Origin of the sequence: Pseudoalteromonas piscicida (assembly GCF_000238315.3) — a bacterium.
Lineage (GTDB): Bacteria > Pseudomonadota > Gammaproteobacteria > Enterobacterales > Alteromonadaceae > Pseudoalteromonas > Pseudoalteromonas piscicida.
In genome coordinates this window covers 4,141,374-4,253,375 of the sequence record NZ_CP011924.1, presented here as the reverse complement: position 1 = coordinate 4,253,375, position 112,002 = coordinate 4,141,374, and the positions used below count along the sequence as shown (strand labels likewise).

Here is a 112,002-nt window from a genome sequence, read left to right as displayed (position 1 = left end):
TGGAGTATCGCCAAGCGGTAAGGCAGCGGGTTTTGATCCCGCCATTCCCAGGTTCAAATCCTGGTACTCCAGCCATCTCTTTTTGAGATGTTAGCTACAAATAAATATCTACTGTGCGGAAGTGGCGGAATTGGTAGACGCGCTGGATTTAGGTTCCAGTATCTTCGGATGTGAGAGTTCAAGTCTCTCTTTCCGCACCATGTTCTCGATTGGAACTAAAACAATCAAATTTTCGTTGGAGTATCGCCAAGCGGTAAGGCAGCGGGTTTTGATCCCGCCATTCCCAGGTTCAAATCCTGGTACTCCAGCCATCTCTTTTTGAGATGTTAGCTACAAATAAATATCTACTGTGCGGAAGTGGCGGAATTGGTAGACGCGCTGGATTTAGGTTCCAGTATCTTCGGATGTGAGAGTTCAAGTCTCTCTTTCCGCACCATGTTCTCGATTGGAACTAAAACAATCAAATTTTCGTTGGAGTATCGCCAAGCGGTAAGGCAGCGGGTTTTGATCCCGCCATTCCCAGGTTCAAATCCTGGTACTCCAGCCATCTCTTTTTGAGATGTTAGCTACAAATAAATATCTACTGTGCGGAAGTGGCGGAATTGGTAGACGCGCTGGATTTAGGTTCCAGTATCTTCGGATGTGAGAGTTCAAGTCTCTCTTTCCGCACCATGTTCTCGATTGGAACTAAAACAATCAAATTTTCGTTGGAGTATCGCCAAGCGGTAAGGCAGCGGGTTTTGATCCCGCCATTCCCAGGTTCAAATCCTGGTACTCCAGCCAATGGCTATGTAGCTCAGCTGGTTAGAGCACATCACTCATAATGATGGGGTCCCCTGTTCAAATCAGGGCATAGCCACCATTTATAAATGCGGAAGTTTTGGAATTGGCAGATGTCTTGATATAGACGCTGGATTTAGGTTCCAATAACTAATGCAAAATGATATGCGGAAGTGGCGGAATTGGTAGACGCGCTGGATTTAGGTTCCAGTATCTTCGGATGTGAGAGTTCAAGTCTCTCTTTCCGCACCATGTTCTTTCAAGCAGAACTAAAACTCTTGAACTTACCTCTATTGCTGGGTATCGTCTCGACACGAAGTGGAAGCGGTAAGGTAGCCTAACTCAAATCTAGGCTAAATAAGGTTTGAACTTACCTCTATTGCTGGAGTATCGCCAAGCGGTAAGGCAGCGGGTTTTGATCCCGCCATTCCCAGGTTCAAATCCTGGTACTCCAGCCATCTCTTTTTGAGATGTTAGCTACAAATAAATATCTACTGTGCGGAAGTGGCGGAATTGGTAGACGCGCTGGATTTAGGTTCCAGTATCTTCGGATGTGAGAGTTCAAGTCTCTCTTTCCGCACCATGTTCTTTCAAGCAGAACTAAAACTCTTGAACTTACCTCTATTGCTGGGTATCGTCTCGACACGAAGTGGAAGCGGTAAGGTAGCCTAACTCAAATCTAGGCTAAATAAGGTTTGAACTTACCTCTATTGCTGGAGTATCGCCAAGCGGTAAGGCAGCGGGTTTTGATCCCGCCATTCCCAGGTTCAAATCCTGGTACTCCAGCCATCTCTTTTTGAGATGTTAGCTACAAATAAATATCTACTGTGCGGAAGTGGCGGAATTGGTAGACGCGCTGGATTTAGGTTCCAGTATCTTCGGATGTGAGAGTTCAAGTCTCTCTTTCCGCACCATTTAGTAACAATTTCTTTCCTCTTTATTCATTCCTAGCTCATTTTACTAATGCTACTTTCAAACTTTCTTCACATTAGGAAAGAAAGTGCTAAAGTTTTTATTTCTTTTATTCTCATTAATCATTTTAAGTATACCTAGCTTTGTAGAAGCAAAGGCTAGTTCAATTTGCTCTCCATCACACATAGAAATAGCACTTCAGCATTTTAGCTACTGTCAGCCCTCAGAGCAGGCAAATAAAGTTTCATTCCAAACTTTTACTAACGATACCTACTCAGTTGTGATTAACGACAACTCTTCTGAACTATCGTTAAGCTGGATAACTGGCGCTACCGCACTTGCTGGTCTACCTAACAAGTATGATTTAACACCTCTTGAGTTTATGACACGAGCTTTCAATGGCACGTTTGATATACAGAGTGAAGACATGCAGAAAGTCAGTGCTGAACTTGGCGTTATAGACGAAGCAAATGTGTTTACCGCTACTCACGGAGCAAAACATATTTTTCCTTCTATCAGACCTTCAGGAGTTCAAACTGCTTACATTTTGCAGCCCAACAGTGATTGGTTATTAAGGCTAGATGGCAAATTTGATATTAATACTTTGATGTATGTCGTCGATAAGCTAACACTGATGAGATGATCTCGCACTAAATAATGAAGCGTGCAGTAATACCGATTTATCTTAATACTTGCTCCTTCAAAAAGATCACTTAATTAAGTAAATTGGTGTAACACGCTCAGTGCAGAGAACAAAGATTAAAAACCAACTCCTCCCATAGCATGCTTAAGCACTTCTTTTTTTAACGGCCCAGCTTTATTCGCCACATTCAGCGCCAGATTTCTCAAATGCTTTAACGGTGTTACTTGATTCGAAAAACCAAAATAACATGCATCCATCATACTCATCATCAAGAGGTTGTCTTTCCTACGCTTTTTCTCATAATGATGCAATGCGCTACTGTCACCAATATCTTCTTTTGACTCAATCGCTTTAGCAAGCGCCGTTACGTCTTTAAAGCCAAGGTTTACTCCCTGCCCTGCTAACGGATTAATGGTATGAGCTGCATCTCCTACTAATACCACTCGTTCGCTCACGTACTGGTTAGCATGTTGCCTTGCTAAAGGTAAAACCGCCACTTCTTCAATCTCAAAGTCACCGGGTAGCTCAAAAAATGCTGCTTTTACTTCTTGTTTTAGCGCCTGCTTATCTAATTGCTTAAGTAAATTGAGTTTATTGCCGTTGTCATACCAAATCAGATTGGCATACGGATACTGCATAGGTAAAAAGGCAATGGGACCTGATGGCTTAAATTGCTGCCATGTTTTTTCTTGCTGCGGCGCGTCGAGTTTAATCAGTAGCCCCATACAATGTTGCTCATATTGCCACCCCGTCACGCCTATGCCACTCATTTGTCTGACGATAGAACGGCCACCATCAGCTGCAATTAACAAATCGGCGGTAAAGGATGCTGCTTGATACTCAATCGTCACGGAATTCTCATTATGAACAATACGCTTTGGGATCCCCTCAGGTGAAACCACTTTGATATCAAATTCCTTAAACTGTTGCCACAAGGCAGCTTGAATGAGGTTATTCTCAATTAAGTGGCCTAAGTGCGAGGCGTTTAGCGCTTCACAATCAAATATCAACTGTCCAGGCTTATCCTCATAGGCTTCTAGCTGCTTGTAAACCGCAGCTCTGGCGCTTCTTAACACAGGCATAGCACCGAGTTCATCCAATAACTGCTCGGAAAAGCGATTGATAGCAGAAACGCGAATATCTACCTTATCACTTGCGAGTATTTCACCAGGTGAGATGGGAGAATGTTCAATAATGGTTACGTCAACACCTTGCTTCGCTAGCTTAACAGCACACGCCGCACCAACCATGCCACCACCGACTATCAGAGCCTTGTTTTTCATGCCATATTCCACTTAATTGAGTCTTTGCGCATTGTAACGCATATAAAAACAGATGTTTGCTTAAAACACCCTGTATTGATCCACATTTTGAAAGTTAAAATCTATACTTGGCTAGACAAGATAGGTCATATAAAATACGCGTCCTTTAGGCATAATGATATCAATTCAGCATCGCCTGCACGAGAAACGCGTAGTGCTAAACACCGAGTTGTAAACGAGGCAATATTTAAATGAGTAAAAAACTGCATATTAAAACCTGGGGTTGTCAGATGAACGGGTATGACTCCCAGAAAATGGCGGATCTTTTGGATTCAACAAATGGCTATCAGCTTACAGAAGAAGCTGAGCAAGCTGATGTGATCCTACTCAATACTTGCTCGATTCGTGAGAAGGCACAGGAAAAAGTATTCCACCAACTTGGTCGTTGGAAACTACTAAAAGACACAAACCCTGATCTTGTTATCGGTGTTGGTGGCTGCGTAGCATCACAAGAAGGCGACACCATTCGTCAGCGCGCTCCATTTGTTGATATCGTGTTTGGCCCACAAACATTGCACCGCCTACCAGAGATGATCAAGCAGGTGCAAAGCAAAGAAGGTGCTGTCGTTGATATTTCATTCCCTGAAATTGAAAAATTTGACCGTCTCCCTGAACCAAAGGCTGAAGGCCCGAGTGCATTTGTTTCAATTATGGAAGGTTGCTCTAAGTACTGTACTTTCTGTGTTGTACCGTACACGCGTGGCGAAGAAGTAAGCCGTCCTTTAGATGATGTGCTCCTTGAAGTTGCTCAGCTTGCGGAGCAAGGTGTACGTGAAGTGAACTTACTCGGTCAGAACGTAAATGCTTACCGTGGTGAAATGCACGATGGTGAAATTTGTTACTTCTCTGACTTAATTCGCTACGTTGCAGCAATTGACGGTATTGACCGTATTCGTTATACAACATCTCACCCGGTTGAATTTACACCAGATATCATTGAAGCCTATGCGGATGTGCCAGAGCTTGTTGACCATTTACACCTACCGGTACAAAGTGGTTCAGACCGTATTCTAAACCTTATGAAACGCGGTCATACTGCGCTTGAGTACAAGTCAACGATCCGCAAGCTACGTAAGATCCGTCCGAACCTAAGCATGTCTTCAGATTTCATCATTGGTTTTCCAGGCGAATCGAACGCAGACTTTGAAGCGACGATGAACCTGATTAATGATATCGGCTTTGATATGAGCTTTAGTTTCATCTACTCGGCGCGACCTGGCACACCAGCAGCAGACTTACCTGACGATGTGGCAGAATCAGAAAAGAAAGAACGCCTGTATCTTCTACAGAACCGTATCAACCAAATGGCGCAGGATATCAGCCGCAAGATGCACGATACCGAGCAGCGTATTTTGGTTGAAGGCCCATCGAAGAAAAACCCAATGGAACTGCGTGGTAGAACCGAAAATAACCGCGTTGTAAACTTTGAAGGTCCACACTCAGTGATCGGCCAATTCGTCGATGTACGTATTACTGAGGCGTTACCAAACTCGTTACGTGGTGAGCTTATCCGCACTGAAGCAGAAATGGATTTACGTCGTGACGTAAAACCGTCGGATATCTTAAATAAAGCACCACAAGAACCTGAAATTAATGAATTAGGTGTTGGTACTTTTACCCCCTAGCATTTTTAAATTGTGCGCTAGCTTCGGCTAGCGTCATTTTTATAGGAAGACATTTTGAGTAATCAGATAAAGAATATAGAAATTTACTTAGAACCCGCAGATAACCACCGCCTTTCTTCACTTTGTGGTCCGTTCGACGAAAATCTAAAACAAATAGAACGTCGCCTTGGAGTTGAAATCGCGCACCGTGACAATTGGTTTAAAGTGACCGGACAAGCGGTAACGGCAAAAGCAGCTGTGGATATTCTAAAATCTCTATATGTTGATACTCAGCCTGTGAAAGGAAAAATGACAGAAATCGAACCGGATCAGGTTCATCTAGCTATCACAGAAGCGAACGTACTTGAACAAGACGCGCCAACCGTGTGGGACAAAGAAGTCTATATTAAGACTCGTCGCGGTGTGGTTAAGCCTCGTAACCCAAATCAGAGCCAATATGTCGCTAATATCTTAACTCACGATATTACCTTTGGTGTTGGTCCTGCGGGTACAGGTAAAACCTACCTTGCTGTTGCAGCAGCGGTTGATGCGCTAGAACGTCAAGAGATACGTCGCATCCTCCTCACTCGTCCAGCGGTTGAAGCTGGTGAAAAGCTGGGCTTCTTACCGGGTGATTTAACACAAAAAATCGACCCTTACCTTCGTCCACTTTATGACGCCCTATTCGAGATGCTTGGTTTTGAAAAAGTTGAGCGCCTAATCGAAAAAAATGTCATCGAAGTTGCACCTTTGGCGTATATGCGTGGTCGAACACTCAATGACGCGTTTATTATCTTGGACGAGAGCCAAAATACCACGACTGAACAAATGAAGATGTTCCTAACGCGGATTGGCTTTAATTCAAAAGCGGTGATCACCGGTGATATCACGCAAATCGATTTGCCTCGCGGTGCACGCTCTGGACTTCGTCATGCGATAGAAGTGCTCAATGATGTAGAAGAGATTTCATTTAACTTCTTTAAATCTCACGATGTAGTTAGACACCCTGTGGTTGCTCGTATCGTCGAAGCATACGAGAAGAAAGAAGAACAAGAGCGTCTCGCTAAAGCTGAAAAGCATCAAGCGAAACAGCAACCTTCTGAGGAATAAACCATGGACTTAATGCTAGATTTGCAATTGGCTTGTGAGTTTGAAAACTTGCCATCCGAAGCACAATTTCAATTATGGGCAGAACATGCACTAACGCAATTTCGCGAAGAAGCAGAATTAACGATTCGCATCGCTGACGAGCACGAAAGCCAAGAGCTTAATAGCCAGTACAGAGGTAAAGACAAGCCAACCAACGTGTTGTCTTTCCCATTTGATGCGCCACCAGGGATTGAGTTGCCACTTATTGGTGATTTAATTATTTGTCCCCAAGTGGTATACCAAGAATCCATAGAGCAAGAAAAGACCTTTCATGACCACTTCGCCCATATGGTTATCCATGGTTGCTTGCATTTACTTGGATTTGACCATATAAATGAACAAGACGCGGTAGAAATGGAAACAATAGAGAAGCAAATTCTCGCTTCTTTGAATATCGCGGATCCTTACAGAGACGATTGTTAAATTAACGGAGCAGACACAACTAATGAGCGACGATAACTCGCAAAGTAGTCAGGGTTCTTCTAGCAAGACCTGGCTGGGACGCATCACACAGATGCTGCAAGGGGAACCCCAAAATAAAGAAGAACTGGCTGAAGTCATCGCTGATGCGCAAGAGCGCCAATTGATTGACCCAGAAACCAAAGATATGATGGAAGGTGTACTCAGCGTTTCAGAGCTGAAAGTACGTGACATCATGATCCCACGTTCGCAAATGATTACACTTGATGTAGATGAGCCGCTCAGTGCTCAACTCCCTATGATGGTTGAATCTTCACACTCGCGTTTTCCTGTGATTTGTGAAGACAAAGACCACGTAGAAGGCATCTTACTTGCCAAAGATCTCTTACCTTTGATTTTGCGCGAAGAGAGCGATTTGCCAAGTATCCGCGAATATCTTCGTCCCGCTGTGGTCGTGCCTGAAAGTAAGCGTGTCGATACCCTGCTCAACGAATTCCGTCAAAAACGTTACCATATGGCTATCGTGATTGATGAATACGGCGGTGTATCTGGACTGGTTACTATCGAAGATATTCTCGAAACCATTGTTGGTGAAATAGAAGATGAACATGACGACGACGAAGAACAACAAGATATTCGTCAGCTGTCTAAGCATGTTTATACCGTACAAGCACTCACCCCCTTGGATGAATTCAACGAATTTTTCAAAACCAACTACGACACTCAAGAAGCCGATACCATTGGCGGTATTATTCTTCATGCATTTGGCCATATGCCAAGCCGTGGTGAAACTATAGACATAGATCCCCTTCAGTTTAAGGTAACTAACTCCGATAACCGGAGGATCTTACAAATTCAAGTAAGTGTACCTAAATCTGAACATGTTGAAGACTCTAGTATCTAACCTGAGTAACCTCGCAAAAGATAAGTTTGCATGGCTGGCACTAATTTCTGGCTGTGCGCTTACTTTTGCTTATTCCCCTTTTGGTTTTTGGCCTATCGCGTTTGTCAGCTTGATTATAGCGACTTGGCTTACCGATAAATCCAGTCCAAAGCTCGCGGCTAAATATGGCTTTTTATTTGGTTTTGGCTGGTTTGCCCTTGGCATAAGTTGGGTGCATGTCTCTATCGCTGAATTTGGTGGTTTACCCTTACCTGTCTCAGTGCTGTTGATGGCATTACTATGTGCTTATCTTGCCATCTACCCAACATTGGCATTTGCTTTTGCCAGCTACTTTACTCGCACACCTTGGCAACGGGTGTTGGCACTTGTTGCGGGGTTTGCCATTACCGAGTGGCTACGAGGCCATATGCTCACGGGCTTCCCTTGGCTTAGCTTTGGTTATACATTAACTGACTCGCCTCTGAGCAGTTTAGCCCCTTGGATCGGTGAATTTGGCTTAACATTGCTAGTTATTCTAGCGACAACAAGCCTTTACTATCTACTTAAACAACGTGCGATTTATCTCACCATAGCCAGCTTTGCTAGCATTGCCGGTCTATACAGTGTGCCAATCATTCAAGGCCCACTAAAATACTCGGGAGATGAAATCACCACCTTACTTGTACAAGGTAATATCAAGCAGAGCCTGCGCTGGGAGCCTGAGCAGTTTTGGCCTACCATGTCTAAATATCGAGATATGACTAGACCTAACTGGCAAGGCGTTGATTTAGTAGTGTGGCCAGAAGCCGCGATTCCTGAATTTGAAGATATCGCCTACCCATTTTTAGAAGGGCTGGACAAAGCCGCCGCGTTTAATGGCACTGCACTAATAACAGGCATTCCCGATTATCAGTTTGATACCAGAACCGCGTACAATACGCTGATCACGCTTGGTAAAAAGGAAAAAGAAGACAGCGAAGGGCAATATCACTATCTGCACAAAAACCGCTATCAGAAGCACCAATTGCTGCCTATTGGTGAGTTTGTGCCATTCGAAGACCTATTGCGTCCTATTGCGCCTCTTTTTAACTTAGCGATGTCGTCATTTACTCGAGGTGATGCGGTACAACCAAACCTACTTGCGAACGGTTTGCATGTGTTACCCGCTATTTGTTACGAAATTGCATTTAGCGAGCTTGTGAGAGGTAACTTTACCTCTGAGTCAGATATTCTTTTTACTGTGAGCAACGACGCTTGGTTTGGAGATTCCCACGGCCCGCATCAGCATATGCAGATCGCTCGCATGCGTGCCTTAGAATTACAGCGCCCATTAGTTCGAGTAACGAATAATGGTATCACTGGTGTTTACGATCCACTTAGTAAAGTTCAGCATACCATTCCACAATTCGAAGCCAATATACTGAAAAGTGATGTAAAACTAATTAGTGGAGTGAGCTGGTATGCAGAGCATGGTAATCGCCCCATCTGGTTTATTGTCGCTTTTATTATGCTGATACTCACCGCTGCAAAGGTAAAGCCCATAGTGCTTAAGCGATTTGAACGCAACTTTTTGTAGTTGCGGTGTTGTACCTTTCGCGATGTAAAATAGCTCCTACACGTAATATATAACCTCTGGTAGGAGCCGCTTTACGCGGCGAGCTTTTACCATATCACAACGTAAAATCGCACCTACACGCGATACATAACCTCTGGTGGGAGTCGCTTTACGCGGCGAGCTTTTATGCCATATCGCGATGTGAAATCGCTCCTACACGCGATATATAACCTTTGGTGGGAGTCTCTTTACGCGCCGAGCTTTTGTGCCATTTCGCGATGTAAAATCGCTCCTACACGCGATATATAACCTCTGGTGGGAGCCGCTTTACGCGGCGAGCTTTTGTGCCATTTCGCGATGTAAAATCGCTCCTACACACAATAAATAACCTCAGGTAAAAGCAGGTTTGTGTTATTACTCACAAGGTATAATAACACTCACTTTCAACCCACCTAATTCGCTATGCGCAACGGCAATGCTGCCGCCGTGCAATTCAACCAGTTTTTGACAAATAGATAAACCTAAGCCGGAGCCACCAAGATCTCGGCTACGAGACTTATCACAGCGGAACAAACGTTCAAACAATCTCCCTAGAGCTTCATCGCCCACACCAGGACTTGAATCTTCAATAACACATTGGATCTGCTGGCTTTGATAGCTAATATCCACACAGACTTCTCCCGGCTTGTCGGTATAATTTACACTATTACGAGCCAAGTTATTGAATACCTGAGCTAGCCTAGTTACGTCAATGTCGATTTCCAGTTCATCTGGTAGTTCTATATTGGCATTAAACTCAAGCCCTTCATCCGTCACAAAGTCATCAATATCTTCAACAAGACCAATAAACGCTTGTTTGGCATTGACGCGCTCTAACGCCAAGTTAAGGCTGCCAGTATCTGCCTGCGCGAGTTCATAGATATCTTTAATTAATGTGTTAAGAGTATCGAGACGGCGGTTAAGCACTTTGTAACTCTGCTTTGGATTTTCCACCAAATTATGTTCCAGAGATTCAATATACAGCTTAAGTACGGTAAGCGGTGTTCTCAATTCATGAGAAATATCTGCAAGTAGTTGCTGCTTTAAATCCAAGGTTTTGTTGAGAAGCTGCTTCTCAAGTTCCAGTGCGCGACGTTTGTTTCTCGCAAGTAATAAGAACGCGCTCAGTAAAACGACCAACACTCCCACCACTGCTGCCGTTACTATTTGTTCTACGCGCTGTTCGGCAAGCTCCACATCACGCTGTGTTTTTAGACTTTGTAGCTCATATTGATTCTTCTGGTACTCTGTATCCATCTGATAGGCCAAGGCTTTTTGACTGGCTTCTTTTTCAAGCTGAGAAACTTTAGACTCCGCATATTGCAGGTGGTAGTTAAGCGCAGACTCAAAGTCACCTTTCGCGCTATAGGCGTCCTTTAACACTCGTAATGCGGTTTCCTTGAGGCCAATATAAACCTCATCTTGAGCAATAATTTGCTCCATACTTTGAATAAAAAAATCAGCTCGTTCAGGTAAAACAATTTGCGCATAGGTAGTCATCGTCTCTTGATAAAGCACTTTGCTTTGTACCGGATCGATTAACTCTAACGCTTGTTCAACATATTCTTTGGCCTTAGCTTTTTCATCTGCTTTTAATTTAACTTCAGCCAAATTACTCAGCGCCCAGCCCTGATTTCTGGTGTGGTCATTTTCTTCGAAAATCGTAAATGCTTTTTCAAATGACGCTTGTGCATTGTCATATTGGTTTAGTTTCATTTGTTCACGACCAATTCGGATCAACGTGTAAGCTGAATAAACGACATTGCCCGCTTTAATGTCATATTTATAAGCATTTTGATAGGCTTCAAGCGACTTTTCATGGTCGCCAATCACTTGATGTGCACCACCTAGGTTATAGTAAACTTGTCCAAGTAAAACCGTATTTTCCTGTTTTTGGCTTTTTAGTACCGCTATCGATTGCTGCAGTAATTCAAGTGCCTTGTCCGGTAATGAAAGATCCGAGTAAACATCTGCTAACTGAGTGATAGCAGATACCTGCAAGTCTGGGAGTTCATACTTTTTTGCCACTTCAATTGAGAGTTCGTAACTCTCTATAGAGTCTTTATAACTACCATTGCTTTTGTAAGCAGCAGCCCGAAAGCGATAAGCGTGGCTTAACAATCGATGCATATCAAGCGCAGATAGCTGAGATACGGCTAGGTTTAAATAACTAATCGCGTCGCTAAACCTCCCCTCTTTGAGCATGAGGTCACCATACGTTAAAGAGTATTTAGCTTCATATTCGGGTAAATGATGCGAGAGTAATACCTGTTTAAAGCGCTCCGCCCATTTATATGCCTCTTCGAGCTGGAAACCGTTTTTTAATGCAACCGTGGTCTTATGGTGAACGTCTGCAATTTCTTCCGGTGTTAAGCCCGACTCTAATACTTGGTCGACTTTTTGAAGTGCGCTATCACGTGTTTCTTGTTGCTGAATTTCTTTAATAAAAGCATCGTATAAACGCTCATTGGCATGAACTAGCGGGCTTAATAGTAGGCAACAAGTAAGCAGTATTATCTTAAAGTGCAACACGTAATCGTCTCTTTGTTATTATCGTTATAAATTGAGCAAAACAGCAGGCAAGTAGGCTATCATATTGCGTGAGCATTAAATAATAAATTGTGGTTCTATGTATGTCGAATAATAGTCTAACTCAGTTTTTGCTAGCGTTAAAAAGCGCGGATATAGAAAAAATAAAAACCGTGTACGCACACGCTCCCAAAGACGAGCAGATTGAAGTCCTCAAGTTTCTTTTTCAAAGTGCGCAGGGTAACACTGCACTCTATGGCCACTATCAAGATATAGCGAGTATTTGCTTACAAGCAGCATGCTTTCCAGAAGCGATGATAGCTGCGATTAACTCCTTGGAAAAGTTTGCCTTTTTCTCAACACCTTTGATCCTAGCTGAGCAAATCAATAACCTTAACCCGCAAGGAAATAACATCCTACATATTCTTTTATCGCAAATGCCCGCGAAAGATAACGGTCTAAATTACCTTAGAACCCTATTGCACTTTGAAAGCAAAGAGCTACTTCAAAATGCACTGAGTCAAAGAAACGCAAAAAAGCTAACACCTCTAGAATGCTACTTAGCTTTTAATAGCCATACTGCGCCACTGAGTATTCAAGAATTAAGCGCTTTACTTGGCTTGATGGAAATCGAAAGGCGACATACAAGCGCAGTGGAAAACCACAACGCCAAAGTGATTGAATCACACCTCCTACAACAACACCGGCTCAGTGAATATAAACAATTTCTGCTAGCCACTTACTATCAAAGCAATGCAGGCTAACTTTCCTCAGGCTTTAAATTAAGAGGTTGGCAAACTGGCGATGTATTCACTTGCCGTCATGCGGTGATAGGTGACTTGCTCGTAAAGTAAGTGCGCAGGATTTGGGTCAACCACTTCTATCGGAATTGCTTTGTGCCTTGCTATTTCCAAGGCCATTTGAGTGATATTGACACTAAAGGAAGTGCCCATAAAAATCATTCGATCCGCGGCATACATTCGTGACTGTGCTTCGCTAATACGATACAGATCGGTGTAGTATTCGTCGAATAACAATACATATGGCTTAAGTGACACGCCTTTTTCAGGCCCTCGTTGAGCAATCTTGAAAAGTGCTAACAACGACTCGGCCAATCGACTTTCGTCTACCTCATCCCAAGGGGCAGTAAAGCACTCCGTGGGCTCACCTTGGGTATGAAAGGGTGTCACCTGATCAACACGTCCATGGATCGCAATAAAGTGGTTATTACCCGCTTTACCATCTAAACCGTCAATATTTTGCGTGATCACATTTTTATTACTAAGCCATTGATGAACTTGATTGGGACCGTGATTACGGTAAGTCACAAAGCGATGGTAATACCATTTTAAGAATTCTGCCGGTTGCGATTTATACATTGCGCGCGTAGCCATTTCTTGAGGAGTGTAATTAACCGAACCTATCGTCCAAAAGCCATCCTCTCCTCGAAAGGTTGGGATACCACTTTCGGCACTCACCCCTGCACCTGTGATATACAACGTTTGCAACATGACACAACCTCAACTCAAGTAAATTTGACTCACGATAACGTAAAGTAGATACCCAAGGCTAGCAACACAAGTGCACCCGCAAGCCCAAACATAGGCAGCTTGCTACCACTAGATCCAGGCCTTTCGAGCACTTCAGAAGGTGATTCAGTCACTACCGTTTCTTCTTCCACCGGTTGTACATCCACTTTAGTCGACTCATTGGTCGCTGTTTGAGGTGAAGCCTGCGATGAAGCCTGAGCTTCCGCAGTCCCTTCAAAAGCCGTACAAGGGATCTGCCATTGATACGCTTTTCGTGAAAAGGTTTTGATAGCATCATCACCGAACAAAGCTCGTAAATGGCCAATATTTTGAAATACGACCTGATCTGTGACTTTCCTATCTGGCCATACTTTCTCTAAGATGTCTTCTTTACTGTGGATAGTTTGAGGAGCGGATAAAAATAACTCCAATATCTGAGCAGGTTTTTGTTTTAAATTTAGCTTTCTGTCGTCTTTATAAAGCTTTAGCTCTTTGCTATCAAACAAAAAATCCTTAAAAGCAAATTTCATTTCCCTAGTTCCCAACTTGGTCTTAATTACTATAATAATTATTGTTTTATTCGAATTTACTACGACATAACATTGCATTTATAGCGAAACATGCCGCGAAAATATAGGGCAATGTTACATCGGTTTACAAACTATTGATAAAATCGGCTTTTAGTATAGAGCGATCACTCAGAAAATCACTACCTAATCCTTAGAATAATTCGAATAGACTCAAAACCTAAGCGTATATAAACTGCGTTTTCCGTAATTGTTAGGCTGGCTCATGTTACTTGCTTTTATCTACTCCATGGTGTTGATAAAAACCTCATTACTCGGGTTAGGAGTAGTCAGTATTGTGCTATCAACTGTCTTTATTCTCGCGCTACACCTCAACATACCCGCTCTCTCAGTCAACGCAAAAAACCAGTTCGTTAAATCATTTAAACTTGTGCTATTTGCACACCTACTCGGATATTTGCTGTTAGTGAGTAAACTTTTGTTAATTGATGGCTGGCAAGATGTGCCTATGTTCATTGCAAGCCATTTGATCATGCATCACATATGGAGTGGGCTTATTGCTGCAATTTTGACATTGACGACCATACTAAAATACCAAACGTTCATTGCAAAACCTAAGACAGCTAAGAGCACTTAGCAAATACAACTATTTATATTTGTAAAATAAAGCAAACTGAATTCGACGCCTTCTTACACTTTATGACAGCCCCCCAACAGACCTTGACACTCCCTCTATTTATACTGTCCTCAAGTTAACCACAACGGACATTGATTATGAAAATTAAAGCGCTTTTATCTCTTGCATTACTCACAACAAGTTTATCGTCTTTTGCAGAACAAAATAACGAGACACATCGCGTTGGTTTAGACATTTCTGGCGGTGGCGCTTCTTATAAAAGCTCAAGTAAAGATGGTGATGGTGTAGGCCAAGCCTACCTGTATTACAACTATCACTTTACGCCAATTTTGGCGCTGGAATTAGGTTATAACAGCGGTGAAGACTTAGATGATTGGAAGTGTGAAGACGAAAATGATCGCAAGTTTACCTGCACACAAAATAACAAAACTTTGTTTGGTCTTGGTGCTAATAACTTAGAATTTGATAACTTTGTTGTTGCGGCAAAAGGCTACTATCAAATTTCCGACAACAGCTACTTTTACGGCAAATTAGGTGCAAACTATTATGATTACGAAATCACTCGTGGCCGCACTAAATTAATTACCGACGATGGTATCGGCTTTGTTGCTGAAGCCGGTTGGCAATATGACTGGGATAACGGTATGGCAGTTAACCTTGGCTACAAGTACCTTGATATGGGTGACTTGGATACATCGAGCCTATCTCTAGGTGTCAGCTACCGTTTCTAAAGCAACCTACCCAACCAATAAAAAAGCATGTGGTCTATACATGCTTTTTTATTCTTTAAAGCCGACGTTTTAGCCCTAGGCTTTAATCAAACGCTTTTGTAAGATCTGAACTTGATCGCGCGCTTGAGCTGCTTTTTCAAACTCAAGCTCTTTAGCAAACTTCATCATTTGTGCTTCAAGTCGGTCTATTTCTTTGGCGATCTCTTTCGCACCCATTGCAGGCATACCTGGTTTAAACTTGGCATCGATATCCACCACTTTGTCATCAGCCACTTCCTCACCGAGATCCATTACATCCATGATCTTCTTATTGAGCGCCGTTGGTGTAATGCCATTAGCCTCATTATACGCCTCTTGCTTTTCTCTACGTCTTTGCGTTTCATCTATTGCTTGACGCATTGAATTCGTCACCCTATCACCATATAAAATAGCTTTACCATGTAAGTGACGTGCCGCGCGGCCAATTGTCTGAATAAGAGAGCGCGTCGAGCGTAAGAAGCCTTCTTTATCTGCATCAAGTATGGCAACCAATGAAACCTCAGGCATATCCAAGCCCTCTCGTAACAAGTTGATGCCGACTAGTACATCAAAAACACCTTTGCGTAGGTCTCGAATGATTTCCATACGCTCAACGGTATCGATATCAGAGTGTAAGTAACGCACCTTAACATTATGGTCGTTAAGATAATCGGTCAGATCTTCTGACATGCGTTTTGTTAGCGTAGTAACCAGCACACGCTCATTCACTTCCACCCGTTTGTAGATCTCAGAGAGCAAATCGTCAACTTGAGTTGCAACTGGACGCACTTCTACTTCTGGATCTAACAGCCCTGTTGGGCGGATCACTTGCTCAGCAACATCACCCGCTGATTTATTCAATTCATAATCACCGGGTGTCGCCGAAACATAAATGGTCTGCGGCGAAATCGCTTCGAACTCTTCAAACTTTAGTGGTCTATTATCTAGCGCAGACGGTAATCTGAAACCATATTCAACTAAGTTTTCTTTACGACTGCGATCGCCTTTGTACATTGCCCCCACCTGCGAAACGGTAACGTGAGACTCGTCGATGATCATAAGCGCATCATCCGGCAAGTAATCTAACAAAGTTGGTGGTGGCTCGCCTGGTGCGCGTCCCGATAAATATCGACTGTAATTTTCAATACCAGAGCAATAGCCAAGCTCGGTCATCATTTCAATGTCGTACTGTGTACGTTGAGCGATGCGCTGCTCTTCGACTAAGCGATTTTTATCCAATAATTGATTACGACGATCTTTGAGTTCCATCTTAATGCGCTCAATGGCATCAAGGATCTTTTCTCTTGGCGTTACATAGTGAGTTTTTGGATAAATAGTCGCGCGAACCAGGTGTTTTTCAACGGCGCCAGTCAAGGGATCAAATAAACTGATCCGCTCTATTTCATCGTCAAACATCTCAACCCGTACCGCAATGGTTTCCGATTCCGCAGGAAAAATATCAATCACTTCACCGCGAACTCGATAGGTACCTCGGCTAAAATCCATATCATTACGCGTGTATTGTAGTTCAGCCAAACGCCTTAACATGTCACGCTGATCGATAGTTTCACCGACTTTCAGTAATAGCATCATTTTCATGTAAGAGTCGGGATCGCCAAGGCCGTAAATCGCTGAAACTGAGGCGACGATGATCGTATCTCTGCGCTCAAGCAAGGCTTTGGTCGCGGATAAACGCATTTGCTCTATATGATCGTTGATAGACGCGTCTTTCTCGATAAATGTGTCGCTGGCAACGACATAAGCCTCGGGTTGATAATAGTCATAATAAGAGACGAAATACTCAACCGCATTATGAGGAAAGAATTCTTTCATTTCGCCATACAATTGCGCCGCCAGCGTTTTGTTATGCGCCATAATAATTGTCGGGCGGTTAAGGTTATTAATGATGTTGGCCATGGTAAAGGTTTTACCCGTTCCCGTAGCCCCCAGCAAGGTTTGATGTGCAAGGCCTGATTCTAAACCATCGCACAGTTGAGCAATCGCTGTTGGTTGATCTCCGTTTGGCTGAAACTCAGAAACTAGCTGAAACTTATCTTCCATTACGCCTCCTTTTGAACCTCGCTTGCTGCAATTTCATTGATCACTTTCTTAAACCAATTGTAGGCAATAGCTGCGGTAAATAAATTCCCCAAAGCAGCGCCTGTAAATAACCCTGGCAACCCAGCCAACTGTGAGCCTATATAAGCGATAGGTACATAAAATATGAACAGTCGGATCACACTTAGAATGAGCGCATTCATCGGTTTATGCAACGCATTAAATGACGAATTGGTTAATATGATCACACCTTGAAGTCCGTATCCTAGCGGCATGATATAAATAAATAGCTGTATGGTCTCAACGACAGCTGGCTCATTACCAAAAGTATGACTGATGTAGTAAGCACTCAATACCAGTAATAAGTAGACCGCAAATTGAAAACCAAGCACAAATTTAAGTGTTTGGGTATAAGCATCAGCCACACGCTGATAGTGCTTTGCACCAAAGTTCTGACTTACAAAGGGAGGCAAGGTCATAGAAAGCGCTAAAACCACCAGACTTGCGATAGACTCAATACGACTTCCAACACCAAATGCGGCCACAGCTTCAGGTCCATAACTAGCTATAAGTGCTGTCATTACCGCCATTGCTAAAGGTGTCAGCATATTTGCACCAGCTGCAGGCAGGCCTATGGTGAGAATTTTTTTCGCCGCATTTGTGAAGCTGGTGTATTTTGCAGACAGTGAGATAAGACGCTTTTTAACTATCAGCAAATATAAAATGATAGTTACCCCAAGACTCCAAGACAACACACTGGCCACTGCAGCGCCTTTTACACCCATTGCATCAATAGGCCCAAACCCGAAGATTAATATCGGGTCCAGCACCGCATTTACTAATCCCCCGAGCCCCATAACTAAACTTGGCGTTTTGGTATCACCACTGGCGCGCAGCACTGAATTACCAATCATCGGCGTTATCAATAAAATCGAACCAATGAACCACACCGACATGTAGTCGTGGATAAATGGCATAACCGCTTCACCAGCACCGAGGAGAATAAAGATCTCATCGACAAAAATGAAACCGAGAATAGAAAGTAATGAAACGAATATCGCAGAGATAATAATAGCTACTGCGGCATCAAATTTGGCTTCATCGAGCAAATTGCTACCTAAAGCCTTCGCGATAACGGCGGATGTTCCAATACCTAACCCGATGGCTAAGCTAATTACAGTAAAGGTAACAGGAAAGGTGAAGCTGATTGCCGCGAGCGGCTCTGTGCCAAGCATACTAATAAAGAAAGTATCAACGAGATTAAACATCATCAGCGTGATCATCCCGAATATCATGGGGATCGTCATTCGCTTTAAAGTCGCCCCAATATCACCAAAAAGGATATCGTTGCCACTGGAATTTGACTTAGCTTGAGTCATAACAACCTATTTCTGATACTTTAAGCGGCTCATTGTATGCTATTCAAGATGTTGACGCTATGGGGTAAACGTTAAGAGTCGTTATAAAGTCTAAATTAGCAACAGTTACCTATAAAAAGCTTGTATTACGCTGCAGGATTGAGGTTTAGTGTTGAAAATAACGATTCAGTAAGTTTTGACAAAAAAGTTACAATCCAGCTTGCAAAGTAGCATGTTTTTTGCACAGCCAAAATGGTAAAAAGTTCATAAAAGCTTCACACTGAACAACAAATAAACAAAAATAACCAATCAAATATAAGCCATTGATATTATTGAAATTAAATATTTATCGAATTTTACTTGAAACGGCTGCAGCGCCCTAATTTCATAGTCTTGCAATACTTCTCAAATAATAATAAACAATGTTATCCACAGATTCCGTGGATAAGTCGCTCCAAGCCAATAGAATAAAGGTTTTCAGCTTGGAGTAATTTTGATCAATGGCGTGTTTAGTATGATCATTCTTAAAACAACAACTGGATCAATTTAGATCTCTAGACTAACCTTGCTTCTGGAAGTAAAAAGCATCTAACGACTAAAAATAACAAGGAACACATACCCAACTGTTTTAATTCAACTTTTTATTAAATCATTGATTATCGCTTTAATGATAGTAACTACTTACTGTTTGTCACGCCGCGTTTAAATAGAGATTATCAATACCACACTATTTATGCTCATTGATCTCATTCACGTGATAATTGCAATGATTTAAAGATCTCAAGAAAACATCATAAAATGAGCAGTTAGGGATATAATTCAAACAAAACGTTCAAAAAATACATTAAGCAGAATATAGCACTGTATAGATAAACAGTAAATACTGTATATGTTAATTTTATTCGACATCCCTACACGATGATTTAGGTATTTTATACAACAGCCCTATCTTTCATATTTTGCAGATCTTCATCATGTAGGCATATTGAAATCAAAACTCACTAAGAGTCATTATATGAACGATGGATAAATTACGTATTGCTCAACTTTTGCTTAGATTACTAGGCGGCAAGTCGAGCGCCGCGATCAAAACCCACTCAGGGGAACCAAAATCAAACAGCAAAGGTCAACAGGCCCTATATCAAGAATTCAAAACTAGCTAAAAAGCCAACAAATAGCGCATTAATTCATCGCTTAGTAGAGTTTTTTACGTTTCTGTGATTTTAGTGGTTGACACCTTGCAATGTCGTCATTAATATTTCGCCCCGTTGAGAGATACGCTTCCCCCTTAGCTCAGTTGGTTAGAGCGACGGACTGTTAATCCGCAGGTCCCCCGTTCGAGTCGGGGAGGGGGAGCCAAATTCTCACACTTGACTATTCCCCCTTAGCTCAGTTGGTTAGAGCGACGGACTGTTAATCCGCAGGTCCCCCGTTCGAGTCGGGGAGGGGGAGCCAAATTCTCACACTTGACTATTCCCCCTTAGCTCAGTTGGTTAGAGCGACGGACTGTTAATCCGCAGGTCCCCCGTTCGAGTCGGGGAGGGGGAGCCAAATTCTCACACTTGACTATTCCCCCTTAGCTCAGTTGGTTAGAGCGACGGACTGTTAATCCGCAGGTCCCCCGTTCGAGTCGGGGAGGGGGAGCCAAATTCTCACACTTGACTATTCCCCCTTAGCTCAGTTGGTTAGAGCGACGGACTGTTAATCCGCAGGTCCCCCGTTCGAGTCGGGGAGGGGGAGCCAAATTCTCACACTTGACTATTCCCCCTTAGCTCAGTTGGTTAGAGCGACGGACTGTTAATCCGCAGGTCCCCCGTTCGAGTCGGGGAGGGGGAGCCACTCCTTTATCGGAAAGTCAGCATCTTATTGTAGTTCCCCCTTAGCTCAGTTGGTTAGAGCGACGGACTGTTAATCCGCAGGTCCCCCGTTCGAGTCGGGGAGGGGGAGCCAATCAATAAGATATTGCTCAAAAGAGCATTCCCAAAGTTCCAAATTGTTCCCCCTTAGCTCAGTTGGTTAGAGCGACGGACTGTTAATCCGCAGGTCCCCCGTTCGAGTCGGGGAGGGGGAGCCAAATTCTCACACTTGACTATTCCCCCTTAGCTCAGTTGGTTAGAGCGACGGACTGTTAATCCGCAGGTCCCCCGTTCGAGTCGGGGAGGGGGAGCCAAATTCTCACACTTGACTATTCCCCCTTAGCTCAGTTGGTTAGAGCGACGGACTGTTAATCCGCAGGTCCCCCGTTCGAGTCGGGGAGGGGGAGCCAAATTCTCACACTTGACTATTCCCCCTTAGCTCAGTTGGTTAGAGCGACGGACTGTTAATCCGCAGGTCCCCCGTTCGAGTCGGGGAGGGGGAGCCAAATTCTCACACTTGACTATTCCCCCTTAGCTCAGTTGGTTAGAGCGACGGACTGTTAATCCGCAGGTCCCCCGTTCGAGTCGGGGAGGGGGAGCCAATTCCACGAAAGCATTAGACTTTTTCCAGCATTTACACTACTCTACAAGCAATATTCTCACTGCATTTGCTCAAATAACAACCTTCTCAGTAATTTATCGACCAGACAAAATCAAACCGATGAATTTGATAAAGAAATTGGCAATGCACCCGATACTATGGAATAACCCTCTTTAAGAAGCGTACTATGGCTGGTTTTAAAAAACTTATCGTACTCCAAGTCACCTCTTGGCTATTATTCTCCTTGATTGGTAGCTTTTTTTTCGCAACAAGTTTTGACTCTGCAATCAACAAAGCACAGCAAAGTGCCCATACCATGGTGACAGAGTATATAAAGGATAAGAAACTCACTGAAGTTACTCCTGAACATATCCGCCAAGCCTTAAATAGCGGAGATGTTTTCTCAACTTTTATTGTTCGAGACTTTGACGGTCAAACCGTTTTGCAAGTCAATACACCGAGCAACCTCCCCTTTATCGCCGAACTCATAGAATCAAATATCAATGCTATTCGCCCCCAATTTGCTGTTAACGATAGCAAAGACATCAAAATCGAATTCTTGATCAATGCACAAAGTCAGGCGCAATTACTACAACAAGCCCTACTGCTACTTATCATTATTTCAGCGTTAGTTGCCTTTATTCCTGTTTTCTTTATGCAAGGCGTCTATAAAAAGCTGAATCGCAACGTTAGTATGACAGTTGCCAATGCTGTAGATTCATATATCACGCAAAATCAAGTTACCGACAATATTGAATTTGACTTTAACGATGGCAAAGTTGCAGAACTCGGCCAAGATTTAATCCCCTCTTTTAAACGCTTAGCTAGCTTTTTAAAGTCAAAGCAAGAAGACATCAAAAATGCCGCCCACTCTATCAAGCAAGAAGCGTATAAAGATGTGGTTACGGATCTTGGCAACCGTAATATGTTTGTTGAGTACTACGAGCAATATATCGAGTCGTCTGCCAAAAAGGCATTTGGCTCACTGGCGATGATCCGTTGCTCTGAATTACAGGTCATTAACCAAACCCGTGGCTATCAAAAAGGCGATGAATACATTAAGTCAGTATCGGATATCATCAAGCACGTTACAGGTACTTATGCCGGCAGCCAAGTGTTCCGTTTAAATAGCTCAGATTTTGCAGTGATCTTACCCAATGTGCCAAGTAAAGAAGCGGAAGAGTTTGGTGAAACACTGCAAGCGCGCTTTACTCAGTTCCAGCAAAACCAAGAACTATCATCGGTTGCAAACACTGGGATCGTGCCTTACGAGAACGGTAAACCACTTGGAGAACTACTGTCGGTTGTCGATAATGCGATGAGTATGGCGCAAAGCAAGCAAGCCAATGCTTGGCATATTCAACGTGAGTCTGACTTAGTGAATAATGTCAGTGCTGGATTTGGCAACCAAAACTGGCGTCGCGTGATCCGCGATGTGATCAACAGCAAGCGTGTTAGCTTGATGATGCAAAATATCATGCCAATTGGTAAAAATTCTAAAGCCTACGCAGAGATCCAATCCCGCTTCAAAACTGAAGAAGGACAGATGCTGCCAACGGCCTCTTTCCTTGCCATGGCAGAAAAGCTAGAAATGGCCATCGAGATTGATCAGCTGATCATCGACACCTCGCTAGAACTTATCAAAACGCGTAACTTTAATGAAAAGTATTTTGGGATCAATGTTACCGCATCGAGCGCTCATAACGATCAATTTGTGATCTGGTTAGAGCGTCGTTTGTTAAAAGAAACCAATCTAGCCTCTAAATTGGTATTTGAAGTTAGCGAGTTTGGCTTACAGCAAAATATTAAAGCCAGTAAGCGCTTTATTGATATGGTGCACCGTGCCGGCGCTCGTATCACCGTTGAGCGTTTTGGTGTGGGTTTAACGTCGTTTAAGTTCTTCAGAGACTTAAAACCTGACTATATCAAAATGGATGCAAGCTATACTCGGGGTCTTGAAGAAGACAAGAATAATCAATACTTTATGCGATTAATGGTTGACCTTGCACACCGTATCGGTGTCAACGTATTTGCCGAAGGTATCGAGAGCCAAGAAGAGAAACACATCGTCGAAACGCTTTGTTTGGACGGTGTACAAGGCTATTACATCGAAAAGCCGAAGGAAATTTAGGAAGCCGGAGCTTGGATAACTTACCTCTTATCCAAGTTCAACGAAAGTTCCAAGGGCAACTTGTGTGCCCTTCCCTTGATCCCCTGCCGTCGCGCTGACTTTCGCACACTATCATTTGCCACACTAGTTACAATCTGTGTTACTATTGGCAGGAATTATCATTCAAATTTATCCATGTGTATTAAGAAGTTCACAAAGATAAGCTTGAAGATTATTTCGGCACTAGCGGTAATCCAAGATCTAGCAATAAAATCATTCTATCACCATGATTTTATTGCTAAAAGCTCATTTATTTAGCCTGATAAGCAAACTCTGAATTAGGATTACTTGCTAATAACTGAATGAAAACTGTCAGCATTATATGACAAGCTACAGCCTCACACTATTTGAGACGCTAGCTAAAATGATAGCAGGCACATGTTTTCACTTAAAAAAATTCAAAGCGGAACGGTGCTATCGGTTTAATTCTACTAAAAAGTATTTTTAGCAAAATTAAATCCATTCAAAACTTGCACCTAGTAAGTTCTTTAATACAGTTAACTATCACCTCGATTTGACGGGAAAAACCCGCATAAAGTGAATAAGTTATAGAGGCAGGAATGACCGAATACATTTTGTTGCTCATTGGCACAGTGCTGGTGAATAACTTCGTTTTAGTCCAATTTTTGGGCTTATGTCCATTTATGGGGGTATCTGGAAAATTGGATACCGCAGTGGGAATGTCGTTAGCGACCACCTTTGTTCTCACGCTAGCCTCAGTTACCAGCTATTTGGTCAATCAGTATATTTTATTGCCGCTCGACCTCACTTTTTTAAGAACAATGAGCTTTATTTTGGTTATCGCGGTAGTTGTACAATTTACGGAAATGGTGGTGCGTAAAACCAGTCCAACCTTGTATCGGTTACTGGGGATTTTCTTACCTTTGATCACCACCAACTGCGCTGTACTAGGCGTCGCACTACTTAATATCAAAAAAGACCACACCTTTTTAGAGTCTGCTGTCTATGGCTTTGGCGCTGCGGTTGGCTTTTCTATGGTTTTGGTGCTATTTGCCGCTTTGCGTGAGCGTTTAGCTGTCGCTGACGTGCCGACACCGTTTAAAGGTGCATCGATAGCAATGATCACCGCAGGACTTATGTCGCTTGCGTTTATGGGCTTTTCTGGATTGGTTAAGTTTTAGATATGACATTACTTTACGCATTACTTGCGCTGGGTGCGCTGGCGCTTATTTTTGGTATTGTGCTTGGCTATGCAGCAGTGAAATACCGAGTTGAAAGCAACCCAATTGTTGAACAGATAGACGCCATTCTGCCACAAACTCAATGCGGCCAGTGTGGCTATCCCGGCTGTCGACCGTACGCTGAAGCGATTGCAAATGGCGATGACGTAAATAAATGCCCTCCAGGCGGTGAAGCAACAGTGAAAAAACTGGCGGACTTAATGGGCGTAGAAGCAAAGCCACTGGCTGGCGGAGAAGACGCAGAGCCGGTCAAGAAGGTGGCTTACATTCGTGAAGACGAATGTATTGGCTGTACCAAATGCATTCAAGCTTGCCCCGTGGATGCTATCGTTGGTGCAACCAGACAAATGCACACCGTGCTCATCGACGAGTGCACAGGCTGCGATCTGTGTGTCGAGCCCTGCCCGGTCGATTGTATTGATATGATCCCGGTTGCACAGACCAAGCAAACGTGGAAGTGGCAGCTAGACGCCATTCCTGTGACACAGATTGATTAAGAGGTTTAAGTGGACACATTACTTGAACAAATAGAAAGCGGAAAACTGTGGCAGTTCCCAGGTGGCATCCATCCACCAGAGCAAAAGACATTATCCAACCAGCAACCGATTGCTCGTTTACCTTTGCCTGATAAACTAATCCTGCCCCTAAAGCAGCACATTGGTGCCAATGGTAGCCTGTTAGTTAACTCTGGCGATCACGTCCTTAAAGGGCAAGCATTGACGGCTCCCGGCACGAACTGGTCGCTGCCCATCCACGCTCCCACATCTGGCATCATTGAAGCGATAAAACCGATGCCATCGGCGCATCCATCCGCGCTACCTGAGCTCAGTATTATTTTGCGCCCAGACAGTGAAGATAAGTGGACACCAATGAACCCAATTAGCGACATTAGCACGCTTGATAACAAACAGCTTATCGATATTATCCACCAAGCTGGTATTGCCGGTATGGGCGGTGCGGGATTCCCAACCTATGTCAAAGCAGACAGCCCAAAGCCCATTGAGTTTTTAGTCGTCAATGGCATTGAATGCGAACCATATATTACAGCCGATGATCGTTTGATGCGTGAGCACGCCAAAGAAATCATCGCAGGCGTCGAAGTGCTACAAGGTATATTGAAGCCACAAAAAGTGTTATTTGGCATTGAAGATAATAAACCTGAAGCCATTGCGGCGATCACCGCAGCAGCTCAGCATAATCCAGATATCCTAGTCCGTAGTGTGCCAACTAAATACCCCTCTGGTGGTGAAAAGCAACTGGTCAAACTACTAACCTCTAAAGAAGTGCCAAGCACTGGGATCCCGGCGGATATCGGCGTTCTAGTGCAGAACGTTGGAACACTGTTCGCAATTTGGCAAGCCATTTTTGAGGGTAAACCACTTATTGAGCGTGTAGTTACCGTGACCGGTAATACCATTACTCAGCCAAGCAACGTGTGGGCTTTACTCGGCACTGAAATAAAGCACCTGCTAGACTCACAAGGCTTTTCGCCAGTAGAGGCGCAGCGCGTAGTCATGGGCGGTCCAATGATGGGCTTTACCTTGCCATCGGTTAGGATCCCTGTGGTCAAAACCACCAACTGTATACTCGCGCCAGACAACCAAGAACTTGCGATCCCGGGTGATGAAAAGGCATGTATTCGCTGTAGTGCCTGTGCAGATGCCTGCCCTCAAAGCTTATTACCGCAGCAGTTACAATGGTTTGCTAAAGGCAAAGAGTACCAAAAATTAGAGGAATACAACCTCTTTGACTGTATCGAATGTGGTGCGTGCTCTTATGTTTGCCCAAGCGAAATCCCCTTGGTGCAATACTATCGAGTTGCCAAAGCCGACATTCGCGAACAAAAGCTTGAACAAGTCAAAGCAGAGCGTGCTAAAGAGCGTTTTGAAGCGAGAAAAGAGCGCTTAGAGCGCGAACAAGAAGAGCGTCAAAATAAACATAAACGCCGTTCGGCGGGCGCTGCACCAAAAGCCGCAGATAAAGAAAAAGTGCAAGAAGCACTCTCACGCGTTAAGGATAAGCAGTCAGATAAATCCGCGGTCCAAGCTGCGATTGCACGCGCCAAAGCCAAACGAGGTGAGAACGGCGAATTAGAGCCGGATAACAGCGCCATTGCAGAAGAGCGTGAAAAACGCAAAGCGCAGGCGCGTAAATATAAAGAAGAAAAAACTGACCAGCCTGAAAGCACAGATAAAAAAGACGCAGTAGCCGCCGCCATTGCCCGTGCAAAGGCGAAAAAGGCCGCAGCCCAAGCATCATCTGAGTCTGAGCCAGCAGCAACAGATGATAAAAAGGCAGCCGTAGCTGCTGCAATCGCCCGGGCTAAAGCCAAAAAAGCAGCCGCAGAAGACACTGCTGAGCTTGAAGCCAATGCAGCGCCAAGCGATAAAAAGGCTGCCGTTGCTGCCGCAATTGCCAGAGCTAAGGCCAAGAAAGCTGCTAAAGAGGCGGAAGAAGCTGGCGCAAGCGTGAGCGAACAAGCAGAAGCCGCCCCAACAGAAAGCGCCGAGGAAGATCCACGTAAAGCCGCCGTTGCTGCCGCAATTGCCAGGGCTAAGGCCAAGAAAGCTGCTAAAGAGACGGTAGAAGCTGGCGAGAGCACAGGCGAGCAAGCAGAGGCTGTCCAAAGCGCTCAAACCGATAATGCTGACGAAGATCCACGTAAAGCCGCCGTTGCTGCCGCAATTGCCAGAGCTAAGGCCAAGAAAGCAGCTAAAGAGGCTGAAGAAGCTGGCGCAAGCGTGAGCGAACAAGCAGAAGCAGCTCCAACACAAAGCGCCGAGGAAGATCCACGTAAAGCCGCCGTTGCCGCCGCAATTGCCAGAGCTAAGGCCAAGAAAGCCGCTAAAGAGGCACAAGAAGCTGGCGAAAGCGTGAGTGAGCAAGGCAAAGAAGCAAATGAGCCAACGGCGGGATCAGAAACAGACTCCAGCGGTACAGAGCAAGGTGCTGAGGGCACATCTGAGCAGCAACAAGCCAGCCCTGAAGCACGTAAAAAAGCCGCCGTTAAAGCCGCAATTGCGAGAGCAAAAGCGAAGAAGCAAGCGAAAGAACAAGAAGGAAATGAACCGTCATGAAACTAACCATGGCCTCATCCCCGCACAATCATAGCCATAAATCAGTCAACAAAATCATGATGACCGTCATGGCAGCCTGCATTCCCGGGATCTTAGTCCAAACCTACTATTTTGGTTTAGGTGTATTGATCCAGTTGGCTTTGGCGCTTATTACCGCAAGCCTTGCTGAAGCGCTAGTGCTAAAGCTAAGAGGTCGAGCAATATGGCACAGCCTCAGCGACGGTAGTGCTTGGCTCACTGCTGTGCTACTGGCCATCAGTATTCCGCCACTAGCCCCTTGGTGGATAACCGTCATTGGCGCATTTTTTGCCATCGCAATTGTAAAACAGCTATACGGTGGCCTAGGCTTTAATCTTTTCAACCCAGCCATGGCGGCCTATGTATTATTGCTGATCTCCTTCCCTGTACAAATGACTTCATGGTCACCTATTCAAGCACTCACGCTAGAGTCGCTAAGCTTTGTCGACCAACTCGCGATGATCTTTACCGAGTCCACCAGCCAAGGTGTCTCACTTGACGTATGGCGTGCAGGGGTGATTGACGGTGCGACTGGTGCCACGCCATTAGACTCGGTAAAAACCGCAGTCTCGCAAGGCTTAACCGTGAATGAGGCGATGAATAAGCAGGGTTTTGGAGCACTTGCGGGACTTGGTTGGCAATATGTTAACCTGGCCTTTTTGCTAGGTGGTCTTTATCTGCTAAAAGCCAAAGTGATCAACTGGCATATTCCAGTGGCCTTTATTGCCAGTCTTGGCCTTGCTAGCGCAATTGGCTATATCATTGCCCCTGAGTCAGAGCCCGGTACCCTATTCCACTTGTTAAGTGGCGGCGCTATGCTTGGTGCCTTTTTTATAGCCACCGATCCGGTGTCGGCCTCTACCACTAACTTAGGTCGCCTGATTTACGGCGCGGCAATCGGCTTAACAGTCTATGTTATTCGTCAATTTGGTGGCTATCCAGACGCCGTTGCATTTGCAGTTGTGATCATGAATATGGCAGTACCACTTATCGATCATTACACTCAGCCTCGTACTTATGGTCATGGAGCTAAATCATGATAATTCAATCGATGCAGAAAAATGGCATCATCCTCGCGGCATTTGCACTGGCAACAACAGGAGCGGTCGCACTGATTAATGACCTCACTAAAGATAAAATTGCCAGCCAAGAGCAGCAGCACCTGATGCAACTACTTTCTCAGGTGATTGCAGCAGATATGTACGACAATACACTGTATTTGGATTGCACCACCAGCAACGCCTTAGAACTCGGCCCAGGCGGCCCGCACACCATTTACAGAGCCAGACTCAATGGCGAACCCTCAGCCCTATTAGTGAGACATATCACCCCCAAAGGCTACAGTGGCAATATTGATGTCTTAACCGCTGTTGATAGACAAGGTCTGATCTCAGGTGTGCGTGTAACGCGCCATGAAGAAACCCCAGGACTTGGTGATAAGGTCGAGCTGGCAAAATCGGCTTGGGTAACGACTTTCAACGGCGTTCAAGTTGAAGATGAAAAAGACCCTAAAATGAATGTGAAAAAAGACGGTGGTCAATTTGATTCATTTACCGGCGCAACCATTACCCCACGCGCTGTGGTAACCTCGGTAAATCAGGCCGCATGGTTTGCCAAAACTCATTTTGATGCGCTATTTAACGCGCCTAATACTTGCGAGGTGTCGCAATGAGTCAGTTAAAATCGCTCTTTCAAGAAGGTACATGGCAAAATAACCCTGCTTTAGTGCAGCTTTTGGGCCTGTGTCCGCTCCTCGCGGTGACTTCAACGGTAACCAATGCGTTAGGGCTTGGTATCGCCACATTACTGGTACTGGTTGGTTCTAACTTTACCGTATCCGTGGTGAGAAACTGGGTGCCAAAAGACATTCGTATTCCCGTGTTTGTCATGATCATCGCCGCCTTTGTTACGGTTATTCAACTACTCATGAACGCTTATACCTTTGGTCTGTATCAATCCCTTGGCATATTTATTCCGTTGATCGTGACCAACTGCGCCATTATTGGTCGTGCCGAGGCATTTGCTTCGAAGAATAGTCCGCTGTTATCGGTTTGGGATGGTTTAATGATGGGACTGGGTTTTGCACTGGTGCTATTTGTACTGGGTGCAATGCGCGAACTCATTGGTCAAGGAACACTATTTGATGGTGCCGAGCTACTCCTTGGCAACTGGGCAAGTGTATTGCGCATTGAGATCTTCTCATTCGATCATCAATTTTTAGTTGCAATCCTGCCACCGGGCGCCTTTTTGGGCCTTGGTTTTTTGATTGCCGCTAAAAACATTATCGACGCTCAGCTCAAAGCTAAAGCAGCGCCAACAGCCGAAGAAGTAAAAGGCCCAAGAGCACGGGTCACTAACTTAAACTAATGCGGTAATAATAATGCCAATTTGCAGCGATACCGTCACTATCGCTGCTTAATGAAAATAACCGCATGCTACCGTCATTGAATTTAGCAAGTAAATCTTATGAATAAACAAAAACGTATAGAAATACTCACGCGACTCAGGGACGAAAATCCACACCCTGAAACTGAGCTAGAATACTCATCACCATTCGAGCTTTTAGTTGCCGTTACCCTCTCAGCACAAGCCACTGATGTTGGGGTAAACAAAGCGACACGCAAACTCTTCCCTGTTGCCAACACACCAGAAAAGATCCTGGAGCTTGGCCTTGAGGGCTTAAGAGACTATATCAAAACCATTGGTTTATTTAATTCAAAAGCCAATAACGTCTATAAAATGTGTCAGATCCTCGTCGACAAGCACGGCTCCGAAGTTCCTGAAAACCGTGAAGCACTCGAAGCGCTGCCAGGCGTGGGTCGCAAAACCGCCAACGTGGTACTAAACTGCGCCTTTGGCTGGCCGACTATTGCTGTAGACACCCATATATTCCGCGTCTCCAATCGCACCAAGTTTGCTATGGGTAAAGATGTGGTGGCCGTCGAGCAAAAGCTGGAAAAGGTTGTACCAAAAGAGTTTAAAGTGGATGTCCACCACTGGCTGATTTTGCATGGCCGTTATGTCTGTGTTGCCCGCAAACCCAAGTGCGGCTCATGTATTATTGAAGACTTATGTGAGTTTAAAGAGAAGACTGAAATTTAAGTCACACTAATTATTATCTGAATTTGGGCTTACTTCACTGCTTAATTAAAACTTATCAGGGAGAGTTATAAAACTCTCCCATCTAAAAAATAATATTGAAAAATTTAACTTGGAAGCGCTTTTAACTCAGTGTTGCCCTGATTGAATGGATTTAAGCTTGTACCATAAGTTCGTTTTATCCACTTAGCTTGCTTTTCAACTAATGACGAAATATCAGGGTTTCCAGGTAGTGGGTAATCTTCTGGTTTATAACGTCCTAAACTGGGTTGTTTTAATAATAAAAATCTGTGTTGCCAATATCGATAATAATGCCTTTTAGTTAACCCTAACCCTTGTTCATAAATAGTTTCGAAATCTAAACTATCAGCTTTTTGTAAAAATCGAGCATAAAAATAAAGAGCTTGCACATAATAAAACTTAATATGGCTTAAGTCTGGTAATGCTGATTGGTAATACCGAATTATATTCTCATTCAGCTCATTATGTTCTAGCTCAGATGACTGTTCATGCTCGCATGAAAAAGCATACATCAACTTTTTTAAACCTCGAGTATAAGGGTTAACGCTAACCAATTTATCTATAGCTTCGAAGCTCACATAGGTTTCACGAAATTTAAGATAAGTTAACTGCACCCTTTCCATATGCTGATTTTCATATAGATCATCAATTGAATGATTTAGTTGATTTAGATTGATTGCACCATATAAATAACCTTGTGCCTCGAAGTAACTCAAGTCAGTGTTAACAAGATTCATTAAAGATTCAACATTCATTGCAACTTGAACATTCCATAACCTCAAAGTAACGTAACGATATGAATTAAACTTTATGTCATGGGCAACTCTATCAAGTGCATAACCTTCCATCTGATATAGGCTTGCTGCGATATAGTAAACATTTCTTTCAAGCACTCGACCTCTTTCATAATTTCCTGAAAGAGCCGATAAAGACTCAATTGTCATTAAAGATTTTAATTTCTCATAAGCAGCATCAAACTCGCCATTATAATAGCGCACGCTTAGCTCAATGAGCTTCCATACCGATTTTGCATGGCCGTTATGTCTGTGTTGCCCGCAAACCCAAGTGCGGCTCATGTATTATTGAAGACTTATGTGAGTTTAAAGAGAAGACTGAAATTTAAGTCACACTAATTATTATCTGAATTTGGGCTTACTTCACTGCTTAATTAAAACTTATCAGGGAGAGTTATAAAACTCTCCCATCTAAAAAATAATATTGAAAAATTTAACTTGGAAGCGCTTTTAACTCAGTGTTGCCCTGATTGAATGGATTTAAGCTTGTACCATAAGTTCGTTTTATCCACTTAGCTTGCTTTTCAACTAATGACGAAATATCAGGGTTTCCAGGTAGTGGGTAATCTTCTGGTTTATAACGTCCTAAACTGGGTTGTTTTAATAATAAAAATCTGTGTTGCCAATATCGATAATAATGCCTTTTAGTTAACCCTAACCCTTGTTCATAAATAGTTTCGAAATCTAAACTATCAGCTTTTTGTAAAAATCGAGCATAAAAATAAAGAGCTTGCACATAATAAAACTTAATATGGCTTAAGTCTGGTAATGCTGATTGGTAATACCGAATTATATTCTCATTCAGCTCATTATGTTCTAGCTCAGATGACTGTTCATGCTCGCATGAAAAAGCATACATCAACTTTTTTAAACCTCGAGTATAAGGGTTAACGCTAACCAATTTATCTATAGCTTCGAAGCTCACATAGGTTTCACGAAATTTAAGATAAGTTAACTGCACCCTTTCCATATGCTGATTTTCATATAGATCATCAATTGAATGATTTAGTTGATTTAGATTGATTGCACCATATAAATAACCTTGTGCCTCGAAGTAACTCAAGTCAGTGTTAACAAGATTCATTAAAGATTCAACATTCATTGCAACTTGAACATTCCATAACCTCAAAGTAACGTAACGATATGAATTAAACTTTATGTCATGGGCAACTCTATCAAGTGCATAACCTTCCATCTGATATAGGCTTGCTGCGATATAGTAAACATTTCTTTCAAGCACTCGACCTCTTTCATAATTTCCTGAAAGAGCCGATAAAGACTCAATTGTCATTAAAGATTTTAATTTCTCATAAGCAGCATCAAACTCGCCATTATAATAGCGCACGCTTAGCTCAATGAGCTTCCATACCTGCTTTACCCGAAATTCATTACTTTTTGTTATAAGCCCTTCAATATTAATTGCTTCGTGGGCAGCTAAAAATTCAGAGCCTAGATTTAAATCACTTGAAAATTGAGAGATGTTATCGATCATCTCAAAGTAATCTTCAAGTTCAGTTTCACTTCTCACTACATTTTCTTTTGCACCGTAATCGATCGCACTTAACAAATTGTTAAATAAAGATAAGAAGATATGCATTGCTTTTTTATTTGTTTTCCTGAGTTTATAAACAAACTCCATGAGCTGCAGGTTGTATTTAAAGGCTTGCCTGAACAATTCTAGCTTGTCTTTTTCTGCCGTATGTTGTTCAAATCGAAAACGGGCAAAACGTTGGATAACCGATTGTAATGAATAAAACTCACCATAAGCTTCGACTAATGATTTATTTGTAAGAACAGCAATATCTTTATCACTAATCGGCTTTTTCAATTTACTTGCCTCTTCGTTTCTATCCTTCCTCTTACTCTCTGTTATTAAATGTTTAAATGTATCGAGGTCTATTCCGTCAGGAAATAACGAGAAGGACTCCAATGTACGTTTCTGATGTTCCTCCAATGAACGGTAAGAATAAAGAATAGAAACATAAAGAGACTCTTGACGATTAATATTCAAATCAACTTCATCGTCAAACATTAAAATTAAGTCTTCTTCTTTAACCTTATCAAAAAAGTCGTCTTCTAACTCTTGCTTTAACTCTTTTAAGCTTTTACCTGCAGGCATACCATCACAAATTAACTTAATGGCTAACGGGTTATTATTTAGTAGTGGTTCTAGAATTTTTCTGCGCGCAAACTCTTGATCTTTATCACTGTGGTAACCATTTTTAGTTAGGCGATTAAATAATGCTAATACTTCTTCAGATTCCATTTGCCGAAATGGCAACACATCTTCCCATTCAGCATTAACACTTTCTCTGGAAGTAACCAACACATTTGCGTACATTAGTGTTTGCGATAACAATAACCTAACTTGTTCTACTTCTTGCTTATTTTGGCTTTTACCCGCTTGTTTTAAATACAATAAACTTTCTAAGTTATCAAAAATCAGTAAGCGCTCTCGCTGATCATGATGTTTTGCTAAGTGATCAAATAAATCATCAGCGGCACGTAAGTTAAAGGCACTGCCGATGTGCATTTCAAGCTGATTACTACTTGAGATATGTTCACAATCAATAAAATTCACACCTGCATCAAAATGCCCGCGATTCGCTAATTCTAATGCCACTTTTTTTGCTATTGTTGTTTTACCTAAGCCACCACTGCCTTTAATTGTTAATAACCTTTGTTTGTTGGCTGCTTTAGCAAGCTTTTGGCTGATATCCGCTAAATCAGATAAGCGCCCAGTAAAACCTTGCAATTCACTTGCATTAATACCTTTAGGTAGTAATGGTTGATACTTCTGCCAATGCTTGCGATTTTCTGGTTTCAGAGATTCTAATAACTCACCGCTAATATGCACCGATTGAACATTACTTTTATCAATGAAGTGTTTAACATCCGGCCTTTTAAATAGCTGATGCGCTAATTTATCAAGAGGTTTAAGCTCTTTGCCTTGTTGATTTAACAGAGGAAAAACCAGTAATGGAAACTTAACTCGCCCTAGTTCTTGCTCATTCAATGGTTTATCTGTGATCAACACTGTTATTTTAGCATTAAATGGTAAGCTACTTTCTAGTTCATCAATTGCTAGGTAATCACTACAAGCGTTGTCGTCTTCAATCAACAATCCACTACTCGTTGTTTTGGCTAATAAAAATAAAATGGAATAATCATCAGCCTCCATTAAGTTACTTTCTGTAAAAGCTTGTTGCGAAATAGGATGTTTAAACTTTTTAAGTTTTGCGATGATATCCGAATCATCTATTGGTTTATCTAAAGGTGAGGCTGTAAATAGACCAATTTTATCGTACTTATTTGGTTCTTCGTTAAGTGGTTGAACTGATTCTTCTAGTTGCTGAATTATTTGTTGCTGCTCTAGTTTATTTTTGCATTCAGCTAGTTGCTGAACAGAAGCTATCAACGGTTGACCAAAGTCACTAAAAGTAAGTAATTCTACATTAATACCGATTAATTTTTGCTCTATTATTTCTTTGTCTTTTTCTCTTACAAGTGCATAGTGAGGGCCTGTATTGCCGTCAAACAGTTGGTTTTGCTTTACAATTTCAGCCAATAACTCAGCATCATTAAGTGAACAGCCTATAAATAGAAGAATCTTATTGCTAAGTAATTCTCTAAACTTTGTAAGTGCTGTTTGATAGTGTTCTTTGGCATTTTCTTGATATAGGCGATAATATGATTGTGGTGTCAGCACCATGTTTTGGGGAACATCTATTTTACCATGTAAATGCCAAAGCATTTCATGGGAGCCGTTTCGAGTAAATTCGGCAAGTTTGTTTGTGTTGTCATTATCAAAAGCACAAACATTAACTGATTCTGTATGTGCCCATTCTAATACCTTGTCATAATTTAAGGTAACAAGCCTGCTACTTAATTGCCATATTGCCTGTGGTAACGCCTTACAACTATCGTCCAATTGAGTGAAATCTATTGCAAATTGGGATTGCATAAAATCATACCAGCGCCTGCCTGACAATTGCTCTTGAGCTTCTTGTGCAGCCTGTTGGAGCTTTCCTTTCTTCACAAGCAATTTTACTAGCTGACTATCATCTAATAACTCTTCATCTTCCAATCTTTCTGCTGCAAAGTTAAGTAGTTCAGGCCAAGATGGAAAAGCTCTACTCCCATCTTTCTTTTCGACAGACATAGAAACACCAGCACCAATTAAAGGAATAACATCATTGCTAGCTAAGTGTGCTTTTAAAGATTGGGGAATTGAAAGTTCTGCCATGAAAAATCCATATTATTTTATTGCATTAGGAACTATGCCACTGAAAAGCAAAAAAATTCAAGTGCTATTATACTTTCAACCAGACAACTACCTTGCTTATCTTTTGGCTGGCCGACTATTGCTGTAGACACCCATATATTCCGCGTTTCCAACCGCACCAAGTTTGCTATGGGTAAAGATGTGGTGGCCGTCGAGCAAAAGCTGGAAAAGGTTGTACCAAAAGAGTTTAAAGTGGATGTCCACCACTGGCTTATTCTCCATGGCCGCTATGTGTGCACCGCGCGTAAACCTAAATGTGGCAGCTGTATTATTGAAGACTTATGTGAGTTTAAAGAGAAGACTGATAGTTAATCTTTGTTTTAGCATAAGCACAACTTTTATTTATGGTGGTTACCGTGAATTTGTTGTTTCGTAAAATTATCCAAGTGTTCTGGAAACACAGATCGCTGCGTAAAGCAGCTCCTACTTTACGCCACATTCGTATCGACGAGATGGCTAGCCTAAGGCAATACCACTGCTGAATACCCTATTCCATCTGGTCCGTTACCAGTAGGGAGTTCAAATAAGGTTTTGCCAGATACAATATCTATAACAAGGACCTTATTTTTTTGGTAAGCGGATAAAAATAAAGTGCGATCGTCTGGATGGAGGATCACGCCTTTTGGTCCTGTTCCCAGCTCAAACTTTATTTGACGCAGCTTTTCTTTGTGCATTGCATCGATCACATCAAGGGTGTGATTCCTATAGTCTGGGATCACAGCAAGCTGCTCATCGCGGGTAAGTAACACACGGTATGGAAAGCTATAGCCTTTCCATTGCTTAATTATACGCTCATTTGCTACATCAAACACGGTAACTAAGCCATCATCGTTGCTACCAACCCAGAGCTCTGAGCCACTTTTATTTATAGTGATAGCCTCTGGTACTTTTGGCATTGAAATTTTGCGAAGTAAGGCACCTGACTTTACATCTAATTCAGACACTGAATCTGCGCGCATATTTGTGGTGTAAACACGCTCGCTAGACGCCGGCAGCGCCACCATATGAGAGCCTTTTTGCTCTGTTGCTATTACTTTATCAATTTTCCCCGACTCTATATCAACGATTACCACACTGTCTGAACCTTCAGACGATACTGCAACGCGTTTTTGGTCTTTAAAAAACAACACGCCATGTGGCCTTGGATAACGAGACAAATCAATGGTTTTTACTTTTTTTGCTTGCCGAACGTCAAAAACACTTAGACTATTGCCACGTGCATAATTAGTGACAACAGCCGTATGCCCGTCGGCACTCATTGCTAATTCATGTGGTCCTCTGCCGGTTGCGAGCGTCAGCTTAATTTTTCGGCTGCTAAGATCGATGAAATCAACCGAGTCCCCCTTTTTATTTACAACAACCAATGTTCCCGACAAGTTATTTGTATCAGCCCATGAAGGGAAGCTGATTAAACACCCAAATAAGAACACATACACAACATAATTAACCAATCTCATTTTGACTCCTTTTGATCTGTTAGCTAGTACTATTGTTTTTATAACTACCGACTGTATTTATCATTGAAAAGCAATCGTAATACAGCCTTCAAAAACACCCTATCCCAAATTTAACTCAGACACGCCTGATACTCGAAACCTTCCTGTTTCCTATGTTGAATCGCACACTTTCCATCACTCGCAACAACTTCCTCGCCTACATCCGTTTTACAATTTCTGGAACATTTTCAAAGTATTGATTTCACAAATCACTGCGCTTTCTTTATGCTAATGAAAGTCTTTAAATTTTAATGCGAATATCATTATGCTACCTGTCCTTCGTATCTTGTTAATAGAACAAGAGCCAGCTGTATTGCAAGCGCTCTCAAGCAATATTCTCCATGGCCGCTATGTGTGCACCGCGCGTAAACCTAAATGTGGCAGCTGTATTATTGAAGACTTATGTGAGTTTAAAGAGAAGACTGATAGTTAATCTTTGTTTTAGCATAAGCACAACTTTTATTTATGGTGGTTACCGTGAATTTGTTGTTTCGTAAAATTATCCAAGTGTTCTGGAAACACAGATCGCTGCGTAAAGCAGCTCCTACTTTACGCCACATTCGTATCGACGAGATGGCTAGCCTAAGGCAATACCACTGCTGAATACCCTATTCCATCTGGTCCGTTACCAGTAGGGAGTTCAAATAAGGTTTTGCCAGATACAATATCTATAACAAGGACCTTATTTTTTTGGTAAGCGGATAAAAATAAAGTGCGATCGTCTGGATGGAGGATCACGCCTTTTGGTCCTGTTCCCAGCTCAAACTTTATTTGACGCAGCTTTTCTTTGTGCATTGCATCGATCACATCAAGGGTGTGATTCCTATAGTCTGGGATCACAGCAAGCTGCTCATCGCGGGTAAGTAACACACGGTATGGAAAGCTATAGCCTTTCCATTGCTTAATTATACGCTCATTTGCTACATCAAACACGGTAACTAAGCCATCATCGTTGCTACCAACCCAGAGCTCTGAGCCACTTTTATTTATAGTGATAGCCTCTGGTACTTTTGGCATTGAAATTTTGCGAAGTAAGGCACCTGACTTTACATCTAATTCAGACACTGAATCTGCGCGCATATTTGTGGTGTAAACACGCTCGCTAGACGCCGGCAGCGCCACCATATGAGAGCCTTTTTGCTCTGTTGCTATTACTTTATCAATTTTCCCCGACTCTATATCAACGATTACCACACTGTCTGAACCTTCAGACGATACTGCAACGCGTTTTTGGTCTTTAAAAAACAACACGCCATGTGGCCTTGGATAACGAGACAAATCAATGGTTTTTACTTTTTTTGCTTGCCGAACGTCAAAAACACTTAGACTATTGCCACGTGCATAATTAGTGACAACAGCCGTATGCCCGTCGGCACTCATTGCTAATTCATGTGGTCCTCTGCCGGTTGCGAGCGTCAGCTTAATTTTTCGGCTGCTAAGATCGATGAAATCAACCGAGTCCCCCTTTTTATTTACAACAACCAATGTTCCCGACAAGTTATTTGTATCAGCCCATGAAGGGAAGCTGATTAAACACCCAAATAAGAACACATACACAACATAATTAACCAATCTCATTTTGACTCCTTTTGATCTGTTAGCTAGTACTATTGTTTTTATAACTACCGACTGTATTTATCATTGAAAAGCAATCGTAATACAGCCTTCAAAAACACCCTATCCCAAATTTAACTCAGACACGCCTGATACTCGAAACCTTCCTGTTTCCTATGTTGAATCGCACACTTTCCATCACTCGCAACAACTTCCTCGCCTACATCCGTTTTACAATTTCTGGAACATTTTCAAAGTATTGATTTCACAAATCACTGCGCTTTCTTTATGCTAATGAAAGTCTTTAAATTTTAATGCGAATATCATTATGCTACCTGTCCTTCGTATCTTGTTAATAGAACAAGAGCCAGCTGTATTGCAAGCGCTCTCAAGCAATCTGTCAAAAACGATCCCTAACTTTGAGCGAGAGGATGTTCAAATCGATATTATTGAATGCCTCGAACTTTCAAAAGCCTTGGAACATGTCACTGAAGATGGTGATATTCAAGCCGTCGTGCTGAGTTGGGATGTGCACAACAAAAGTGGCGAACAAACCTATAGTCGCTTTATCGAGCAATTAAAAAGTATTCGTCTATAATTACCGGTTTACGTTATTGGTGATGACACTAAAGGGCTTGAGATAGTCAACGAATCCGAGGAAATCGAGTCTTTCTTCTTTAAAGATGAAGTTATCTCAGATCCTGAAGCCATTTTAGGATATATGATCAACGACTTTGATGACAGAGCCGAGACGCCATTTTGGACGGCGTATCGCAGCTATGTCGGCGAAGCGAACGACTCTTGGCATACTCCGGGTCACAGCGGCGGTTCGAGCTTTAGAAACTCTCCTTATATCAAAGATTTTTATCAATTCTATGGCCGTAATGTATTTGTCGGAGACTTGTCTGTATCGGTTGATTCGTTAGGTTCACTGTCAGACAGCACCAATACCATTGGCCGCGCTCAGGAGTCCGCAGCGGCAACGTTTGAGGTTAAACGCACCTACTTCGTGACCAACGGTTCGTCCACCTCGAATAAAATTATTTTGCAAACCCTCCTTCGCAAGGGCGATAAGGTGATCATCGACCGCAACTGTCATAAGTCTGTGCACTATGGCATTTTGCAATCGGCCAGTTTCCCAATCTATTTGTCGAGTATCTTAAATCCAAAATATGGCATATTTGCACCGCCTTCACTGGCCGATATTAAGCAAGCGATTGAACAAAATACCGATGCAAAACTACTGGTGCTCACAGGCTGTACCTATGATGGTTTGCTGAGCGACCTGAAACAAGTCGTAGAATTTGCTCATCAGCATGGCATCAAAGTCTTTATTGATGAAGCTTGGTTTGCTTACTCGCTATTTCACCCTAGCTTGCGCCATTACTCCGCCATTCATGCAGGTGCCGATTATGTCACCCATTCGGCGCATAAAGTCGTATCGGCATTTTCGCAGGCGTCTTATATCCATATTAATGACCCCGATTTTGATGCTGATTTCTTCCGTGAGATTTACAGTATCTACGCCAGCACCTCGCCCAAATACCAGCTTATTGCGTCTTTGGATGTGTGCCAAAAGCAGCTAGAGATGGAAGGCTATAAGTTACTCAATGCACTGCTGAACCATGTTGCAGAATTCAAACAGCAGATGGCCTCGCTCAAGCATATTAAAGTGCTTGATAAGCAAGACTTTATGAATATATTCCCACATTTTAGTGGCGATAATATGGGGCATGATCCACTTAAAATCCTCATCGATATTAGTGAGCTGCCATACTCATTAAAGGATATTCATAAGTTTCTGCTGGACGAAATTGGGCTGGAGATTGAGAAATATACACACAGTACCATCTTAGTCTTACTAACCTTGGGTGGTACACGCTCAAAGATCATTCGTTTATACAATGCCTTAAAGAAACTTGATGGCGGCAAGGTAAAACTATCGAAGTCAACGCGACGCTCACGCTTACCTGAGAATTTGCCCGCTATTGACCTTGCTTGTATTCCTAGTGATGCCTTCTACGGCGAGCGTGAATCTGTACCTATTAGCAAGAGCAACAACCGTATTTGTGCAGGTTTAGTCACCCCGTATCCTCCGGGTATTCCGCTTTTGGTGCCAGGTCAACATATTACCCAAGAGCATATTGAATATCTCAAGGAACTGGCAGGCCAAGGATTGACCATTCAAGGTAGTTTCGATGGTGAGATCTATGTGCTTAAAGAGGACAAATAACGCGAGCTAATACCAGTTATCTTAATTAAGTGGTCTATTTTGAGGCGAGAAAATCTTGTCGATAACAAGGCAAAAATTTTGCTATTTAGTTGTTCTAAATAAAAAAGTTTTAACGCTGTTAGCGTCAGGTTTACTCCTTCAAATTGAGCAAGTATTAAGGTTAATTGGTATAGTATCATTATCCAGTACTAGGCAGCCCTGCTGTAAGATATCGCTGCCTAGTATAAACAACTTAAAGCACTTTATTTTTCTTTCCATATCCCAAATACTGATTCACCGATTTAATGTTAACCACCCACTAATTTAAGCGCTATTTTGGCACAGCTATTGCTTATCAAATCACAGATGTCATTTTTTTGATTTGGAGTTTTGTATGGAATTTGCGTTGCTTGCTATTTTGGCTCTAGTGGTCGTTGCTTCCATTGTCGCTTCTAAGTACACCGATGTAGGTGGCAATCCTTATCCGTTTAATCGTAAAGAATCTGTTTTTACTACCGTTGAAGCCTCGTTTCTACATTTATTAGAACGTGCTGTTGGCGATATATATAAAATCGTTAGCCGCATTAAACTCATTGATGTGATTGAGTGCAAACCGGGGATCTCTCCAAAAGCACGTCGTGCCGCGGTAACTAAAGCTAAGAATAAACAGTTGGATTATGTTTTGGTAGACAAAGAGACACTGAAAATTGTTGCCGCTGTAGACTTAGTCAATAATTCCAATAAAAACGGCCATAAAGCACAAAAAGATTGGTTTGTCAGTGGCGCTCTGGAATCTGCGGGTATTCCACACATTCGCATGAAAATCAAAAGTGGCTACCAAAGTGCTGAAGTTCGTGCGGCAATCTTATTCAAGCTCGGCCAAAAAGTGGAGATGCCAAAGAAAACCAGAAACCGCACCTACAAACCTGCAGTACTGTCACCTTCACAGGCAAAAGCACAGTCAACTCAGTTGGCAGAAATCTAGCAAAACGGGCGTCAGCCCGTTTTTTGTTTTACCTATCAAAACCCCTTTCGTATAATAAAAGCAATTTTGACACTGGGGCTTTCCCCACCACAAATTAGGAATCTTTTGATGAAAGTAGGCATTATCGGCGCAATGGAGCAAGAAGTTACCATTTTGCGTAACACCATGGAAAACCCGCAAACATTGACCAAAGGTGGCTTTACTTTTTATACCGGCAAACTGGCTGGTCTTGATGTAACGCTTGTACAGTCTGGCATTGGTAAAGTGGCAGCAACAGTTGCGACAACTTTGCTGATCGACAACTTTGCGCCAGATTGCGTGATCAACACGGGTTCTGCAGGTGGTTTTGAACCATCACTAAACGTCGGCGATGTGGTTATTTCAAATGAAGTACGTCATCACGATGTTGATGTTACTGCATTTGGCTATGAAATTGGTCAAGTTCCACAAATACCTGCTGCGTTCACTTCGCATGCAAAATTAGTTGAAGCTGCAGAGCAAAGCGTACATGAGCTTGAAGGCATTCAAAAAAAAAGTTTTAACGCTGTTAGCGTCAGGTTTACTCCTTCAAATTGAGCAAGTATTAAGGTTAATTGGTATAGTATCATTATCCAGTACTAGGCAGCCCTGCTGTAAGATATCGCTGCCTAGTATAAACAACTTAAAGCACTTTATTTTTCTTTCCATATCCCAAATACTGATTCACCGATTTAATGTTAACCACCCACTAATTTAAGCGCTATTTTGGCACAGCTATTGCTTATCAAATCACAGATGTCATTTTTTTGATTTGGAGTTTTGTATGGAATTTGCGTTGCTTGCTATTTTGGCTCTAGTGGTCGTTGCTTCCATTGTCGCTTCTAAGTACACCGATGTAGGTGGCAATCCTTATCCGTTTAATCGTAAAGAATCTGTTTTTACTACCGTTGAAGCCTCGTTTCTACATTTATTAGAACGTGCTGTTGGCGATATATATAAAATCGTTAGCCGCATTAAACTCATTGATGTGATTGAGTGCAAACCGGGGATCTCTCCAAAAGCACGTCGTGCCGCGGTAACTAAAGCTAAGAATAAACAGTTGGATTATGTTTTGGTAGACAAAGAGACACTGAAAATTGTTGCCGCTGTAGACTTAGTCAATAATTCCAATAAAAACGGCCATAAAGCACAAAAAGATTGGTTTGTCAGTGGCGCTCTGGAATCTGCGGGTATTCCACACATTCGCATGAAAATCAAAAGTGGCTACCAAAGTGCTGAAGTTCGTGCGGCAATCTTATTCAAGCTCGGCCAAAAAGTGGAGATGCCAAAGAAAACCAGAAACCGCACCTACAAACCTGCAGTACTGTCACCTTCACAGGCAAAAGCACAGTCAACTCAGTTGGCAGAAATCTAGCAAAACGGGCGTCAGCCCGTTTTTTGTTTTACCTATCAAAACCCCTTTCGTATAATAAAAGCAATTTTGACACTGGGGCTTTCCCCACCACAAATTAGGAATCTTTTGATGAAAGTAGGCATTATCGGCGCAATGGAGCAAGAAGTTACCATTTTGCGTAACACCATGGAAAACCCGCAAACATTGACCAAAGGTGGCTTTACTTTTTATACCGGCAAACTGGCTGGTCTTGATGTAACGCTTGTACAGTCTGGCATTGGTAAAGTGGCAGCAACAGTTGCGACAACTTTGCTGATCGACAACTTTGCGCCAGATTGCGTGATCAACACGGGTTCTGCAGGTGGTTTTGAACCATCACTAAACGTCGGCGATGTGGTTATTTCAAATGAAGTACGTCATCACGATGTTGATGTTACTGCATTTGGCTATGAAATTGGTCAAGTTCCACAAATACCTGCTGCGTTCACTTCGCATGCAAAATTAGTTGAAGCTGCAGAGCAAAGCGTACATGAGCTTGAAGGCATTCAAACTATGGTTGGTTTGATCTGTACGGGTGACTCATTTATGTGTGACCCAGTACGCATCGACAAGGCGCGTGCAGACTTCCCTACGATGTTAGCAGTCGAAATGGAAGGTGCGGCAATTGCGCAGGCTTGTCATTCTTTAAACACGCCATTTGTTGTGATCCGCTCGCTATCTGATATCGCCGGCAAAGAATCACCGCAATCATTCGAAGAGTATCTAGAAGTCGCTTCTGTAAACTCTTCTAAGATGGTGATGGCACTACTTAATAAGCTGGATAAGGTTACGCTTTAGTGCTCGACAGCTTGCTTCAGGCCCATGAGGGCCTGATCATTTTCTTACTGGCGATTTTTGCCAGCCTAGGGGTAAGGTTATCAACACTTTATCACCCTAATCTTATTCTTAGCCTTGTTTTTAAAGCCATTGCCGAAAGAGTTTATCGCCCCAAAGCGGCTTCTAGTTATCAACTTTTATCCGGCACACTCGGCTTCCTCCTACCAATATTAACTATCACTGTATTAACTCATGCGATTATTAGCTTTGCTTTTTATCCTAATTGGCTCGGTGGGCTGGTGTTGTTTTTATGCTTAGATATTAGCCATGAAAGCCGTGTTAAGCGTATTTCCGCATTGATAAAATCAAAGCAAAAAGTAACCGCAAGAGCCGTGTTGCAAGGAATGGTAGCAAGAGATGTAGAGAAGCTAACAGAGCTTGGTATTTGTAAAGCCGCCATAGATAGCACCGCATTAAATACCTTGCGCCATTTTTTTGTCATTGCTTTACTGTATCTAGCAGCAGGTCCCTATCTCGCGCTATTTTATAAACTATTACTACTGTGTGACCACGCTTGGCGGCAAGTAATGCTCCCCTCAAGCCGTTTTATGGCAAGTCTTTCCCGCATGATTTGGCTCGTTGAGTTTGTGCCTATTCGATTATTAATTACCTGCTTTTCGTTGCTACTTAGACCAAAGCAAACTTGGCACTACATTAAATACTACGGCCGTCACTTTAGCCAAACGAATACTGGATGGGCACTGAGCTTTTTTGCAGCAAATTTACATACACAACTCGCAGGGCCGCGTTTTTATTTTGGTGAACGTTTTGACGTGATGCGGGTAGGTGCAAAAGCGCAACCCTCATCTGAACATATTCAGCATTTACTCGGACTACTCAACCAAATGCGCTGGCTATTTATTGCCACTTCCGCCTTACTACTTGTAATTATTAATTTTCTCAGGCTGATGGCTTAGGATACTTAGAAAAATAAGCTCTCCCACTTAGCCAAAAACAAAAAACCCAGCACAAGGCTGGGTTTTTAAAAGCTCAGAAAAACTTACTTTTTCTTCACTGCTTTTTTATTTGGAAGGTCAGTGATTGAACCTTCGAAGATTTCAGCAGCTAGACCGATTGACTCGTTCAGCGTTGGGTGAGCGTGGATAGTAAGCGCTAGGTCTTCACCGTCAGCACCCATCTCTACTGCTAGACCGATTTCACCAAGCATTTCACCTGCATTGATACCAACCATAGCACCACCGATCACACGGCCTGACTCTTTATCAAAGATAAGCTTAGTAGAACCTTCAGTACGTGCAGAAGCGATTGCACGACCAGAAGCAGCCCACGGGAATACCGCAGTTTCAATGCTTAGACCTTGCTCTTTTGCTTCTTTCTCAGTCACACCAACCCAAGCGATTTCTGGATCTGTATATGCAATTGAAGGAATACACTTAGGATCGAAGTAATGCTTCTTACCAGAGATAACTTCAGCAGCAACGTGACCTTCATGAACCGCTTTGTGTGCAAGCATAGGTTGACCTACGATGTCACCGATAGCGAAGATGTGATCAACGTTGGTTTTCATTTGCTTGTCAGTGCTGATAAAGCCACGCTCATCAACATTTACGCCCGCTTTGTCAGCGTCGATTAGCTTACCATTTGGTGTACGACCAACAGCAACTAGTACTTTGTCATAACGAACTTGGCCTTCTGGTGCTTGCTTGCCTTCGAAAGATACGTAGATACCGTCTTCTTTCGCTTCAACAGCAACAACTTTAGTAGAAAGCATTACGTTAAACTTGTCTTTAACGTACTTTTGGTAAATCTTGATAACGTCTTTGTCTGCCGCTGGTACTAGTTGATCAGCAAACTCAACTACGTCAATCGCTGAACCTAGTGAACGGTAAACAGTACCCATCTCGAGACCGATGATACCACCACCTAGTACAAGTAGCTTTTCAGGCACGTCTTTAAGCTCAAGTGCACCTGTAGAGTCGATGATACGCTCGTCTTCAGGAATGAAAGGTAGGCTTACAGGCTGAGAACCCGCTGCAATGATTGCGTTTTCAAAGGTCACTGTTTTCGCACCATCAGCACCTTCAACTGCGATAGTGTTAGAACCTGTGAACTTACCGTAGCCATTAACTACAGTTACTTTACGCATCTTAGCCATTCCGCCAAGACCACCAGTAAGTTGACCGATAACAGACTCTTTCCATGAACGGATTTTGTCTAGATCAATTTGTGGAGCACCGAAAGAAACACCGTGAGAAGCCATTTCAGCTGCATCGTCAATTACCTTTGCAACGTGAAGAAGGGCTTTTGAAGGGATACAACCAACGTTCAAGCACACACCACCTAGCGTGTCGCGAGATTCGATTAGTGTAACGTCTAAACCTAAGTCTGCTGCACGGAATGCTGCAGAGTAACCACCAGGACCACCGCCTAGTACAACAACTTGAGTTTTGATTTCGTTGCTCATGTTATTACCTTAACTGTTATTTGAACGGGTTTACTCGTCGAGAGTAGCCGACCCAAAGTGCCTGCCAAACACCCGATTCGGGGCACAGGGCAGAGAGAGTTATTATTGCTCGAAAGTGTATTATTCACACTCTCTGTTGTCCCGCCTAATTATCAAGCGGAACAATAAAATACAAGAAAACCGCATCACCTAAATCATGCGGTTTCTATTCTTACATTACTAGCTGGCGAATATCGCTTAGGTAGTTTGCAAGTGTCACAGTAAAGCGAGCTGCTAGCGCGCCGTCAATGACACGATGGTCGTATGAACAGCTTAGCGGCACCATTAGGCGCGGCTCAAACTCTTTACCATTCCATTTCGGTTTGAAGTCTGACTTAGAAACACCCAAAATCGCAACTTCAGGAGCATTAACGATTGGCGTAAACGCCGTACCGCCGATACCGCCTAGGCTTGAAATAGTGAAACAGCCGCCCTGCATATCAGCAGACGTCAGTTTACCATCACGTGCTTTCTTGGAAATTTCCATCAACTCACGTGATATCTCAATGATGCCTTTCTTGTTCACGTCGCGAACAACAGGAACCACTAGACCATTTGGTGTATCAACCGCGATACCGATGTGAACATATTTCTTCAAGATTAAGCTCTCACCATCTTCAGGTAGTGAAGAGTTAAATGTTGGGAACTCTTCAAGTGCTTTTGCAGCCGCTTTCATCACGAATACTAATGGCGTGATCTTCACACCCATTTTCTTCTTCTCAGCTAGCACGTTCTGTTCTTTACGGAACGCTTCAAGCTCTGTGATATCTGCTTCGTCAAACTGCGTAACATGTGGGATTTGTACCCAGTTACGGTGAAGGTTTGCACCCGATAGCTTGTTGATGCGAGAAAGTTTCTTCTCTTCAATTTCACCAAACTTGCTGAAATCTACTTTTGGCCAAGGAATAAGACCAAGCTCACCGCCGCCAGTGTTGCCACCTTTTGCGATTTGACCAGACTCAACTTGCTTAACCAGCTCTTTCACGTAGTTTTGTACGTCTTCTTTTAGTACACGATTTTTACGACCTGTACCTTTAACGCGAGCTAGGTTAACTCCAAACTCACGCGCTAAACGACGTACCACAGGTGATGCGTGGGCATACTGTTCATTGGCCACAAAGTCATCTTTTTGTGCAGAAGCTTTTGGTGCTTCAGCTTTTGCCGCGGGAGCCGCTGATTGAGCTGGTTTTGCTTCAGTTTTAGCTGCTGCCTGAGGTGCAGGTGCCGCGCCTTTCACTTCGAATACGAAGATTAAAGAGCCCGTTGATACTTTGTCGCCCGCATTGACTTTGATCTCTTTAATCGTACCTGCAAACGGTGCTGGTACTTCCATTGAGGCTTTGTCGCCTTCAACCGTGATAAGAGATTGTTCGTCTTCAACGCTGTCGCCAACAGCAACCATGATTTCAGTGACTTCAACTTCGTCGCCACCGATATCTGGTACATGCACTTCTTTTTCAGCTGATGCAGCTGGTGCTTGCTCTTCAGCTGGCGCTTCTGCAGCTTCAGTAGTCGCAGGCGCATCACCGCTACCTGCCACTTCGAAGATGAAGATCAATGAACCGGTTGACACTTTGTCACCTGCGTTGATTTTCACTTCTTTAATAGTACCTGCAAATGGTGCTGGTACTTCCATTGAAGCCTTGTCGCCTTCAACCGTGATAAGCGATTGCTCTTCTTCAACAACATCGCCCGCAGCTACTAAGATTTCAGTTACTTCAACTTCATCGCCACCAATATCTGGTACGTGAACTTCTTTCACTTCTGTCTTGCCTGAGGCGCTTGCTTCTGGCTTAGCTTCTTCTGCTGGTTGCTCTGCCGGTGCTTCTTCACCTGCCGCTTCAAAAACCATAATCAAAGAGCCAGTCGATACTTTATCGCCTTCCGCTATTTTGATTTCTTTAACTGTACCCGCCACTGAGGCAGGTACTTCCATTGATGCTTTGTCGCCTTCAACAGTGATAAGCGATTGCTCTTCTGCAACCGTGTCACCTACGCTTACTAGGATCTCGGTTACTTCAACCTCATCGGCACCAATATCTGGAACATGAATTTCGATTGCCATCACTCGTCCTCTTATGCGTAAAGTGGGTTAGTTTTGGTGGTGTCGATATCAAATTTCTTGATAGCGTCAGTCACTACTGATTTTTCAACTTTGCCTTGCTTAACTAGCTCGCCAAGTGCAGCAACTACCACGTAACCGGCGTTCACTTCAAAGTGACGACGTAGGTTTTCACGGCTGTCTGAACGACCGTAGCCGTCTGTGCCAAGTACTTTGTAAGATGCACTTGGCATAAATGCACGTACTTGATCAGCATAGTTTTTCATGTAATCCGTAGCAGCAATTGCTGGCGCATCACCAAGCACGCTGGTGATGTAAGCTACTTTTTGCTCTGCTTCTGGGTTAAGCATGTTGAAACGCTCTGCATCTTGACCGTCACGAGCAAGCTCGTTAAATGACGTTACAGAGAATACGTCTGAACCGATACCGTAATCGTCGCTTAGAATTTGCGCCGCTTTACGTACTTCGTTCAGGATAGTACCCGAGCCCATTAGCTGAACCTGTGCTTTGTCGCCAGTGTAGCTTTCAAGCTTGTAAATACCCTTACGAATACCTTCTTCAGCGCCTTCAGGCATTGCTGGCATATGGTAGTTTTCGTTCATTAGCGTTAGGTAGTAGAACACGTTCTCTTGCTCTGGACCGTACATACGACGGATACCATCTTGCAGAATAACCGCTACTTCAAATGCAAACGTTGGGTCGTAAGAAATACAGTTAGGCACTGTACCTGCTTGAATGTGTGAGTGACCGTCTTCGTGCTGTAGACCTTCACCATTTAGCGTTGTACGACCGGCAGTTGCCCCTAATAGGAAGCCACGCGCTTGTTGGTCGCCCGCCATCCACGCCATATCACCTACACGTTGGAAACCAAACATTGAGTAGTAGATATAGAACGGGATCATTGGTAGGTCGTTGGTGCTGTATGACGTTGCTGCTGCAACCCATGAAGACATCGCACCTAGCTCATTGATACCTTCTTGTAGTACCTGACCTGACGTTGCTTCTTTATAGTAAGAAACGATATCGCGGTCTTCTGGGCTGTAGTTTTGGCCGTGCGGGTTGTAAATACCGATTTGACGGAATAAACCTTCCATACCAAAAGTACGCGCTTCATCAGCAATAATTGGAACAACGCTCTTACCGATATTCTTGTCTTTTAATAAGATATTAAGTGCACGAACGTATGCCATTGTGGTTGAGATATCACGCTTTTGTTCTTCTAGAAGCGGTTTAAATGCATCTAGCTCAGGTAGCGTAAGTGTTTCTGTGAAGTTAGGTAGACGCTTAGGTGTATAACCGTGAAGCGCGTTACGGCGAGCATGTAGATATTCGTGCTCTTTTGACCCTTCTTCTAGCGTCAAGTAAGGTAGCTCTTGTAATTGCTCATCAGATACCAAGTCATCTAGACCTAGACGTGAACGTAGGTGCGCTACGTGTGTCATGTCCATTTTCTTAACTTGGTGAGCAATGTTTTTACCTTCAGCCGCAGCGCCCATGCCGTAACCTTTAACGGTTTTAGCTAAGATCACAGTCGGACGACCTTTGGTGTCTTGTGCCGCTTTAAATGCAGCAAATAGCTTAGATGGCTCATGACCACCGCGCTTCAACGCGAAGATTTCGTCGTCAGTCATATCAGCAACAAGCGCTGCTGTTTCTGGGTAACGACCGAAGAAGTGCTCACGTACGAAGGCACCATCTTTTGCTTTGTAAGTTTGATAATCACCGTCAACTGTTTCATTCATCAGTTGCAGCAATTTACCCGTAGTATCTTTGGCAAGTAGCTTATCCCAACCAGAACCCCAAACGACTTTGATCACGTTCCAACCAGCACCTTTAAATAGGCCTTCTAGTTCTTGGATGATCTTACCGTTACCCATTACTGGGCCGTCAAGACGCTGTAGGTTACAGTTGATTAGGTAGCATAGGTTGTCTAGCTTTTCACGGGCAGCGAAAGAAATCGCACCACGTGATTCTGGCTCGTCCATTTCACCATCACCAAGGAAGGCGTAAACGCGTTGCTCAGACGTATCTTTTAGACCACGGCCATCTAGGTATTTAAGGAAACGCGCTTGGTAGATAGACGCGATTGGACCTAGACCCATGGAAACCGTTGGGAACTGCCAGAATTCAGGCATTAACTTAGGGTGTGGGTATGAAGAAATACCGTTACCGTCTACTTCCTGACGGAAGTTATCTAGCTGCTCAGCGCTTAGGCGGCCTTCAACAAATGCACGAGCATAAATGCCCGGAGAGATGTGACCTTGGTAATACACTAAGTCACCACCGTCTTTCTCGTTTGGTGCACGGAAGAAGTGGTTGAAACACATTTCATAGAATGCAGCTGACGACTGGTAAGAGGCCATATGCCCGCCCAGCTCAAGATCTTTCTTCGAAGCACGAAGTACGATCATAATAGCATTCCAACGGATGATAGAGCGAATACGACGCTCAAGGTTCACATCCCCAGGATACGCAGGTTCTTGATCTGCTGGGATTGTGTTGACATAGTTAGTCGTAGTGCCTGTTGGCATATCTACGCCATCAAGACGCGCTTGCTCTAATACTTGCTCTAACAAGAACTGAGCGCGCTCTACGCCTTCTTCTTTTACTACCGACTCAAGCGCCTGTAACCATTCTTGGGTTTCTAGCGCGTCTACGTCAATTTTATTGACTTCAGACATATGGAGTGTTCCTTATGTTTAAAATACGAATTTATTCTATTTGTGCCAATTCTTACTGAATCAAGTCCGATTACTGCTGTTTTGTTCTACGCAGTGAACGTTCTATTCGCGAACGCTCTTTACCGGCTTCTAATAACGCTTCTTCGATAAAGGCTAAGTGGGCGTTACTAGCAAGTCTTGCTTGTTCAGGGTTACCATTGATCACCGCATCTAATAACAACTTTCTGTGCTCACCGAGCTGCTCACTCACGTCTGATTTTTGCACCAAGACCGTTAAGTTTTGCAACACGTTTTGCTCAAGCAATGACTGCATCCCTTTTACAAGATGAAGCAGGACGACGTTATGTGACGCTTCTGCAACGGCAAAGTGAAAAGCATTAATTGCCCTTGCCTTTTGCATCAGGTCATCACCTATCTCTGCAATATTGTCAAAGCTTTGTTGTACCTTTGCAAAGTCATTCTCTGTGCCCCTGAGTGCCGCATAGTAGGCGGCGATGCCTTCTAATGCATGACGAAACTCAAGTAAATCGAACTGAGATTCTGGATGCTTACTGATCAAGTCGAATAACGGATCAGTCAGCCCTTCTTCTAGCTGATTCTTAACATACGTGCCACCACCCTGACGACGGGTAACAAGCCCCTTGGCTTCCAATTTCTGGATAGCCTCACGAAGTGATGGACGCGACACTTCAAACTGCTTAGCTAGTTCACGCTCAGGCGGCAACTTTGCACCGGGTAATAACGAGCCCTCGAGGATCATATTCTCAAGCTGTTCTAGTATTACGTCGGATAATTTTGCTGCTTTAATCTTTAAAGACATTGAAATAACGCCAATTTTTTATGATGTGACCTAGCCAGATCGCTGACTTATTTTAATCAATTTGGTAAGAATTAACTTCATAGGTAAATTGGTCATACCAAATTTGCACAATACGTTATCAAAATCCATGACAACTGTCAAAATTCAGCCCAATTCAATAATTAGCTGAGTGTAAAAACAACAGTTGGCGTGCATAAACTTTAACCAAGAATCGGGCAAATTTAAAAGGTGATTTAAATGGTCAGACCAGATAGACATATACCAATTAACGCTAAATCAAGCTGCCGGAAAGGCGGTTTGGATAAGGCAAGTCTTAATCTAAAGCAGCCAATGACGATTCAAGATAGTCTTTACGATTGTTGGCTGTAAAGCATGCTCTAAAATCCACTGAATACACTATTAGGCTTTACATGTAATAACATTCTTTATGCTTTATATACCGTCAAAATAGGCAACAGGCTATGAAAAGCATTAAAAATAAATTTGGATTCTAACTTATGAAAGATTTCGCAACGGATCAGGACATTATTTAGTTTTAGCAAAACCAAAAAGCAATCAATCGCTAAACACACGAGAGCAGCGAGCACGATACTGAGCAACATAGTCTTCATCCGCCCATAGTTTTTTAAGCCCTTCGTTATACAACTCGACATATTCACTATGATGTTTATTGATTAGCAAATAGCCTTTTTGAATAAAAGCTGGGATCGCTTGCGCCACTAATAACTCCGCCTCTTCTGCTGGCAGTTCCTGCTGATAGGACTTCGCCGATTTTTCGTCCATAATCATAATATCCGCACGGTTTCGTAGGATCAGTGCCACATTTTTACTGGTATACGTGGCATATGAGGTTTTGATTTCAAGCGTCTCTACCGCTTCTAGCAGAGAAGGCGGATAAGTTAACCCTTGATTGAGCAACAATCTAAATGGCTTAAGATCTGCGTAACTCGTATAGGTAAACGCTAAATCTCGATGATGATAAAAGCGTGCTGTTTCTTCAGTGAGTGGGTATTGAGTGTAAATATAGTCTTTGCTCCTTTGCTCACTGTAATACCAATAAGCACTACCAATGTAAGCCGCCTTCATTCCCTCTTGATAGGCGCGTTCCCAAGGCATAAATAAAAATCGGACTTTGATATCAGAGAGCGCAAAGACATCTCGGATCACAGCAGCCACACAGCCTTGATCTTGTTTCGCTTGATCTAAGTACGGCGGCCACTGCCCCGTCGTAATATTCACCTGAGTATCAAGCGCGCTCGCACTCCCGCTCACACAACACAGTAAAATCAACGGCCAAACTACTTTCATCTGTATGCTCTGTTATTTTTTCAAAAAGTATAGGCAACGAATTAGATTATGGGTACATTGTTGTAGAAAAAAGAATGGCAAATAATGCAAACGATGCGCTATGACACACTAAAGTAGCTGTTATTTAATGCCATGGGAGTAGGCCGATAATCAAATTACCCATTGCCAAGTTTACCGATAATCGAGTATAACCAGAGTCTCTGGGCATGTATTACACAAGGATATTACTTTGGTTTGGCGGGTCTTTGTCCTACTACTTATCATCACAATGATATTGTTTGCGCTTTATTTTATCTATCCAAGTGCAGCAGCAAACTCGATGAGGTCTATAAAACCTTTATTGACTGAATTAGGCATACAGCTAGACACCCATACAGAAAAACGTTTAAGTCAGCCAGACACCACTCCTCACCTAACGGTTGCACCACCAAAAGTAACAAAACAACAGCTACCTGAAGTACCAGAAAAAGCCTTTTATAACCTAAACGGGCACAGTGATATTGTTAATATGTTCAGCGGTATCTCAACACCTACCTGCGGGGCACTAAAGCGCGAAGTATTTTCCTTGCAAACGCAATTCAACGACATTGAAAATTTTAAACTCAATCTAACGGGTGAACCCGTGAGCCCTTATGTTGAGTATCAGGCGCAGCAAGCCCTCAACGTGGTGTATATGATGTTTAAGCACTTTTTTAACCAGTTAGCACACAAAGAAGCCTTATCCCCCATCCAATTGAACATGCATATTGCCGCCAATGACACTGACTACAATGAGTTAATCCTCTCTCGCGATGCAGAGCCCGCTGGCACCTTGGGCATGTACTTCTTGTTTCAAAACCAAGGCTTTATCAATGGCAGTCGCACTGAAGAAGAAACGCTAAGAACGCTCATTCACGAGTCCGTGCACGCCCTCGTTTTTTACTATTTCGGCGTAACCCCTCGATGGGTAACGGAAGGCTTAGCCGAATATTTTGAGCACCTAAGAATTACCGAAACAGGTCAATTTTCGGTTTACCTCTCTGACGAAGATTGGTTGACGAAAGAAGGGATTTTGAAATCGCGCTTTGCCAAGCTTGATATTAACACCCTATTCAATAGCGAAAATCAGTGGCAAACCATGCAAAGTACCACCTTATATGCCAATAGTTACCTGTTTACGGGATTTATGGTCGAGCACAACAGCAACGCTTTTTTCGAGTATTTACGACAAGAAAGCAGCAATCCGTGCAATATTGTCCCTGCACAAAACATCGAGCAGCTCTTTCGTAATTTTAATGAAAATGTCGAATCACAATTTGAGGGATGGCGTAACACACCTCGCCAAATTCAACGTGGCGCATGGCAATAACTCTTCCTGTGAGAGTAAGCACGGATTATTTTAGCAATTAAGCTGTGTCGAGGCTTACAAGAAACCGACAACGTAGTATGTCTCCCAAGTCACAGCCTCCTAATTGACGATGCAAATAGCTTTTTGGAAAGCAATTCACCCGCCGAGAAGTATGCTTTTCGGGTAGCCGTAGCCCGCGGATAGGCGTCGAAAACTGTCCCGGAGGACGGGCTGACTTCGATAAATTTCGAGCTATCAGCCGTTAGCAATATAAACCTCCATGTTTAATATCAAAGCGCATCCATGCGCTCCTCGTTCATTCTTTTTAAACGACGAAAAAGAACGAACCAAGAAAACGTCGCCCCAGCATCACACTTAATCCTCAAATCCTAAGCCGACATAGTGCAACCGTCTTGTAAGGGTGAGGTTGCCAGAGCCACTGCCTTTTACTGTGATATTACCTTGGCTTTGAATGAGTTGACTTCCCGCCGGCGCGGTGATGGTAAAGTTGTTGTCTGCCTTGAGCTTTATATCACTTTGGATAACACTGCGATGGCTGCGACCCGCCTTAAGGGTGATATTTTGTGTGGCACTTAAGCCAAGGCTCTTGAATTTTGTGGTAAATATATCGAACAAAATATTGCACGATGTATATGCTAACCGTCATGTGCTGTCCTTTGCGTAGAAATGGTTTATAACTTGATTTCGGACTTTAAAAAGTCGTAATAAAAAAGCCCATCCTCTCCATGGTCTTCAAAAATTTCTTTCCCGGCTAACATATAGGCCTTAAGTAAAGCATTTTTACTGCGCTCTTTATCACCTAACTGATAATGACACTGGCCAGCTCTAAAGTGAATAAATGGGTTGTCAAGTGCTTCAGGGTAGTTTAATGCATCCAGCATTGAATCTAGGGATTGTTGATATTCATCAAGCATATAATAACTATCCCCAATAGATACTTTAAGCCAAACGGCTTGCTCCCACTCTTCATCTGGATCAGCAAGCAAATCGAAAGCTTTTTTCCAAAGTGTCATTGCGCCTTGAAAATCTTCTTCATCAAAAAGGTCATTGCCTTGCTCGCAATACTCTTCTATCTGGTCATGTACATTCATTGGTTATACTCATTAAAGAAAGTTTTGTATTTTTTAGGTTGTTCTACAAAGCATCTGCCCCGTGAAATAGAATTGGCTTTAGCAAACCATTCATATGCTTGTTTAAAGTTACCCATTTCAAATAATATAATTCCCTTTATGAAGCTTGGGCTATCATCATATGAAATGCAAAAGTCTGAAGTTAAGTACTCATCAATTAGTGCCTCGGCCTCAGCAAGCTTCTCTATGGTAATAAAGTGTTCACAAGCTGAAGTAATAATAATTAATGATTCTGACCACTGGCTCTTCGGTGAGGGGATTAATTCGATAGCTTCTTGCATTTCAACAAATGACTCATCTATTTTTCCTCTGTCTCTAAACTCCAGAGAACGATTAAATTTTTCATTAATCTCATCACTTAATTTTTCATCTAATTCTTTCATTTTTTCAACTTATTAATTGGGGGTAAATAGGTTTCTTTTAACTTAGCTCCCGCTGAACGGTTTAGGCTGTAATGGTCCAATGTATAGTTATTTGGGTCAAGCATCCACTCCCTAACTTCTTTCGACTTTGCGCCATATTGCCTGTGAGGTTGCCAGAGCCACTGCCTTTTACTGTGATATTACCTTGGCTTTGAATGAGTTGACTTCCCGCCGGCGCGGTGATGGTAAAGTTGTTGTCTGCCTTGAGCTTTATATCACTTTGGATAACACTGCGATGGCTGCGACCCGCCTTAAGGGTGATATTTTGTGTGGCACTTAAGCCAAGGCTCTTGAATTTTGTGGTAAATATATCGAACAAAATATTGCACGATGTATATGCTAACCGTCATGTGCTGTCCTTTGCGTAGAAATGGTTTATAACTTGATTTCGGACTTTAAAAAGTCGTAATAAAAAAGCCCATCCTCTCCATGGTCTTCAAAAATTTCTTTCCCGGCTAACATATAGGCCTTAAGTAAAGCATTTTTACTGCGCTCTTTATCACCTAACTGATAATGACACTGGCCAGCTCTAAAGTGAATAAATGGGTTGTCAAGTGCTTCAGGGTAGTTTAATGCATCCAGCATTGAATCTAGGGATTGTTGATATTCATCAAGCATATAATAACTATCCCCAATAGATACTTTAAGCCAAACGGCTTGCTCCCACTCTTCATCTGGATCAGCAAGCAAATCGAAAGCTTTTTTCCAAAGTGTCATTGCGCCTTGAAAATCTTCTTCATCAAAAAGGTCATTGCCTTGCTCGCAATACTCTTCTATCTGGTCATGTACATTCATTGGTTATACTCATTAAAGAAAGTTTTGTATTTTTTAGGTTGTTCTACAAAGCATCTGCCCCGTGAAATAGAATTGGCTTTAGCAAACCATTCATATGCTTGTTTAAAGTTACCCATTTCAAATAATATAATTCCCTTTATGAAGCTTGGGCTATCATCATATGAAATGCAAAAGTCTGAAGTTAAGTACTCATCAATTAGTGCCTCGGCCTCAGCAAGCTTCTCTATGGTAATAAAGTGTTCACAAGCTGAAGTAATAATAATTAATGATTCTGACCACTGGCTCTTCGGTGAGGGGATTAATTCGATAGCTTCTTGCATTTCAACAAATGACTCATCTATTTTTCCTCTGTCTCTAAACTCCAGAGAACGATTAAATTTTTCATTAATCTCATCACTTAATTTTTCATCTAATTCTTTCATTTTTTCAACTTATTAATTGGGGGTAAATAGGTTTCTTTTAACTTAGCTCCCGCTGAACGGTTTAGGCTGTAATGGTCCAATGTATAGTTATTTGGGTCAAGCATCCACTCCCTAACTTCTTTCGACTTTGCGCCATATTGCCTACCTTTCGTATTCCACCACCTTACTGCATCTGTCGGGTCATGTGCCATGTCTGCTTGTGAAAGCGGGTGCCAATTTCCTTTGCTGTCTTTAAACTGCGTTTTACCGAATTTATCTCTTATCTTACCTTCTTTGCGCATCCTAGCAATGACCTCTTTACCAGTGCGAGATGTTTTACTTGGTGTTTTACCAAGGTATTTCAAGCGGCTCGATATCTTACGAGCTTTCTTAGTCTTTATATTATTTGAGCTATTGCTTTTAGCCCCCGGCAGCTCATTCCCTTTTGGTGGTTCCAATTCATCGGCTTTGGCTTTGGTGGGCTTATCGGTGACGCCTCGAATTGGTGATTGGCCTTGATATTCATCCAGTGCTTTATTAACTCGCTGTCCGATTTCTTGGGCGGCTTGTTGCATATGCTGGTCGATTTTGGGGGTGACGTCGTCTAGGCGTTTTACCGTGGCTTGCATGCCTTCGATGGCGGCGTCTGGAAGTAGTAGGTCGTAGTGCCAACTGCTAGACATGTCATCAAGTGAATCGCGCAGGCCTTTGACGATGTTTTTTACTTCCGTGGCGGATTGTTTTCCTAAGTCTTGCCAGTTGATGTCTCTTAGGTATTTAACTGGGTCGCCTTTACCGACTTTTCTTTGGGTAAAAAGCCGCAGTACGGCAAGCGCAGCAGAGAGCGATTCTCCAGTATTTTTTAAGATAACTTTGACTATGGTTGTGGTATGTCTTGGGCCTTTATTTATGGCTTTGTCTTATCACTGCATACCATCTCAATAAAACAGTTGAAAGTTAGCTACCGTGGTTTCTCTAATTAAACATGTAAACGAAAGCAGCAAAAGAAATTTGGTGAGAAGTGTAGGCTAGGAGGATGATTGAACCTAGCCTTGCAACATCTATGTTGTTAAAGAGTGTGGTTTAGCAAATTAGACTTCTTTTTTAATTTACCTTTATCATTTTGGTGGGTTAGGGTTTACCAACCACTCAGGTATATAACCATTTTCTGTGGTCAAGTCGTAACCTTTAATGTCTTTTGCTAATGAAGCCATGGCAGTGAGGGGAATGGATAATGCGCCATCAATTTCAAATTTCTCTTCTTTGGTATCGTAGTATTCTTTATGAAGTAGCGTTGCCTTTTCAATCGCCTGATTAAACTCTACGCCGCCATCATCGGTAAATATACCTAAAATGACAGAAACTACGGGCCAGTAGAGTCTACTAGCATAGTGATAAGCCTCATCGTATTTGTAATCGTCTGGATTACTGGTAATTAATGCTTTTTCAATTGCCGAGGCTAAGTCTGCGTCAGGCGTAAAAATGGACTTGAGCAAATCAACTAGAGCGTAATCAAAAGGAGTGAATTGCTCAGCATAGTTAGCCGCTTTAAAAACTGAATCATCAACTTGAATTAGATAATCAATCGCATCTTGATTTCGCGTAATTATTGCAAGATACATAGCCTTTGGCCAATTAAAAATATCAGCGCCTTCAGGGTCTAATGCCCCGACTACTTCAATAACTTGGTTATCGTAGTGTAGTTGAAATGGCTTACTTGGATTATCGTTAGATTGAAAAATTCCCAATCCTAATTCTTGTGCACGCGTGAGGTATTTCCATGCATTTTTGCTGTTTGGGTTTTCAAGGGCTTCTAGTGGGAATGTTCTTAAGTTGGTTGTTAAAAACGTAGACAAAGCACTTTGCGGTTTATTTCTAATTGCGGTGAGTGTTAATTCGTCAGGAAACCTATTGTATGAGTCTTGGCTATCTTCATAGCTGGCCTGTGCGTACGTATAATGATTTTTAATCATTTTCTATCCCTTTTCTATATTTTTAATATCAAATATGGTGGCATCAATGGCTCCTTTAATTCCAGCATCAGAAGCTTTTTGTTGTACACCAATATATTCAATTGGGTCATCAATAATACCGTCCATTTTAATCATATCTTTATAGTGTTCGAGCATTCGGTTTAATTCTTTAACCTGCTCGTTAAACTTAGCCTCATTTGGGTCACCATATTTCGGATCAGCTTTATATTCTATTAGTTTCTTTTCATAATTCTTAAAAATTGAATCCATATAGGCTCTTGAGCCTTGCTGAGCACGCTTTGTTCCGGCCATTCGACTCCCCCAAGTTGCGCTACCACCTTTGGCTTCAATAACTAGGAGTCTACCGTCTTCGGTTTGATATAATTGGTCAAATTGTCCTTGCTTACCATCTGTGAGTAACTTTGATCTCAGTGGTGTTGCTCCTGGGTAATTTTGTTCTACGAAGATCCGGGCAGCTTCTTCACCCAACTCTTCACTGGCTGCACGCATATCTTTATATGCAGCTTTAAGGTGCTCTGCATTACCAGACTTTAATGCGGCATCGCGTTTGGCGATGGCTTGATTTCTTTGTGCTTCTAGCGTCCTAAGCTTTTGTTTTGCCGCTGGAGTGAGTGACTTGTGGTCAACCTTCAAGCGTTGCAAGACTTTATTAGGTGTATCAATTCTATTCGAGGCGAAAACAATTTGGCCGTCAACATACTGCAATTGGTCACTGACCGTTTGGTTTCGCCTTGTTATATACGGTTTTCCATCTCGTAATGCAACCCGGTAATTATTCTTTACATGCTCTGGTGCATCACTTAAAAAGTCATCCAATAATATTTGAACATGCGTCCTAGGGTTAACTTTTAATGCAACTGAGGCGGGTGCGACAGACTCAATTCTTTTAACGTCGTCAATGTCGGTTTCGACCTTTGGGATCCGGTCTAGTTGTACTTTTTCAGTTGTACCCGAGCGAGTGTAACTTAAGCGTTTTAACTTGGTGGCTTGAGTGAGCTTTTCCAATGCGCGGGTTGCTTTAACAAAGTAATTGGATTTAGCGATAGCAGAAACCACTGCACCACTACCAAAGGTGGCAAGGGCAAGCAGTATTTCAAACGACAAGCGACCTGCCATTCTGGTACGTTCAACACTGGAATGGGCATTAAAGTAACGTGCTGGAAAGTTTGCAAGTAAAGTACGCGCTTCTTCATCTTCTGCAATTATAACTAATGTTTCAAACGCTTCAACGATGCCATTAATGGACTCTGAGGCAGTTGACATAATTTGCTGTAACTCTGCCCGCATAGCTTCCACATCGCCAGTTGCGAGGTGGCCCAAAATACGGAAAGTTGCTGCGCCAACATCATAAATTGCCCCTGCTGTGCCTTCGACTAAATCTGCAACTCCCGTTACAATGCTTTCTCCTTGCTGATAAAGCCCGTATAAGAAAGCACCGCTATAGATAAGTCCTTGCATCCCAAGATTTTCGTCATCAATCAGACGCTCTTGAATGTCAGCTTGCTTGCGGATTTCTGCAACCATTTGGTCAAGGGCCGTGCGAAGCTCTTGGCGTAACGAGACAATCTTCTCTTCGTCTTCGCCGATGTAACTCACGGTATAATTCCCAGCAGGCACATCAATGATTTCTGCAGTACCGCGACTAAGCTGGCCGGTGTATTTTTTGCCGTTATCCATCACGACTTCGTAATCAATGTCTTCTACTGGTGTGCCGTCGCTATAAAAATACGAAAGGTCAATGGTTTTATCAGCAAGTGATGCCGTACCATCAGCGGTTAACGACAAGCGTTGATTTGCTGCTATCTGCGCTATTTGCGGTACACTCGGCATAGTGGCGCTTTGTTTACCACCAATATCTTGCTCCATGCTGCCGTCAAACACGGTCATGGCTTTGCCTTTTAAGGTCAGTAACTTGTCTGCAAAGATGTTGACGTTACCACTTGAGTCAATGCTGATTTCACTGCCGCCATTGGCAAGAGTGAGGTTGCCAGAGCCACTGCCTTTAATCGTGATATTGCCTTGGCTTTGAATGATTTGACTTCCCGCCGGGGCGGTGATGGTGAGGTTGTTGTCTGCCTTGAGGTTCGAGTAATACGGCCAGTTGGGTCACCAATCATTGGGAATTGAATTTTCTTAATGGTGTCTGACGCATCGTGCCATGCTTTGTGCGTGAAGTGCGTGTCTGTCGATACAGAGTAAACTTCTACACCCATTTCTTGTAGCTGTGCGTAGTAGTCAGCTAAGTCGCCAAGCTCTGTTGGACATACAAAAGTGAAATCCGCTGGGTAAAAGAATACGATTGACCATTTACCTAGTAGGTCTTGCTCAGAAACTTCTACGAAGTCGCCACCATGGTATGCAGTTGCGTTGAATGGTTGAATTTTAGTATTGATTAATGAAGTGCTCATCGCTTTCCTCACTGTTGTTTAGTTTAAAATAATGTTGGCGATTACTGTTCGCCTTGGCTTGAGTACAAAGATAAAGGGAAGTGATGATTAAATAAAATGGATTGTTTGAATCACTGTAATCGGAAAAACCGATAATTCACTTTTAAATGATCAACTAATTCAGCATAAGAGTATAAAAATAAGATAATTACGGTATGATCCCAGCAATTAACTACAGCAGAGCGTGACTATGCACCCGTACTTCAATCATATTCAACTTGGTTACTTTGGCTTCGTTCCCTTTTTGGCTTGTATCGCGTGGACGCTAATGACAGGTGTATCAAGTGACGTGCTTCATGCTTTTCAGTTTTACAGTCTGGGGATTCTAGCTTTTATGGCCGGAAGTTTATGGCGTGCAGGTGAGCAAACCAACAAACAAGCGATACTGGCCGTGATTGTCGTGATCCCATACCCCTTACTTAGTATTGCAGCACCACAATGGTTGCTTCTCTATCTAGCTATCGCATATTGGCTTGTATATTTTATAGAGCGCAGTTCGTCTCGCTGGAGTGACTATCATAAAGACTATCAAAAAATGCGAACAATACTGACTTCTCTCGTTTTTGTTAGTCATCTATTTATGATTGCTCAAGCACTTGAGTTAAACGCATAAGCGGCTTGCTTCTTAAGCTCAATTAACTATAACTAAAGATAACTGAAGCACCAGAAGCCAAAGTATTTTGATCAAAAGCGCGTTACCTCCCTTAGTTATATGGATAGCTATCATCTTTTTTGGTGGCTACATGTACTATATTGGTCACTACGAATACGAGAGCTACGAAGAGTTGTTCTGGTTCGGCATTTCTTTCACTTTATTCAATTTGATCACCAGAGAAATCGCTAATCCGTTCTTACGCCTTGCCCTACTTGTGTATTGTGCGGGCCTACTCCTTGATATTATTGATAATTTTACCGACGGTTTTTCCATTCCTTTACTTAATTTTGACACCTCTTTGAAAAATATCGGTTTTTTACTCATCAGCTTTGGTTTTTACTGCATGATCACCAATAAAAGAGCCAGCATTACAGAGCTAAAAAAAGAAGTAGAGAGAAGAAGGTTGTTAGAGGAGCGGATGCGCTATGAAGCTAACCATGATGCGATGACGGGTGTGGGCAGTCGTCGCGCATGTTTTGAAGGCTTGCAAACACATCGCTTTGATAATCAATGGCTACTCTACCTCGATTTGGATAATTTTAAGCAGGTGAATGACAACTATGGCCATCATATTGGCGACGAGGTTTTGATTAAGTTTACCCAGAATATGAAAGATTACTTTGGCTTAGACTACAGCTTTCGTATCGGGGGAGACGAATTTATTGCCTATATTAATGCGGTGCTTCCGGATACAGACGAAGTAAGAGCGGCATTATTAAAAGGATTACACGATTACAAAATTAACGTGAGTATTGGAATGGTCAAAGTTGACCCAGCTAAACAAGCTGATCTCATCATCCACGAAGCCGATGAGCATATGTATGGCGATAAACGCGGTAAATCACTCAGATCTAGTGCTAGAGGGTAACACCATAACACAGTTTTATTGATTCAATTTCAATGATGCTCAGCGCACCAAAATCCAACCACAATTCTACGCTAACTTCTCTAAATTTATAGCTTTTTTAAAACCTAAAGAGGTAGCACTATTTTCCAATGATTGCTAAGCTTGCGTTAATATCAAGTTACAAGGGAAAATAACGTGTTTGCAAAACTATTTACAAACAATGAAACCCAACAGGCCTTATTAGCCGCGCAACAAGAGATTGCCAGTTTAAAACATGCGAATGCGCAATTAATTGCTGAAAATGAGTCATTAAAACAAGAAGTTGTAAGCTCACAAGCTGCGCTCAATGATAATACTGACAATCAACTACTGCAGTGTGCATTGACCGGATTAAGCCAAGTGCAAGGGATCCGCGAAACTGTTCTTGCAAGCTTTATGAGTATTGAAGAAGAAAGCCATTCAATTGAGCAAGTAAACTCCGCCTTTTCTAAATCTGAAACCGCATTGCGTAAAATACTCGCGGGAATGGAGCAGCTCGGTGGCAATATGGACAGAATGACCACCAATATTTCCGGCCTATCACAAATGGCCGATAGCATTAATACCTTTGTTACAACGATTTCAAAAATTTCAGATCAAACTAATCTGTTAGCGCTTAATGCTGCTATTGAAGCAGCCCGAGCGGGTGAAGCTGGCCGTGGCTTTTCGGTTGTCGCCGATGAGGTACGTGCACTGGCAACCAACACCAACGAGTCCGCCAACGAAGTCTCCGATCTGGTCAAAAAGATCATCGATACGACTCATACAACCGTGAGTGCCGTGGAAGAAATTCAAGCGTCTAATATCACCCTATCTGACAGTATTGGACACTTAAACGATGAATACGAAGGGATTGTAAGTTGTTGTGATTCAATGAAAGACACCATTTTGGTTTCTACCACCCAAACTTTTATCCAGACAGTAAAGCTCGATCATGTCGTTTGGAAAGGAGACGTATACAACGTTATTATTGGCAATAGCCATAAAAATATCAGCGACTTTGCCGATCATACAATGTGCCGCTTAGGTAAGTGGTTTAGTGGCGATGGCGCCCAAAAGTTTGGCGGTCACAACGCGTTTAAACGCCTAGAAGCTCCGCATAAAGAAGTCCATAGAGCCGGTGTAGAAGCAATGAAAAAGTTTAAAGCAGGCGATTCTCAAGGCGCAGTAAAACAGCTTAACCAAATGGAACATGCCAGCGTTGAAGTAATGGACTTACTCGACCAACTAGGGCATTGATAAAAAGCACTACAGGGCTTCTCAATTTACCCGCTTAACACGTAGACTGGCAGTCACCGATTGAAGCGGGTAACTTTTCATGTAATCCTGAGTTGGTATGCATTATTCAAACACACAACTCTCCTCAATTAATGCAAGTAACGCTTCTTCAAACGTTTCATACTCATCAATTATTTCCCAAGTAACTCTATCTATGACAGCATAGAGTCGGGTGTTCAAATTGAAAACTACACGCCTCATGTTTTCATCAGCATATGCAATAAATTGCTTCAGGGAGCACTCTTCATAAAATGATTCATTGGCTTCAATTATACCTGGTAGATAAATTGGACTTTCGATGGTGTTTGCACCATACACGTTTAAACCATTTACAGAAAAACCATTTGAAATTTTTAATAATTCTATAAACTGGTCTGATATTTTCCTCTTAAACAATCTTAATGAGTTTTCTTGCAGCTTTATAAGTTGTTTCTCAGTTGCAGGAGGAAGTAAAAAACCTTCTTGGTATTGCGATTCTTCTATTTTGTTTTTCTGTTCGATCAAATTGATTAGTACGCTCATCATCATCTCACTTAGGATAAACCAAGCCTTCGGGAATTGGCCAATCGACGTTTATTGTTTCATAGTGCGTCATTTTTAAAACGAAAGCAGCAAAAGAAATTTGGTGAGGAGTGTAGGCTAGGAAGATGATTGAACCTAGCCTTGCAACATCTATGTATTTAACGGACTTAAAAAAGTGCTATTGGTTATGGGGTAATTGATTAGATAGCGCAACGATATCGGCCATAACACGCTTCTCTCCAAGGTCTGCTAAGAAAGCTAAATGTTCCGTGGCTTTTACCTTTTGGAGATTCTCAAGCTTAGGTTCGCCACCAAGGGCAAGAGCTGGCACAAAGCCATAGATTTCTCCATTTTCTAGAGGACCTAACTTCTCCAAAGCTCGTTCAAATAAAAGCCTATCATCAAGGTCTTTCTCATCAACAAGGTCCTTTGACATCGTAGCAAAAAATAACTCTATACATCGTTCAGAGCCAAACTTATTAAGGTCTTCAGTTTTGTTGGTAGGTAAAATCATTGCATAACCTGGGTTGATTTTAATACTTTGACCCGATGTTTCACCCCAAATAAACATTCGACCAAAAGCTCCAATTGCGATTACGTGGTACTTATCAACCCCTCGTAATTGTCTCTCTTCGAACTCAGTACCGCGCAACCAATACGCTAAAGCTTCTTCATACTCTTTTGGATTTACGGTCCAGAATATGCCTTTCCCCCAACTGGAAAAGCCATACTCTAGCCAGTAGTCGAGTAATTTTTTGGGTAATTTATCATGATAAAAGTCCAAAACCTCCTGTGAGGTTTCAATTGAGTGGGTAGCCGGCCCAAAACCTTTATAGTTATAAAAATTGTCAAAAAACTTATTCATTATTTGCACCTATGTAGGTTCATATTTAACTTTGTATCGGGACCAAGTGTAGAGAGTGCTTTTTTGCCTCAATATCCATTATTTCAACTCGACTCGATGTAGTCTTCATACCGTTGTCGTCAAAGCCGTTATTATTCCATTGCGCGCCAATAGATTGGTTCACACTTGCATCCCCTAATTCAACGACCTCATCTAATCCGCCCGCTATCATATCAGGGTTATGTAGCGCATGAAGGGTTTTCATATCTTTACTCGCGAGCTGCTTGGCTTGCTTGATGGCTTCATCTCCAAAATACTCACCGCTATTATTAAGCTTTTCCTCGTACTTTAAAATAAGTTCGTTCTTAAAGTCTTCTCTTGCTTTCTTTTGTGCTTTCCCAGTTCCTTTTCGTCCAATCTTTTTAAAAGCGTCGCGATTATCAAGGTATTCTTTTACTGTCATGTTATTAAGCCCTTTCATTTGGCCTTCTAACTGTCGGTCGTATTCTTGTACAGTGCCTTTATCGTTCTTCTTAAAGCAAGCTACTTTATGTTGCGGCATACGTTTTATTGCTGCCCCCGGCAACTCATTCCCTTTTGGTGGTTCCAATTCATCGGCTTTGGCTTTGGTGGGCTTGTCGGTGACGCCTCGAATTGGTGATTGGCCTTGATATTCATCCAGTGCTTTATTAACTCGCTGTCCGATTTCTTGGGCGGCTTGTTGCATATGCTGGTCGATTTTGGGGTGACGTCGTCTAGGCGTTTTACTGTGGCTTGCATGCCTTCGATGGCGGCGTCTGGAAGTAGTAGGTCGTAGTGCCAACTGGTAGACATGTCATCAAGTGAGTCGCGTAGGCCTTTGACGATGTTTTTTACTTCCGTGGCGGATTGTTTTCCTAGGTCTTGCCAGTTGATGTCTCTTAGGTATTTAACTGGGTCGCCTTTGCCGAGCTTGCGTAGTACGGCAAGCGCAGCCGAGAGGGATTCTCCAGTATTTTTTTAGATAACCTTACTTATGGTTGTGGTATGTCTTGGGCCTTTATTTGTGACTTCGTCTTACCATTACATACCATCTCAATAAAGCAGTTGAAAGTTAGCTACCTCAGCTTCTCTAATTAAAAATGTACATGAAAGCAACAGAAGAAATTTGATGAGAAATGTAGGCTAGGAGGATAATTGAACCTAGCCTTGCAACATCTATGTTGTTAAAGAGTGTGGTTTAGCAAATTAGACATCTTTTTAATTTAACTTAATCATTTTGGTGGGTTAGGGTTTACCAACCAATCAGGTATATAGCCATTTTCTGTGGTCAAGTCGTAACCTTTAATGTCTTTTGCTAATGAAGCCATGGCAGTGAGAGGTATTGAAATAGCTCCGTCTAACGAGTACCTTCGGTCATCAGTGTTATAGTATTCATTATGCAGGGCGCTAGCACTCTCTACTGCCTGGTTGTATTCCGTTCCACTATCATCGGTAAATATACCAAGAATCACAGACACTATTGGCCATTCTAAGCGACTTGAATAAAGGTATACGTCGTCTTCACTACAGTCATTTGGATCACTGGCGATTAACGCTTTTTCTATCGCTTGGTTTAAATCTGCACTGGGTGTAAAAATAGCTTTGAGCAAATCAACATATGCAAAATCAAAAGGCAAGAGCTGCTCTGAATATTTGGCTGATTTAAAAACTGAGTTATCTACAGTTATTAAGTAATCAATCGCAGTTTGATTTCGAGTGATAATGGCGCAGAACAGCGCTTTTTGCCAATTAAATATGTTTGCATATTGTGGAGATAGCTGCCCAGATAGTTCAATTACTTCGTTATCATAGGCAAATTTGAATATGCTATCAGGGCTTTCATTAAATTGGAAAATAGCAAGCTTCAGCTGTAAGGCTCTTGCAATGTAATGCCATGCTTTGTCGCTACCTGGACTTTCGAGAACTTCAAGAGGGAACATCTCTTCTAAATTTAACGACGCGAATGTAGATAACGTATGACAGCCATTTTTTTGAAGTGTTTCTAAAAAAATACTATTACTTTTCTCATATAGCTTATTCGCTCTGTCGTACGTTCGCTTTGCGTAACTATAGTGATTTTTAACCATTTATTTTAACGCTCCAACTTACCTTATAATATCAAACTCTGTTATGTCTATCACTTCGACAAGTCCGTTGTCTCGAACTCTTTGTTGCACACCTATATAATCTATGCTTTCTGTTAGCTTTGATGATTTATAAGCGTCTATCATATCTTCAAGTTGTTCAACTTGATTTGTAAATACTTCATGTTTGTCAGATCCAAAATTGGGGCTATCTAGATACTCTCTTAATTTATCTTCGTAATTCTTGAAAATAGAGTCCATGTATTCTCTTGAGCCCTGCTGAGCTCTACGCTTTCCGGCCATTCGACTCCCCCAAGTTGCGCTACCACCTTTGGCTTCAATAACTAGGAGTCTACCGTCTTCGGTTTGATATAATTGGTCAAATTGTCCTTGCTTACCATCTGTGAGTAACTTTGATCTCAGTGGTGTTGCTCCTGGGTAATTTTGTTCTACGAAGATCCGGGCAGCTTCTTCACCCAACTCTTCACTGGCTGCACGCATATCTTTATATGCAGCTTTAAGGTGCTCTGCATTACCAGACTTTAATGCGGCATCGCGTTTGGCGATGGCTTGATTTCTTTGTGCTTCTAGCGTCCTAAGCTTTTGTTTTGCCGCTGGAGTGAGTGACTTGTGGTCAACCTTCAAGCGTTGCAAGACTTTATTAGGTGTATCAATTCTATTCGAGGCGAAAACAATTTGGCCGTCAACATACTGCAATTGGTCACTGACCGTTTGGTTTCGCCTTGTTATATACGGTTTTCCATCTCGTAATGCAACCCGGTAATTATTCTTTACATGCTCTGGGGCATCACTTAAAAAGTCATCCAATAATATTTGAACATGCGTCCTAGGGTTAACTTTTAATGCAACTGAGGCGGGTGCGACAGACTCAATTCTTTTAACGTCGTCAATGTCGGTTTCGACCTTTGGGAGCCGGTCTAGTTGTACTTTTTCAGTTGTACCCGAGCGAGTGTAACTTAAGCGTTTTAACTTGGTGGCTTGAGTGAGCTTTTCCAATGCGCGGGTTGCTTTAACAAAGTAATTGGATTTAGCGATAGCAGAAACCACTGCACCACTACCAAAGGTGGCAAGGGCAAGCAGTATTTCAAACGACAAGCGACCTGCCATTCTGGTACGTTCAACACTGGAATGGGCATTAAAGTAACGTGCTGGAAAGTTTGCAAGTAAAGTACGCGCTTCTTCATCTTCTGCAATTATAACTAATGTTTCAAACGCTTCAACGATGCCATTAATGGACTCTGAGGCAGTTGACATAATTTGCTGTAACTCTGCCCGCATAGCTTCCACATCGCCAGTTGCGAGGTGGCCCAAAATACGGAAAGTTGCTGCGCCAACATCATAAATTGCCCCTGCTGTGCCTTCGACTAAATCTGCAACTCCCGTTACAATGCTTTCTCCTTGCTGATAAAGCCCGTATAAGAAAGCACCGCTATAGATAAGTCCTTGCATCCCAAGATTTTCGTCATCAATCAGGCGCTCTTGAATGTCAGCTTGCTTGCGGATTTCTGCAACCATTTGGTCAAGGGCCGTGCGAAGCTCTTGGCGTAACGAGACAATCTTCTCTTCGTCCTCGCCGATGTAACTCACGGTATAATTCCCAGCAGGCACATCAATGATTTCTGCAGTACCGCGACTAAGCTGGCCGGTGTATTTTTTGCCGTTATCCATCACGACTTCGTAATCAATGTCTTCTACTGGTGTGCCGTCGCTATAAAAATACGAAAGGTCAATGGTTTTATCAGCAAGTGATGCCGTACCATCAGCGGTTAACGACAAGCGTTGATTTGCTGCTATCTGCGCTATTTGCGGTACACTCGGCATAGTGGCGCTTTGTTTACCATCAATATCTTGCTCCATGCTACCGTCAAACACAGTCATGGCTTTGCCTTTTAAGGTCAGTAACTTGTCTGCAAAGATGTTGACGTTACCACTTGAGTCAATGCTGATTTCACTGCCGCCATTGGCAAGAGTGAGGTTGCCAGAGCCACTGCCTTTAATCGTGATATTGCCTTGGCTTTGAATGATTTGACTTCCCGCCGGGGCGGTGATGGTGAGGTTGTTGTCTGCCTTGAGGTTTATATCACTTTGGATAACACTGCGATGGCTGCGACCCGCCTTAAGGGTGATATTTTGTTTGGCGCTGACGTCAATTTGATTAGCGATGAGTTCAAAGTTAATCATCATCGCATTTTCAATTAATAAGTAAGTGTTTTTAGTGGTAAGGAGTTAAGTGGTTTTTATTTGCTACTTTAATAACAGGAGCATTTATTATGAATAAGCCTTAGCTATAAGCCCTTGTTGGTCTAGTATTTCTTTCTGACCAAATGATGCTAATACACTTAGATGGGCGAAAATATTTACTTTACTGACATTGTCAATGGTAGGCTGCCCACCAAGAAAAAAAGCGGGTTCAAAAGTATACATTTCGTTATATTTTAATTGAGATAATCGAAGTTTACATTTCTCAAAAAGTAAGCCTCCACTCGTATCATCTATATCCAGCGATGTTGGCCTTTTTGCACCAAAGAAAAACTGCATGGCATCGTTTTCTTCTCCAACTGCTATGTCTTCGGCATTACCTTCTTTCTCTATAATCCAACCGTGAGATGGGTCGATTAGATATTTATGTCCAAATTTCTCTCCCCATAAGAATAGCTCTCCAAAAGCACTGCGAGCAATTACATAATATGTGTCTTGCTCGATGATACCTATATCTCCAAGCCATGCATCTAAGGTATCTTCAAAATCATCGGGATTAGTTAACCAAAAAAGCCCTTCCCCGAAACCAGAAAATCCGTATTCACTCCAATATTCTAATAATCTAGCAGGCAGTTTACCTTCAAACTTTTTTGTTATTTCTGCTGGGGCTTGATGTTTTTCAGTAGGCTCTTCAAATTTTTCAAGAAACCACTCGAAATCTTCATCTATTTCAAATTGTTTGGTCATTACTCTAACCTCCTTACTTACACCGTTCTAATTCTATATTCACTTGGGTAGTAGGGCCCATTGTTCCCAACGCAAACCTTGCTGCCTCATCCATACAGGAAACTCCCTATAAACTGAAACGTTTTACCGTGGCTTGCATGCCTTCGATAGCGGCGTCTGGAAGTAGTAGGTCGTAGTGCCAACTGGTAGACATGTCATCAAGTGAATCGCGCAGGCCTTTGACGATGTTTTTAACTTCCGTGGCGGATTGTTTTCCTAGGTCTTGCCAGTTGATGTCTCTTAGGTATTTAACTGGGTCGCCTTTGCCGACTTTTCTTTGGATAAAAAGCCGCAGCACGGCAAGCGCAGCACAGAGTGATTCTCCGGTATTTTTTAAGATAACCTTGCCTACGCCTTTGACTGCTGAGCCCACAACTGGCACTAAACCAATGCCCGTGAGGGTAAAGGCAAGCCAAGCGTCGGTGTCGTTAGCTTCATCATCGTCAGTCAGTAGTATGACATTGGCGATGATATCTCGTAAATCCATGACTTGGTCGATAATCGGTATCATGGAAATCGAGGGGCTGACTACTGTCAGTGAAGGTTAGCGGCTTAGCCCTGCAACACCCAAGTGGTTCAGCCTATCCTTTTTTAAAAATCATGCGCAGAAGTTTATCTGATTAAATCAACCGGAACATAAACACTATCTTCTAAGGATTCTCTTGGTATTTCTAAAGCATTAGCGACTAAAACTAATTCAAAGCACCAATAACCAATGTAATAGTCCGTGTACTCGAATTCGCATTCACAATTGTGATTATCATGCCAGTCCGCCAAGCCCTCTAACTTACTGTACCAATTTTGTGAAAATTGGTTGAGTAAATCAGGCTGTTGTTCACTGGGTACTCTAAAAGCGAGTGAAAGGTTTTGATAAATTTCAGGGTAGTAGAGTGTGGGCGAAATAGGTCTATCGTTATCACCAAGTGCAATGACTACATTATCAAGTAAGGTGTCTTTGCCGCGTTCGCCAATAACATCGAGCACTTCTTGAATATGAGCTGGAGCGACATCACAGGCTTGTAAAAGTGCCAGCCACCACAAAGTGTAGATATAACGATTGATATTAGGGGAGCCGACAGCATCGATTTGCCCGCCCAACTTTTCAAAAGCATGGCGGTATATTTGATGATTTGCAGGTAACCTAGGCCTTATAACTGATTCTAATCATCTTCCTCATAAGCAAATGAACCGATAAAAATAGGGTCACTTTGAACAGAGCGTGTTATTTTTTTAGGGTCATAATCAAAATCAAACTGACAAACAAGCCACCTTGCTTTGGTAATACCGATTGACTTAGCAGAGTCTATGGCACTTTTTTCAAAGGAACTTGCATAAGATATTTCTGTAAAAAGTTCTGCAATATCGACAATTCCTGATTCTATATACTCAGATTCTTGATTTGCTAAGTCATAATAACCAACGCCACACAGATCTTGTAGAACATCAACTTCTATAGATTCATTCGCAGCTTCAACTCCAAGCCATATAGAAACAACACCTTCTTTTTCAAACCCTTGAGTATAATAGTCGTCTTCTTCTAGGTATTCCTCTCTGGTCATTTTAATGCGCCTTATTTATGAAATCCCTTGGGCAATGAAATATAACCACCTTCAACCCACTCTCTGATATTGTTTTTAAGGATCTAGACTTTCAGATCTTTTTATTATTTTTTGCAATTGATTTTAGGTCTTTTCGAGTTTGGATCTCTCGATCCTTGGGTGAGAGCATACAGTGTTAACTACCATTAACACTGAAGGTCAGCTCTGCCTCAAGTTCATCGTCAATTGAGGGTCGTACATATTTGCGACGTATCGAATCTTCACGACCAGTGTGTTTTACAAAGTTATAAACAACCGGTCTGAACAGTGCAGTTTTCCGCCGAAATTGGTTCACTTTTCTGACAAGCACCTTTCTTAATTACGACATCTAATACCCAATGCTAATAAGGAGGACGCAAACTAACCATTTATATTACCCATATTCAGCCTATCAAAGACGCTCAACAAAAGCTTCAAAACTATCTGAAACTAGTACAAAAACAGGACTTAATTCATCTGATTCATTATGATCCCAGAGTACAACTGACGGTTCAATATTGCTATCTTTGAAGTTTAAACATAAAAAGTCTCCACCAAAAACATGAGCAAAAGGAAGTAGCTCAGCACCCACTAAATCTTCATTGTCGGTTAGGCGCTCTTCAATCTGAGCGAGCACCACTTTTATTTCGTATTGCATAATATCGTCTGACAAATTTGAATCGTTTGTGATAAGAAGTGTTCGCTCAATCAACCGCTCCTCATTGTCTATGTCGTAAGTTAAGCCTTCAAAAGCAACGCCATTGTTGTTGCGGAAAAACTCGATAAATGAATGTGGAAGTTTAACTCTGCAAAAGCTTTCCAATTCAAATATGCTTGAGTTATTTAACTCATAAGAGTCATTACGTTTAGTGATCATATATAACCTCTATCTTTTGCTGTATGCCCAATGGCCTTTCGACCTTCCACCTTGGTGGTTAATCATATTATGAGGACCAAAAGGAACCAACTCCATAACACCAGGAATCTCTGAGTGATGCCAAGTGTTACCATCTCTCATACCTACAGGCAACTTTTCATCGAGCCACTTAAATTGAATGTAATCTGATTTTTTCCATAGTCCTTCTGGTAATTCTAACTTTGCTTTAATTAAACCAGCTGACGCAAAGTCAGGGTATTTTGTTCCAGATTTAAACGAAACATTAGGAACCAAACCTTTATCAATAGCCTTTTGCTTGATTGCTCTTTTTTCTTTAATAGTAAGCTTATCGCCATCTGGAAAATCTTTCCAAGACCAAGGTTTATTTGAATTAATTAAACTCGCATAATCGGAAGCTTGTATCTCTAGTTTTTCAGCTGCTAACCACTTGTTTTGACCGCTGGGCAGCTCATTCCCTTTTGGCGGCTCCAATTCATCAGCTTTGGCTTTGGTGGGCTTATCGGTGACGCCTCGAATTGGTGATTGACCTTGATATTCATCCAATGCTTTATTAACTCGCTGTCCGATTTCTTGGGCGGCTTGTTGCATATGCTGGTCGATTTTGGGGGTGACCTCGTCTAGGCGTTTTACCGTGGCTTGCATGCCTTCGATGGCGGCGTCTGGAAGTAGTAGGTCGTAGTGCCAACTGGTAGACATTTCATCGAGTGAATCGCGTAGGCCTTTGACGATGTTTTTAACTTCCGTAGCGGATTGTTTTCCTAGGTCTTGCCAGTTGATGTCTCTTAGGTATTTAACTGGGTCGCCTTTACCGCCTTTCCAACTTTTCTTTGGGTAAAAAGCCGCAGTACGGCAAGCGCAGCACAGAGAGACTCTCCAGTATTTTTTAAGATAACCTTGTCTATAGACCTCTATTTAGTCGATTCTGAATATTGACATTTTGGTGCTCAGACTGGTTGAGCAACTCAGTTTACCCACAGTTTGGCTAGAATTTTCCGGCAGTTTTGCCCTGCGAAGCACACATCGTACCGTGCGGCACTATACCACCTAGCCTCTGTCCACAAAACAGCTAAGGGTGTAAAACAAGTCAACACCCTTGGGTAAGCCTAGAAGCACGTATGGAGGATATATCCAGATTCAGATTAGGTTACTAAGCTCTCAAATTATTGAGAAGTTCATTTATATCTTTTGAAACATATATAAAAGCTTCTGGTGAATCAGGATCTTCTTCCACATTCACGAAGATTATAGGTGGATTTGAATGATCAATATTAAAATTATAGGCAAAAAAGTTGCCTGTACCTCCGGCATCAGCAATAGGAAAGATATTTGGATATAAATCTTTCCATTTATTAAATTTTTCCAGAGCACTATATAGCATGTGTTCAGAGGAACAATTTTCTAAAACGTGAAATAACGGTCCAAACGTTACGGGTGCTAAGTCACCTGATTCAATTACCTCTTTAGATGGTACTAACCCCTGTTTGTCAACTATAAAAGATTTGTAATCAGCAGGTAGTATAAAACCTATAATGGCCTCTATTGTTGAGATCTCAGTGCTCGAGATATCTTGCAAAGGAGGATCTACATACTCTTCCCAAATTATATTCACTTTTTGCTCCTTGTTACTTTTTATAGCCTCCACCCTAAATAGACATTCCTCCAGTATGGGGCACGAAAGCGTCGTGTCCTATTTGATTGAATCACAACAAGTGTCACAATACAGCGTTATTCATGCTGCTTAATAGCGCCACGTACCATAGAAGCCATATCAATGATTTCCATATCCCCCATGTCGGCAATTAAATTCAAATGGGCAAAAATATCGCACTTTTCAATATTCTTGACTTTTTTCTCGCCACCCATAAATAAAAATGGTGCAAAGCCGTACACTTCATCGGCATTGAGTGGGCCCTGTTTTTTTAATGCCGCAGGAAAGAGTGGCTTCCTTTGGTTATTTTCAATATCAAGATCTTCAATTTCTTGAAACGCTATAAAATTTTTTATTGTCCGCTCAGTGTTACCTGCTTTAATATCTTGCTCATTCCCTTTTTTTGTTCGCATCCAATTTAGGTGCGGGCTTATTTCAAGGGACTCACCTGTTGTTTCGCCGTAAATCTGAAGTTCCCCCCAAGCGTTACGCGCTATAACATAATAGATATCATCTTGCTCAAACGGGGTGTCTTCTAAAAATCGGTCAAGAATGTCTTGATAATCCGCTGGATTTGTCAACCAAAATAAACCATCGGCAAAGCCACTGAAACCGAGTATTTGCCAGTATTCAAGTAGCTTGTCAGGCAGTTTCCCTCGATACGCTTCTATATCAGCGGTAGTCGCAGGTATGATTGTTGTTGGTTGGCTAAATTTGCTTAGAAAATATTCTAATGCGTCATCATTCGTCTCTATCATAGGTTCTCTACTTTACTTTTTGTTCAACGGGCAACGCTCAAGTCGAATGTTCAACTTAGCATCTGGGCCATATTCTTTAAATGCTTTTTCAACTTGCTCATCCATTAATTCCACGCGTGTTTTATCCCCTTTTTTACTTCCTATAGGTGCTTTGGCCCACTGCGGACCTATAGATTCATTAACTCTTTTATCACCCAGACGAGTAACATTATCATAACCGCCAGCGCCCATATCAGGGTCATGTAATGCATGTAAATTGCCCATAATTTCTGTTGCTCTTTGCAAGGCTAATTTTTCGGCTTCAGCATATGATAATTTTCTACTGTATGAGTCTTTAAGAGATCTCTTTAAATCTTTTTCGAAGTCTTTTCTAAAACCTTCTTGAACAGTTCCAGTCCCTTTGCGCTTCATATTTTTGTATCGATCGCGGTTTTCTCTGTATTCACCAATGGTTAAATCATTTAAGCCTTTTTCTTGATTCTTAAGCTGCCTTGCGTAATTATGCTCTAAAGCACGTAAGTCGCCCTTATGTTTTTTCCTTAAGTTATCACTTGGTTTAAAACAGGGGACCTTGTATGCTTTCATGCCTGCTTTGAGAGGGTGCAACCCTTTCCCTCCCGGCAATTCATTCCCTTTTAGCGGCTCCAATTCATCAGCTTTGGCTTTGGTGGGCTTGTCGGTGACGCCTCGAATTGGTGATTGGCCTTGATACTCATCCAGTGCTTTATTAACTCGCTGCCCGATTTCTTGGGCGGTTTGTTGCATATGCTGGTCGATTTTTGGGGTGACCTCGTCTAAGCGTTTTACCGTGGCTTGCATGCCTTCGATGGCGGCGTCTGGAAGCAGTAGGTCGTAGTGCCAACTGCTAGACATTTCATCGAGTGAATTGCGCAGGCCTTTGACGATGTTTTTAACTTCCGTGGCGGATTGTTTTCCTAGGTCTTGCCAGTTGATGTCTCTTAGGTATTTAACTGGGTCGCCTTTGCCGAGCTTGCGTAAAACGGCAAGCGCAGCAGAGAGGGATTCTCCAGTATTTTTAAGATGGCCTTACCTACGTTGTGATATGTCTTGGATCCTTATTTATCACTGCACGCTATCTCAATAAAGCACTTGAAAGTTAGCTACCGTGGTTTCTTTAATTAAAAATGTAAATGAAAGCAGCAGAAGAAATGTGGTGAGAAATGTAGGCTAGGAAGACGATTGAACCTAGCCTCACAACATCTATGCATTTAAAGGACTTAAAAAAGTGCTATTGGTTATGGGGTAATTGGTTAGATAGCGCAACGATATCGGCCATAACACGCTTCTCTCCAAGGTCCGCTAAGAAAGCTAAATGTTCCGTGGCTTTTACCTTTTGGAGATTCTCAAGCTTAGGTTCGCCACCAAGGGCAAGAGCTGGCACGAAGCCATAGATTTCTCCATTTTCAAGAGGGCCTAGCTTTTCGACAGCACGTTCAAAAAGAGGTTTTTCATTGTGATCTTTTAGATCAATTTCGGCTTTTGGGCTTTGAGTAGCAAAAAATAGATCTAGTGATTTAGATGCTCCATTTTGAGTATAAAACTCATTATTAAACATTGGAAAAATCATTCCATAGTTACTTGTTATTTTTAAGCTGTAACCAGAGTTTTTGCCCCAAATGCACATTTTACCAAACGCATCTATCGCAATGACAGAAAAAATATCGATGCCTTCATTTTGCATTATTTCGAACTGAGTTCCTTTCAACCATTCAGTCAAAAGATCTTGATAGTCTGCTGGGTTGACTATCCACAGACGCCCATCTCCCCAACCACAAAAGCCGTACTTCTCCCAATACTCAAGCAGGTTGTCAGGTAAAACGCCTTGGTAGAATCGTAGCTGCTCTGGGGTTGGTAGGATCGACTTTATAGCTGGTCCAAAGCCCTTATAGTGATAAAAATTGTCAAAAAATTTGTTCATTATTTGCACCTATGTAGATTCATATTTAACTTTGCATCCGGACCTAATGCTTTTAGCGCTTTCTCTGCCTCATTATCCATTAGCTCGACACGACTTAACGTAGTCTTTTTACCTGAGTCATCAAAACCTTTTTTATTCCATCGTGCGCCAATAGATTGGTTGACGCTAGCGTCACCTAAATCAACGATCTCATCTAACCCTCCCGCTATCATATCAGGGTTATGTAACGCATGAAGAGTTTTCATATCCTTCTTTGCTAGCTCTTTGGCTTTCTCAAGTGCCTCTTCACCAAAATATTCCCCTTTAGAAATGAAGTCATTTTCGTATTTTCTTATCAGGTGCTCTCTGAATTCTTCTCTAGCCTGTTTTTGCGCCTTTCCAGTTCCTTTTCTTCCAATCTTTTTATAAGCATCGCGATTTTCAAGATACTGTTTTACTGTCATGCTATTTAGCCCGTCCATTTGTCCTTTTAATTGGCGGTCATATTCAACAGCGGTTCCTTTGGCATTCTTTTTAAAACAAGGCACATTGTATTGCGGCATACGTTTTATTGCAGATCCCGGCAACTCATTCCCTTTTGGTGGTTCCAACTCATCGGCTTTGGCTTTGGTGGGCTTGTCGGTAACGCCTCGAATTGGTGGTTGGCCTTGATACTCATCCAGTGCTTTATTAACTCGCTGTCCGATTTCTTGGGCGGCTTGTTGCATATGTTGGTCGATTTTTGGGGTGACGTCGTCTAGGCGTTTAACCGTGGCTTGCATGCCTTCGATGGCGGCGTCTGGAAGCAGTAGGTCGTAGTGCCAACTGCTAGACATGTCATCAAGTGAATCGCGCAGGCCTTTGACGATGTTTTTAACTTCCGTGGCGGATTGTTTTCCTAGGTCTTGCCAGTTGATGTCTCTTAGGTATTTAACTGGGTCGCCTTTACCGAGCTTGCGTAAAACTGCAAGCGCAGCAGAGAGGGATTCTCCGGTATTTTTTAAGATAACCTTGCCTACGCCTTTGACCGCTGAGCCCACAACTGGCACTAAACCAATACCCGTTAGGGTAAAAGCAAGCCAAGCGTCGGTGTCGTTGGCTTCATCATCGTCGGTCAGTAACATGACATTGGCAATGATATCTCGTAAATCCATGACTTGGTCGATAATTGGTATCATGGAAATTAAGGTACCTACCACGATTTGTGACGTGGAGGGGTTTTGATTAAAGTCGCCTTGTAGTGTGCCCCATAACCAATCACCTGCTTGGGTTGCAATGCCGTTGGCTTCTATCAGTGGTGCGGTATTACCGCTGCGTACCATTTCAGCCGCTTGCGCTGGGGTGATTTGTCCATACAGAGGGTTTTTAGGGCGATTATCTTCTGGTAGGTAATCGCGTTTATCCTCACCATATTGCACGGTGTATTGACCAGGCGGTGCATTATCAATTTTTGCTTTACCGCTGTCATCTAAGTTACCAGTCAACTCTGTGCCGTTTGCAAATCGAATGATATAAGGTGCGCCCATAATTGGGCTGCCATCTTGATAGGTATAAGACAACTCAATGGTACTGCTCATCATGGTGGCAATGCCATCGGCGGCCAGTGAGAGTCGAGCATTTTCAGACAGCGCTTGAATTTGCGGTACACTCGGCATCGTGGCGCTTTGTTTACCACCAATATCTTGCTCCATGCTACCGTCAAACACAGTCATGGCTTTGCCTTTTAAGGTCAGTAACTTGTCTGCAAAGATGTTGACGTTACCACTTGAGTCAATACTGATTTCACTGCCGCCATTGGCAAGGGTGAGGTTGCCAGAGCCACTGCCTTTAATCGTGATATTGCCTTGGCTTTGAATGATTTGACTTCCCGCCGGGGCGGTGATGGTAAGGTTGTTGTCTGCCTTGAGGTTGATATCACTTTGGATAACACCGCGATGGCTGCGACCCGCCTTAAGGGTGATATTTTGTGTGGCGCTGACGTCTATTTGATTGGCGGTGACGTCTAGGTTGGTTGCTGCATCGGCAATGACTGACTTTTTACTCTCCAGTGCCAGTTGTTGTTTGGCGCTGGCAATAAAGGTTTTATTGGTGAGTAGTCGGATTGCACTTTTAACACTGCCAAGTTGGATGTCTTTGGCTGCAAAAATGTTCATCGCGCCAAGTTGCGCAAGCCAGTGAATGTAAGGCTGCTTTTTATCCCCATGTAACACCAAGTGCTGGTTGCCCGCTAAGGTTTGCAACACAATATGCGGGGTATTTGGGGTGTCATCAAACATCAACAGGTTTTGGCCGCGAGAGCACAACACGTTTTGGGCGTTATTGGCGCTGGTAACAACCGACGGTTGGGTGTCGTTAAGGGCAAAGCCTAACAGGTAACTTTGGTCTGGGTCGTTGTTCATGCAACCGATGAGCACATTACTGTCTGGCAGCAGTGGAAAATGTAACCCCGTCGGCTGCTTTTGGCCGCGACAGACATATTGTGTGAGGCGCTTGACCGACTCGGTCACCTGACTATCAAAATGTACTTGCGTGGCATATTGCCCTTGTGTATCGACATGAGGATTGGCCTTTGACCCTGACAGCGAACGTACCGTGGCGGTAAACACCATCGGTTTTGGGCTATGCTCTGGGGGCGCGATACGTATTGGCTCACCCCGTGGTACACAAACCGACTCGCTATGATATGCAACTTGCTTAGGGTCATTGGCACTGCCTTGCTTATAAATCTGTTTACTGCGAATACAGGTATAATCGCCACCTTTCGCTGTGCCCAATTTACCATTTAACGAAAACGAATAACCAGCATTGGCTTCGGCTACGTTTCCTACCAGCGTGACTTCATTTTTACCTTGTTGATAGGCAAGCTCGAGATTGCCGGTGCGCTCAAATTGCTCAGCGGGATTTTGTGCCGCAGGTTCAAAATAGCTACGCTGCGCCGAGCTGACCGAGGTTGGCGGATGGGCATTCACATGCACTTGTGAGCCACCCATTCTAAAACGATGGCGGCTTTGGCACTGCGTAAACCCAACAAAGCCGGTTTCATGTTCGTGAACCAGGCTATCTTTATCCGTCACCGACAGTAAGCCTCGCTCAATATAGGGGCTTGCAAGGTTTCCCTCGGCAATCACTATCGACTCAATAAAATCATGGCATTCAAACCAATAAATTAAGCCGTACTTTGCTAAGAGTCGGGTGAAAAAGGTGTAGTCGTTTTCTAGCGCTTGTACGCACTGCGGTAGCGTGGGTAAATCTTTAGTGACTCGCCATTTTATCCGGTCTTGTGAATAGCCGGCTTTTTGTATCAGCTTATTGAGGACAGACTGAACATTGGCTTGTACAAAGATTTGGCTTTTTTCAGTTTGCTTAAGTAACTCAAGGCGAGGCTTTAAGACCACCTCTGCACCACAAGTGTGCTCAGACACAAAACCAGATTGGATATCAAACAAAGTCCCAGTGAAATACGTCGATATTGCATCTGGTGACTCAATTTCAAACGTGAGCATATTGCCGACAAGTAACTCATCAGCCAGGTCAAATTGGGATTCTAGGTTCGCTTTGAGTAAAAAGCCGCGATTGATACAGGTCGTGAGTTCAAAATCGACGACATGTACAGGATGGTTAGTACCATACACCACAATCCTTGTTTGCATTTTTTATGTCCACTGTTGTTGGTTAAAGCCGTTCCACCAATACGCGGTACTACTTCCTAGTGTGCTGCGATTGGTTTTTATTTGCGCGCTATTGTTACATAAAAGGCAAGCATTTTTAACTCATTTTTTTACTCAGCATTCGAATGCTTATCTTTTGGTGTAACGGACTGTTTTTAAATCTCAAGCCAAATGAAAACGGTGTCAGCTTACCCTCCTTGGCGGATATCAAAGCGCGTCCATGCGCTTCTCGTTCATTCTTTTTAAACGACGAAAAAGAACGAACCAAGAAAACGTCGCCCCAGCATCACACTTAATCCTCAAACCCTAAGCCGATATAGTGCAACCGTCTTGTAAGGCACATCCATGATGCCAGACAAGACTTAGCCGACATCCTGTCGGCACATTGCATATCAGCTATGCTTTTCGGGTGTGATGGAGGGGGAAATCGCGCTGTCTGTTAGTTCTGGTTTTATCCAGTAAAGTAGCTAATTAGCTTACAAGCACCACAAAAACGATCGGTGTGAACTCCTAATTAACAGTCTAAATCGTTTTGTGGGAGGTGGTTTACCCGCCGGGCTGTTATGTTTTTCGGGTGTGGTAAAGGGGGATTAGTATTGACTGCAAGTTCTAGTTTTTCTCTCAAAAGCAGCTAATTTTCCTACAAGCACCAAACAAAACTATCAGCGCCTTGTATCTCCCTCATCACACCCGAAAGTAAATTGCCAATGAGTCATTTCAACGCATGGATGCGTGAAAAGCGGTGACAGGGCCAAGGATGGCCCTTACACCGCGGTGACGTTCATATTGGCAATTTACTTGAGGAGTCAGTGTGATGTTGGGAGTGCCCTTTCTTTTGCTTACTTGTTCTTTGGGCATCAAAGAAAAGTATGTCGTAGCCCATGGATGGGCGTCGAAACCAGTCAGGAGGACGGGCTGACTTTACGATAAATTTCGAGCTATCAGCCGTTAGCAAAATAAACCTCCATGTTTAATATCAAAGCGCATCCATGCGATCCTCGTTCATTCTTTTTAAACGACGAAAAAGAACGAACCAAGAAAACGTCGCCCCAGCATCACACTTAATCCTCAAATCCTAAGCCGACATAGTGCAACCGTCTTGTAAGGCACGTCCATGATGCCAGACAAGACTTGGCCGACATCCTGTCGGCACATTGCATATCAGCTTATGCTTTTCGGGTGTGATGGAGGGGGAAATAAGTTGTCTGTTAGCTGTCCACAAAGCCATCAGAAACATAGTTGCTTGCAAGCACCACAAGAATTTATCAGCGCCTTGTGTCTCCCTCATCACACCCGAAAGTAAATTGCCAATGAGTCATTTCAACGCATGGATGCGTGAAAAGCGGTGACAGGGCCAAGGATGGCCCTTACACCGCGGTGACGTTCATATTGGCAATTTACTTGAGGAGTCAGTGTGATGTTGGGAGTGCCCTTTCCTTTGCACAACGATTCTTTGGGCATTAAAGAAAAGGTAGTCGTAGCCCATGGATGGGCGTCGAAACCTTCTGGAGGACATATCAAACATCCCTCCATGGCTCGTATCGACTTAAGAATTGTCGCGCAGATAACGACTTGAACTAGTAGTAAAAAGAAGTAAGTCAGGCTTCAATTTGAAGTTTTAAAGCCTGACCATTTTAAGCATACACCACTAAGCAGCAGCTTTTTTTCGAGAAAAGTTTTGTCTCGCCACTTTAGTTGTAATTGATAAGACAGCCAACAGTTCAAGACCTAACAGAATATTTTTCATGATTGAGTAGTTATAGAAAACCCAATTCCAACCCCAAAACTGCTTGGCAAACTCTTCGTTAACACCCAAATAATCTAGGTTGCGGATAAGATTCTCTATAAATGCTAAAAAATCTACGCTGATGAATAAGAGAAACACTGTCATCAAGGCCATATCTGCATTAGTCATTTTGATTTCATGCGACGATATATTTTTTCTAGCTAGCCAAATTCGTGAAAACGCAGGGCGAAAAGCAACCGCAAGAAAGGTAACAATATCTGTTACTAAATGAATTAAGTATATACGATTATTTTTCCATAAATGAAGTGAATTATCATCTAGTGGAAATATATTAAAGTACAGAGCAGAATAACCAAGTGAGTGCGTGGCAAAAAGCGCTACGCATATATGCCTAACGTTGATGTCCGAGTAGTAAGCTCCACATATCAACGCTATCGAGAGCAACATACCAATCTGAACTGCTTGAAAGCTTAAAACAAAAATGCTTAAAGGTATAAAAAGAAGCGCGAGTAAATATTTCATTGGTTACCTACATGAATTTTCCGTATGTTACTTTTGCACATCAACCATTGCCTGGTGCTTTTTCCGTGCGAGGCTGCTCACCATTTTCTGGACCACTTCCTCCAGAAACAAATCTTATATCCGTCTCAATCAATATACGCAGGGAAGCTTCATTATCTTTTTTTGAGTCAATACTTAAAAAACGAGCGATAAATTCCGACATCAAATTCTTCATCATTAATCTCTATTTTTTTATATCTTCTTGCTCTTTCTCACTCTGTTTAATTTGAGTGATAAGCCCTTTGATATCAACCGAACAATAAATACATATTTCTAAAAATTGGTTAATTCTTGGTTGTCCGACACCGGTTTCCCAATTCTCTATCGTCCTGAGAGACACACCAATTTTATCTGCCATTTGTTGCATGGTGACCCCCTTTCGTTTTCTAAGTGCGCGAAGGTCATCCCCTGAAATGCTATTTTTAAAGAAAAACAACGCAGTTATATCCTTAACATAATATCGTTACTATACGAATGTTAAAGAAGCAGTAAACGAGTCTTACTTTACACGCTTTGCTTCTCCGCCAACTCCGAACCCATTAACGGGAAATAGTAACAAAAAGAAACAAAAGCGCAACATTTTTGAGCTGTGTTTTTCGTTAAGTAACAAAGCGTATATTATTTCGGCACACCTAGCAAATATAACAGTTGTAACAAAGATCCTTCACAAATAGCCGCGCCGGCACTTTCTACCACTTTTGGCTTACCATGGATTGCCACACCTAGCTGGGCTTTTGCCATCATCACTAAGTCATTTGCGCCATCACCAATGGCAACGGTTTGAGTCATTGGGATCGCATATTGGGTTGCAAGTTGACCTAGCACTTCTGCCTTTTTGTCGGCATCTACGATATCACCTAGCACTTTGCCGGTAAGCTGCGCGTTTTCCACCTCTAGGGTGTTGGCAAATACAGCGTCTAGTTGGAGTGGCTCAATCAATGATTCTGCAAACCATGTAAAGCCACCCGAGGCGATGGCAAGATGCCAGTGATGCAGCTTTAGCGCCTGACATAACAGCTCTATACCGGGCATTAGCGGTAAGTTTTCTTTTAATGATTGAATTTGTGATAACGGTACGCCAGAGAGTGACGCAACGCGGCGGTGTAGACTTTCAGAAAAAGAGAGTGCCCCGGCCATTGCCTGTGCGGTGACAGAAGCCACTTCATCATATCGGTCGGCCAATCGAGCAATTTCGTCAATACATTCAATTTGAATTGCGGTGGAGTCCATATCCATCACAAGTAACCCAGGCTCTGCTAAAGTAGGTGCTTGTGTTATCACCGCACCTTGCGCATTAATGCTTTTGGCAAAATGCCTCACCTCAGCCTTATTCGGCATTTGCGATGCGTTAAAACGCATACCCAGTGCAACAGGAAGCTGTTCATGAGGTTGATATGCCGTAAAATAAGCCTGCTCGATAGCAAATGTTTGAAGAAATTTTGTGACTTCCACAAGGTGTTGCAATTGTATATTTGGGCCAAAAAAGCATATTGATTGGGTCGTCATCTCAGGTAATTGATTTACTTGTGTGAGGCTTGTGGTACCTTGGCAGCTATACCAATGAGCCAGCGCCATATGTTCCTGAATTGGTGTGTTTAGTTCACTATTAGCGAATTGAATGATTGACGACATAAGTTGCTCCTTGATAGCGTTAAGCCGATTTTTAACATGATTGCGCTAAGCTGTCAGCACTGGACCTTAGCAAAAGCGGGCAATATGCGATAAATATGAAAAATTTACATGTATTAGAAGTGTTAAACTCGACCAGAGGGCGTAGATTATTTCGCCTGTGCATCGCCGCGACGTGTTTAATTATGGTGACTTGGCTTGCGTTTAATACCAGTTTTGAATCTCATCGTTTGCTCCATAATGGCGCAGACCTTACCGCAAGAAGTCTCACCAAGCAGCTCGCAAAAAATGTGGCATTGCCCCTCTCTCGCAGTGATACGCCAAGGCTCAGCGCACTGGCAAATCACCTCGCTAGCGATGACTTTGTGCTTCAAGTCGCAATTTATGATTATCAAGGACGCTTTGTTGTTGGTAACGACGGTAATTCCTCACCCACAGATTATCAGCAGCTACCTCAAACCTTACCGGGACTGAGTAAAACCAAAAGCATTATTTCTGAACCAGTATATACGCCAACCGGACAGCCTCTTGGGTTCGTCAATATGGTCTATTTGACAGAAGCTGCTATGTCACAAAGCCACTCTCATTTCCACGAACTTGGACGAGTCGTTTTACTGATGCTGGTGATTACGATGGTATTCACATGGCAAATAGGTCGAGCATTAAAACGCTGGGAAGTAAAACGCAAAATTCGCAAGAAAGTAAAGATGCTTCCTGCGCCTGAAAAACGGGCAGAAGAATTAGAGCAGGGGTAAAGCTGTTAGCACTGTAATAAAGTTGATAACATAATAGTTAACCTAAAATAAAATCGAACAACAAAGGATATGAATAGTAAACTTTTTATTACCCCAAAACCCAATCCAAACGCTGAGTTGCGGTTATTTTGCTTTCCTTATGCTGGCGGTTCACCAGCTATATTTACGCCTTGGATCGATAAAACAAGTGAATTTGTTGAGCTCGTTTTTGTGCAGCTTCCAGGGAGAGGGGCTCGACTGGTAGAGCCAGCAATAGACAACATGCCGGATATTATCTCTGAACTCATGGTACACAAAGACTATATGACCAGTAAGCCTTTCGCGTTTTTTGGACATAGTCTTGGTAGTCGCATTTCATATGAGCTTGCTTTTCAATTGTTAGACGCAGGCTTGCCTACTCCACGTAAAATATTTGCTTCTGCGAGTCGTGCACCACATTGCACCTCAACTAAGTCTCATTTACATGGCTTACCACACGATGAATTTATTGCTGAGCTTCGTGACTTAAATGGTACGCCAAAAGAAGTTCTTGAAAATAAAGAGCTTATGGAGCTATTACTCCCGTTGCTCCGAGCTGACTTTAAAATAGCAGATACCTATGTAGCAGAACAGTGTGCATTACCCATCCCCATCCATGTTTTCCATGGCGTTGATGATGAGATCTTGAATGAACATGTTATTGCGTGGCAAGAGCTAACGACACAGCCATACCAGATTACCGAATTTGCCGGTGGGCACTTTTTTATTCACCAATACGCTGATGAGATGATCTCCATTATTAATCAACAATTGGCTTAAGTAGTGTTGGTATTATGCCGGAAAAGCATAAAGATCGCCGGGTGAACCGGCTCCTACACCTGCTTTTCTATTGTTGGTAAGTATGATTTTATATCGCGGTAACTGCGTAAAGATCGCAGGGTGAACCGGCTCCTACACCTGTTTTTCTATTGCTGGTAAGTATGGTTTTATATCGCGGTAACTGCGTAAAGATCGCCGGGTGAACCGACTCCTACACTTGTTTTTCTATTGCTGGTAGGTATGGTTTTATATCGTAGTAAAAGCATCAAGATCGCCGGGTGAACCGGCTCCTACACGGGTTATCTATTGCTGATAGGTATGGTTTTATATCGTGGTAAAAGCGTAAAGATCGCCGGGTGAACCGGCTCCTACACGGGTTATCTATTGCTGATAGGTATGGTTTTATATCGCGGTAAAAGCATCAAGATCGCCGGGTGAACTGGCTCCTACACCTACTTTTCTATTGCTGGTAGGTATGGTTTTATATCGCGGTAAAAGCATCAAGATCGCTGGGTGAACCGGCTCCTACATGGGTTATTTATTTCTGGTAAGTATAGTTTTATATCCCATTTGTAATATTGACGCGTAGGTCGAGATTTATCTCGACATCATCAATTTAACCTAAGCCAAACAACTGCGTGGTATTTCGATAAAGCGCTGCGGCAAGCTCGCTCGGTGTTTCGCTTCGATATTCACAAAGTCTGTCAAATACTTGGACGACTCGCTTAGGGGAATTCGGCTTCCCCTGATAACCATGTAACGGCATCGACGGCGCATCAGTTTCCAACACTAGGCTTTCAAGCGGCAGCTGTGATATTGCCTGCGCTGTTTTTTCGCCTCTTGGATAGGTGATTGTGCCACCTACTCCGAGTTTAAAACCCTGAGCAATATAATATTCAGCCTGCTGTTTTGAACCTGAAAAAGCATGGATCACCCCGCCATACTGTGGCTTAACACGTTTAAACGCGGCAGCAATTAGGTGATGACTTTTGCGGTGATGGACGATTAGCGGAAGCTTTACCTGATTACTCAGTGCGATATGCGCTTCAAACAGTGCAATTTGCCGCTCAAGCGCATCGCAGGTTGTATCGATGCCACACTCTCCTATCGCACACAGTTGGGTACGATTGTGCATTACATGCTCGACCAACGCAGCCATATCGTCGTCGCAATGTTCGCCAATAAAATAAGGGTGTAACCCCGCGGCGATTTCACATTCTGGATGATGTGCTTGAAACTCAACAAGCTCAAGAGACTGCTTAAGGGTAACGCCAGGCACCACAAAACGCTCAACACCAGCGCCGTGGGCAGTTTTGATATGCATAGCTAAGTCATCTGCCAACTCGTCAAAATCGAGATGACAGTGACTATCTATAAAGGCGAATTTATGGGTTGAGCCGCTCAATTTCCCAACTGCCATCGGCTTGCTTCACATACATAAAGCGATCGTGAAGACGGTGCTCTCCACCTTGCCAAAACTCAACTTTAGTGGGCTCCACGCAATAACCGCCCCAAAAATCAGGTAGTGGAATTTCGCCTTTAGCGAACTTGTCTTTCATGCTACTAAAGGTTTGCATCAAGGCTTGACGAGATGATACGGGGCGCGATTGCTGAGACGCCCACGCTGCAAGCTGACTTTCTTTTGGTCGTGATAAGAAATACTTGGCAACGCGACTGGTTGGTAACGGGACTGCTTCACCATACACGATAACCTGACGCTCAATTTCATGCCACGGGAAGTGCAAGCATATCTTGTTGTTTTGCTTTAGTTCTTGCGCTTTGCGTGAACCGGTATTGGTAAAGAAGACAAAACCGTGCTGGTCTACATGCTTGAGTAAAACAATGCGTTGAGACGGCTGACCGTGCTCATCAACCGTAGCGACGACCATCGCTGTTGGGTCGGTAAACTTGGCATCAATCGCCTGCTGTAGCCAGGTTTCAAACTGCTCAACGGGTGTGTCTTTCAGCATCTCACGACGTAAACCGTCTTTGGTATATTCTCTGCGAATGTCTTCAAGTTTCATCACTATTTCCTTTACAAAAAAGCCGCTATAAAGCGGCTTCTAGTATACCTTAATGCAAGTTAAAACTAACTTACATTTGCTCCATCACTTCGATACCAAGCAAATCTAGACCGGTTTTCAGTGAGTTAGCAACCAGATTACATAACAAGAGACGACTTTCACGGACGTCTGCTGCTACATCATCTTTCAAAATTGGGCACGCTTCATAGAATGTCATATACAAGCTCGCGAGCTCATATAAATAACTACATAATACGTGTGGCGTTGCTTCGCTGATCATCAGATCAAGCACTTCTTCCAGTTGCAGCAGTTTAAGCGCAAGTGCCTTTTCCTGTGGTGCTTGAATTTGAATACGACCAGTTAGGCTAGCGCTATCCATGTTTGCCTTGCGGAAAATACTACGAACACGGGTATAGGCGTACTGCAAATATGGCGCCGTCGCCCCTTCAAAGCTCAGCATCGTATCCCAGTTAAAGATATAATCGCTGGTTCTGTGCTTTGACAGATCGGCGTACTTCACTGCACCAATACCCACTTTACGCGCGATTTCTTGGCGAGCTTCATCAGATAGGCCAGAGGCTCTGTCAGCGAGCTTTTCTGTCGCACGGCTCACTGCTTCGTCAAGTAAGTCTGATAGCTTCACCGTGCCGCCAGTACGAGTTTTAAACGGTTTGCCATCGTTACCCATCATAGTACCAAACAGGCTTGGCTCGTAGCTGGTTTTGTCTTTTAAAAGACCCGCTTTACGTGCTGTGATCTCAACTTGGTTGAAGTGTAAACCCTGACGCGCATCAACAAAAATTAGGATACGATCAACATCTAGCTCATTTGAACGGTAATCACAGGCTGCTAAATCAGTCGTCGAATATAAGAAACCACCACCTGATTTTTGCACGATAAATACGGAAGGTTCACCGTCTTTATTTGCCAATTCGTCAAGGAATACGACTTGAGCGCCCTGATCTTCGACCGCAATGCCTTTCTCTTTTAGCAGCTCAATTACGCCGGCAAGACGGTCGTTGTAGGCACTTTCTGCCATGATGTCATCACGCGTAAGCGTCACGTTTAGCTTGCCGTATACTTCTTCAGAGTGTTTAACAGAGGTGTCGATAAACATTTGCCATAGCTTCTGACAATGCGCATCACCACCTTGTAGTTTTACTACGTAATCACGGGCTTTATCGGCAAAACCGGCTTCGTCATCAAAGCGCTTTTTGGCATCGCGATAAAAGCTTTCAAGATCCGCAAGTGCGACGTTTTCAAGGTCAACACCTTGGTTCAGCAAATCTTCTAGGTGTGCTATCAACATACCAAACTGGGTACCCCAGTCGCCCATATGGTTTTGGCGAATAACAGTGTCACCACGGAACTCAAGGGCACGCACAACAGCATCACCAATGATAGTTGAGCGCAGATGACCTACGTGCATCTCTTTAGCAAGGTTTGGCGAAGAAAAGTCGACCACAACCTTGTCAGGCGTAGCATGTTCAGCAACACCTAATTTGGCATCCGTATTTGCCGCTTCTAGGCTTGCGGCTAAAAACTCAGGTTTGAGGTGAATATTAATAAAACCTGGGCCTGCGATTTCTGTTTTTTCTGCAAGATCAGCAACGTCTAGGTTGTCGATGATCTTCTGCGCCAGCTCTCTTGGGTTAGTTTTTAGTGCTTTAGCAGCCCCCATCGCACCGTTAATTTGGTAATCACCAAACTGAGGACGCGTGCTTTGTGTTACCGCTGGGTTTGTACCTTCAGGGATACCAGCCGCTTGCATCGCTGCATTGGCTTTTTCAATTAAAATACTTTTGATGTTCATCTGTTTTCCTTTAATGCGCAGCGATTAGTGTTCACGAGTTTCATGGAACTTCACGTCAGGGTAACGCTCCATAGATAGATTCAGGTTTACGCGGCTTGGTGCGATGTAAGTTAGGTTATCACCACCATCCAACGCCAAGTTTTGCTCACACTTGCGGCGGAACTCAGCCATTTTCTTCTCGTCATCACAGCTTACCCAGCGCGCAGTTTGAACCGTTACGCTCTCGTAAATCGCATCTACGTTGTATTCAGACTTTAAGCGTGCCACAACCACATCAAACTGCAGCACCCCAACCGCACCTACAATCAGGTCGTTATTGATAAGTGGTCTAAATACCTGTACCGCACCTTCTTCAGAAAGCTGTACCAGCCCTTTAAGTAGCTGCTTTTGCTTAAGTGGATCTCTTAGACGAATGCGACGGAATAGCTCAGGTGCAAAGTTTGGAATACCACTAAATTTAAGCGTTTCACCTTGTGTGAAGGTATCACCTATTTGAATAGTACCGTGGTTATGTAGACCGATAATATCACCCGCGAACGCTTCTTGAGCACGCTCACGGTCACCCGCCATAAAGGTTACCGCATCTGCAATACTGACTTGTTTACCAAGACGCACGTGGTTCATCTTCATGCCTTGGCTATATTTACCAGATACAATACGCATAAAGGCGATACGGTCGCGGTGTTTTGGATCCATGTTTGCTTGAATTTTAAACACGAAACCAGAGAACTTTTCTTCGTCGGCTTTTACTTCACGCTCATCAGTTTGACGCGGCAGTGGCGTTGGTGCCCACTCAGTTAACCCGTCAAGCATGTGGTCAACACCGAAGTTACCAAGTGCCGTACCAAAGAATACAGGGGTTAATTCGCCAGTTAGAAATAATTCACGGTCAAACTCATGCGAGGCACCCATTACTAACTCAAGCTCTTCACGAAGTTGCTCAGCCAAGCTTTCACCCACAGCAGCGTCAAGCTCGCTGTTATCTAGCCCTTTGATCACGCGTTTGTCTTGGATCGTATGACCTTGACCTGTTTGGTACAGAATCGTTTCATCACGATGAATGTGATAAACACCTTTAAATTCTTTACCACAGCCAATTGGCCAAGTAACCGGCGCACACATGATGTTCAGTTCAGTTTCTACTTCATCAAGTAGCTCCATTGGGTCACGAATATCACGGTCCAATTTGTTCATAAAGGTAACGATTGGCGTGTCACGTAAACGCGTTACTTCCATCAGTTTGCGGGTACGGTCTTCTACACCTTTTGCCGCATCGATTACCATCAAGCACGAGTCAACAGCGGTGAGCGTACGATAAGTATCTTCAGAGAAGTCTTCGTGTCCCGGAGTATCTAGTAGGTTAACCAAGGCATCATTGTATGGAAACTGCATCACAGAGGTGGTTACCGAGATACCACGTTCTTTTTCCATTTCCATCCAGTCAGATTTGGCGTGTTGGTTTGAGCCACGGCCTTTAACCGTACCGGCTTTTTGTAACGCCTTTCCGAATAAAAGTACTTTTTCGGTGATGGTGGTTTTACCCGCATCCGGGTGTGAAATGATCGCGAAAGTACGTCTGCGCGACACTTCCTGCGGAATACTCATATTTGACATTGAAATTCTACTTATGGCATTGGCAACCGAACCAAAACTCGGCCACGCTAAATTCGAACAAAGATTGCTATATTCTCTCCGATCTTGGCCATTTTAACAACTTGATGACGGTAATTTTCGCAGCTAAATAGCAGATGTTATATAGCCATTGCGGTAGTTGATGAAAGGTGAGCTGTGATGGCTAGTTTATTAGTCCAGCTTTTTACGTAAAATCGCCATTGTTCACAAAAGGCATGCCTTGTCAGGAACTGTGTCGCCTATATGCTTTAGGTCACATCGAGCATTCAGCTCAGTTTTTGCTGATACATGTGTTTATCTGCCCGAGAAAATAAACTAGCCATGCTTTCAAACTTATTTTCACACTTGGCAAATCCCGCTGAAAATCCACACTTGGGGAGCTTTTTCTGTTTTAACGCTTGATAGAAATTAGCCTCACTTTGAAAAATAAAGTCGTTGACAGCTTTCTCATCATGTCGCTGCACAATAGCCAGAAACTCATCACCACCATAGCGCCCGATAATATCATCTTCGCTGCTTGCGGCCTTCAAGGCTTCAGCCAAACTTTGTAACACCTGATCACCAACTTCATGGCCATAGCTGTCATTTATTGGTTTAAAACCATCTAAATCAAGAAAGACACAGTAAAGCGCACCACCCAGCTTTAAGGCAATATCACGCTTATGTTCACCGAGTATTTCAGTCGCACGACGATTTAATACTTCAGTTAACGGGTCTTGCATCGCTATCGCTTTGATTTTGCTATAGCGCTCAATCATCACCAAATCGTCTTCTAGCATATCGCGCAAATGCTCTATAAATTCAACCAACGGAGCGCCGTAATTCGTGGGTTTAAAGTCCATCACACACAAAGTGCCAAACGACTTTCCATTGGGCCAATGGATAGGTACACCCAAATAAGACTCAAAGCCATCATTGGCAACCTCAGGGTTATCGTCCCATTGATAATTTACACTAGCGTGCTGCTCATATAGGTTACGGTTATTAGCGACAACATGCTTACAAAAGATATTGGTTTCTTGCGGTATAAAACCACCAGCAGGATACGGGTTTTCTTCTTGGTCACTTGCAATCATCACTGCAAAGCCATCTTCTTTCTTTTGCACCACAAACGCAGCAGGCGCCGAAAAAATCTTCGCCATCAAATCGACTGTTTTTTGCCACTTTAATAACGTTTGTTGTGAGGCTTCTGGTTTAAGCAAGTCTGCGTACGGCACGGTAATACCATTTAATTCAATTACATTTATCTAAACAGTATAGCGGACAGCTGAAGAGTGGATGAATTATTGTTTAAAAGGAAAACGGTGTGGGCAACACGCTGACTGGTGCGTCAGCGTGTATTGGGAGGTTACGGCTTTAATGCTACTTTTCTATCGTTGTAATAGGCAATCAAATCATCAACGGTTTGCTGACAATACTCGCGGATCCCAGAAACTAACATGTGCTTTTCACCATAACCGACTTTAGTGCCGTTCGACAGTAAGTTAAAACGCAGGTTGATTTTGCCACGTTTGCCTTCATAGCTAAACTCAGGTTTAGCCGCTTCCAATGTTACTTCCGTTACCGAGATATCATCCATATGAATAGACATAGATTCGTATATCACCATTGGCCTTGCTGGGTTTATCATTACCTCTTGCTCACCCATCAATGGGATGATCACATGAGGAAAGGTGGTGCCTGAAAATTCAACGTAATTTCTCGTCAAACTATTGATGAGCGTTGGGCAAGTGCTGGTTTCGCCAGTGCGCGATACAGACAACATCACTTTATCATTTGCGGTAATATCAAATTGTGCTGCACCTTCAGGCAACGTGAGCGTTGTTGTTTCATCAACCATGCCCACAAAGCTAAACTCCATATTCTCGCTTAAGCCATAGTGCTTTAACACTAAGGAGAAAAGTAGATCACCCGGTACACAAAACTTCTTTGCATCGATGTCGTGCAATGGGTTGTAGTCGTCCGCGACTCCTTTTGCAAATAAACTCCCCTGTTCTCTGGTAATGGTGATCTCATTTGCTTGTTGTTGATAATACGGCTCTAACATCGCTACTTTTCTCTAACCTCTAAGATAAAACTGCGCCATGTTACCAGAAATTTCTGAAATAGAGGTCATATCTGTTACGATAATCTGTTAACAAATATTACATTGGCCGGATTTGATGCTAATGGTTAGCGAGGTTATTGAAAACAATAGCCTCGCTAAATTCTGTTCAGAGTTGAGTTACATTAACCCTTGTAATGGCTCAGCGCCCCAAGTAAAGAGTAACAAAGCAGAAAGCGCAATAAAGATAAGGTATGCAACAACCCCCGATTTCATGACAGGCGTGCTCACAGCATTTTCTTGCTTACCAGTTACTAACGTCTTTACTAGGTTTTGACCTTTTAAGCGATACACCACAATCGCAAATATATGTAGTGCAATGGCCGCAATTAACAGCTCAATATTGGTGTGATGTATATCGCCAGCTAATTCAACTAAGTCGTAAGATACATATTGTGCAAGCGGCCCTTCCACCAAAATATCATCGGTTGTCATCAAGCCAGAAACGAGCTGAATAAGGATCAGCACAAAAAACAGCAGTACCATCAAACTTCCCGCAGGATTATGTCCTACATGGCTTTGTTTTGATTTAATGGCCGATAAAATCGCTTTAGGTGAATGAAATAACGCACTTAATTTAGCGGTTTGGCTACCAATGACACCCCAAATTAATCGCGCAGCCATCAGTGCCAACAATAAATAGCCAGTAACAAAGTGAAGATCCATCATGCCTTCTTCACCGGTAATATATAAGGTTACTAGTCCTGCTACGAGCAGCCAGTGAAACCCGCGGATAAATCCATCCCACACTTTGGTCATCGTTTATTTGCCCCATAGGTAAAAATCATTGCAATGATGACAGGTTATAAAACTCAGCACAAAGAGTTAAGGTTAAATAACCGCTTATCTTGATTTGGCACCGAGTTTTAAATGCTAATTAAGCACAATGTTCTATAGTAAACTGGTGTTTGCTTTGCTGGATTGGAGCGATAATGAAATATTTACTGCTAATGCTGCTGTTGTTTGGTGCGTACTGCAACGCAAAAATATTGCTGATCTCGAATGAACCAGCCGATGAGCAAAGACTTTTTAGCAAACAAGCCCATAGTTTAGAGTCAGATACCAACAACTTGCTGTTAAACCAGTTTGGCCGAGATTACTTTGATTTTACCATTGTCACCCCAACCAAACTTAATCAATTGCTCGCAAGTGAAGAGCCCGTGTGCGCGGTGTCTCGCCTAAAAACCCCAAGTCGTCAGCAAGCCTTTTTGTTTACCATCCCCATCCACCTATATCCAAGCCATAGATTATACTACTTCAAACAACACACCCCGATGGATGCCAGCCTTGTGAATGCCACCGGTAAACTGAAGTCACTTGCAAGTTTAATGGCTTACTATCCACAAGCCACCATCATCAAAGAGATTGGCAAATCTTATGGCAATACCATTGACTCCGCATTAGCGCTACTTGAACCCAAAAATGTTGTCATTAGACCGTATAAAACCTCAGCACAAACCATTATGGAGCAGTTTAGTGCAGGTAAAGTCGACTTTATATTAGCCTACCCCGCTATTTTTCAGCAGAGCTTTCCAAAGGACAAGGCACACCTAGTGGGTTCCTTACCAATAGCGAATAACCTCCCTCATCTCGAAGGCCATATTGCTTGTAGCCATACCCAAGAAACACAAGCATTTATCGAAAAGGCCAACCAGATGATCCGTGCGCTGTATTCCACTAGTACCTATTTAACCACACACTTAAAATATCTCCCCAAGCAAGATCACGCATTGATCACCAGGCGGCTTGCGATGCTAAGCGTCAAATATCAACATACACCTGCAAAATAATTTCAACTGCGGTTGCACAAGGGTCATACTTAGTCTAAATTAAATCGCACACGATTAAATCATAAAAGACTAAAAATGACGACACTCTATCAGTTTGAAGCAAACACATTACAAGGTCAGGCATATCACTTTACCGACTTACAAGGCAAAGCTGTGCTTATTGTTAATACGGCCAGTGAGTGTGGATTAACACCACAATATGAAGGGCTCCAAGAGCTACACCAAAAATACGCGGATCAGGGACTTGTGATCATCGGCTTTCCCTGTAACCAGTTTGGTAAGCAAGAACCCGGCGATGCAAAACAAATTCAAGAAGGCTGCTTAATCAATTATGGTGTTGATTTTCAGATGATGGAAAAGATTGAGGTTAATGGCGATAAAGCACACCCACTGTATCAATACCTAAAGTCTGCGCTTCCGGGGCTATTTGGTAATAAAATCAAATGGAACTTTACTAAGTTTTTGTTTAATCAGCAGGGTGAACCCGTTAAGCGCTATGCCCCAATCACCAAGCCTGAACAAATCGCCAAAGATATTGAAAAGTTACTAAATGAGTCAATCTAATCCGCAGCTCAATCTCGATAACCAGATCTGTTTTCGGGTATATAGTGCATCAAGACAGGTTACACGACTTTATCAGCCGTTACTCAAAGAGGTTGGGCTCACGTATCCGCAATACATAGTGTTATTGATTTTATGGGAGCAAGACGGACAGCTTGTGAAAGAAATAGGCGAGCGAGCTGAACTCAATAGCAACACCCTAACACCGCTCCTTAAGCGCTTAGCAGAGCGTGGCCTCGTTACCCGTAGCAAAAATCCTGATGATGAACGACAAACCTTCATTCACTTAACTCAAGCAGGTAAAATCCTCGAGCAATCATGCGCTTGTATCCCAGCACAAATGATGGCAAAAGCGGGCTTAAGTATGGAGCAAATTCAACTGTTAAAGCAATCTCTTGATGTGTTGATGGCGCAAGGAAAGCGGTAAACACGATACATTTCAGACAATAAAAAAGCCGCTACATCAGCGGCTTTTGCAATACGGTCTCGCAATTATGCAATAGACGGGTACTCACGGTATGCTTTTTCAAGCTTTTTCGCTTGCTTTTTAGATACACCAATATGCTCTAGTGCTACTCTTAAACGCGCACGAGAAAGGTCTGAACCTAACACTTCCATCGCATCGACTACTGAAGTCGATGAGGTTTTGCCTGTAATAGCAACAAAGATAGGCTCTAAGAACTCTTTGATCTTTAACTCATGATGTGTTGCCACAGCCTTTGCAATAGAGAAGATCTCAGACTTGTTCCACGTACGCAGCTTTTCTAATTCCCAAATAAAGAATTGCAGTGCCTGACGAACCACTTCTTCGTCCGCTTTACCAGCCGTTAATAACGCTGGATCGTATTCAGGTAAGCCCGCGACAAAGTGACCTGCTAACCCCACCAAATCAGATAGCGTGTTAATACGTGCCTTGGCTTCAGGAAGTACGCGAGCCAACATATCACCGTTAAACTTCCAGTCGACAAAGCGCTGGATAAGTTCTGCATCGGTTAGGTTTTCGCGGATCCACAGACCGTTTAACCAGTTAAGCTTGTCAATATCAAAGATAGGTCCACCAAGTGATACGCGCTTCATATCAAAGTGTTCAATCATCTCAGCCAAAGTGAACTTTTCACGCTCATCCGGCATTGACCAACCCATACGACCTAAATAGTTAAGTAGTGCTTCTGGTAAGAAACCCATTTCTTTGTAGTAGTTAATTGAAGTTGGGTTTTTACGCTTTGACAGCTTAGATTTATCAGGGTTACGAAGTAGCGGTAAGTGACCAAGCACAGGCGCTTCCCAGCCGAAGTCTTCGTACAATTTTAGTAGTTTAGGCGCAGAGTTGATCCACTCTTCGCCACGGAAGATATGGCTAATCTCCATGTGATGATCATCTACTACGTTTGCAAGGAAGTAAGTTGGGAAGCCGTCGGCTTTCAACAAAACTTGCATGTCTACGTTTTCCCATGGGATCTCAATTTCACCACGTAGGTAATCGTTAAACTTAAACGTGCCTTCTTCTGGGATTTTCATGCGAATAACGTAAGGCTTGCCTGCTTCAAGGTTTGCCTTCACTTGTTCTTCAGATAGACGTAAGCCACGGCCGTCGTATTTAGGACGTAAGCCCTCTGCCATCTGCTCTTCACGCATTTGGTCTAGCTCTTCAGCCGTTGCAAAGCAGTAAAACGCTTTACCATCATCTACAAGCTGCTGTGCAAACTTTTTATATAAGTCAGAACGCTCTGATTGACGGTATGGACCAAACTCGCCACCCACATCCGGACCGTGATCCCAGTCAAGACCTAACCAACGTAGGCTGTCCATGATAGCTTGCTCAGATTCAATAGTACTACGTACCTGATCGGTATCTTCAATTCGTAATACAAACTCACCACCTTGCTGCTTAGCAAAGCAATAGTTGAATAAGGCAATATAAGCCGTTCCTAAATGCGGATCACCTGTTGGAGAGGGTGCGACACGAGTACGGATAGTCATCAAAATTCTCTTAAAAATGGATTAGTCGATTAATGGCGCTATGCTAGCATAGCGCCTGATTAGCGCATAGTAAGGCGCGTGAATTAAGCTGCTTTTTCCAGCTTTTCTAGATAAGCAACAATGTCATTGGATTCGTACAACCAAGTGACTTCGCCTTGCTCTTCGATTCGCAAGCATGGCACCTTCACTTTACCACCCTGCTCTAGCAACTCTTGGCGATATTGCTCATCATTTTTGGCATCACGGGTTTCGAGCTTAAGCCCTTCACGCTTGGCAGCGCGGCGCACTTTAACGCAAAATGGACATGCCTTAAATTGGTATAACTTTAAGTTTGCCGTCATAGCATCTAGCTTTTGCTGTTGTTCTGCGGCACGTTTTTTACTGCGCGGGGTAAAAATAAAATCAAAAAGTAAAATCAGACGTCCTAAAAACCATCTTACAAATTGCATAACGTTTCCCAAACCTTTTGCTACATTCGCTAAAAAATAGGTTGGGGAGTTTAGCATAATCTTTAAGCGCTATATATAAGCGGAGCTTAAAACAACTCTATTTCTGCACATGCGTATTGTGATTCAGCTAACCCTAAAGCGAGGTAGTTTGTGACTTGGTTTCTGCCATTTTCTTTTGAGTGATAAAGCGCAAGATCGGCTTTATGAACTTGCTCAGAAACTTGTAGTGTATCGACCACTTCGGTAAAACCTAGGCTGACAGAAACATGCTCTACTTGCGGAAATCGGCTAGAAGCTATTGTACTTCTCAAGCGCTCAAGTGCTACTACAGCAGAATCGTCATTGTGACTTTGAAATAGCACCGCAAACTCTTCACCGCCGTAGCGAAACACATAGTCTTCTGCTCTAAAGTTAGCTTTGATCTTTTGCGCTACCAACAGGATCACTTCATCGCCAATCACATGACCAAAATTGTCGTTTACCTGTTTAAAGTGATCGATATCTACCATCGCTAAATACCACTTGCGGTCTTCACTGTCATCACGACATACCGTAAACCCGTCCCCATTGGTTATTTCCATGACTTTTTCATCAAACGTTTGGCGATTGAGTAGCTCGGAAAGCGGATCGATACGAGCAAAGTGCAATGTTGCCATTTGATGCGCAAAAACAGTGAGTAAGTGCTTCATTAAAGTCGCAGTGGTGAGATTTACTTGGCCTTCTATATATAAAAAACCAACGAGCTGAGCTTGATGATAAAACGGGATAACACTATCGCCATGGTATTGAATGAGATGTTTGTCATCTTGACGCTGCTGTAATTTATCTACCACAGCATCTACCGGCCCCACCACAACACAAAAGTCGCGATGGCTCACAAATATAGACTTTGGGACTTCTTTTTCCGATAAACTTTTACTGAAATAGAATGCATAGCTTTCCCCACAAACATCGGAGATAACCCGCTCAAGGGCCTGCATTAGTACCAGTTCACTCTTTTGCGCCAAGAGCTCTAAAGTAAGTTCGTGACCACAGGGTGAATAGCTAATCGACATTCAAGGCCTCTCAATAAAATTGACTCTTGATAAGTGTAGAACAGCTCTCTGAATTTACAGTAATTTATAGGCTAATTTAATACTTCTTGTTGGCTATGTTGATTCAAGAGCACCAAATTATCACGGTGGATGATCTCCTCAGCACTTTCAAAGCCAAGACACTGCGCAAATTCACTACTATGACGGCCAATTACCAACCCAAGCTCTTGATTACTTAAGCTAGTTAAACCTTGTGCCTGTAGCGTGCCTTGTTGGCAAAACACTTGAACCAACTCACCACGTTTAAATTGTCCTTCAATCGACACGATGCCTTTTGCTAGTAAACTTGCTCCTTGATTACATACCGCATTGATTGCGCCACTATCACAAATTATTTTACCGGTTGATTTAGGGCCTGACAGCAACCAGCGCTTGCGCCCTCCAACCGGAGCGTCAAACTTCAAAAACGTCGTGCTTGGTGCGGTTTGGGTGAGTACTTGCGGTAAAATGTCGTATTCACTGCCTTTTGCTATCACAACATCAACACCTGCTCGTTGTGCGATGTCGGCGGCTTGCAACTTAGTCGCCATACCACCCGTTCCAAGTTGTGTGCCACTGCCACCAGCTAGTGCTCTAAGTTCGTCGTTTATATGTGTTACTTGCTCTATCAACTGCGCATCTGGATTGGCTCTGGGATCTGCGGTAAAAAGACCATGCTGATCGGTGAGTAATACCAATTTATCGGCATTTGCTAAAATTGCGACGTAGGCTGAGAGGTTGTCGTTATCGCCAACTTTGATTTCAGACGTTGCCACTGCATCGTTTTCGTTGATGATAGGCACGACATGATGCTCTAGAAGCTTAGTGAGCATATCCCTTGCAGTTAGATAACGTTTGCGGTGCTCAAGATCGGCTCGTGTCAGTAGCATTTGCGCCACAGTGACGTCGTAAATACTAAACAATGACTGCCATAAATGGATTAATTGACCTTGCCCAATCGCAGCTAACATCTGTTTTTCAGCTAGCGAATGACCAATTTGTTGCTGTAAGACACCGCGCCCAGCAGCAACAGCACCGCTGGAGACAACAATGACCTGATGACCAGCCTGACGTAACGTTACACACTGCCTTACCAGCTCAACAAGTCTGGGCTTGTTTAAGGTCTGGCTGCCTGCAGTTAAGACACTCGTGCCGAGCTTGATAACAATGGTTTGTTTATTGTTTTTGGTCATAGTATTTGTTGATTTATACAGCGATAGAGCTTCGTTATACCACGGACCTTCCCCCCTCCCAAGTAATAATACCAATTGCATTAACTCTCCAACCAATTTGAAGGGTGAAATACCATATTAGCGTCGTTAAAAATTTCTCATTTAGAACAACTAAATAGCAAAATTTTTGCCTTGCCTATATGGATATAGGTACCTTGGCGGTAGCAGGACGCGAGAGCGGAGCTACTAAAGCTATTCCTCCGCTTCAAATAGCTCATTTAATTAATACAATTGGTATAAACTCATGAATTTTATTTCTAACTCAGAGTGAATTGGTATAATCCGCCGCACTGATTTCGATCAAGGCTTTTTTGCACCGCGTGTGAGAGAGTGTTCATCATTCAATGAAAGAATAATTAGCTGAGTGCAAAATGAAAAAACACAAAAAGAACAAAGAAATTATGATGCTACCTTTGCTGTTTGTAGTGATCTTAATGTGTGTAGGCGGCCATTTTATTTTGCAACCTAGCTACAAAGACAGCCACATTGTTGAGTATTCTCTAGCTGCACTGCCGTTTTTAATGTTTGCCGTCGTGATTGTCGCTATCAAAATAGCCATAAAAGCAGATAACGATGAAAACAATGAGGGTGAGGGCTAGGATATCCCTCACATTGGTTATAGAGGATGATAACCAAACCACAAAGGGGTAAGCGGTGTTGATTGGCCACTGTGGGTGAGCTTGATATTTAAGTTTTGATCAAATAAATCAATGGCAAAACAGTCATCTACATCATGTAAATCGTCTTTATGAATATGGCTAAAGCCGTTAAGCAAAAACGCTTTTGCTTTCTCTTTTGCTTCATCCGCATTCGTTGCAACGAACAGCCCAAAGTCATGCGCCTCAGCTAACCTATCTGGCTTATATCCTCCCAGGTTCACAAAGTATAAATGATCAGCTTGCTCAACACGCTCTTCGGTAAGTTCAATGGCATAACCATCGGCATGTTCAATGATTGTGTAGCTATCCATATGCACCGAGTTTTTATCACCAACCCATTGCTGCTTTAATTTGGGATAAGCCTCTTCAATTGTATTTGCCGCGACAAAGCGCACATCATGTATTTCAATATGGCAACCTTGAATACGGCCGCCTAGGTATACAACAAACAACTTCACTTTGACACTCCACTCCTTTAAAACTCAAGTATACTCTCAACTCAAAGACTTGGCTTTATTGAGTTAGATGATTATTCTGAATAAACACTCTCAGTGAAGGACAATATAATGAAAAAAACATTCCTCGCGCTTTTGGCTAGCTTTAGCCTGTCATCAACAGCTCAAGTAACCTTAATTCACAATGTAAATGGTTATACGCCTACTAAATCGCAGCAAATTGAGCGCTTTTCTTCTTTGGTAATTAAAGACGGTAAAGTCGTAAAAACAAGTTCAAAAGATCTTAGTACTCAATATCCGAGTGCAACCAAGTTTGATGGTGAGGGAAAAACCCTATTGCCCGGTTTAATTGACTATTCCTCCGCTTCAAATAGCTCATTTAATTAATACAATTGGTATAAACTCATGAATTTTATTTCTAACTCAGAGTGAATTGGTATAATCCGCCGCACTGATTTCGATCAAGGCTTTTTTGCACCGCGTGTGAGAGAGTGTTCATCATTCAATGAAAGAATAATTAGCTGAGTGCAAAATGAAAAAACACAAAAAGAACAAAGAAATTATGATGCTACCTTTGCTGTTTGTAGTGATCTTAATGTGTGTAGGCGGCCATTTTATTTTGCAACCTAGCTACAAAGACAGCCACATTGTTGAGTATTCTCTAGCTGCACTGCCGTTTTTAATGTTTGCCGTCGTGATTGTCGCTATCAAAATAGCCATAAAAGCAGATAACGATGAAAACAATGAGGGTGAGGGCTAGGATATCCCTCACATTGGTTATAGAGGATGATAACCAAACCACAAAGGGGTAAGCGGTGTTGATTGGCCACTGTGGGTGAGCTTGATATTTAAGTTTTGATCAAATAAATCAATGGCAAAACAGTCATCTACATCATGTAAATCGTCTTTATGAATATGGCTAAAGCCGTTAAGCAAAAACGCTTTTGCTTTCTCTTTTGCTTCATCCGCATTCGTTGCAACGAACAGCCCAAAGTCATGCGCCTCAGCTAACCTATCTGGCTTATATCCTCCCAGGTTCACAAAGTATAAATGATCAGCTTGCTCAACACGCTCTTCGGTAAGTTCAATGGCATAACCATCGGCATGTTCAATGATTGTGTAGCTATCCATATGCACCGAGTTTTTATCACCAACCCATTGCTGCTTTAATTTGGGATAAGCCTCTTCAATTGTATTTGCCGCGACAAAGCGCACATCATGTATTTCAATATGGCAACCTTGAATACGGCCGCCTAGGTATACAACAAACAACTTCACTTTGACACTCCACTCCTTTAAAACTCAAGTATACTCTCAACTCAAAGACTTGGCTTTATTGAGTTAGATGATTATTCTGAATAAACACTCTCAGTGAAGGACAATATAATGAAAAAAACATTCCTCGCGCTTTTGGCTAGCTTTAGCCTGTCATCAACAGCTCAAGTAACCTTAATTCACAATGTAAATGGTTATACGCCTACTAAATCGCAGCAAATTGAGCGCTTTTCTTCTTTGGTAATTAAAGACGGTAAAGTCGTAAAAACAAGTTCAAAAGATCTTAGTACTCAATATCCGAGTGCAACCAAGTTTGATGGTGAGGGAAAAACCCTATTGCCCGGTTTAATTGATGCGCACGGTCACATCATTGGCCTTGGCAATAATTTACTCACACTCGACGTGCGCGGTAGCAAAACCATTGCAGAAGTAGGAAAACGGCTTAGCCACTACGCAAAAGCCCATGAAGGTGAATGGATAATAGGTCGAGGCTGGGATCAAACCTTATGGCCCGGCGGACAATTCCCAACCGCAGCCGATCTCGACACATACGTAAAAGATAAGCCCGTCATGCTCATTCGAGTAGATGGTCACGCTATTTGGGTAAACTCAAAAGCGATGGCTCTTGCCAACATTTCCAAATCAACAAAGACGCCTGAAGGCGGTGAAATCATTACACTGAATAGCGGTATGCCGAGCGGGATTTTTATCGACAAGGCAGAAGACCTTATTCGTACTCATGTCCCAGCTCAGTCAGATGCACAGGTAAACAAAGCGCTGAATAAAGCCGGAGAACACTTGCTGAGTTTAGGCATTACCTCAGCTCATGATGCTGGGATTGACCACACTACGTGGCAGGTCTACCAAACACGCGCCAAGGAACACTCAATGCCTCTGCGCGTCTACGCTATGCTCAGTGCAAGCTCGCCCAAACTCGCAGAGATGTTAGACGCCGGAGTGATCAAAGATACACGAGATCAACTCTCTATTCGTAGTGTAAAAATCTATGCTGATGGTGCACTTGGCAGCCGAGGGGCAGCACTTATTCGCGACTATCATGACCGCAAAGGTCACAAAGGATTAATGCTCGAAAACCAAGCGACGCTTGAAGCATTGATCACCCAAGCCATACGCAGCGGCTACAGTGCGCACACGCACGCCATTGGCGATAGAGCGAATCGCATCGTGCTAGACTCATATCAACACGTTTTTAAAAAAGCAGGTGGAAGACTGCTCAGAAATCGCATTGAGCACGCACAAATTGTCCACCTGGATGATATCCCTCGCTTTAAGACATTAGATATTATTCCATCAATGCAGCCTGTTCATGCCACATCTGATATGCATATGGCCGAAAAGCGCCTAGACGACAAACAGCTTAGCGGCGCTTACGCATGGCAAACATTCTTAAAGCAAGGAAGTAGAGTGGCGGCGGGTTCTGACTTTCCAGTGGAGCTTGCAAATCCTTTCCATGGTCTGCATGCCGCTATCACCAGACAAGACCATCAAGATTTACCCAAAGATGGCTGGCGCCCAACAGAAAAGCTAACCAGAGAACAAGCACTACAAGCATTCACAGTTGATGCTGCTTATGCTGCATTTCAAGAATATAAACTGGGAAGTTTAGAACAGGGAAAGTGGGCCGATTTTATCTTAATCGACCAAGATTACTTTACCGTAAGCGAAGATAAAATTGATGATATTAAAGTCGAGCAGACGTGGATTGCAGGTGAACTTAAATATCAGCGTTGATCTTTTTGTAATTTAACCAAGTGGTAGGTGTTAACTAGTGCCAGTAGACCATTAGTTAACGCCACCGGCCAAGCCTGGATAAGTGCGCCATAGGCGGTAAAACAAATACAGCCCATTAAATTGAACCAACGCAACTTAGCAACATCGCTCATCATCAAAGAAACGACCAAAAAAGCAGAGGCTAAATAGCCTAAATATTCCCAACTCATTTGTCCTCTCCCCTAAGTTGCGTTAGCATATAGTTTATGCTCGAATTTACGTATGGAGCAGAATAAAAAGGCTAACCCACAAGCCCCTAGAAATTAGCACCAATAAATTAGCTCTAACACGGGAAGTGGGGGTTTAATGGTAATATCGTTTATTAAATTCTTCGCCACAGCGCTGAGATAAAACCGATACTACTTAAACGGTGTGAGTTAGCGTAAAACTGAAAAATTCATGCTAACGTCATTATAGTTTAATAAATAGGACATATGTCCGAAGAGCCATCTAGATGTTTCAATATCATTTTTCAACCAATTTGGTCGAACAGTTACTCGCATTTGCTGGTAATAGTTTTCAGCACAGCAAAAAAGAAGTCTTGATCCACAAAGATGAACCATTGAGTAAACTCATATTGGTGACCAGTGGTACTGTGTCTTTTAGTTATGATGTCGGTAACGGTCGTCGATTATTACTCGGACAGCTGGACTGTAACAACACGCTAATTGGCGAAATCGAAGCGCTGAATCATCAGCCTTGTATTTATACCGTTACTTGCTTAAGCGATGTAACCTATCACCCCATTGAGCTAAAGTATTGGCGAAAACTACTGCTAGAGCAACCGGAGCTGAGCCTATATACCGCGCAAACCATCGCCGCTAAGTTTACTGAAAACCAAAAGATAAACTTAGACAAGTTGCTGTTGCCGCTTAGCTACAACATTGCTAAAGACTGCTTATTGCGTGCCGAGAATTCGAACCCAACATTACTTCGTGCCTACTCAACGGTAAGTGCTGAAGCCGAAAGATTTGCGACCACTGAGCGTGCATATCGTCGGGTGGTCAGTGAATTGGTAGAAAAGGGCTTGATAGTACGCAGTAGTGAAGGTTTAAAGCCAGTCGATGTTGGCGCGCTTGAGGATTTTGTTGATAGCTTCGCGCAAGCTTAATTTTTCGCGGTTAGAATAACTAGGGCGAGTACTTGCTCGCCCTTGAGTACTGATCAGCTTATTTTGCAAATAAGTGTTTAATATTTGCTAAGTCAGACTTTCCTTCCACTAATTCTTCCGGTGTTAAACCTGACAGCTCGTGAGGGAATACCAACCACTCATCAGACTCATGAATAAAGTAATCTGGTGTCATTGGTACTTTTTTGTTTGCTGGCTTGTAGTATGGGCAAGCCACAACGAATATCGCGAGGCAAATTCAGGCGCATTAGCTCTGCAAGCTTTTCTTTCAACGCAAAAATACTGCGCCCAGAATCAAACACGTCATCAACGATTAGCAATGAATCGTCAGCGTTTGCATTTTCAACAATGTAATGCAAACCGTGAACTTTGATTTCTTTAGATTGCTTACCAATGCCATAGTAAGAAGAAGTACGTACTGCGATATGATCAGTCTCTATACCTTTGTAATCGTAGTATTCTTGAACTGCGATACCAATAGGCGCACCACCACGCCAAATACCGATAATAAAGTCAGGTCTAAACCCGTCTTCATAAACTTTAGCGGCTAAGCGAAATGAATCTTCTAGCAATTGTTGCGCTGTGATATAGCACTTATCTGACATAAATACCCCGTTAGGAAGCCCGTGTGATGGTGACAAGCAGCAAGCGCTGCCAATTGATACCAATTACAATTGTTTGCAAGCCATAGGCACTTGTGTGATTGGTATAACCGAATATTTTAACGTAAAGCGCAATAAAATGCTGCAATAATAGTGTCTTTTTATTTTCATTTTTTGATTTGAGGAGCCATATTCTAAAGTTAAGGATCGCTGGGTGAACCGGCTCCTACGCAAAGTTCAATGGTTGAACAGACACCTGCGTAGCATTATTTAATTGGTGGGAGATGTATGGACTCCTCCCCCTTAACGGGAGAGTACGGTATAAAGATATTGCAAAACACTTTTACCAAATAAGGAATCCATACATGACACAGTCTAATTTAATTGCTATCGACTTGGCAAAAAACATTTTCCAAGTAGCGCAGCTGAAAGGCAATAAACTCAAGTTTAATAAGCCAATGAAACGCGAACCTATGCTTGAGTTGCTAGCAAAAGCCGAGGGTTCAAAGGTCGTGATGGAAGCTTGTGGTAGCGCCCAGCACATTGCTCGCAAAGCGCTGTCGCTGGGGCACGATGTCATGTTGCTTCCCCCTAAATTTGTTAAAGCGTTTAGGCAAGGCCAAAAAACTGATGCAAATGATGTCCTCGCCATTGCCAGTGCAAGCCAAGCATATAACGTGAAGCCCTGTAAAATCATGACAGTTGAAGAGCAAACGTTGCAGTCATTGAGCCAAGCGAGAACCTTAGTAGATAAACAAAAGACTCAGCTTTCAAATCAAATACGTGGCTTGCTATTAGAGTTTGGTGTTGTCATTAATCAAGGCGATGCAGCGTTAACACAAGCGGTTCCAGATATTTTAGAAGATGCTGAAAATGCGCTCCCTATCGCATTAAAACAAGCACTCGCGGTGAGTTACGAGCTATATAAAACACAATGTGCCGCTAAAGCACAACTACATAAACAAGTTGAAGCGATAACCAAGCAAAATGACAGTTGCCAGCGTTTAATGGCATTAGAAGGCGTTGGCCCAATTACCGCGATAGAGCTGTTATCATTTTTAGGCAATACTTCACAATTTAGTGATGCCAGAGGAGCGGCGGCATGTGCAGGTGTTACACCGACCCAGCACTCATCAGGCGGAAAAGCCAAGATAGGTCATATCCCCAAAAGACGAGGCAATACATTAAGGAAAAACCTGTTTCTCGGTGCAAGAACGGTAGTCAGCAGGCTAAAACATAAAGAAGCGACCACAGAGAAAGAACGCTGGATAAAAAATCTACTCGCCAAGAAAAGCGTGAAATGTGTTGCCATTGCATTGGCCAATAAAACGGTTAGAACCGCCTATGCCTTACTTAAAAACGGTTCAACATACGAGCCAAAAATCTTAGCGGCGTAGCACTGAGTAACAGAAGAACAAATCAAGATAAACAGAACGTAAAAGCAGAAAGCATACTGAGATTACCCCCAGTATTGAACAAGCCAAGATAGAGCATTAAGCGGTGAGACCCACCCTTGAGAGCCTGTTAAACCGCAGGTGTATACAAATACCGCGTGGGAGAGAAGGCACAAGGGCGCGAATACATCAAAGAGGCCGAGGTAGCACCTCATCAAGAGCCCGGATATAAGCACGCAATCACACTAATAATGCTAAAAGTGGCTTGTACAATTGGAGGAGTCCATATAAGCGGGTTCACCCCGCGATCTTTTAATTGTGGTTCCCACTAAAATTTGATGTTGCGGTAAGTCACGAACAGCCAGTTTTAGTTACGTTCAGCTATTGTCCGCAAACTGTCCGGTGTCCGTCCAATCCCCTTGAATAAAGCCGTTAAATATAATAACGTGAAGCCCTGTAAAATCATGACGGTTGAAGAGCAAACGTTGCAGTCATTGAACCAAGCGAGAACCTTAGTAGATAAACAAAAGACTCAGCTTTCAAATCAAATACGTGGCTTGCTATTAGAGTTTGGTGTTGTCATTAATCAAGGCGATGCAGCGTTAACACAAGCGGTTCCAGATATTTTAGAAGATGCTGAAAATGCGCTCCCTATCGCATTAAAACAAGCACTCGCGGTGAGTTACGAGCTATATAAAACACAATGTGCCGCTAAAGCACAACTACATAAACAAGTTGAAGCGATAACCAAGCAAAATGACAGTTGCCAGCGTTTAATGGCATTAGAAGGCGTTGGCCCAATTACCGCGATAGAGCTGTTATCATTTTTAGGCAATACTTCACAATTTAGTGATGCCAGAGGAGCGGCGGCATGTGCAGGTGTTACACCGACCCAGCACTCATCAGGCGGAAAAGCCAAGATAGGTCATATCCCCAAAAGACGAGGCAATACATTAAGGAAAAACCTGTTTCTCGGTGCAAGAACGGTAGTCAGCAGGCTAAAACATAAAGAAGCGACCGCAGAGAAAGAACGCTGGATAAAAAACCTACTCGCCAAGAAAAGCGTGAAATGTGTTGCCATTGCATTGGCCAATAAAACGGTTAGAACCGCCTATGCCTTACTTAAAAACGGTTCAACATACGAGCCAAAAATCTTAGCGGCGTAGCACTGAGTAACAGAAGAACAAATCAAGATAAACAGAACGTAAAAGCAGAAAGCATACTGAGATTACCCCCAGTATTGAACAAGCCAAGATAGAGCATTAAGCGGTGAGACCCACCCTTGAGAGCCTGTTAAACCGCAGGTGTATACAAATACCGCGTGGGAGAGAAGGCACAAGGGCGCGAATACATCAAAGAGGCCGAGGTAGCACCTCATCAAGAGCCCGGATATAAGCACGCAATCACACTAATAATGCTAAAAGTGGCTTGTACAATTGGAGGAGTCCATATAAGCGAGTTCACCTCGCGATGGTTTTCAACAGATAAAAATAAGGCCGCGGTGGGCGGCCTGTATCGGTTATTCTTCGGTATCTGCGCTGGCGTCATTACCTTCTGGTGTCTCGACACCATTGTGCTCCAGATCATAGCTATCAACACGCTGTAATCCGCGCGGTAATTTATTACCTCTGCGTCCTCGCTCACCGTAATAGTGTTCTAAATCACTTGGCTTTAAGGTTAGCTTGCGCTTGCCTGCATGCAAGGTAACAGAAACGCCTTCAGGTACTACCGCTAATACTTTGACAAACTCTTCACGGCTTTGCACCTTCGCGCTAGGGATAGAGATAATCTTATTCCCCTTACCTTTACCAAGTTTAGGTAGATCACGTAACGGGAATATCAGCATTCTGCCTTCGCTCGAAATCGCCATACACATATCAGTGGCAACATCAAATACCTGGATAGGTGCCATCAAATGCGCACCTTTTGGCACGCTAACGAACGCTTTACCATTTTTGTTCTTGCTCACCATATCCGCAAAGTCACTGATAAAGCCGTAACCACCATCAGTCGCCATCAGATAAGTCGATTTCTCTTCGCCCATGACCACATGTTCAAAGTTACATCCTGACGCCAAGTTAAAGCGTCCCGTCATCGGCTCGCCCTGACTCCGAGCTGAAGGTAAGCTATGCGCATCGGTTGCAAAGGCTCGCCCTGAGGTATCTAAGAACACCGCAGGCTGATTACTCTTACCTTTGGCCGAGGCTTTATAACTGTCACCTGAGCGGTAGCTTAGTCCTTCGGCATCGATATCGTGGCCCTTCGCAAAACGCGCCCAGCCTTTCTCAGATAGCACAACAGTTACAGACTCTGATGGGATCAAATCCTTTTCGCTAAGCGCTTTGGCTTCACCACGCTCAACTACCGGTGAGCGTCTATCATCGCCATACAATTCAGCAGCTTCTTGGATTTCTTTTTTCATCAATGTCGACATACGACGCTCAGAGCCTAAGGTTTTCTCCAGTCCATCACGCTCTTTTTCAAGCTCATCCTGCTCACCACGGATCTTCATTTCTTCAAGCTTTGCAAGGTGGCGTAATTTCAGGTCTAGAATCGCTTCGGCCTGCTTATCTGAAAGACCAAAACGCGCAATTAACTCTTC

The 112,002-nt window shown here is 42.9% G+C and carries 96 protein-coding genes, 19 tRNA genes and 7 pseudogenes (1 of these 122 cut by a window edge); 61 read left to right on the top strand and 61 right to left on the bottom strand.

The window, feature by feature from the left end; genetic code table 11:
- Window positions 1–708 precede the first annotated feature (708 nt).
- From PPIS_RS19425 to PPIS_RS19390, 8 genes are all read left to right on the top strand, one after another.
- Window positions 709–783: transfer RNA gene (locus PPIS_RS19425), tRNA-Gln, on the top strand.
- A 2-nt stretch (window positions 784–785) separates the two neighbouring features.
- A tRNA-Met gene (locus tag PPIS_RS19420) sits at window positions 786–862 on the top strand.
- 85 nt (window positions 863–947) lie between these two features.
- Window positions 948–1,032: transfer RNA gene (locus PPIS_RS19415), tRNA-Leu, on the top strand.
- A 131-nt stretch (window positions 1,033–1,163) separates the two neighbouring features.
- Window positions 1,164–1,238 (top strand) — tRNA-Gln (locus tag PPIS_RS19410).
- A 40-nt stretch (window positions 1,239–1,278) separates the two neighbouring features.
- Window positions 1,279–1,363, top strand: a tRNA-Leu gene (locus PPIS_RS19405).
- Between the two features lie 131 nt (window positions 1,364–1,494).
- Window positions 1,495–1,569: transfer RNA gene (locus PPIS_RS19400), tRNA-Gln, on the top strand.
- Window positions 1,570–1,609: 40 nt separating this feature from the next.
- Window positions 1,610–1,694: transfer RNA gene (locus tag PPIS_RS19395), tRNA-Leu, on the top strand.
- An 86-nt stretch (window positions 1,695–1,780) separates the two neighbouring features.
- A complete protein-coding gene (locus PPIS_RS19390; protein ID WP_010370432.1) occupies window positions 1,781–2,335 on the top strand; it encodes a hypothetical protein in 555 nt (184 codons plus the stop codon).
- 116 nt (window positions 2,336–2,451) lie between these two features.
- Here PPIS_RS19390 and PPIS_RS19385 read toward each other — a convergent pair whose 3' ends face one another.
- Complete coding sequence (locus tag PPIS_RS19385) at window positions 2,452–3,618, bottom strand: FAD-dependent oxidoreductase (RefSeq protein ID WP_010370430.1); 1,167 nt, start codon at window positions 3,616–3,618, stop codon at window positions 2,452–2,454.
- Between the two features lie 230 nt (window positions 3,619–3,848).
- Between PPIS_RS19385 and miaB the strand changes: the two genes are divergently transcribed.
- Genes miaB through lnt form a run of 5 tightly spaced genes read left to right on the top strand, consistent with a single transcriptional unit; the run spans window position 3,849 to window position 9,289 of the window.
- Window positions 3,849–5,282 carry a tRNA (N6-isopentenyl adenosine(37)-C2)-methylthiotransferase MiaB gene (gene miaB / locus PPIS_RS19380; protein WP_010370427.1) on the top strand — a complete coding sequence of 478 codons (1,434 nt, stop codon included), beginning with the start codon at window positions 3,849–3,851 and terminating at the stop codon, window positions 5,280–5,282.
- A 54-nt stretch (window positions 5,283–5,336) separates the two neighbouring features.
- Window positions 5,337–6,371: a PhoH family protein gene (locus PPIS_RS19375; protein WP_010370423.1), complete on the top strand. Its 1,035-nt coding sequence runs from the start codon at window positions 5,337–5,339 to the stop codon at window positions 6,369–6,371.
- A gap of 3 nt (window positions 6,372–6,374) precedes the next feature.
- On the top strand, window positions 6,375–6,833 hold the full coding sequence (gene ybeY / locus PPIS_RS19370) for an rRNA maturation RNase YbeY (RefSeq protein ID WP_010370421.1): 459 nt from the start codon (window positions 6,375–6,377) through the stop codon (window positions 6,831–6,833).
- A 22-nt stretch (window positions 6,834–6,855) separates the two neighbouring features.
- Window positions 6,856–7,734, top strand: a complete 879-nt coding sequence (gene corC / locus PPIS_RS19365) for a CNNM family magnesium/cobalt transport protein CorC (protein ID WP_010370418.1) — start codon at window positions 6,856–6,858, stop codon at window positions 7,732–7,734.
- Entirely contained in the window at window positions 7,712–9,289 is a 1,578-nt protein-coding gene (gene lnt / locus PPIS_RS19360) for an apolipoprotein N-acyltransferase (RefSeq protein ID WP_010370415.1), read from the top strand. Before corC ends, lnt begins: the two co-directional genes overlap by 23 nt.
- Before the next feature lie 393 nt (window positions 9,290–9,682).
- On the opposite strand, the gene PPIS_RS19355 is transcribed toward lnt, so the two are convergent.
- Window positions 9,683–11,839, bottom strand: a complete 2,157-nt coding sequence (locus PPIS_RS19355; RefSeq protein WP_010370411.1) for a tetratricopeptide repeat protein — start codon at window positions 11,837–11,839, stop codon at window positions 9,683–9,685.
- Window positions 11,840–11,940: 101 nt separating this feature from the next.
- On the opposite strand from PPIS_RS19355, the gene PPIS_RS19350 reads away from it, so the two are divergent.
- Entirely contained in the window at window positions 11,941–12,600 is a 660-nt protein-coding gene (locus PPIS_RS19350; RefSeq protein ID WP_010370408.1) for a hypothetical protein, read from the top strand.
- A gap of 18 nt (window positions 12,601–12,618) precedes the next feature.
- On the opposite strand, the gene PPIS_RS19345 is transcribed toward PPIS_RS19350, so the two are convergent.
- Both PPIS_RS19345 and PPIS_RS19340 read right to left on the bottom strand, forming a co-directional pair.
- Window positions 12,619–13,347 (bottom strand): SIR2 family NAD-dependent protein deacylase, encoded by a 729-nt coding sequence (locus PPIS_RS19345; protein ID WP_010370405.1) that lies wholly within the window; start codon window positions 13,345–13,347, stop codon window positions 12,619–12,621.
- Window positions 13,348–13,376: 29 nt separating this feature from the next.
- Entirely contained in the window at window positions 13,377–13,895 is a 519-nt protein-coding gene (locus PPIS_RS19340) for a winged helix-turn-helix domain-containing protein (RefSeq protein WP_010370402.1), read from the bottom strand.
- A 262-nt stretch (window positions 13,896–14,157) separates the two neighbouring features.
- Here PPIS_RS19340 and PPIS_RS19335 point away from each other — a divergent pair, with 262 nt between their 5' ends.
- Window positions 14,158–14,529 (top strand): hypothetical protein, encoded by a 372-nt coding sequence (locus PPIS_RS19335; RefSeq protein WP_010370398.1) that lies wholly within the window; start codon window positions 14,158–14,160, stop codon window positions 14,527–14,529.
- Window positions 14,530–14,666: 137 nt separating this feature from the next.
- Window positions 14,667–15,260 carry a porin family protein gene (locus tag PPIS_RS19330; protein ID WP_010370395.1) on the top strand — a complete coding sequence of 198 codons (594 nt, stop codon included), beginning with the start codon at window positions 14,667–14,669 and terminating at the stop codon, window positions 15,258–15,260.
- Between the two features lie 75 nt (window positions 15,261–15,335).
- Here PPIS_RS19330 and uvrB read toward each other — a convergent pair whose 3' ends face one another.
- Entirely contained in the window at window positions 15,336–17,339 is a 2,004-nt protein-coding gene (uvrB, locus tag PPIS_RS19325; protein WP_010370392.1) for an excinuclease ABC subunit UvrB, read from the bottom strand.
- Window positions 17,339–18,715: an MATE family efflux transporter gene (locus PPIS_RS19320; RefSeq protein WP_010370389.1), complete on the bottom strand. Its 1,377-nt coding sequence runs from the start codon at window positions 18,713–18,715 to the stop codon at window positions 17,339–17,341. Before PPIS_RS19320 ends, uvrB begins: the two co-directional genes overlap by 1 nt.
- A 1,261-nt stretch (window positions 18,716–19,976) precedes the next feature.
- Between PPIS_RS19320 and PPIS_RS19315 the strand changes: the two genes are divergently transcribed.
- From PPIS_RS19315 to nth, 20 genes are all read left to right on the top strand, one after another.
- Window positions 19,977–20,053: transfer RNA gene (locus tag PPIS_RS19315), tRNA-Asn, on the top strand.
- A 19-nt stretch (window positions 20,054–20,072) separates the two neighbouring features.
- A tRNA-Asn gene (locus tag PPIS_RS19310) sits at window positions 20,073–20,149 on the top strand.
- A gap of 19 nt (window positions 20,150–20,168) precedes the next feature.
- Window positions 20,169–20,245, top strand: a tRNA-Asn gene (locus PPIS_RS19305).
- Window positions 20,246–20,264: 19 nt separating this feature from the next.
- Window positions 20,265–20,341: transfer RNA gene (locus tag PPIS_RS19300), tRNA-Asn, on the top strand.
- Window positions 20,342–20,360: 19 nt separating this feature from the next.
- Window positions 20,361–20,437 (top strand) — tRNA-Asn (locus PPIS_RS19295).
- Between the two features lie 19 nt (window positions 20,438–20,456).
- Window positions 20,457–20,533 (top strand) — tRNA-Asn (locus PPIS_RS19290).
- A gap of 34 nt (window positions 20,534–20,567) precedes the next feature.
- Window positions 20,568–20,644, top strand: a tRNA-Asn gene (locus PPIS_RS19285).
- Between the two features lie 47 nt (window positions 20,645–20,691).
- Window positions 20,692–20,768, top strand: a tRNA-Asn gene (locus PPIS_RS19280).
- A gap of 19 nt (window positions 20,769–20,787) precedes the next feature.
- Window positions 20,788–20,864 (top strand) — tRNA-Asn (locus tag PPIS_RS19275).
- Between the two features lie 19 nt (window positions 20,865–20,883).
- Window positions 20,884–20,960, top strand: a tRNA-Asn gene (locus tag PPIS_RS19270).
- Between the two features lie 19 nt (window positions 20,961–20,979).
- Window positions 20,980–21,056: transfer RNA gene (locus PPIS_RS19265), tRNA-Asn, on the top strand.
- A gap of 19 nt (window positions 21,057–21,075) precedes the next feature.
- Window positions 21,076–21,152, top strand: a tRNA-Asn gene (locus PPIS_RS19260).
- 186 nt (window positions 21,153–21,338) lie between these two features.
- Window positions 21,339–23,282 carry an EAL domain-containing protein gene (locus PPIS_RS19255; protein WP_010370387.1) on the top strand — a complete coding sequence of 648 codons (1,944 nt, stop codon included), beginning with the start codon at window positions 21,339–21,341 and terminating at the stop codon, window positions 23,280–23,282.
- A gap of 599 nt (window positions 23,283–23,881) precedes the next feature.
- Window positions 23,882–24,463, top strand: coding sequence for an electron transport complex subunit RsxA (gene rsxA / locus PPIS_RS19250; RefSeq protein ID WP_010370383.1), 582 nt, complete (start codon window positions 23,882–23,884; stop codon window positions 24,461–24,463).
- 2 nt (window positions 24,464–24,465) lie between these two features.
- On the top strand, window positions 24,466–25,020 hold the full coding sequence (rsxB, locus tag PPIS_RS19245; RefSeq protein WP_010370380.1) for an electron transport complex subunit RsxB: 555 nt from the start codon (window positions 24,466–24,468) through the stop codon (window positions 25,018–25,020).
- Between the two features lie 9 nt (window positions 25,021–25,029).
- Window positions 25,030–27,600 carry an electron transport complex subunit RsxC gene (rsxC, locus tag PPIS_RS19240; RefSeq protein ID WP_010370376.1) on the top strand — a complete coding sequence of 857 codons (2,571 nt, stop codon included), beginning with the start codon at window positions 25,030–25,032 and terminating at the stop codon, window positions 27,598–27,600.
- Window positions 27,597–28,658, top strand: coding sequence for an electron transport complex subunit RsxD (rsxD, locus tag PPIS_RS19235; RefSeq protein WP_010370373.1), 1,062 nt, complete (start codon window positions 27,597–27,599; stop codon window positions 28,656–28,658). The genes rsxC and rsxD overlap by 4 nt, the downstream gene beginning before the upstream one ends.
- Entirely contained in the window at window positions 28,655–29,290 is a 636-nt protein-coding gene (rsxG, locus tag PPIS_RS19230; protein WP_010370370.1) for an electron transport complex subunit RsxG, read from the top strand. Before rsxD ends, rsxG begins: the two co-directional genes overlap by 4 nt.
- Window positions 29,287–29,985, top strand: coding sequence for an electron transport complex subunit E (locus tag PPIS_RS19225; protein ID WP_010370368.1), 699 nt, complete (start codon window positions 29,287–29,289; stop codon window positions 29,983–29,985). Before rsxG ends, PPIS_RS19225 begins: the two co-directional genes overlap by 4 nt.
- Before the next feature lie 99 nt (window positions 29,986–30,084).
- Window positions 30,085–30,720: an endonuclease III gene (gene nth, locus PPIS_RS19220; protein WP_010370364.1), complete on the top strand. Its 636-nt coding sequence runs from the start codon at window positions 30,085–30,087 to the stop codon at window positions 30,718–30,720.
- Window positions 30,721–30,824: 104 nt separating this feature from the next.
- Here nth and PPIS_RS19215 read toward each other — a convergent pair whose 3' ends face one another.
- Entirely contained in the window at window positions 30,825–31,736 is a 912-nt protein-coding gene (locus PPIS_RS19215) for a hypothetical protein (RefSeq protein ID WP_249031235.1), read from the bottom strand.
- Between the two features lie 26 nt (window positions 31,737–31,762).
- On the opposite strand from PPIS_RS19215, the pseudogene PPIS_RS19210 reads away from it, so the two are divergent.
- A pseudogene (locus PPIS_RS19210) lies at window positions 31,763–31,861 on the top strand (endonuclease III); the annotation flags it as partial.
- Between the two features lie 104 nt (window positions 31,862–31,965).
- Here the strand turns inward: PPIS_RS19210 and PPIS_RS19205 are convergent.
- Window positions 31,966–35,778, bottom strand: coding sequence for an SIR2 family protein (locus PPIS_RS19205; protein ID WP_010370362.1), 3,813 nt, complete (start codon window positions 35,776–35,778; stop codon window positions 31,966–31,968).
- A 99-nt stretch (window positions 35,779–35,877) separates the two neighbouring features.
- Here PPIS_RS19205 and PPIS_RS19200 point away from each other — a divergent pair.
- Window positions 35,878–36,129 (top strand): annotated as a pseudogene (locus PPIS_RS19200) (endonuclease III); the annotation flags it as partial.
- Window positions 36,130–36,278: 149 nt separating this feature from the next.
- On the opposite strand, the gene PPIS_RS19195 reads toward PPIS_RS19200, so the two are convergent.
- On the bottom strand, window positions 36,279–37,274 hold the full coding sequence (locus PPIS_RS19195; RefSeq protein ID WP_010370356.1) for a YncE family protein: 996 nt from the start codon (window positions 37,272–37,274) through the stop codon (window positions 36,279–36,281).
- Window positions 37,275–37,647: 373 nt separating this feature from the next.
- Between PPIS_RS19195 and PPIS_RS19190 the strand changes: the two are divergent.
- Window positions 37,648–37,746 (top strand): annotated as a pseudogene (locus PPIS_RS19190) (endonuclease III); the annotation flags it as partial.
- 149 nt (window positions 37,747–37,895) lie between these two features.
- Here the strand turns inward: PPIS_RS19190 and PPIS_RS19185 are convergent.
- Window positions 37,896–38,891 (bottom strand): YncE family protein, encoded by a 996-nt coding sequence (locus PPIS_RS19185; protein ID WP_010370356.1) that lies wholly within the window; start codon window positions 38,889–38,891, stop codon window positions 37,896–37,898.
- A 304-nt stretch (window positions 38,892–39,195) separates the two neighbouring features.
- On the opposite strand from PPIS_RS19185, the pseudogene PPIS_RS19175 reads away from it, so the two are divergent.
- The 6 genes and pseudogenes from PPIS_RS19175 to PPIS_RS19145 all read left to right on the top strand — a co-directional run bounded on the left by PPIS_RS19175 (window position 39,196) and on the right by PPIS_RS19145 (window position 45,229).
- Window positions 39,196–41,100 (top strand): annotated as a pseudogene (locus tag PPIS_RS19175) (aminotransferase class I/II-fold pyridoxal phosphate-dependent enzyme).
- 373 nt (window positions 41,101–41,473) lie between these two features.
- A complete protein-coding gene (locus PPIS_RS19165; RefSeq protein ID WP_010370345.1) occupies window positions 41,474–42,064 on the top strand; it encodes a DUF2726 domain-containing protein in 591 nt (196 codons plus the stop codon).
- A 108-nt stretch (window positions 42,065–42,172) separates the two neighbouring features.
- Window positions 42,173–42,592 (top strand): annotated as a pseudogene (gene mtnN / locus PPIS_RS19160) (5'-methylthioadenosine/S-adenosylhomocysteine nucleosidase); the annotation flags it as partial.
- A 274-nt stretch (window positions 42,593–42,866) separates the two neighbouring features.
- Window positions 42,867–43,457 carry a DUF2726 domain-containing protein gene (locus PPIS_RS19155; RefSeq protein ID WP_010370345.1) on the top strand — a complete coding sequence of 197 codons (591 nt, stop codon included), beginning with the start codon at window positions 42,867–42,869 and terminating at the stop codon, window positions 43,455–43,457.
- A 108-nt stretch (window positions 43,458–43,565) separates the two neighbouring features.
- Window positions 43,566–44,273 (top strand): 5'-methylthioadenosine/S-adenosylhomocysteine nucleosidase, encoded by a 708-nt coding sequence (mtnN, locus tag PPIS_RS19150; protein WP_010370340.1) that lies wholly within the window; start codon window positions 43,566–43,568, stop codon window positions 44,271–44,273.
- A complete protein-coding gene (locus tag PPIS_RS19145) occupies window positions 44,273–45,229 on the top strand; it encodes a cobalamin biosynthesis protein (protein ID WP_010370337.1) in 957 nt (318 codons plus the stop codon). Before mtnN (PPIS_RS19150) ends, PPIS_RS19145 begins: the two co-directional genes overlap by 1 nt.
- An 83-nt stretch (window positions 45,230–45,312) precedes the next feature.
- Here PPIS_RS19145 and lpdA read toward each other — a convergent pair whose 3' ends face one another.
- From lpdA to PPIS_RS19120, 5 genes are all read right to left on the bottom strand, one after another.
- Entirely contained in the window at window positions 45,313–46,737 is a 1,425-nt protein-coding gene (gene lpdA / locus PPIS_RS19140; RefSeq protein ID WP_010370334.1) for a dihydrolipoyl dehydrogenase, read from the bottom strand.
- Between the two features lie 211 nt (window positions 46,738–46,948).
- A complete protein-coding gene (aceF, locus tag PPIS_RS19135) occupies window positions 46,949–48,841 on the bottom strand; it encodes a pyruvate dehydrogenase complex dihydrolipoyllysine-residue acetyltransferase (protein WP_010370330.1) in 1,893 nt (630 codons plus the stop codon).
- 11 nt (window positions 48,842–48,852) lie between these two features.
- Window positions 48,853–51,519 carry a pyruvate dehydrogenase (acetyl-transferring), homodimeric type gene (gene aceE, locus PPIS_RS19130; RefSeq protein WP_010370326.1) on the bottom strand — a complete coding sequence of 889 codons (2,667 nt, stop codon included), beginning with the start codon at window positions 51,517–51,519 and terminating at the stop codon, window positions 48,853–48,855.
- A gap of 70 nt (window positions 51,520–51,589) precedes the next feature.
- Window positions 51,590–52,339: a pyruvate dehydrogenase complex transcriptional repressor PdhR gene (pdhR, locus tag PPIS_RS19125; protein ID WP_010370324.1), complete on the bottom strand. Its 750-nt coding sequence runs from the start codon at window positions 52,337–52,339 to the stop codon at window positions 51,590–51,592.
- A gap of 555 nt (window positions 52,340–52,894) precedes the next feature.
- Window positions 52,895–53,647, bottom strand: a complete 753-nt coding sequence (locus PPIS_RS19120; protein ID WP_010370322.1) for a substrate-binding periplasmic protein — start codon at window positions 53,645–53,647, stop codon at window positions 52,895–52,897.
- A gap of 319 nt (window positions 53,648–53,966) precedes the next feature.
- Here PPIS_RS19120 and PPIS_RS19115 point away from each other — a divergent pair, with 319 nt between their 5' ends.
- Entirely contained in the window at window positions 53,967–54,995 is a 1,029-nt protein-coding gene (locus PPIS_RS19115) for a DUF1570 domain-containing protein (RefSeq protein ID WP_248694214.1), read from the top strand.
- 354 nt (window positions 54,996–55,349) lie between these two features.
- On the opposite strand, the gene PPIS_RS19110 is transcribed toward PPIS_RS19115, so the two are convergent.
- From PPIS_RS19110 to PPIS_RS19060, 10 genes and pseudogenes are all read right to left on the bottom strand, one after another.
- Entirely contained in the window at window positions 55,350–55,610 is a 261-nt protein-coding gene (locus PPIS_RS19110) for a hypothetical protein (RefSeq protein WP_010370318.1), read from the bottom strand.
- Window positions 55,611–55,666: 56 nt separating this feature from the next.
- Entirely contained in the window at window positions 55,667–56,086 is a 420-nt protein-coding gene (locus PPIS_RS19105) for a tetratricopeptide repeat protein (protein WP_010370315.1), read from the bottom strand.
- Window positions 56,083–56,508, bottom strand: coding sequence for a hypothetical protein (locus PPIS_RS19100; protein WP_010370314.1), 426 nt, complete (start codon window positions 56,506–56,508; stop codon window positions 56,083–56,085). Before PPIS_RS19100 ends, PPIS_RS19105 begins: the two co-directional genes overlap by 4 nt.
- Window positions 56,509–56,569: 61 nt before the next feature.
- Window positions 56,570–56,866, bottom strand: coding sequence for a hypothetical protein (locus PPIS_RS19090; RefSeq protein WP_249031233.1), 297 nt, complete (start codon window positions 56,864–56,866; stop codon window positions 56,570–56,572).
- 56 nt (window positions 56,867–56,922) lie between these two features.
- Window positions 56,923–57,342, bottom strand: coding sequence for a tetratricopeptide repeat protein (locus tag PPIS_RS19085; RefSeq protein ID WP_010370315.1), 420 nt, complete (start codon window positions 57,340–57,342; stop codon window positions 56,923–56,925).
- On the bottom strand, window positions 57,339–57,764 hold the full coding sequence (locus PPIS_RS19080; protein WP_010370314.1) for a hypothetical protein: 426 nt from the start codon (window positions 57,762–57,764) through the stop codon (window positions 57,339–57,341). The genes PPIS_RS19085 and PPIS_RS19080 overlap by 4 nt, the downstream gene beginning before the upstream one ends.
- Window positions 57,761–58,426 carry a GH-E family nuclease gene (locus PPIS_RS19075; protein WP_021032633.1) on the bottom strand — a complete coding sequence of 222 codons (666 nt, stop codon included), beginning with the start codon at window positions 58,424–58,426 and terminating at the stop codon, window positions 57,761–57,763. Before PPIS_RS19075 ends, PPIS_RS19080 begins: the two co-directional genes overlap by 4 nt.
- 435 nt (window positions 58,427–58,861) lie before the next feature.
- Complete coding sequence (locus PPIS_RS19070) at window positions 58,862–59,716, bottom strand: immunity 49 family protein (protein WP_010370310.1); 855 nt, start codon at window positions 59,714–59,716, stop codon at window positions 58,862–58,864.
- Between the two features lie 3 nt (window positions 59,717–59,719).
- Window positions 59,720–61,624, bottom strand: coding sequence for a hypothetical protein (locus PPIS_RS19065; RefSeq protein ID WP_096040895.1), 1,905 nt, complete (start codon window positions 61,622–61,624; stop codon window positions 59,720–59,722).
- A gap of 197 nt (window positions 61,625–61,821) precedes the next feature.
- Window positions 61,822–62,145: pseudogene (locus PPIS_RS19060) on the bottom strand (redoxin domain-containing protein); the annotation flags it as partial.
- Window positions 62,146–62,374: 229 nt separating this feature from the next.
- Here PPIS_RS19060 and PPIS_RS19055 point away from each other — a divergent pair.
- From PPIS_RS19055 to PPIS_RS19045, 3 genes are all read left to right on the top strand, one after another.
- The gene (locus PPIS_RS19055) at window positions 62,375–62,797 is read left to right on the top strand and encodes a DUF3429 domain-containing protein (RefSeq protein WP_010377857.1); all 423 of its coding nucleotides are present in this window, start codon (window positions 62,375–62,377) and stop codon (window positions 62,795–62,797) included.
- Window positions 62,798–62,927: 130 nt separating this feature from the next.
- Window positions 62,928–63,707, top strand: coding sequence for a GGDEF domain-containing protein (locus tag PPIS_RS19050; protein WP_017218245.1), 780 nt, complete (start codon window positions 62,928–62,930; stop codon window positions 63,705–63,707).
- 174 nt (window positions 63,708–63,881) lie between these two features.
- Window positions 63,882–64,964, top strand: coding sequence for a methyl-accepting chemotaxis protein (locus tag PPIS_RS19045; RefSeq protein ID WP_010377853.1), 1,083 nt, complete (start codon window positions 63,882–63,884; stop codon window positions 64,962–64,964).
- Between the two features lie 102 nt (window positions 64,965–65,066).
- On the opposite strand, the gene PPIS_RS19040 is transcribed toward PPIS_RS19045, so the two are convergent.
- From PPIS_RS19040 to serB, 20 genes are all read right to left on the bottom strand, one after another.
- Entirely contained in the window at window positions 65,067–65,531 is a 465-nt protein-coding gene (locus tag PPIS_RS19040) for a YrhA family protein (RefSeq protein ID WP_169922905.1), read from the bottom strand.
- A gap of 172 nt (window positions 65,532–65,703) precedes the next feature.
- Window positions 65,704–66,390, bottom strand: coding sequence for a GAD-like domain-containing protein (locus tag PPIS_RS19035; RefSeq protein ID WP_010377850.1), 687 nt, complete (start codon window positions 66,388–66,390; stop codon window positions 65,704–65,706).
- A 25-nt stretch (window positions 66,391–66,415) separates the two neighbouring features.
- The gene (locus PPIS_RS19030; RefSeq protein WP_010377848.1) at window positions 66,416–67,096 is read right to left on the bottom strand and encodes a polymorphic toxin type 15 domain-containing protein; all 681 of its coding nucleotides are present in this window, start codon (window positions 67,094–67,096) and stop codon (window positions 66,416–66,418) included.
- Window positions 67,097–67,622: 526 nt separating this feature from the next.
- On the bottom strand, window positions 67,623–68,477 hold the full coding sequence (locus PPIS_RS19025) for an immunity 49 family protein (protein ID WP_010377846.1): 855 nt from the start codon (window positions 68,475–68,477) through the stop codon (window positions 67,623–67,625).
- An 18-nt stretch (window positions 68,478–68,495) separates the two neighbouring features.
- Window positions 68,496–70,679 (bottom strand): hypothetical protein, encoded by a 2,184-nt coding sequence (locus PPIS_RS25470; protein WP_249031232.1) that lies wholly within the window; start codon window positions 70,677–70,679, stop codon window positions 68,496–68,498.
- An 84-nt stretch (window positions 70,680–70,763) separates the two neighbouring features.
- Window positions 70,764–71,441: a GAD-like domain-containing protein gene (locus PPIS_RS19015; protein ID WP_010379451.1), complete on the bottom strand. Its 678-nt coding sequence runs from the start codon at window positions 71,439–71,441 to the stop codon at window positions 70,764–70,766.
- A 106-nt stretch (window positions 71,442–71,547) separates the two neighbouring features.
- Window positions 71,548–71,991, bottom strand: a complete 444-nt coding sequence (locus PPIS_RS25465; RefSeq protein WP_010379452.1) for a hypothetical protein — start codon at window positions 71,989–71,991, stop codon at window positions 71,548–71,550.
- Window positions 71,992–72,092: 101 nt separating this feature from the next.
- The gene (locus tag PPIS_RS19005) at window positions 72,093–72,578 is read right to left on the bottom strand and encodes a PoNe immunity protein domain-containing protein (protein WP_010379454.1); all 486 of its coding nucleotides are present in this window, start codon (window positions 72,576–72,578) and stop codon (window positions 72,093–72,095) included.
- 62 nt (window positions 72,579–72,640) lie between these two features.
- On the bottom strand, window positions 72,641–73,039 hold the full coding sequence (locus PPIS_RS19000) for an immunity 22 family protein (protein ID WP_010379456.1): 399 nt from the start codon (window positions 73,037–73,039) through the stop codon (window positions 72,641–72,643).
- A 430-nt stretch (window positions 73,040–73,469) separates the two neighbouring features.
- Window positions 73,470–73,934 carry an SMI1/KNR4 family protein gene (locus PPIS_RS18995; protein ID WP_010379457.1) on the bottom strand — a complete coding sequence of 155 codons (465 nt, stop codon included), beginning with the start codon at window positions 73,932–73,934 and terminating at the stop codon, window positions 73,470–73,472.
- A gap of 9 nt (window positions 73,935–73,943) precedes the next feature.
- Window positions 73,944–74,651, bottom strand: coding sequence for an HNH endonuclease signature motif containing protein (locus PPIS_RS18990; protein WP_010379460.1), 708 nt, complete (start codon window positions 74,649–74,651; stop codon window positions 73,944–73,946).
- Window positions 74,652–75,102: 451 nt separating this feature from the next.
- Entirely contained in the window at window positions 75,103–75,564 is a 462-nt protein-coding gene (locus PPIS_RS18985; RefSeq protein WP_248694184.1) for an SMI1/KNR4 family protein, read from the bottom strand.
- Between the two features lie 116 nt (window positions 75,565–75,680).
- Window positions 75,681–76,361 (bottom strand): GAD-like domain-containing protein, encoded by a 681-nt coding sequence (locus PPIS_RS18980; protein ID WP_010379464.1) that lies wholly within the window; start codon window positions 76,359–76,361, stop codon window positions 75,681–75,683.
- 12 nt (window positions 76,362–76,373) lie between these two features.
- On the bottom strand, window positions 76,374–77,126 hold the full coding sequence (locus PPIS_RS18975; RefSeq protein WP_249031231.1) for a polymorphic toxin type 15 domain-containing protein: 753 nt from the start codon (window positions 77,124–77,126) through the stop codon (window positions 76,374–76,376).
- A 484-nt stretch (window positions 77,127–77,610) separates the two neighbouring features.
- Complete coding sequence (locus PPIS_RS18970) at window positions 77,611–78,300, bottom strand: GAD-like domain-containing protein (protein ID WP_010379467.1); 690 nt, start codon at window positions 78,298–78,300, stop codon at window positions 77,611–77,613.
- Window positions 78,300–81,929: a polymorphic toxin type 15 domain-containing protein gene (locus tag PPIS_RS25460; RefSeq protein ID WP_249031230.1), complete on the bottom strand. Its 3,630-nt coding sequence runs from the start codon at window positions 81,927–81,929 to the stop codon at window positions 78,300–78,302. Before PPIS_RS25460 ends, PPIS_RS18970 begins: the two co-directional genes overlap by 1 nt.
- A 1,666-nt stretch (window positions 81,930–83,595) precedes the next feature.
- Window positions 83,596–84,216 (bottom strand): hypothetical protein, encoded by a 621-nt coding sequence (locus PPIS_RS18950; RefSeq protein WP_010379155.1) that lies wholly within the window; start codon window positions 84,214–84,216, stop codon window positions 83,596–83,598.
- A 40-nt stretch (window positions 84,217–84,256) separates the two neighbouring features.
- Window positions 84,257–84,433, bottom strand: a complete 177-nt coding sequence (locus PPIS_RS25195) for a hypothetical protein (RefSeq protein ID WP_155940719.1) — start codon at window positions 84,431–84,433, stop codon at window positions 84,257–84,259.
- Window positions 84,434–84,439: 6 nt separating this feature from the next.
- A complete protein-coding gene (locus PPIS_RS18945) occupies window positions 84,440–84,691 on the bottom strand; it encodes a helix-turn-helix domain-containing protein (RefSeq protein ID WP_010604437.1) in 252 nt (83 codons plus the stop codon).
- A gap of 182 nt (window positions 84,692–84,873) precedes the next feature.
- On the bottom strand, window positions 84,874–85,887 hold the full coding sequence (gene serB, locus PPIS_RS18940) for a phosphoserine phosphatase SerB (protein ID WP_010379157.1): 1,014 nt from the start codon (window positions 85,885–85,887) through the stop codon (window positions 84,874–84,876).
- 95 nt (window positions 85,888–85,982) lie between these two features.
- Here serB and PPIS_RS18935 point away from each other — a divergent pair, with 95 nt between their 5' ends.
- Both PPIS_RS18935 and PPIS_RS18930 read left to right on the top strand, forming a co-directional pair.
- Complete coding sequence (locus PPIS_RS18935; protein ID WP_010379158.1) at window positions 85,983–86,639, top strand: AhpA/YtjB family protein; 657 nt, start codon at window positions 85,983–85,985, stop codon at window positions 86,637–86,639.
- 69 nt (window positions 86,640–86,708) lie between these two features.
- Window positions 86,709–87,437, top strand: a complete 729-nt coding sequence (locus PPIS_RS18930) for a thioesterase II family protein (RefSeq protein ID WP_010379161.1) — start codon at window positions 86,709–86,711, stop codon at window positions 87,435–87,437.
- A gap of 616 nt (window positions 87,438–88,053) precedes the next feature.
- Here the strand turns inward: PPIS_RS18930 and PPIS_RS18925 are convergent.
- The 7 genes from PPIS_RS18925 to PPIS_RS18895 form a co-directional block, all read right to left on the bottom strand.
- Window positions 88,054–88,857, bottom strand: coding sequence for a TatD family hydrolase (locus PPIS_RS18925; RefSeq protein WP_010379163.1), 804 nt, complete (start codon window positions 88,855–88,857; stop codon window positions 88,054–88,056).
- Entirely contained in the window at window positions 88,823–89,464 is a 642-nt protein-coding gene (pdxH, locus tag PPIS_RS18920; protein ID WP_199539682.1) for a pyridoxamine 5'-phosphate oxidase, read from the bottom strand. The genes PPIS_RS18925 and pdxH overlap by 35 nt, the downstream gene beginning before the upstream one ends.
- A gap of 67 nt (window positions 89,465–89,531) precedes the next feature.
- Window positions 89,532–91,274: an arginine--tRNA ligase gene (gene argS / locus PPIS_RS18915; protein ID WP_010379167.1), complete on the bottom strand. Its 1,743-nt coding sequence runs from the start codon at window positions 91,272–91,274 to the stop codon at window positions 89,532–89,534.
- A gap of 24 nt (window positions 91,275–91,298) precedes the next feature.
- Window positions 91,299–92,888, bottom strand: coding sequence for a peptide chain release factor 3 (prfC, locus tag PPIS_RS18910; RefSeq protein WP_010379169.1), 1,590 nt, complete (start codon window positions 92,886–92,888; stop codon window positions 91,299–91,301).
- A 284-nt stretch (window positions 92,889–93,172) separates the two neighbouring features.
- Entirely contained in the window at window positions 93,173–94,123 is a 951-nt protein-coding gene (locus PPIS_RS18905) for a sensor domain-containing diguanylate cyclase (protein ID WP_010379170.1), read from the bottom strand.
- Window positions 94,124–94,254: 131 nt separating this feature from the next.
- Window positions 94,255–94,953: a DUF3581 family protein gene (locus PPIS_RS18900; protein WP_010379172.1), complete on the bottom strand. Its 699-nt coding sequence runs from the start codon at window positions 94,951–94,953 to the stop codon at window positions 94,255–94,257.
- Between the two features lie 177 nt (window positions 94,954–95,130).
- Complete coding sequence (locus tag PPIS_RS18895) at window positions 95,131–95,769, bottom strand: cytochrome b/b6 domain-containing protein (protein WP_010379174.1); 639 nt, start codon at window positions 95,767–95,769, stop codon at window positions 95,131–95,133.
- A 173-nt stretch (window positions 95,770–95,942) separates the two neighbouring features.
- On the opposite strand from PPIS_RS18895, the gene PPIS_RS18890 reads away from it, so the two are divergent.
- The 3 genes from PPIS_RS18890 (at window position 95,943) to PPIS_RS18880 (ending at window position 97,788) form a co-directional block, all read left to right on the top strand.
- The gene (locus PPIS_RS18890; RefSeq protein WP_010379178.1) at window positions 95,943–96,800 is read left to right on the top strand and encodes a transporter substrate-binding domain-containing protein; all 858 of its coding nucleotides are present in this window, start codon (window positions 95,943–95,945) and stop codon (window positions 96,798–96,800) included.
- A gap of 75 nt (window positions 96,801–96,875) precedes the next feature.
- Complete coding sequence (locus PPIS_RS18885) at window positions 96,876–97,364, top strand: glutathione peroxidase (protein ID WP_010379179.1); 489 nt, start codon at window positions 96,876–96,878, stop codon at window positions 97,362–97,364.
- On the top strand, window positions 97,351–97,788 hold the full coding sequence (locus tag PPIS_RS18880; protein ID WP_010379182.1) for a MarR family winged helix-turn-helix transcriptional regulator: 438 nt from the start codon (window positions 97,351–97,353) through the stop codon (window positions 97,786–97,788). The genes PPIS_RS18885 and PPIS_RS18880 overlap by 14 nt, the downstream gene beginning before the upstream one ends.
- A 65-nt stretch (window positions 97,789–97,853) precedes the next feature.
- On the opposite strand, the gene gltX is transcribed toward PPIS_RS18880, so the two are convergent.
- The 4 genes from gltX to proB all read right to left on the bottom strand — a co-directional run bounded on the left by gltX (window position 97,854) and on the right by proB (window position 102,056).
- On the bottom strand, window positions 97,854–99,341 hold the full coding sequence (gltX, locus tag PPIS_RS18875) for a glutamate--tRNA ligase (RefSeq protein ID WP_010379184.1): 1,488 nt from the start codon (window positions 99,339–99,341) through the stop codon (window positions 97,854–97,856).
- Between the two features lie 83 nt (window positions 99,342–99,424).
- Window positions 99,425–99,790, bottom strand: coding sequence for a glutaredoxin family protein (locus tag PPIS_RS18870; RefSeq protein WP_026000901.1), 366 nt, complete (start codon window positions 99,788–99,790; stop codon window positions 99,425–99,427).
- 86 nt (window positions 99,791–99,876) lie between these two features.
- Window positions 99,877–100,845: a GGDEF domain-containing protein gene (locus PPIS_RS18865; protein ID WP_010379189.1), complete on the bottom strand. Its 969-nt coding sequence runs from the start codon at window positions 100,843–100,845 to the stop codon at window positions 99,877–99,879.
- A gap of 71 nt (window positions 100,846–100,916) precedes the next feature.
- On the bottom strand, window positions 100,917–102,056 hold the full coding sequence (proB, locus tag PPIS_RS18860; protein WP_026345647.1) for a glutamate 5-kinase: 1,140 nt from the start codon (window positions 102,054–102,056) through the stop codon (window positions 100,917–100,919).
- A gap of 410 nt (window positions 102,057–102,466) precedes the next feature.
- Between proB and PPIS_RS18855 the strand changes: the two genes are divergently transcribed.
- On the top strand, window positions 102,467–102,694 hold the full coding sequence (locus tag PPIS_RS18855) for a hypothetical protein (protein ID WP_010379194.1): 228 nt from the start codon (window positions 102,467–102,469) through the stop codon (window positions 102,692–102,694).
- Window positions 102,695–102,711: 17 nt separating this feature from the next.
- Here the strand turns inward: PPIS_RS18855 and PPIS_RS18850 are convergent, their stop codons facing one another.
- Window positions 102,712–103,212 carry a DUF1543 domain-containing protein gene (locus tag PPIS_RS18850; RefSeq protein ID WP_010379197.1) on the bottom strand — a complete coding sequence of 167 codons (501 nt, stop codon included), beginning with the start codon at window positions 103,210–103,212 and terminating at the stop codon, window positions 102,712–102,714.
- A 108-nt stretch (window positions 103,213–103,320) separates the two neighbouring features.
- Between PPIS_RS18850 and PPIS_RS18845 the strand changes: the two genes are divergently transcribed.
- Window positions 103,321–103,596 carry a hypothetical protein gene (locus PPIS_RS18845; protein WP_096040894.1) on the top strand — a complete coding sequence of 92 codons (276 nt, stop codon included), beginning with the start codon at window positions 103,321–103,323 and terminating at the stop codon, window positions 103,594–103,596.
- 145 nt (window positions 103,597–103,741) lie between these two features.
- Window positions 103,742–103,969 (top strand): hypothetical protein, encoded by a 228-nt coding sequence (locus PPIS_RS18840; protein ID WP_010379194.1) that lies wholly within the window; start codon window positions 103,742–103,744, stop codon window positions 103,967–103,969.
- Between the two features lie 17 nt (window positions 103,970–103,986).
- Here the strand turns inward: PPIS_RS18840 and PPIS_RS18835 are convergent, their stop codons facing one another.
- Window positions 103,987–104,487 carry a DUF1543 domain-containing protein gene (locus tag PPIS_RS18835; RefSeq protein WP_010379197.1) on the bottom strand — a complete coding sequence of 167 codons (501 nt, stop codon included), beginning with the start codon at window positions 104,485–104,487 and terminating at the stop codon, window positions 103,987–103,989.
- 108 nt (window positions 104,488–104,595) lie between these two features.
- On the opposite strand from PPIS_RS18835, the gene PPIS_RS18830 reads away from it, so the two are divergent.
- Window positions 104,596–106,236, top strand: a complete 1,641-nt coding sequence (locus PPIS_RS18830; protein ID WP_010379199.1) for an amidohydrolase — start codon at window positions 104,596–104,598, stop codon at window positions 106,234–106,236.
- Here PPIS_RS18830 and PPIS_RS18825 read toward each other — a convergent pair.
- The gene (locus PPIS_RS18825; protein WP_010379202.1) at window positions 106,227–106,445 is read right to left on the bottom strand and encodes a YgjV family protein; all 219 of its coding nucleotides are present in this window, start codon (window positions 106,443–106,445) and stop codon (window positions 106,227–106,229) included. The genes PPIS_RS18830 and PPIS_RS18825 overlap by 10 nt on opposite strands.
- 284 nt (window positions 106,446–106,729) lie before the next feature.
- Here PPIS_RS18825 and PPIS_RS18820 point away from each other — a divergent pair, with 284 nt between their 5' ends.
- Window positions 106,730–107,386, top strand: a complete 657-nt coding sequence (locus PPIS_RS18820) for a Crp/Fnr family transcriptional regulator (protein WP_010379204.1) — start codon at window positions 106,730–106,732, stop codon at window positions 107,384–107,386.
- A 58-nt stretch (window positions 107,387–107,444) separates the two neighbouring features.
- Here PPIS_RS18820 and PPIS_RS18815 read toward each other — a convergent pair.
- Window positions 107,445–108,009: pseudogene (locus tag PPIS_RS18815) on the bottom strand (phosphoribosyltransferase).
- A gap of 362 nt (window positions 108,010–108,371) precedes the next feature.
- On the opposite strand from PPIS_RS18815, the gene PPIS_RS18810 reads away from it, so the two are divergent.
- Window positions 108,372–109,403, top strand: coding sequence for an IS110 family RNA-guided transposase (locus tag PPIS_RS18810; protein ID WP_169922903.1), 1,032 nt, complete (start codon window positions 108,372–108,374; stop codon window positions 109,401–109,403).
- Window positions 109,404–109,819: 416 nt separating this feature from the next.
- Window positions 109,820–110,566: an IS110 family RNA-guided transposase gene (locus PPIS_RS18805; protein WP_276327930.1), complete on the top strand. Its 747-nt coding sequence runs from the start codon at window positions 109,820–109,822 to the stop codon at window positions 110,564–110,566.
- Between the two features lie 353 nt (window positions 110,567–110,919).
- On the opposite strand, the gene parC is transcribed toward PPIS_RS18805, so the two are convergent.
- On the bottom strand, window positions 110,920–112,002 hold the 3' end of the coding sequence (gene parC, locus PPIS_RS18800; RefSeq protein WP_010379058.1) for a DNA topoisomerase IV subunit A. The gene runs 1,221 nt beyond the window's last position; 1,083 of the gene's 2,304 nt are visible here — the last part of the coding sequence; its start codon lies off the right edge, out of view — the gene reads right to left on this strand; it ends in the stop codon at window positions 110,920–110,922.

What these genes read in the sequence shown, in the direction of transcription:
- PPIS_RS19050 (WP_017218245.1), top strand. Translation starts at nt 62,928, where the DNA reads ATGTACTATATTGGTCACTACGAATACGAGAGCTACGAAGAGTTGTTC.
- PPIS_RS19320 (WP_010370389.1), bottom strand. Translation starts at nt 18,715, where the DNA reads ATGACTCAAGCTAAGTCAAATTCCAGTGGCAACGATATCCTTTTTGGT.
- PPIS_RS18855 (WP_010379194.1), top strand. Translation starts at nt 102,467, where the DNA reads ATGAAAAAACACAAAAAGAACAAAGAAATTATGATGCTACCTTTGCTG.
- PPIS_RS18930 (WP_010379161.1), top strand. Translation starts at nt 86,709, where the DNA reads ATGAATAGTAAACTTTTTATTACCCCAAAACCCAATCCAAACGCTGAG.
- rsxD (WP_010370373.1), top strand. Translation starts at nt 27,597, where the DNA reads ATGAAACTAACCATGGCCTCATCCCCGCACAATCATAGCCATAAATCA.
- PPIS_RS18935 (WP_010379158.1), top strand. Translation starts at nt 85,983, where the DNA reads ATGAAAAATTTACATGTATTAGAAGTGTTAAACTCGACCAGAGGGCGT.
- PPIS_RS18925 (WP_010379163.1), bottom strand. Translation starts at nt 88,857, where the DNA reads ATGGCAGTTGGGAAATTGAGCGGCTCAACCCATAAATTCGCCTTTATA.
- PPIS_RS19255 (WP_010370387.1), top strand. Translation starts at nt 21,339, where the DNA reads ATGGCTGGTTTTAAAAAACTTATCGTACTCCAAGTCACCTCTTGGCTA.
- PPIS_RS18890 (WP_010379178.1), top strand. Translation starts at nt 95,943, where the DNA reads ATGAAATATTTACTGCTAATGCTGCTGTTGTTTGGTGCGTACTGCAAC.
- lnt (WP_010370415.1), top strand. Translation starts at nt 7,712, where the DNA reads ATGTTGAAGACTCTAGTATCTAACCTGAGTAACCTCGCAAAAGATAAG.
- PPIS_RS19065 (WP_096040895.1), bottom strand. Translation starts at nt 61,624, where the DNA reads ATGACCGTGTTTGACGGCAGCATGGAGCAAGATATTGGTGGTAAACAA.
- PPIS_RS25460 (WP_249031230.1), bottom strand. Translation starts at nt 81,929, where the DNA reads ATGCAAACAAGGATTGTGGTGTATGGTACTAACCATCCTGTACATGTC.
- PPIS_RS18885 (WP_010379179.1), top strand. Translation starts at nt 96,876, where the DNA reads ATGACGACACTCTATCAGTTTGAAGCAAACACATTACAAGGTCAGGCA.
- PPIS_RS18895 (WP_010379174.1), bottom strand. Translation starts at nt 95,769, where the DNA reads ATGACCAAAGTGTGGGATGGATTTATCCGCGGGTTTCACTGGCTGCTC.
- serB (WP_010379157.1), bottom strand. Translation starts at nt 85,887, where the DNA reads ATGTCGTCAATCATTCAATTCGCTAATAGTGAACTAAACACACCAATT.
- PPIS_RS19330 (WP_010370395.1), top strand. Translation starts at nt 14,667, where the DNA reads ATGAAAATTAAAGCGCTTTTATCTCTTGCATTACTCACAACAAGTTTA.
- corC (WP_010370418.1), top strand. Translation starts at nt 6,856, where the DNA reads ATGAGCGACGATAACTCGCAAAGTAGTCAGGGTTCTTCTAGCAAGACC.
- PPIS_RS18870 (WP_026000901.1), bottom strand. Translation starts at nt 99,790, where the DNA reads ATGCAATTTGTAAGATGGTTTTTAGGACGTCTGATTTTACTTTTTGAT.
- PPIS_RS19385 (WP_010370430.1), bottom strand. Translation starts at nt 3,618, where the DNA reads ATGAAAAACAAGGCTCTGATAGTCGGTGGTGGCATGGTTGGTGCGGCG.
- ybeY (WP_010370421.1), top strand. Translation starts at nt 6,375, where the DNA reads ATGGACTTAATGCTAGATTTGCAATTGGCTTGTGAGTTTGAAAACTTG.
- PPIS_RS25465 (WP_010379452.1), bottom strand. Translation starts at nt 71,991, where the DNA reads ATGATACCGATTATCGACCAAGTCATGGATTTACGAGATATCATCGCC.
- prfC (WP_010379169.1), bottom strand. Translation starts at nt 92,888, where the DNA reads ATGTCAAATATGAGTATTCCGCAGGAAGTGTCGCGCAGACGTACTTTC.
- PPIS_RS18880 (WP_010379182.1), top strand. Translation starts at nt 97,351, where the DNA reads ATGAGTCAATCTAATCCGCAGCTCAATCTCGATAACCAGATCTGTTTT.
- PPIS_RS19035 (WP_010377850.1), bottom strand. Translation starts at nt 66,390, where the DNA reads ATGAATAAGTTTTTTGACAATTTTTATAACTATAAAGGTTTTGGGCCG.
- PPIS_RS19335 (WP_010370398.1), top strand. Translation starts at nt 14,158, where the DNA reads ATGTTACTTGCTTTTATCTACTCCATGGTGTTGATAAAAACCTCATTA.
- proB (WP_026345647.1), bottom strand. Translation starts at nt 102,056, where the DNA reads ATGACCAAAAACAATAAACAAACCATTGTTATCAAGCTCGGCACGAGT.
- PPIS_RS19120 (WP_010370322.1), bottom strand. Translation starts at nt 53,647, where the DNA reads ATGAAAGTAGTTTGGCCGTTGATTTTACTGTGTTGTGTGAGCGGGAGT.
- PPIS_RS18820 (WP_010379204.1), top strand. Translation starts at nt 106,730, where the DNA reads ATGTTTCAATATCATTTTTCAACCAATTTGGTCGAACAGTTACTCGCA.
- gltX (WP_010379184.1), bottom strand. Translation starts at nt 99,341, where the DNA reads ATGACTATCCGTACTCGTGTCGCACCCTCTCCAACAGGTGATCCGCAT.
- PPIS_RS18840 (WP_010379194.1), top strand. Translation starts at nt 103,742, where the DNA reads ATGAAAAAACACAAAAAGAACAAAGAAATTATGATGCTACCTTTGCTG.
- aceE (WP_010370326.1), bottom strand. Translation starts at nt 51,519, where the DNA reads ATGTCTGAAGTCAATAAAATTGACGTAGACGCGCTAGAAACCCAAGAA.
- aceF (WP_010370330.1), bottom strand. Translation starts at nt 48,841, where the DNA reads ATGGCAATCGAAATTCATGTTCCAGATATTGGTGCCGATGAGGTTGAA.
- PPIS_RS18845 (WP_096040894.1), top strand. Translation starts at nt 103,321, where the DNA reads ATGAAAAAAACATTCCTCGCGCTTTTGGCTAGCTTTAGCCTGTCATCA.
- PPIS_RS18990 (WP_010379460.1), bottom strand. Translation starts at nt 74,651, where the DNA reads ATGTCTACCAGTTGGCACTACGACCTACTACTTCCAGACGCCGCCATC.
- argS (WP_010379167.1), bottom strand. Translation starts at nt 91,274, where the DNA reads ATGAACATCAAAAGTATTTTAATTGAAAAAGCCAATGCAGCGATGCAA.
- PPIS_RS19340 (WP_010370402.1), bottom strand. Translation starts at nt 13,895, where the DNA reads ATGAAATTTGCTTTTAAGGATTTTTTGTTTGATAGCAAAGAGCTAAAG.
- PPIS_RS19030 (WP_010377848.1), bottom strand. Translation starts at nt 67,096, where the DNA reads ATGCAACAAGCCGCCCAAGAAATCGGACAGCGAGTTAATAAAGCACTG.
- rsxB (WP_010370380.1), top strand. Translation starts at nt 24,466, where the DNA reads ATGACATTACTTTACGCATTACTTGCGCTGGGTGCGCTGGCGCTTATT.
- PPIS_RS19075 (WP_021032633.1), bottom strand. Translation starts at nt 58,426, where the DNA reads ATGTCTAGCAGTTGGCACTACGACCTACTACTTCCAGACGCCGCCATC.
- PPIS_RS19015 (WP_010379451.1), bottom strand. Translation starts at nt 71,441, where the DNA reads ATGACCAAACAATTTGAAATAGATGAAGATTTCGAGTGGTTTCTTGAA.
- PPIS_RS18865 (WP_010379189.1), bottom strand. Translation starts at nt 100,845, where the DNA reads ATGTCGATTAGCTATTCACCCTGTGGTCACGAACTTACTTTAGAGCTC.
- PPIS_RS19040 (WP_169922905.1), bottom strand. Translation starts at nt 65,531, where the DNA reads ATGATGATGAGCGTACTAATCAATTTGATCGAACAGAAAAACAAAATA.
- PPIS_RS18975 (WP_249031231.1), bottom strand. Translation starts at nt 77,126, where the DNA reads ATGCAACAAACCGCCCAAGAAATCGGGCAGCGAGTTAATAAAGCACTG.
- PPIS_RS19195 (WP_010370356.1), bottom strand. Translation starts at nt 37,274, where the DNA reads ATGAGATTGGTTAATTATGTTGTGTATGTGTTCTTATTTGGGTGTTTA.
- PPIS_RS19345 (WP_010370405.1), bottom strand. Translation starts at nt 13,347, where the DNA reads ATGTTGCAAACGTTGTATATCACAGGTGCAGGGGTGAGTGCCGAAAGT.
- miaB (WP_010370427.1), top strand. Translation starts at nt 3,849, where the DNA reads ATGAGTAAAAAACTGCATATTAAAACCTGGGGTTGTCAGATGAACGGG.
- mtnN (WP_010370340.1), top strand. Translation starts at nt 43,566, where the DNA reads ATGAAAGTAGGCATTATCGGCGCAATGGAGCAAGAAGTTACCATTTTG.
- PPIS_RS25195 (WP_155940719.1), bottom strand. Translation starts at nt 84,433, where the DNA reads ATGATGAAGAATTTGATGTCGGAATTTATCGCTCGTTTTTTAAGTATT.
- PPIS_RS19085 (WP_010370315.1), bottom strand. Translation starts at nt 57,342, where the DNA reads ATGAATGTACATGACCAGATAGAAGAGTATTGCGAGCAAGGCAATGAC.
- PPIS_RS19105 (WP_010370315.1), bottom strand. Translation starts at nt 56,086, where the DNA reads ATGAATGTACATGACCAGATAGAAGAGTATTGCGAGCAAGGCAATGAC.
- PPIS_RS19185 (WP_010370356.1), bottom strand. Translation starts at nt 38,891, where the DNA reads ATGAGATTGGTTAATTATGTTGTGTATGTGTTCTTATTTGGGTGTTTA.
- PPIS_RS18825 (WP_010379202.1), bottom strand. Translation starts at nt 106,445, where the DNA reads ATGAGTTGGGAATATTTAGGCTATTTAGCCTCTGCTTTTTTGGTCGTT.
- PPIS_RS18970 (WP_010379467.1), bottom strand. Translation starts at nt 78,300, where the DNA reads ATGAACAAATTTTTTGACAATTTTTATCACTATAAGGGCTTTGGACCA.
- rsxA (WP_010370383.1), top strand. Translation starts at nt 23,882, where the DNA reads ATGACCGAATACATTTTGTTGCTCATTGGCACAGTGCTGGTGAATAAC.
- PPIS_RS19165 (WP_010370345.1), top strand. Translation starts at nt 41,474, where the DNA reads ATGGAATTTGCGTTGCTTGCTATTTTGGCTCTAGTGGTCGTTGCTTCC.
- PPIS_RS19350 (WP_010370408.1), top strand. Translation starts at nt 11,941, where the DNA reads ATGTCGAATAATAGTCTAACTCAGTTTTTGCTAGCGTTAAAAAGCGCG.
- uvrB (WP_010370392.1), bottom strand. Translation starts at nt 17,339, where the DNA reads ATGGAAGATAAGTTTCAGCTAGTTTCTGAGTTTCAGCCAAACGGAGAT.
- PPIS_RS25470 (WP_249031232.1), bottom strand. Translation starts at nt 70,679, where the DNA reads ATGATGATTAACTTTGAACTCATCGCTAATCAAATTGACGTCAGCGCC.
- PPIS_RS18950 (WP_010379155.1), bottom strand. Translation starts at nt 84,216, where the DNA reads ATGAAATATTTACTCGCGCTTCTTTTTATACCTTTAAGCATTTTTGTT.
- PPIS_RS18995 (WP_010379457.1), bottom strand. Translation starts at nt 73,934, where the DNA reads ATGATCACTAAACGTAATGACTCTTATGAGTTAAATAACTCAAGCATA.
- PPIS_RS19155 (WP_010370345.1), top strand. Translation starts at nt 42,867, where the DNA reads ATGGAATTTGCGTTGCTTGCTATTTTGGCTCTAGTGGTCGTTGCTTCC.
- PPIS_RS19025 (WP_010377846.1), bottom strand. Translation starts at nt 68,477, where the DNA reads ATGGTTAAAAATCACTATAGTTACGCAAAGCGAACGTACGACAGAGCG.
- PPIS_RS18810 (WP_169922903.1), top strand. Translation starts at nt 108,372, where the DNA reads ATGACACAGTCTAATTTAATTGCTATCGACTTGGCAAAAAACATTTTC.
- PPIS_RS19225 (WP_010370368.1), top strand. Translation starts at nt 29,287, where the DNA reads ATGAGTCAGTTAAAATCGCTCTTTCAAGAAGGTACATGGCAAAATAAC.
- pdhR (WP_010370324.1), bottom strand. Translation starts at nt 52,339, where the DNA reads ATGTCTTTAAAGATTAAAGCAGCAAAATTATCCGACGTAATACTAGAA.
- PPIS_RS18980 (WP_010379464.1), bottom strand. Translation starts at nt 76,361, where the DNA reads ATGATAGAGACGAATGATGACGCATTAGAATATTTTCTAAGCAAATTT.
- lpdA (WP_010370334.1), bottom strand. Translation starts at nt 46,737, where the DNA reads ATGAGCAACGAAATCAAAACTCAAGTTGTTGTACTAGGCGGTGGTCCT.
- PPIS_RS19205 (WP_010370362.1), bottom strand. Translation starts at nt 35,778, where the DNA reads ATGGCAGAACTTTCAATTCCCCAATCTTTAAAAGCACACTTAGCTAGC.
- PPIS_RS19055 (WP_010377857.1), top strand. Translation starts at nt 62,375, where the DNA reads ATGCACCCGTACTTCAATCATATTCAACTTGGTTACTTTGGCTTCGTT.
- nth (WP_010370364.1), top strand. Translation starts at nt 30,085, where the DNA reads ATGAATAAACAAAAACGTATAGAAATACTCACGCGACTCAGGGACGAA.
- PPIS_RS19100 (WP_010370314.1), bottom strand. Translation starts at nt 56,508, where the DNA reads ATGAAAGAATTAGATGAAAAATTAAGTGATGAGATTAATGAAAAATTT.
- PPIS_RS18900 (WP_010379172.1), bottom strand. Translation starts at nt 94,953, where the DNA reads ATGTTAGAGCCGTATTATCAACAACAAGCAAATGAGATCACCATTACC.
- PPIS_RS19070 (WP_010370310.1), bottom strand. Translation starts at nt 59,716, where the DNA reads ATGATTAAAAATCATTATACGTACGCACAGGCCAGCTATGAAGATAGC.
- PPIS_RS19080 (WP_010370314.1), bottom strand. Translation starts at nt 57,764, where the DNA reads ATGAAAGAATTAGATGAAAAATTAAGTGATGAGATTAATGAAAAATTT.
- PPIS_RS19115 (WP_248694214.1), top strand. Translation starts at nt 53,967, where the DNA reads ATGAGGTCTATAAAACCTTTATTGACTGAATTAGGCATACAGCTAGAC.
- rsxG (WP_010370370.1), top strand. Translation starts at nt 28,655, where the DNA reads ATGATAATTCAATCGATGCAGAAAAATGGCATCATCCTCGCGGCATTT.
- PPIS_RS19000 (WP_010379456.1), bottom strand. Translation starts at nt 73,039, where the DNA reads ATGACCAGAGAGGAATACCTAGAAGAAGACGACTATTATACTCAAGGG.
- PPIS_RS18830 (WP_010379199.1), top strand. Translation starts at nt 104,596, where the DNA reads ATGAAAAAAACATTCCTCGCGCTTTTGGCTAGCTTTAGCCTGTCATCA.